This is a genomic window from Herminiimonas sp. GW821-FHT09C12 (genome assembly GCF_059416385.1).
This window is the reverse complement of record NZ_JBWKPC010000001.1, coordinates 1,384,116-1,497,177: the sequence shown is the minus strand read 5'-3', so window position 1 is coordinate 1,497,177 and position 113,062 is coordinate 1,384,116. Positions and strand designations below refer to the sequence as shown.

Sequence of the window (113,062 nt, the reverse complement as noted above, 5' to 3'; positions counted from 1 at the left end):
GTGCGCAACAAGCGATGCAAGCCGCTCTCAATAGAGCAGGCTTATCGTCAGCTGATATCGATTACATCAATCTACATGGCACTGGTACTCCCAGCAATGATGCTTCGGAAGATGTCGCCGTTGTTGCAGTATTCGGCACTGAAGTTGCGTGCAGTTCTACCAAAGGTGCAACCGGCCATACGCTGGGCGCAGCGGGCATCGTGGAAGCGGTTATCAGCCTGCTCTGTCTGCAACATGATCTGATACCTGGCGCAACGAATACACAGCAAGTCGATCCCTTGTTACGCGCAAATTTTATACAAAGCAATCGCAAGGCAACACTACGCAATGTAGTCAGCAACTCATTCGGTTTTGGCGGCACCAACTGCAGTCTTCTATTTGGAAAGCCGCGCGCATGATTGAAGTCTTCATCGAAAGCGTAGGAGTCATTGCTCCCGGCATGGTCGGATGGCTAGAAGCGCAGCCCATTCTCAGTGGCCACACACCTTACGTCTGGCGCGAACTGCCGACAATTGCCCCAGCCATTCTGCCTGCCACAGAAAGACGGCGTTGCATTACTTCTGCTCGCCTCGCCTTGAGCTCTGCTTACGAAGCACTTGCTACACACAGCACTGAAACGACACGCCCTGTAGCCTGTGTATTTGCCAGCTCCGACGGTGACGGACAGATCATCCATCAGATCGCTGATAGTTTGGCGCAAGAAGAACCTGACGTTTCTCCAATCCGTTTTGCCAACTCTGTCCATAACGCAGCATCCGGCTACTGGAGCATCGCGGCTGGATTAACACAGGCATCGACGACGATTTGTGCATTCGACGACACCTTTTCCGCAGCGTTGCTGGAAGCCGCCGTGCAAACCATCGATGAGCAGCAAGACGTCCTGATGACGGCATACGATATGCGCTTCCCGGAACCATTTTCAGCATTGCGCCCAACCGCACTGGATTGCGCAATCTCTTTGCTGCTGACGAATCAGCGCACGGATAAAACGATGGCCAAATTACAGATAACTGTGGTTGATCATTGCGCAGCCACAGCCTTGCCTGCCGATTTGCCGGCCTCGTTCCTGAGCAATCCGGCTGCACATGGCTTTCCTCTGTTGGCAGCCTTGGCAACTCCTGCGGCACAAACCATCCATCTCGATTACCTCAATCGCAGCTTAATGGTCACAATACAGCCATGAAAACGCACATCGATATCGCGGCATTGATTCCGCATCAGGGTTCTATGTGCCTGCTGCACGAAGTAATATCGTGGGACGACAATCACATCCGCTGTTCCGCCATCAGTCATCGCGATCCACAACATCCTTTGCGTAGTGCACAGGGCTTACTGGCGGTATCCGGCATTGAATACGGCGCGCAAGCAATTGCTGTACATGGCGGTTTGCTAGCAGATAATCCACATGCACCGCGCGCAGGTTATCTGGCAAATGCAAAAGATGTAAGCTGGACCATAGCCCGACTGGATACGGTAAGCGATGACCTGATCGTAGATGCAAAAAAGCTGATCAGCGAAAGCGGACGCTCGATTTACGAATTTACACTTTCTGCACAGGAAAAAATCCTGGTGCAAGGCCGTGTCGCCGTTGTACTCGAAGGAGAATCTGCATGAAACGCGCACTCGTCACAGGCGGTAGCGGCGCGATCGGCTCAGCCATCTGCCGTCAGCTTGCCGCTGAAGGCATACACGTCATTGTGCACGCGCATAGTAATCCGGCAGCAGCGGATGAATTGGTAAAGGAACTCATTGCTTCCGGCCACAGTGCGCAATCAAGCAGTTTCAATGTCACCGATGCCGCAGCAACCAGTCATGCTCTGGAAGAACTCTTGAAAGATGGCGCAATTCAGATCGTCGTCAACAATGCAGGAACGCATGACGATGCCTTGATGGTCGGCATGGAGTCCGAGCAATGGATACGCGTGATCGATATTTCTCTGAATGGTTTTTTCCACGTCACACAACCTCTATTGCTCTCCATGATGGCGACGCGCTGGGGCCGCATCGTCAACATGTCATCTATCGCTGGCGTAATGGGCAATCGGGGACAAGCCAATTACGCTGCTGCCAAGGCGGGTCTGCATGGTGCGACAAAATCGCTGGCACTTGAACTGGCTTCGCGTGGCATCACAGTCAATGCCGTTGCGCCTGGCATTATCGCGTCGCCGATGACGCAGGATGTGTTTTCACAAACTGCAATTGATCAAATCGTACCCATGAAGCGCGCGGGCCAACCGCATGAAGTCGCCTCCTTGGTCAAATTCCTGGTATCAGATGACGCCGCCTATATTTCCGGGCAAATCATTTCGATCAATGGAGCAATGGCGTGATGACAACGGCCTATCCGAAGGAAGATTTCGCGGTCGTTATCCCGGCATTTAACGAAGGAGCGACTATCCGCGATCTGGTTGAACGCACCTTACTTTATGTACGCCATGTCTTCGTAGTCGATGATGGCTCATCAGATAACACTGCCGACGCACTGCACGGATTGGATATCATCCTGCTGCGCCACGCACGCAATGAAGGCAAGGCAGCAAGTTTGTGGGATGGCATACAAGCTGCACGCACGCATGCTCGCCTGGGCATCATTACATTAGATGGCGATGGTCAGCATCGTCCTGAGGATATTCCACGCTTGATTGATCGCTTTCGCACTGCAGAAAACGCCATCGTAATCGGATCGCGTCTGCACGAAAAAGAAAATATTCCTCGCGCACGCTACAACGCCAACCAGTTTGCAAACTTTTGGATTTCATGGGCAGCGGGTTATCGTATCATCGATAGCCAGTCCGGCTTCCGCATTTATCCAGTCGACTTGCTGGAGCAGCTCAAGATAAATCATCAAAAATCATCGTGCTTCGTATTCGAAAGCGAAATATTGATAGAAGCAGCACGTCTGGGTATCCGTAGCGTACCGGTCAAAATTCCAGCAATCTACGCAGTACATGCACGTGCCAGCCATTTCCGTCCCGTACTGGATATTGCACTCATCACGCGCATGATCACGTGGAAATTACTGTCGCGCGGCCTGTATTTGAGAGGCTTGATTCAGAGCTTGCACGATAAGCAATAGATCTATGAGTAAGCCGGCAGTCTTACAAATTCCGCCTAGTTATGCTTTAATCGACTCATCAAAAAATAAAAAAGCAATAGCTATGGCAAGCCGCCTTAAAAAGGTGCGTCTTATCTGCAACAGACAGGCCAGCACCCACTCAGCTTTCCCGATTCAGGCCCTATTGCCATCGAATAGGCCTATAATTCCTCGCAGAGTCCTTTTTTTGTGCGTCGCACCATGAACCATTTAAGTCAAATTCTCCCCCCTGCCAACGTAGTCCTTGATCTGGACGTATCCAGCAAAAAACGTACGTTTGAACAGGTTGGTTTAATTTTCGAAAACAATTGTGGCATTGCCCGTTCCGTCGTCTCCGACAATCTGTTCGCGCGCGAACGGCTTGGCTCGACCGGCCTCGGTCATGGCGTTGCCGTGCCACATGGTCGTATCAAGGGATTGAAAGCGCCATTGGCTGCCTTCGTCCGCTTGGCACAACCAATTCCATTTGAGTCGCCAGATGGCCAACCGGTCAATCTGCTGATCTTTTTGTTGATTCCCGATCATGTGACGCAACAACATCTGGAAATTCTGTCTGAACTGGCAGAAATGTTTTCCGATGAAACATTCCGTAACTTGCTCGCAACTATCGAAGATCCAGCGGCTGTACATGCGCGCCTGATCACGTGGCAACCTAGCCTGCAAAGCACCAACTAACCGCCGCACTGTTTCCGGTGCGTATCTGTCCCTGCCTGCGTCCACCACATGCCACTACCGACACCGCTCTCCATCCAGCAACTCTACGACGACAACCGTGAATCGCTACAGCTAGGATGGTTTGCGGGATTTCCCGGTGGTGAGCGCCAAATTTCCGGCGATGCGACATCGGCAGCGGACCAAGTCGGTCACTTGAACTTGATCCATCCGGGCCGTATCCAGGTCTTCGGCCATCAGGAAGTCGAGTATTACCAACGCCTGTCGCCGAATGGACGTGCGCACCATACCGCCGAACTAGTCGCCGGCGAACCACCTGCCTTCATCATCGCGCAAGGTCTGGAAACGCCAGCCACCATCATGGAAATTTGCGACGACAAGAATATTCCCTTGTTCTCCACGCCCTTGCCTGCTGCACAGGTGATCGATTATCTACGCGTCTACCTGTCGAAAAAACTGGCACAACGCATCACCATGCATGGTGTGTTCATGGACGTGTTGGGTGTAGGCGTGTTGATTACCGGCGAATCCGGCCTCGGCAAAAGCGAGCTGGGTCTGGAATTGATTTCACGCAACCACGGCTTGGTGGCCGATGATGCCGTCGAATTTGCGCGCATCGCGCCGCACATGATTGAAGGTCGTTGCCCGCCGCTGCTACAAAATTTATTGGAAGTACGCGGCCTAGGCTTGCTCGATATCCGTACGATTTTCGGTGAAACTGCAGTCCGTCGCAAAATGCGTCTGAAGCTGATCGTGCATCTGGTTCGTCGCAGCACGCTGGAAGAAAGCTATGAACGCTTGCCTCTGCCATCGCAAAGCGAAGAAATCCTCGGTCTATCTATCCGCAAAGTTGTAATCCCGGTCGAAGCCGGCCGAAATCTGGCGGTTCTTTTGGAAGCGGCCGTACGCAATACCATTCTGCAATTGCGTGGCATCGACACCCTGAAAGACTTCATGGTGCGCCAGCAAAAAGCGATGGAAAGCGACGAATAAAAACCGAGAAGTTGCGGTGTCACAACCTTCCTCTTGTGCTTGCGGTATCATGACCACATGCGCATCATTCTCATCACTGGAATATCCGGGTCCGGCAAATCTGTCGGACTTAATGCCCTCGAAGACGCAGGTTATTTTTGCGTCGACAATCTCCCGCCTACTCTATTACGCGCGCTAGTTGCTACCCGCATCGAAGAACATGCGGATAAATTGGCAATCGCGATGGACGCACGCAGTGCAAGCTCCCTGATCGGTTTGCCGGCAGATATCGCCTGGCTGCAAAGTCAAGGGCATGATGTCAAAGTACTATTCCTGACAGCCAAGACGGATTCGCTAATCGCGCGTTTTTCTGAAACCCGTCGCAGCCATCCACTCTCACATCGCGGCTTTACCAGCGATGCAGCGGCCGATAGACGTACACTGACGGAATGCATACGCGAAGAACGCGAAATGCTGTCCGGCGTGGAAGAAGTCAGCCACGTCATCGACACCTCCGGCATGAACGCGAATAAATTGCGCGCATGGCTGAAAGCATTGATGGAAACAGACCGATCACCTCTGACACTATTGTTCGAATCCTTTGCCTTCAAATTCGGCGTCCCACTCGATGCCGATCTGGTATTCGATGTACGAGTATTACCAAATCCACATTACGATCTGGCTTTACGACCTTTGACTGGTCGCGACGCACCGGTACAAGAGTTCTTGCAAGCGCAACCTGATGCCGCTGCATTGCTGGCAGACATACGCGGTTTTGTTGAAAAATGGCTGCCTGCTTTCAAGAATGACAATCGCAGTTATCTGACTGTTGCTATTGGTTGCACCGGCGGTCAGCATCGCTCTGTCTACATGGTTGAGCAACTTGCCGAATATTTTCGCGCCCATGAACATGTCATATTGCGACATCGCGAACTGAGCTGATCTCAGGGCTGTCTAAACCAGTACAAGCAAACTGCATTCGCCCATTACTGACGCGCTTCCCACCATGTCTGACAACGAACGCTGGCTTCCTCTCTTCCCTCTCAATACCGTCCTGTTCCCAGGCGGCATACTCCCACTGAAGGTTTTTGAAACACGCTACGTCGACATGGTGCGCGATTGCATGAAGCGCGAATCGCCATTCGGCGTAGTCTTGATCAAATCAGGGCATGAAGTCGGTACAGCGGCGGAACCTGAAGATGTAGGTTGTCTTGCGCACATCACCGACTGGAATGCACCGCAACTTGGTGTGCTGTTATTGCGCACGGAAGGTGGCGCACGCTTCCGCATTCTGGAAACACGTGTACATAAGGATCAGCATCTGGAAGCGCGCGTTGAAATGCTGGACCACGACGGCCCCAGCGTACTGACGAAACAATATGAACCCTGCGCCGATACGCTCAAGCTCATCATTCACGATATCAATGTCAAAGGTCGTGCCGAACAAGGCGCGGATTTTGAAAGTCCGTTTGCAGAAACGCTGCATCTGAACGACGCAGGCTGGGTGGCAAATCGATGGAGTGAGATTCTGCCGATACCGTTGAAAGCACGGCAGAAATTATTGGAACTAAACGATCCGCAAACTCGCTTGACGATCATTCAGCAATACTTGCAACAGCATCAAATCATCTGAAGCAAGCATTATTGGGACAACAAATCCGGTTCGCGAAATACTGCGAGCAGCAGCTTTTTAACCGGCGCTGGCAATGGCGCATCGGCCATTTTATCTGCCGGATACCAGACATAATTATCTTGCCCGGCACGTTCCAGACGACGCGCTAAGGCGATGCGATACGGCGTCACATGTAGTTTGAAATGTGTGAACACGTGGGTAAACATTGGCAGTTTTTCCAACGATGCAGTCACACCGAAGGGCGCAATCGCCAGTGCCAAGGCTGTATCGAAATGTGCCTTACCATCCTCTGCCTCAGACGCGATTTCCGGCAGTGATAACAAGCCGCCCCAAATTCCTTTATCCGGACGCTGCTCCAACAAGACTTGATTCTTGTCCACGATGAGTAACATCGTTGTCTCTTTTTCCGGCACTGCTTTTTTCGGTTTGCGAACTGGCAATTCATTCGTCCGGCCACTCGCATAAGCCACGCAGCGATGCGCCAAGGGACAACGCTGACACGATGGACGATTACGCGTGCACAAGGTCGCGCCCAGATCCATCAAGCCCTGCGTGTACGCTTCTACGCCACTCTCTGGCAACAAGGCAACTGCACGCAGCCACATCTCATTTTCAACCGCTTTCTCACCAGGATAACGTTCGACACCAAACACGCGTGCGAATACGCGCTTGACGTTACCGTCCAGAATCGCAGCGCGCGTACCGTAAGAAAATGCAGAAATCGCCGCCGCCGTTGAACGACCTATGCCCGCCAACTGTTCCAGCAGCGCAGGATCGCTGGGAAACACGCCACCGTACTCAGCCACTATGGTCTGCGCACATTTATGCAAATTGCGCGCACGCGAGTAGTAGCCCAGTCCGCTCCAATGTGCCATTACTTCTTCAGAAGGTGCGGCTGCGAGTGACTGGACCGTGGGAAAGGATTCGAGAAAGCGCAGGTAATACGGAATCACCGCCGCAACTTGCGTCTGCTGCAACATGATCTCTGACAACCAGACGCGATACGCATCGCGCGTATTCTGCCAAGGTAAGGCATGGCGACCATGCTGCTTTTGCCATGTAATCACGTCGTGGGAAAAACTTGGATCGACTAATGTTGCAGCCGACTCCTTCAATAATTTATCCGGGGAGGCTGCGGTACTGCTGGCTTCACTGACTACACGTTTCATCTAGATCTAGGCCGCCGCTTTGTAAGAATCCAACTGCGCCATGATCGCTGTCTTCAATTCATTTTCCAAACGCGTTAATGCTGCGCGTTGCGTATCCAGCTCAAATTGCATTTGCTCAAATGCCAGCACTTTTTCTTCCAGACTATCAGTTGCTACGTGGATTTTTTCTATCGATTTCTTGCGACGTTTCAATTGCACTTTGTGCTCGCCGATTTGTGCTTCCAGCGGTGCCATCACCACTTTCAACCAGGCTTCCACATCGCGATTGGCTTGCAAGAAGCTTTGTTTGACGCGCGATGCGATGGAATCAAAAAACTTTTGCATCAACACTACTTGCGGCGTGGTCAGGATGGTCGCCGCACCGAACTGCTTGTGATACAGCTGTTCGATCATTAAAATTTCCTTGCTGTATTTTTCCAGAGAAAACGGCATCGGTGTCGACAAGGCCAGACCATGTTCGGTCGAAAACTTGCGGTACATGACCGACATCATTTCGCCGATTTCATCTGTTTTTTGCGAAGATAAATCCAGATTATGCAAAGCTTGCTGGAAAAACTCTTTTACCGCCTGACGCAAGCCTGAAGAAAATTTGCTTTTCTCCATCGCATCGCGCGTCTTGTTGATATTGTCTTTCAATACGCCCATGCCGAGATGCGTAAATACTTCCGTCGACAAGCGTGCAAATACGGAGCGCGTCGCCTGCAATTTAAACAAGCTGCCATCGAATTCGGTTTTCTCCATATCGATGCGCTTCATCATGTGCTGCAAGATATTCTGATTCTTGCCACGCAAGCTTTTCAGTTCGATCAATTGCTCCACCACATTGCGTACCCGTGACGATAGCAAGGCTTGCTTGGACGAAGTGAGCTCATTGACTTCCGCCATCAATTGCGTGCGGATGATGTCTTGCTTGGCAGGCAGCAGCTCGTTGGACAATGCGTTTTCCAACGTAGGCAAACGACTCTTGGCCAGCAGCGGTGCATCGAGATTGATTTTTCCCACCAAACCTTTTTGCGCAGAGACCGGGAATATCTGGCGCTCGGACAAATCAAGCGTTTGCGCCACGCTGGTGACTTGCATGCGTATCTGTTGCTCGACTTCGGCAGGTGTACGCAGTTCATCCCACATACTGTCTATCTTGTTCAAGACCACCATACGGCCAGCACCTGTACCACCGATGTGATTGCGCCAGATATCGATATCGCTCTTGGTCACGCCGGTATCGGCAGCCAAAATGAATAACACTGCATGCGCATTTGGAATCAGATTCAACGTCAACTCAGGCTCGGTACCGATCGCATTCAAACCCGGCGTATCGACGATGACTAAACCTTGTTGCAATAGAGGATGTGGGAAGTTCACGATTGCGTGACGCCATTGCGAAATCTCAACCATGCCTTCGTCATCCACCGCCATCACCATGTCGAGATCGGTTTCATCGTACAAGCCGTAACGCGCCGCTTCTTCTATCGGCACGCGCTTGGTCAGACTGACTTGCTTGAAGGCTTCCAGCATGCCGTCGGCAGACGAAGTATCAAGCGGCAATACTGTCCATACTTGATTCTGTGTTTTGAAATCGCTGGTCGATTGTGCTTCTGCACGCGTTTCTATCGGCAGCAGGCGTATCGAAGGAGGGAAAGTTTCGTCATACAGCAATTCGGTCGGACACATCGTGGTGCGACCGGCAGAGGTAGGCAAAATGCGCTGGCCGTAATCGGCAAAGAAAATCGCGTTGATCAACTCCGATTTGCCGCGCGAAAATTCAGCGACGAAGGCAATCGATAATTTATCTTCGTTCAGGCGGGAAAGCGTTTGCAGAAAACGCTGATCACTAGCGCTATCAGACAGGTCGCCGGCATCCACGCAATCGCGATAGCGTTCCAGTGCGCTTTTGACGCCATTGCGCCAGTCACTGTATTCCTGAAACTTTTGCACCAGATTACTCACGTGAACCTCTTTTATCCTGTTTTATGACGTGCGCCCAGAGCGACACTAGCACTGCTACTTACTTTTGACAATTTGGACAGTAAAAGGTCGAGCGCTGGCCCTGCACGATTTGCCTGATCGGTGTATTGCAAATACGGCAAGGCTCCCCTGCGCGTGCATAGGCAAAATAATTTTGCTGGAAATAGCCGGATTGTCCGTTGACGCCTATGAAATCCTTCAAAGTACTACCGCCCTGCTCTATTGCAGCAGCCAGGATCTGGCGTATCGCCTCCGCCAAACGCTCATAGCGCACCAGACCGATACGATGTGCCGGCGTCTTGGGATTGATACGCGCCTGGAACAAACTCTCTGATGCATAGATGTTTCCGACACCGACCACGATGTCGCCGGCCAACAACACCTGCTTGATCGCAGAAGTGCGGCTACGTGTTTGCCGATACAGCCATTGCGCAGTAAACAACTCCTCCAGCGGCTCGACGCCCAACGTCCGCAGCAGCAAATGATTTTCCACCGCACCATCTTCGACGGGATGCCACAACACTGCGCCGAATCGACGGGGATCGCTCAAGCGCAAGACCTGATTACCGACTTGCAAATCGAAATGATCATGCTTTTTGGGAGGCGTATCCGACGGCAAGATGCGCAGATGACCAGACATGCCCAAGTGAATAATCAGCGTGCCATGGTCAAAATGAACCAATAGATATTTTCCGCGTCTACCCGTACTACGCACCGTATGTCCGGCTAAGGTCTGCGATAAGGCAGCGGGAAATGGCCAGCGCAAACCGGTATGGCGCAACTCCACACCGGTAACGACTTGTCCTTCCAGATGCGGTGCAACGCCACGACGCGTCACTTCAACTTCGGGTAATTCAGGCATGGCGACTACGGTTTCCTTGATGATTTAAACAATGCTACCGAGGTAGCGCATTGCACGACGGTTGAGCGTAGAATAAAAGCTTGCTCTATTTGCATGGACTTCAATTGAAAAATGCCCTTGTCATTGTAACGCTGTCAGTCCTGTTCTCGGCTGGTGCCGATCTGCAGGCTCAACCCTTGGCGCAAGTACAAGCGCGAGATAAACCTATTGCGCAAGACGAGCAGACGCCCATCGTCGCCAAACCCTCTGCCGAAAAAAAAGCCGCCGGCAACAAGGCAGACGACCCGCTGCCTTCCGTTCCGCTGACTAGCGAGCTGATGTACAAATTGTTACGTGCCGAGCTGTCTTATCAGCGTGGCGACTGGCAACTGCCCTATGTCACGATGCTCTCCACCGCACAAGAAACACGCGACCCACGTCTGGCACGACGCGCAGCAGAAATCGCGCTGAATGCCAAACAAGTCGGCGAAGCACTGTCAGCCGTTCGCCTGTGGCACGAACTGGCACCTAACTCGGATGAAGCCAACCAGTTCTATCTTGGTCTGGTCGTCCTTGGCGACAATCTGAAAGAAGCCAAACCGATCTTTGTCGAGCGCCTGCGCGAAGCCAATCCGCAAGCACGCGGCTTGCTCATCCTGCAAATCCAGCGTCTACTGTCTAGCACCAAAGATAAAAACGCTGCTTTCGCCGTATTGGAAGAGATCACAACGCCTTATCAAGATTTGGTTGAAACCCACATTGCCTTGGCACAAAGCGCTTTTGCCAAAAATGACATCGTACGTGCACGCACTGAAGCGCAAACAGCACTCAAGATGAAGCCTGATCTGGAAATTGCCGTCCTGATGGTCGCGCAATCGATGCCGGATCGCGCACAGGCATTGCAAATCCTGTCCAATTTCTTGAAAGACAATCCAAAATCGCGTGATGTACGGATCGCTTACGCAAAAATCCTGATCGACGACAAGCAATACGATCAGGCACGCGCGCAATTCGACATCCTGCTGCAAGCAAATCCGAACGATTTGACGATTCTGTACGCGATGGGCATCCTCGGCGCACAAACCAATGACATCCCTACCGCAGAAAAATACCTGACGGCTTACCTGAAAGCACTGGAAGAAAATCCAGACGATGATCGCGATCCAGTGCAAGCCTTGCTGATCCTCTCGCAAATTGCAGAAGATCGTAAGGACTACCCGGCAGCACTCAAATGGCTGGCGCAAGTCGAACCTGGCCCTGCTTATCTCGCGGCGCAAATCAGAAGCGCACAAATCATGGCCGGCACTGGCGATGTGAACGGCGCTCGCAATCTGCTCAGCCATTTGAAGCCTGAAGGCCAGCGCGAACAAATTCAAATCATCGTTGCCGACGCACAGTTGCTGCGTGATGCCAACCGCATCCCGGAAGCAATGACCGTTCTGAACAATGGTTTAAAGCGTTTCCCTGACGATACCGGCCTGCTGTACGACCACGCCATGCTGGCAGAAAAAGCAAATCGCTTCGACCTGATGGAAACCTCGCTGCGCAAGATCATCCGCCTCGCACCGGATAATCAACACGCTTATAACGCGCTCGGCTACTCGTTTGCCGATCGCAATATCCATTTGCAAGAAGCGCGCACGCTCATCGAAAAAGCGCTGAAGATCGCACCGGAAGACCCATTCATCATGGATAGCATGGGCTGGGTATTATTCCGCCAGGGCCATCTGCCAGAAGCAGAAAGCTATCTGCGCCGCGCCTACGCGATACGACCTGACGTCGAAATCGGCGTACATCTGGGCGAAGTCTTGTGGGTAAAAGGCGAGAAAGCAGATGCGCAAAAATTATGGCGCGATGCGAATCAAAAAGATCCCAAGAGCGATCTGCTGAAAAGCACATTGACACGTCTGCGCACCCAATTGTGAGCAATCTGATTTGACGGCCTGGGCCGTCAAATCATTTTTACTGACCTCACTATTCCCGCATTCTGAGCAGCAGCCCATCTACCATTCAGTGATGCGCAGAGCAGTTAGTCAGCACTTCCCTGGATCACTCTCGCATCCCATGATGACACTCCACACATTCCCATCCATGTCGGCACGAACAAACGCACAAGCCGTCACGCGCAAGATGAGCATCGCAATTGCAATGTCCGTCTTATTGATGACCGGTTGCGCCAATCTTGCCCCGCAAACCGACAGCAGCAATCTTGCGGAACAAACTTCTACGCAACGCACATACAAGAACGCACTGGCGCTGGATGGACGTCTGTCTGTGCAATATCAAAAAAACGATCAGGATGAAGCCCTGCATGGCAACTTCACCTGGAATCAAAGCAAGGATCGCAGCGACATTGCCATCTTGTCGCCATTGGGACAAGTGCTGGCAACGATAACCGTCACGCCAGATAGCGCAACCTTGACGCAAGCGGGCAAAACACCGATTACGGCAAACGATGTGGATCTACTGATTGCCCAAACACTGGGTTGGCCGCTACCTATCTCTGGCTTGCGCAATTGGCTGCAAGGCTTTGCCGTTGATGCCAACAATGCACAGTTTGTCGCCACACCTAGCAATACCAACGTGACCACACGCGACGGCTGGCGCATCCAATACCTGAGCTGGCAAGACGATAATCAGACACCAGCTCAAAGTCGCCCAAAACGCATAGACCTCGAACGTCAGACCGAACAAGCCGGCAAAGTTGCCATCCGCATCGTGATCGACAATTGGCAAACACCATAAATACGCGCTAGCTCAAGAAATGATGCAAACACTCAATCACTGCCCCGCTCCGGCAAAACTGAATTTATTCCTGCACGTCACCGGACGGCGTGCAGATGGCTATCACTTGCTGCAAAGCGTATTTCAATTGATCGATCGCGGCGATGTGCTGCATTTCACTACGCGCGAAGACAATGTTATTCGTCGCACCACAGAATTGCCCGGCGTACCAGCCGAGAGCGATCTGATCGTACGTGCTGCAAAATTATTGCAAGCCGCAACAGCGGACAAAATGCAGGGAAAAGTTTTGGGCGCTGATATCGCCATCGAGAAAAATCTTCCGATGGGCGGCGGTCTGGGTGGCGGCTCCTCCGATGCGGCAACTACTCTGCTGGTGCTTAATCATTTATGGCAAACCGGATTAACGCGCGCAGAATTAATGGCGCTCGGCCTGCAATTGGGTGCGGATGTCCCCTTCTTTTTATTCGGCCGCAACGCATTTGCCGAGGGCATAGGCGAGGCTTTATTGCCGGTAGAAACGCCGGATTCCTGGTTTGTCGTCATCGAACCTGGGGTGTCCGTACCAACTCAGCAGATATTTTCATCAAGTGAATTGACACGGGATACAAAACCCGTCAAAATATCGGACTTTTCCGGAGCTCAAGAAAGCTTCGGCAAAAACGACCTGCAAGTCGTGGCTGCAACATTGTTTCCACCGATTGCTGAAGCCATAAAATGGCTGCAACAATACGGAGATGCGAGAATGACAGGTTCCGGCGCTTGCGTGTTTTGCCCATTTGAGCAAGAGCACCAAGCTGATGCAGTACTGGCAACAGTACCGGCAAAATGGAAAGCTTGGAAAGCCAAAGCGATCACGCATCATCCGCTTGCTTATTTGCAGCAGTCGTAACACCAGATTAGTTTGACGCAGCGTCCGCCGCTTTGATAGCGAAGATGCAACGGCAAACACAAGGTTGCGTAGGGGAATCGCCAAGTTGGTTAAGGCACTGGATTTTGATTCCAGCATTCGAAGGTTCGAATCCTTCTTCCCCTGCCATTACATCAAGAGTAAGAAGCACACAAGCAAGCCGCCAACACAAGACATCATCGTCGAGTTTTGGCGGCTTTCCACCTTTCTAACGACTGCAAGCAGGGATTTCCATGGCACTCGAAAACCTGATGGTTTTTACCGGTAACGCAAACCCGGATCTGGCTTTGGGCGTTGTCAAGCATCTCGGTCTCCCGCTCGGCAAAGCTGTTGTATCCAAATTCTCCGATGGCGAAATCGTTGTTGAAATCAACGAAAACGTCCGCGGTAAAGATGTCTTCGTTCTGCAATCAACTTGCGCACCGACCAATGACAACTTGATGGAAATCATGTTGATGGTTGATGCACTGAAACGCGCATCGGCTGGCCGTATCACCGCCGCTATCCCGTACTACGGTTATGCGCGTCAAGATCGCCGCCCACGCTCAGCACGCGTTGCGATTTCGGCAAAAGTTGTCGCCAACATGCTGCAAGAAGCAGGCGTTGAACGTGTACTGATCATGGATCTGCATGCAGATCAAATCCAGGGCTTCTTCGATATTCCTGTTGATAACATTTATGCATCGCCGATTCTGTTGAGCGATCTGGTTACCAAGAATCACGACGACCTGCTGGTTGTTTCCCCAGACGTAGGCGGCGTAGTTCGCGCCCGCGCTTTGGCAAAACGCTTGAATTGCGATCTGGCCATCATCGACAAACGCCGCCCTAAAGCGAACGTTTCCGAAGTGATGAACATCATCGGTGAAGTCGAAGGCCGCAATTGCGTGATCATGGATGACATGGTTGATACCGCAGGCACCTTGACCAAGGCAGCAGAAGTATTGAAGGAACGCGGCGCGAAGAAAGTTATCGCTTACTGCACACATCCAGTCTTGTCCGGTCCTGCGATCGATCGCATCACGAATTCGCCGCTGGATGAATTGGTTGTCACCGACACAATTCCATTGTCTGAAGCTGCCAAGGCTTGCCCTAAGATCCGCGTGTTATCCTGCGCATCCCTGCTGGCAGAAACCTTCAAGCGCATCAGCACTGGCGATTCCGTCATGTCGATGTTTGCCGACTAAGAACGTTTAAAACCTGTGCCTTAGGGCGCAGGCAAGAATGTCAGTACAAGTTTCACGCTGATGTTCGAAACCGGATGCAGTTTTGCTGCATCCACTTTAAAAATCCCCTGGTCGCGGGGGATTTAACCGCAAGATGATTCGTCATCCTGCATATTTGGAGTTTCATCATGAAAGTAATCGCATTTGCACGTAATGACCTGGGGACCGGAGCGAGCCGCCGCCAGCGCATTGCAGGCCTCACACCTGGTATCGTTTATGGCGGTACAGCAGCACCAGTGAATATCTCGCTCGACCACAATGCTCTGTACCACGCATTGAAAAAAGAAGCTTTCCACTCGTCGATCCTCGACCTGGAAGTTGATGGCAAAGTAGAACAAGTTTTGTTGCGCGACTTCCAAGTCCACGCGTACAAACAACTCGTTTTGCACGCTGATTTCCAACGCGTTGATGCTAAACAAAAAATTCACGTTAAAGTGCCATTGCACTTCGTGAACGCTGAGATCTCCCCTGCAGTTAAACTGCACGGCGGCATCATCAGCCACGTTGCATCCGAATTGGACATCTCTTGCTTGCCAAGCAACTTGCCAGAATTCGTTGAAGTTGATCTGGCTGCTCTGGAAGTTGGTCACTCGATCCACTTGGCTGACATCAAATTGCCTAAAGGCGTTTCTGCTGTTATCCACGGTGGTGAAGACAACCCAACGATCGCTACCGCTTCGGTTCCTGCCGGCAAAGTGGAAGCAGAAGCTGACGCTGCAGCAGCCGCTGCTGCTTCGGCCGCTGCTGCTCCTGCACCAGCTGACAAGAAGTAATAGCAAATATTGCCGGGCATACGCCGGGCAATTGAAAAACCCGTCCTTGTGGCGGGTTTTTTTATGCAGCAATCGAACACAATCGCGTTTCATCCACGATAATCAGGTTTTCCAATTTTCACGACGCCATGCCTATACGCCTCATCGTCGGTCTCGGCAATCCCGGCCAGGAATACGAACAAACCCGCCATAACGCCGGCTTCTGGCTGGTCGATCAATTGGCGCGCAATACGCCGCGCTGCAATCTGTCGCGCGAGTCCAAATACAATGCATTCGTCGCTAAAACGATGATCGCCGGGCAGGAAGTATGGCTGCTGGAACCGCAAACCTTCATGAACCGTTCCGGTCAGTCGGTAGGTGCGCTCGCACGATTTTATAAAATCATGCCGGATGAAATTCTGGTCGCACACGATGAACTCGACATTCCTCCCGGCGTCGCCAAACTAAAAAAAGGCGGCTCCTCCGGTGGTCACAATGGACTAAAAGACATCACTGCAGCGCTCGGCACGCAGGATTACTGGCGCTTGCGCATAGGCATAGGTCACCCACGCACACTGAATTTGCAGCAAGCCGTCGTCGACTTCGTCCTGCACAGACCACGCAAGGAAGAACAACCCTTGATCGATGAAGCCATCGCCAAAAGTCTGGATGTCATCCCACTCCTGTGCGAAGGAAAATTCGAGGCAGCTACCATGCAATTGCACACCAACAAATAACATCTGTCGCCCTAGGGCCTATCAACTATTAATTTGCGAGTGCGAACGCGCGACAGACGTTGACTGCCTAGGCGCAGCGACGCGACATAGTGGTGCTATGGCAAGGAGCTGCAACAACGGCAGGCGACGTCTGTTGCCGTTCCCGAAGGGTTCCAGACAGAAAGCGCGCTGACCGCGTTGCATGGCTTGCAGGTGGGCCACCACCTGCTACGCCACGCGCCTTGCCATCACGCTTTCTGTCTGGAACGCATCTCGCAAATTAATAGTTGATAGGCCCTAGACCTTAAATCCCGGCAAGCGATGCCGGTACGGTAAAATAGCGGGTTAATTCATCTCTCAGCAAAGCACATATCATGAGTCTCAAATGCGGCATCGTCGGCCTGCCTAACGTCGGCAAATCCACCCTATTCAATGCACTCACGAAGGCCGGCATCCCTGCTGAGAACTATCCGTTTTGCACAATTGAACCTAACGTCGGCATGGTGGAAGTCCCTGACCCACGTTTGCAAGCATTGGCAGAAATCGTCAAGCCTGAGCGCATCCTGCCGGCTACGGTTGAATTCGTCGATATCGCCGGCCTGGTAGCTGGCGCATCCAAAGGCGAAGGCCTGGGCAATCAATTCCTCGCGCACATTCGCGAAACCGATGCCATCGTCAACGTCGTGCGCTGCTTTGAAGACGACAATGTGATCCACGTCGCCGGCAAGATCAATCCGCTGGACGACATCGAAGTCATTCAAACCGAACTCGCACTGGCCGATATGGGCACAGTCGAAAAAGCGATACATCGCGAAAATAAAAAAGCACGTTCCGGCGACAAGGACGCGAGCAAACTGGTCGCGATTCTGGAACGCATCATGCCACACCTGAACGAAGCCAAGCCAGTACGCGCGATGGGCCTCGACAGTGAAGAAATGGAATTGATCAAGCCGCTGTGCCTGATTACGGCCAAGCCAGCAATGTACGTCGGCAATGTATCCGACACCGGCTTCACCAACAATCCTCTGCTCGACGCATTGACCACTTACGCAAAATCGCAGAACGCACCTGTCGTCGCGATTTGTGCCGCGATCGAATCAGAAATCGCCGAACTGGAAGATGCTGATAAAAAAGAATTCCTGAACGACATGGGCATGGAAGAGCCAGGTCTGGATCGTTTGATCCGCGCCGGTTTCTCACTGCTGGGCTTGCAAAGCTACTTCACTGCCGGCGTAAAAGAAGTTCGTGCCTGGACCATCCCGGTTGGTGCCACCGCGCCACAAGCTGCTGGCGTGATCCATACCGATTTCGAACGTGGTTTCATCCGCGCACAAACCATCGCCTACGAAGATTTCATCGCTTACAAAGGTGAACAAGGTGCCAAGGAAGCCGGCAAGATGCGCGCTGAAGGCAAGGAATACATCGTCAAGGATGGCGACGTTTTGAACTTCCTGTTCAACGTCTAATCCGGCCTGGCTGCATCGAGCCCGATGCAGCCTCACCTCACTACGCATTCACTCTCATCCATGCCCATCCTGACAGAACTGAATCTTTACCCGATCAAATCCTGCGCCGGCATCTCGCTGCGCGAGGCAACGCTTACGCCTGCCGGTTTGATGAGCGAGCAGATTTATGACCGCGAATGGATGATCGTTGATGAGAACGGCGATGCATTGACGCAACGCGAATATCCGAAAATGGCATTGATCGCACCGCGCATCAAGGCCGACACATTGGAATTGCGTTCGCCCGGCATGTTGCGTCTGGAAGTCCCACTAGGCTTGCCTGACCCGGAAGATGAAAAACTCATACGTGTACAAGTATGGGATGACCAGGTCGATGCCTACGATTGCGATGACACTACAGCACTCTGGTTTTCCAATGCACTGGGTGTGAAATGCCGCTTGGTTCGCTTTCATCCTGACGCAAAACGCTATTCGAACAAGGAATGGACCGAAGGCGCAGACGTACCTACACTCTTCTCCGATGGCTTCCCTATGCTGGTCATCGGTTCAGGCTCACTAGAAGATTTGAACGAAAAGCTGGTTGCACAAGGACGCAGCGCTATACCTATGAATCGCTTCCGTCCGAATCTGGTGTTCAGCGATATCGCCCCATTTGAAGAAGATTTTGCTGCGTCCTACCAGTTGGGTGCAGCAGCGTTGAAGCCAGTCAAACCCTGCCCGCGCTGCCCTATGCCTTCAGTAGATCAGGCGACTGGCGAATTCAGCGCCGATCCGCTGGACATACTCGGCACTTATCGCGCCAATCCTAAAGTCGATGGCAGCATCACCTTTGGCATGAATGCTGTTTTGCTCAATGGCGAAGGTACTGTCGTACGCGTTGGACAAAATGTGGATGTCGAATTAGCGTTCTGAGTGCGCACAAAAATTGCTACGGAGCAAGCATCAAGGTAGTATGCTCCACGTACTATTTACGGCACTCACATCCATCGCAGTTCTGACCTGACGTCCATGCCGAACAAGCTGGTTACCGAAAATTCGCAGTTACGCACTCAGCTAAAATTACTGCTGGAGCAAGCGCATCGCAATCAGCAGATCATGCAGCGCTATCAGGAATTCGACCTGAAGTTCATCGGCGCCAACACTTTCCAGGAATTGATTGACAGCGTATTCGATACGCTGACGGAAGCATCCGAGCTGGATGTCATCACGCTATCACTCATCGATCCCGATTCAGAAATTCGTCGCATCCTGACCGATCTGCGCATCGACGTCAGCAACTATCCAAATCTGCTGTTTGTCGACCAAAAAGACGGCATCGATGAAATAACGCATCCGGCCCGCAAGCCATCGCTAGGACCGTACAACACGATGCATCATCGTCGTCTGTTTCCCGATGTGGTCTTGAAGCCAGCCAGCGTCGCGATACTGCCACTGATACGGCGCAATCAATTGATAGGCTGGCTAAGTCTGGGTAGCCTCGATCCGCTACGTTTTACGTCCAATATGGCGAGCGACTTTCTGCAACATCGCGCTTCCATCGTCGCGATCTGCGTCGAAAACGTGATCAACAATGAACGCCTGCAACATATCGGCCTGACCGATCCGCTGACTGGTGTGAACAATCGTCGCTATGTTGAACGTCGCCTGCTGGAAGAAGCCGGCCGTACACGACGCCACGGCTACGCGCTATCGGCCATGTATATCGATCTGGATCACTTCAAAAAGGTGAATGACAATTTCGGCCATCAAGGTGGCGATGAAGTGCTGTGTGAAATCGCCGCACGCATCAAGGCAGAACTACGCTTGAGTGATGCGCTTGGTCGATTCGGCGGCGAAGAATTTGTTGTCTTGTTGATAGATGCCTCACTCGATGCCGCCATTGCCGTAGCAGAACGGATACGCGCCAGCGTCAGCAACCAGCCTATCGCATTGACCTCAGGTGAAAAGATAAGCTCTACCGTGTCTATCGGTGTCGCCAGTGTAGATGCGACAGCTCGCCAGAGTGAAGTTGCGGCAATCGCACAGCAATTATTGGCAAAAGCAGATCAAGCCTTGTATCAAGCCAAAGAAAGCGGCCGCAACAAAGTCATGCATACCAACTAATTTGATCTCGCCGCGATCGGCAATAGATAAGAAAAAGGGACCGTCGGTCCCTTTTTATATTGATGAAGTTGTTTTGAGTTCCGCCTGTAAACGCTCGTATTTGGCTTGCAGCTCTTCCTTGCTTTCGCGCCACGCCGGATTGAAGGGTATGCATTCAACCGGACAAACTTCCTGACACTGCGGCTGACTGAAGTGACCGACGCATTCGGTACATTTGGTCGGATCTATCTCGTAGATTTCCTGGCCCATGTAAATTGCGTCGTTCGGGCACTCAGGCTCGCATACGTCGCAATTGATACATTCATCAGTAATTAAAAGGGCCATGACAATCTCAACTCCAACTTACTTCTGTGCCGCGATTTTCTCTTTCAGCCATTTATCGACCGATGGAAAAACAAACTTCGACACATCACCGCCAAGTGCGGCAATCTCACGAACTATCGTACCAGAGATGAATTGATACTGATCTGACGGGGTCAAAAACAGCGTTTCGACGTCAGGCAACAAATAGCGATTCATGCCGGCCATCTGGAATTCGTATTCGAAATCGGATACCGCGCGCAAGCCGCGCACAATCACGCGTGCATCATGACGACGCACAAAATCTTTCAGCAAACCAGAAAAACTCTCGACATGCACGTTCGGATAGTGACCCAAGACTTCATTGGAAATGGTCAGACGTTCTTCCAGCGAAAAGAATGGCTTTTTATTCTTGCTGTCGGCAACACCGACGATCAACTTGTCGAACAAACCCGATGCGCGACGCACCAGATCTTCATGACCGCGCGTAAGTGGATCGAATGTTCCTGGATAGATGGCTGTAACCAATTGTGGCTCCGTAGGGTGGCTGTGGTTGTCAGCTCGCGGAAAGCACGGCGCATGCGCCGGATGAGTAGCAAAGATATGTTTTGCTGCTAGTTCCTATATAGCGCAACAAGGCGCTAGGGACACCGCAAATAACTGAAAGCGCATTATGCCTGAACTTCCGGCAATTTTTTTGCTTGCAAAAGATGATAAAAAACCATGCCTGCGTTATCTGCCCGCACGACATCCCAATCTGTCAGCCAATCTGGCGGCGTATCCGTCACCAGTGACTCTTCTGCTTCGACATAAATCAAGCCGTCTTTAGCCAGCAATTGCGCACATGAGGGTAGCATTTTGACGAGCCAGTTTTGGTTATACGGCGGGTCAAGAAAAATCAGATTGAACTGCCCTGCCGCACCACGCGTCTGCATGCCTTGCATAACTGACAAGGCATCGCCGCGCACGATGCTGACTTGATCAGCACGCAATTTTTCCTTGGTTGCTTCTAGCTGTCTGACGGCAGGTGTATGCACTTCTACCATCACAACTTGTTCTGCACCGCGGCTGGCTGCTTCAAAACCCAGCACGCCGGTACCGGCGAACAAATCCAGACATTTGGTCCGGCTCCAGCCACCATCGATCAAATGATTGATCCAGTTAAAGACCGTTTCACGCACGCGATCAGGCGTAGGACGCAAACCCTCGACATCAAGCACAGGCAAAGGCGTGCGCTTCCACTGTCCGCCTATGATGCGCACCTGATGCGTCATCGCCGGACGTGGCTTGTGTTTAGGGGCAGATTTAGTATTCGGCTTCTTGGGCATGAGGAGCAATGGCGAACTGAATCGACCATGGGAAAGTGTGTGCAGCGTGGATTGTAATGAGTCCCACCCACGCACGCCAGCAAGAACGCTTATTTATCAGCGCCGACAACGACAGTTGATAAATTATCCAGTTGAATTTTGCGATTAAACGCAGCCTTGATCTGATCTGTCGATACTGCAGCGACCTTCGCGGTCCAGGTATCCAGATAATCCAGCGGCAAATCGTAAAAGCCTATCGCCGCAATATTTTCCAAAATCTTCTTGTTGCTATCGATGCGCAGAGAAAAACCACCGATCAAATTATCCTTCGCCGCCTTCAATTCAGATTCGGTCGGACCATCACGCAAAAATCCAGCGACTGTATCGCGCACAACTTGCAAGGCTAGCTCGGCTTGTTCCTTTTTCGTCTGCAAGCCTATCTGGAATGGCCCAAGTTGCGCCATCGGGTTGAAATAGCTACTGACGCCGTAAGTCAAACCACGCTGCTCGCGCACTTGCTGCATCAGCCGCGAGACAAAACCACCACCGCCCAACACATAGTTACCAACCGTCAATGGAAAATGATCTGGATCATGGCGCGCCAAGGCTGGCATACCAATCAGAATATGTGCTTGCGAAGCTTGATGCGGAATGCGCTCTTCCGTCCCTTTTGCAATCACAACTGCAGGCAGATTAGGCAAAGGTTCACCTTGCGGCAAACGCATCGTCAATTCCTGTGCAATCTTGTCCGCTTCGGCACGCGTCACATCGCCTATCAGCGCGACCACTGCGCGATTGGCAACATAATGTTGGGCATGAAATGCCAGCAAGTCATCGCGCGTAATTGCTGTGATCGATGCCACGTCGGGTTCCTGTCCATACGGATGCGTACCGTACAACAAATGGGAGAATGCCTTGTCCGCAATCGCTTCCGGCTTGGTCATACTCTCCTTGATGGCGGAAATAATGCGCGCTTTGTCACGTGCCAGAAACTCTTCGGGGAAGCTCGGATAAGCCAGCAGGCGCGCCAGCAATGGCACCGACGTCTCGCGCTCGCTCACCAACGTACGCAAACTCACGCCGGAACGATCATCATCCAGACGCGCACCACGCTGCGCGGCCGTATCGGCAAATGCATCAGAAATTTGTGCCTCGCTCAATGCAGGCTCATTACCGTTCTGCGTCTTTGCCTCGTGCACGCCGCGCGCCAACATCGCGTTTGTCAATGAAGCCGTACCAGATTTACCGGCAGGATCGCGACGCGAACCAGCATCGAAATCGACACTCACATCCAGCATCGGTATCGTATGGTTTTCAACAAACAGCACACGCGCGCCATTACTCAAAGTCCAGGATTGAATCTGCAACGCAGCGTAAGACACGTTACAAGCAGCACACAACATAAGGCTGGCAATTAATTTAAACATCGAGACTCCGGATACGTTTTTGTTCTTGGCAAACAATGTGGGGTACGGCATGCGCGATCAATGACGCAAACCGCTAGGTGCAGGCGCAGCTTTTTTCTCGGTGAGCGGCAACGGCACCAAGGTACCGACCGTCAAGGCATCGTCACCGAAATATTTCTGCGCAACTGCCTGCACTTGCTGCGGCGTAACGGAGCGCAGTTTTTCGATCATGCGGTCAGTATCCTTATAGGAAAAACCCGACATTTCCATCCGGCCTATTTCCATCGCTTGCCCGAACACGGAATCACGCTTGTAAATCTGAGCAGCTATCAATTGCGTTTTGACGCGTTTCAACTCGGCTTCGGATACGCCTTCTTTTGCAATCCTGTCGATTTCTGCACGCAATTGTTTTTCCAACTGTTCAGTCGTTGTGCCTTGCGCCGGCGTGCCATCGAGCATGAACAACACCGGACCGCGTGCAATGCCGGAATACGAAGCACCAACATCGTTGGCCACTCTGTCAGTACGCACCAGCTTGGCCGTCAAACGGGCATTGTCGTACCCATCCAGCACAGCGGCCAATACGCTTAATGCGTAAGGGTCTTCATCCTTCTCTATATCGCGCAAGGCCGGCACTTTGAATGCCAGCACGATATACGGATTCTCTGCGGGGGCTTTGACGGTGACACGCTTGATACCATTTTGCGCTGGTTCATTCTGCGGCCTGGTACGCGTCAGTGTTTTGCCGGGATAGCGACCAAAGTATTTTTCTGCCAGGGCATAAACCTGTTTCGCATCGACATCACCGGACACCACCATGGTTGCATTGTTCGGCGCATACCATGCGTCATGCCAAGCCTTCACATCATTGACCGTCATGTGCTGCAAATCGTCCATCCAACCTATGATGGGATTGCGATAAGGATGTGCCGCGAACGTGGTCGCCACCAAAGCTTCATACAACTGCGAGGTCGGTTGGTCGTCGGTACGCAGGCGGCGCTCTTCCATCACGACACGGATTTCTTTTGCAAACTCATCCTTGTCGAATACCAAATTCGCCATGCGATCGGCTTCCAGCGCCATCACTGCTTCCAGCTTGGATTTTTCGATTTGCTGGAAGTAGGCGGTGTAATCCTTGCTGGTGAAGGCATTTTCACGACCACCAAGTTGCGCCACGCGCTTGCTGAATTCGCCCGGCTTCAACTTCTTGGTGCCCTTGAACATCATGTGTTCCAGTGCGTGCGCAACGCCGGTGACGCCATTGTGCTCATCTACCGAACCGACCCGATACCAAATCATGTGCGCTACCGTGGGTGCGCGGTGATCTTCATTAACGATGATCTTCATGCCGTTCTTCAGCGTGAACTCTTCAGTTTGTGCGGCATTTGCCCATACCGGCGCTAAAACGATGGTTACCGCCAACAGCATTGCTCTGATACTCAATTTGATGACCTTCGCTCTGATAGAATACGTCGATTGTATCCGCTTGCCTGCAATACACCGGCAAGCGCCTCTGACCGCTGTTCTGACCCCATTCCCGATGTTTAGTTTCTTCAAGAAAAAACCGCAAGAACCCGCGCCGGCACCGCAAGTACCGGCAGCACCTGCGAACGAACACCAGACACCACCAGCTTCCGAGCCGCTGATTGCACCTGCACCGCTGGAAATCGAGCAACCGGCGGAAATCGTCGCAGCCGTTACGCCGGTAGAACAAAAGCAATCATGGATGGCCAGACTGAAGGTCGGCCTTTCCAAAACGTCATCCAATCTGACGACTCTATTCGTCGGAGCCAAGATCGACGACGATTTGTACGAAGAACTGGAATCGGCGTTGCTGATGTCCGATGCGGGCGTCGACGCTACGCAATTCCTGCTGGATGCGCTCAAACGCAAGGTCAAGAATGAAAAGCTGACCGAAGCCTCGCAAGTGAAAACAGCCTTGCGCACTCTGTTGCTGGAGATGCTGACGCCTTTGCAAAAACCACTGGTACTGGGTCAGCACCAACCGCTAGTCATGATGATTACCGGCGTCAATGGTGCGGGCAAGACCACCACCATAGGCAAACTGGCCAAGCATCTGCAAGCGCACAACCAATCAGTATTGCTGGCCGCGGGTGACACCTTCCGCGCCGCAGCGCGTGAACAATTGACGGTTTGGGGCCAACGCAACAATGTGACCGTGATCGCGCAAGAATCTGGCGATCCGGCTGCCGTCGCCTTCGACGCCGTGCATTCGGCCCAGGCACGCGGCACTAATGTCGTGATGGTTGATACGGCAGGACGTTTGCCCACACAACTCCATCTGATGGAAGAGTTGAAAAAGATTAAACGCGTGATGGCCAAAGGCATGTCGTCCGCGCCGCATGAAATCCTGTTGATCATAGATGGCAACACAGGACAAAATGCGCTGACGCAAGTCAAAGCCTTCGACGATGCCTTGGGACTGACAGGTTTGGTCGTCACCAAACTCGACGGCACCGCGAAAGGCGGCGTACTGGCGGCCATCGCACGCGCACGACCGATCCCGGTTTACTTCATCGGCGTCGGTGAGCAGATTGAAGATTTACAGCCTTTCAATGCACAGGAATTTGTAGAAGCTCTATTGGGCTAACGATATCGATGATTGAATTCCACCAAGTCTCGAAAAAATACACACAGAATGTGACCGCGCTGTCCGACATCACACTGTCGGTCGGCAAAGGTGAACTGGTCTTTCTGGCCGGCCCATCCGGTGCCGGCAAATCCACGTTGCTGAAATTGATCGCCGCGATGGAAAGACCAAGCGAAGGTTCGGTCATCGTCAGCGGCCACGACATCAGTCGTATCAAATCATCCGGCATGCCTTATCTGCGCCGTAATCTCGGCTTGATTTTCCAGCAGCAACGCTTGCTGTCGGATCGCAATGTCTTGGCTAACGTTATGCTGCCGCTGATCGTCTGTGGCGCATCACGTGCTGATGCAGAACGCCGTGCCCGTGCTGCGCTGGATAAAGTCGGGCTGCTCGACAAGGCATCTTCTGCACCACTGACCTTGTCCGGCGGTGAACAGCAGCGCGTCGCCATCGCCCGTGCCATCGTTAATCGTCCGCAAATCATTCTGGCCGATGAACCGACCGCCAATCTGGATCGCGAAAGCGCCAACAAGGTTTTGGATGCGCTCAAGGCTTTCCACGCAGTCGGCGTGACTTGCCTGATCTCTACTCACGACGAACAATTCCTCGATACCGCAACCCGCGTGATTTATCTTGATCATGGAAAAATTATTGAAAGCTGGCGCAGAACAGCACCGCAGGTGTCCGCATGAATAGCTGGCTCAGACAACATGGCTTTGCACTAGGCGATGCATTCCGTCACCTGTTCAAAACGCCGGGTAATTTCCTGCTGAATGTATTGGTGGTTTCGATTGCGCTGACCCTGCCTTTCGCTGGCCTGACCTTGCTGGAAAACGTACGTCCCGTCTCCGAACAATTGGCGGTACAACCAGAAATCAGCATTTTCATGGCGATGGATGCTTCGCGCGAACGTGCCACTGCCGTCGGGCCAGAAATCAAACGCATTGCGCAAGAAGCCAAACATCCAGTCAAACTGGAATTCATCCCGCGCGAAAAAGCGCTCAGCACGCTCAAAGACAAAACCGGCCTGGACGATGCCATCACCACGCTGGGTGCTAATCCTTTGCCTGATGCCTACGTCGTTAAAATGACGGGCTTTCAAAATGATGGCGACGCCAAAAAAATCACCGCCATCGTTGAAAAGCTGAAGGCACTGAATGGCGTCGAATATGTACAAATCGACTCCGCATGGGTCGAACGTCTGGCGGCCTTGCTGCAAGTCATGCGCTTGATTCTGCTGTTCCTCGCCACCACGCTGGCCGTCGTCGTCGTCGCAGTGGTCTTCAACACTATCCGTCTGCAAGTCATGACGCAACGCGAAGAGATCGAAGTCTCGCGTCTGGTCGGCGCTACCGATTCCTTCATTTGTCGGCCGTTTTATTACACCGGCGCCTTGCTGGGCTTGATTGCCGGCGCGGTTGCGCTGATTGCTGTTGCCGTGGCCCTGAATCCATTGAACGCCGCTATCGCCGACTTTGCCCGCCTGTACGCGTCCGAGTTCCGCTTGGTGCCACTGGACATCGTCGCTACGCTGGTTCTGCTTGCCGCCAGCGCCTTCCTTGGCTTGATCGGTGCGTTATTGTCAGTGCAGCGCCATTTGGCACGTCTGGCGTAATACGAGCAATGTAAGCACCCACTGACGTCGACATTCAGAGCATTCAAAAAAAGGGCCTTTTCAGGCCCTTTTTCTTTCCGTAAAGAAATGTAAAGCTTCATCAAAATCGCAGGTTTTTACGCAACTTCCTTCCATAATTAGGCTCTAATTCCCACAAGAAAAGTGCAATTGTGATCAGATATGCAATAGCATTTAAGCTATGAGAGCAGTATAAAACCCTCATTAGCACTCATTTAAAGAGAGTGCTAATATAGCTCCTGTAAATGATTTTGCTCTATGCAGCAAATCAGCTTCTGAACGAAATTTAGCAAGGAGAACGCATGAAAGCAGCATCTGCATCGACCGCATTGATCCCAAACAGCAATATGCTGGCTTTGGGCTTTTCTGGCGCGCTGGGCAATATTGACGCTTACATCTCGGCGGTCAATCGCCTGCCTATGCTGACGCACGAAGAGGAAATGTCTTTGGCACGCCGCCTGCGCGACGAGAATGATCTCGGCGCTGCGCAAAAACTCGTGCTGTCGCATTTGCGCTTGGTCGTATCGATCGCTCGTGGCTATCTGGGTTATGGCTTGCCGCACGCTGATCTGATCCAGGAAGGCAATATCGGCTTGATGAAAGCCGTGAAACGCTTCGACCCGGATCAAGGCGTACGTCTGGTTTCGTATTCCATGCACTGGATCAAGGCTGAAATGCATGAGTACATCCTGAAAAACTGGCGCTTGGTGAAAGTGGCAACGACGAAGGCACAACGCAAGTTGTTCTTCAATCTGCGCAGCCACAAAACCGGCCTGGACTCCATGACGCCGGATCAAGTGGACGCATTGGCGAAAACCTTGAACGTCAAACGGGAAGAAGTCATCGAAATGGAAACACGCTTGTCCGGTCGCGATATTGCACTGGAAGCGCCTACCGACGATGAAGACGACAAGTTTGCACCTATCGCCTATCTGTCTTCGGACATGCAGGAACCGACCAAGGTATTGGAGTCGCAGCAATTTGATCGTCTGCAAACCGAAGGTCTGTCTAGCGCACTAGGCAAACTGGACCCACGCTCACGTCGTATTGTCGAAGCGCGTTGGTTGGCAAACGATGATGGTTCGGGCGCAACGCTGCACGAGTTGGCAGATGAGTTCGGCGTATCAGCTGAACGCATACGTCAAATCGAGGCAGTCGCTCTGAAAAAAATGAAAGGCTCGCTGGCCGCTTACGCTTAAACCCGTAGGCAGCAGTGAACAAAAAAGGCGCTCCTCGGAGCGCCTTTTTTATGCCTGTCTTCTTTACGTTTTCTCTGCCAGCAGAGTCTTCAGATCCTGCACGATAGGTTCTATGCCCTGCCCGTGCCGTATGAACAAACGGATCCGTCCTTGTTGGTCAAATACATAGCTACCCGCAGTGTGATCGACGGTGTAACTACCCGGTGTTTTGCCCGGTACTTTTTGGTAAAACACTTTGAATTCTTTAGCAGTTTTTTCAGTCTCTGCCAGATCGCCGCGCAAACCGAGGAAGCGTGGATCAAATGCCGGTACGTACTGCGCCAGCAAAGCTGCGGTATCACGCTCAGGATCGACGGTTACGAACAGAACCTGCACGCGGTCAGCATCGGGACCCAGCTCTTTCATCACATTCGACATTTCCATCATGGTCGTCGGACAAACGTCAGGACATTGTGTAAAGCCGAAAAACACGACAACCGCTTTACCTTTGAAATCTGCCAGGGTGCGCAGCTTGCCATTGTGATCGTGCAGCGAAAAATCTTTCGCGTAGCCCAAACCGGTGAGATCGGTATTGTTGAATACAACAGGTTTCGCTTTATCGCTGCAAGCACTCAAAGCAAATACAGCAGCACACATGATCAGTAGGGAACGAAAACGCATTTTTTAAAATCTCAAATAGTGATCGACCAGCAAGGCCGCAAACAATAGCGACAGATAGATGATCGAGTAGGCAAACATCTTGCGCGCGATCATGTCGGTGTAATGGCGATACACCTGCCACGCGTACCAAACAAAAATGGCATCGAGAATCGCAACCGCAACCAGATAAATCAATCCACTCATACCAACCGCAAATGGCAACATCGTCGTTGCCACCAAGGCAATCGTGTACAGCCAGATATGGAATTGAGTGAAAGCCGTGCCATGCGTAATCGGCAACATAGGCAGACCAGACTTCGCATATTCATCACGACGATACAAAGCCAGCGCCCAGAAATGCGGCGGCGTCCAGATGAAGATAATCAAAACCAGTATCCACGCCTGCATAGGCAAATCGTTGGCAACCGCGGCCCAACCGAGAGCTGGTGGCATCGCGCCGGACAAACCACCGATCACAATATTTTGCGGCGTCGCTGGCTTGAGAATAATCGTGTAAATCACTGCGTAACCGACAAAGGTGGCAAAGGTCAGCCACATCGTCAGCGGATTGACGAAGTTGTACAGCACCCACATCCCCGCGCCACCGATCACGCCAGAGAAAACCAAGGTTTGCAATACGGTAATTTCGCCACGCGCCATAGGGCGACGTGCGGTACGCGCCATGCGTGAATCGATTTCGCGCTCCACCAGGCAATTGATGGCAAATGCAGCACCTGCCAACAACCAGATACCTATCGTTGCCGCAACAACAATTTTCCAGCTTGGCAACTCAGGCGTTGCCAAAAACATGCCGATGACGGCGCAAAAAACGGCCAGCTGCGTTACGCGCGGCTTGGTCAAGGCCCAATACTGGGCAATACGATTTGGGGAAGCTGTCAGAGTAGTCATGCGTTGTCGTTCGATACTGCCGGCGGGCGTGAATCAATCTGATTCGACGCGTGATTGTGCCCGGCATTACCGGGAATTCTAGCCTTGTAGTTTAACATGACCAGCAATAGGACAAGCAGCGCTGCACAACCATTGTGCGCGACCGCCAATGCCAACGGCCATTTCAATGACACTGTTGCAATGCCGATAGTGATCTGCAAGGCCAGCGCGCCCAGCACAGCACGCGCGGTGATGCGCAAACCTTCTATCTTGTACGCCTTGTAGCACACCCAGCCGATATAGCCGACCACAACAAAAGCAAACACCCTGTGCGTCCAATGAATCGCCGTCAATGCAGGGAATGGCAAATATTCGCCATCGGCAGTCATACCGAGACTGCGCCAAAGCGTGAAGCCGTTTTCAAAATCCATCTGCGGAATCACCGCGCCATGACAAAGCGGAAAATCGCTGCAAGCTAAAGCAGCGTAATTGGTGCTGACCCAACCGCCCAAAGCAATCTGCACAGCCAGCAAGATCAAAGCGATCAAGGCGGGAATCCGCAAGGCATACGCACTTCTATCAACCGGTGCATGCTCCTTTTGTCTTGCGCCTACCCAAGTCAGCATCGCCAGCAAGGTCATACCCAGCAATAAATGTATCGTGACGATCACTGGCTGCAATTTCATCGTGACAGTCCACGCACCGAACGCACCTTGTATGCAAACGAACACCAATAATGCGACCGGGAAATGCGGCGAGAATTTTTGTATCGTGCGACCACTCTGCAACCAGAAGCGCCACGAAATCACCACGATGGCGATGATCAACACACCTATGCCCATCGCCAGATAGCGATGTATCATTTCCACCCAAGCCTTCATCACGGTGACTGGACCGTCAGGCATCAATGCTTCAGCCGCGCGTATATGTTCCATCGCCTGTAAAGGATTGGCATGACCGTAACAACCCGGCCAATCAGGACAACCGAGGCCTGAATCCGTCAGCCGCGTAAAAGCACCGAACATGATCACGTCAAATGTAAGGAACAAGGTTACCCACACCAGCTTGCGGTATTTGTTTGGATCCTTGGAAGACCACACGATGACGAACGCCAGCAAGGCAACCAATATGCCTTTGCTTGCGAGTTGAAACAGCATGCCGGAATCAGCCAATTGCAGAAGCCTTTAAGAGTTTGTACAAATCTTTCTTGATCTTGTTTGGATCAGCATCTTTAGGGAAACGCATCATCAAATGCCCGAGTGGATCGATCATGTAGATATGATCAGTCACTTTAGTTCCCTCTTCCACCGGTAACCATGCGCGCACGACATCCGCTTTGACGCGCAACATCTCGGTGCCGTCGAATTCACGAATCAGTATGGTATCCAATGGCTTGTCATCAGTGATGAGCCAGACACGTTCTATGCGCTCCATCTCCTTGCCTTGTGCCAGACGCAACTGCCGCATATCGTGCAATTTCTTTTCGCACGAAGCTTCGCAATCAGCATCACTCACCTGCAACATGACCCATTTCCCTTGGTAGGCATCAAGCGTGGCCGGCTTCTTGTCCAGTGTCATCGCACCCAACTCTGGTATTGGATGTTCACGCGGGTCTATGAGTGCACCGTAATTGGTACGGCTCTGCGGCTTGATCACGTAATACGTAAAGTACGACAGAATAATCGGTGCCGCACAGACCAAAACCACGGCGAATAATTTCCAGCGTCCCTTGTTTTTATTTGGTTCCACGTCGAATTCCTGTCACAACAAAAAAAATGAAGGCCATTGCAGCCAATCCGTACCACTGAAATGCATAACCACGATGTTTCTCCACACCGTTTGATGGCACAGGCCAATCACGCACCAAACCATCCTTGGTATCACTCAACTGCTCAAGAAGTATCGGCGCCATCTTTAATTGACTGGCTTCAGCAAAACTGGCGATATCGAGATTTTGCACAATCGCATGTGGACGTGGCGCATCGACTGCACCAAGTTGCATCACATGTCCGATATCGTGCCGTGCCGTGCCCTCGATCTCTATCGTTCCTTCTGGCGTGACGAGAGGTGGCATTTTAGTTCGGTCTGCGGCATTGCGCGGAACCCAGCCACGCGCGACTAATACGTACAAATTGCTTGCCGCAATTTTAAACGGCATCAGCACATAGAATCCGGCCACACCGTTATGCGGACGGTTATCCAGATAGATCGGCCAATCACGTAGAAATTCACCTTTGACGAACACTCGTCTATATTCAATCTCATCGGAATGTGGCGTGATGTCGCCTAACTGAAGTGCTGGTGCAGCTTGGCGTGTCTGGAGCTTTTGTTCAATGGCAATTTTTTCAGCCGCACGCCGCGTTTGCCACTGTCCCAGAGACAAACCGATGGCCACCGCAATGGCTGCAGCAACAAATGGAATGAGTCTAAATCGGAAGGTGAATCGCATTACAATGTCACTTTACTCAACACATCCTGCATCGGGTGGCAGCGTTCTGTCAGACAACGAACACATCCATCATCGCCATGAAAATCATTGTCGCCATCGCTTTTATCCTGATCCTCGGCAGCCTGGGATCAGCCTTGTTCTTCTTAATGAAGGACAAAGGCAAAAGTAACCGCACCGTTAAAGCACTGACGATGCGCGTGGGATTTTCTATCGCGCTCTTTATTCTGGTACTAGTAGCCTATCGATTCGGATTGATACAACCGACCGGCATACGCTAATTTTTTGCTCCATTTAATTCCGATTGCACGACACGCAACATTTCGTTTCAATCGTAAAAAAGCCGCACCGAAGTGCGGCTTTTTTATATCTCGCTCATACTGCCAGCGTGATTTACAGCCAGTAGACCACAACGTACAAACCGAGCCAGACCACGTCGACAAAGTGCCAATACCAAGCAGCACCTTCAAAAGCAAAGTGATTATCTGCAGTGAAGTGTCCCTTCAGCACGCGGTACAACACGACGCTCAGCATGATTGCACCCAAGGTCACGTGGAAACCGTGGAAGCCGGTCAACAGGAAGAAGGTCGAACCATAGACACCCGAAGTCAATTTCAGGTTCAGTTCGCTGTAAGCGTGCATATATTCATAGACTTGGAAGCCCATGAAGATCGCGCCCAACAAAATAGTTGCAGCCAGCCAGAAAGCTGTCTTGCCACGGTGATTCTCACGAATCGCGTGATGGGAAATAGTCAGCGTCACACCCGACAACAACAACAGAGCTGTATTGATTGTTGGGATCCAGAATGGTCCCATCGTCGTGAACGGTTCAACTGTACCGGCTGGACCAACGTTACCCCAATGTGCCGCGAAATCAGGCCACAGGATTTTGTTATCCAGATCGCCGAGCCACGGCATCGCGATGCTGCGTGCGTAAAATAAGGCGCCGAAGAATGCTGCAAAGAACATGACTTCGGAGAAGATGAACCAGCTCATGCTCCAGCGATAGGATGCATCGATGCGCTTGTTGTACATGCCACCTTCGGATTCCGAAATGGCATCACCGAACCAGAAGTACAGCACAACGAGGAAGCCGAGCAAACCAGCAGCCGTTGCATAAGGTCCCCAGGCAGCGTCATTCACCCAGCCTGATGCACCTAGCATCATGACGAGTAAAGAAACCCCGGCACTCACTGGCCATCTGGAAGGACCAGGCACGAAATAGTAAGGCGCATTCGCGTGTTGAGCACTCATCTCCATCTCCCAAAATTCAAATAGTGACGTTGCAAGGACAAATCAAACTATGCCACAGGCAACGCGATAAATTTCATTTCGACTATCGGCTTGGATTGCTCGGCCGACTTCTTCTTTTACTATTATCCTGCCACTGCCGATTTTAATTCTGCCTTCTTCTCGCGCCCGGCTATTTCAAAGAATGTGTACGACAAAGTAATCGTCTTCACATCCTTGGGCAAAGCCGGATCCAGATAAAACACTACTGGCATCTGCTTCGCCTGACTTGCTTCCAGCGTTTGTTGCTGGAAACAGAAGCATTCGACTTTCTTGAAATGCGCGGCAGCTTGCTGCGGCGCATAACTCGGGATTGCCTGTGCTTCTACACTGTGCGCTTGCGTATTGACTACCTCATACACCACCTGAGCCATTTCGCCCGGATGCACTTGCATGCTATTTACCGTCGGACGAAAACGAAACGGGCCTTGTGTATTGGCATCAAACTCAACTGTGATCGTTCTGCTCTTGTCGACCTGTGAATTATCGATCGGCTTAACCTTCATCTCTTGCGAAGTAAGGATATTGACGCCGGTAATTTCACAAATCTGCTTATAGATAGGAACAAGCAGGTAACCAAAACCAAACATCATCACAGCAATCACAACCAGTTTGCCAAACATCTGGGCATTCAACTTGCTGTGCTTAGTATCTTCTGTCTGGTTTTCCATCTCTACCCTAAACAAACCACAAGCGTTTTGCGATTACACCGAACATGAACATCGCTGCGACTACCCCAAGTATCAGGGCTGTTCGCAGGTTGCGCTTTTTCTGTTCCGTCTTATGATCCGACATCGCAATGTGGCAGGCTCACGCCTGCCACTCCGTTTATTTTACTGTTGGAGGAGTTTCAAATGTATGGAACGGCGCTGGGCTAGGTACAGTCCATTCCAGACCTTCTGCGCCTTCCCATGGTTTATCTGCTGCAGGAACGCCACCTTTGATTGACGGGATCACAACTGCAAACAAGAAATAAACCTGCATCAAACCGAAGCCCAAACCACCTATCGACGCAATCATGTTGAAGTCGGTGAACTGCGCTGGGTAATCAGCGTAACGACGCGGCATACCGGCCAATCCCAGGAAGTGCATAGGGAAGAAGGTGACGTTGAACAAAATCAGCGAACCCCAGAAATGGATCTTGCCGCGTGTTTCGTTGTACATGTAACCCGTCCACTTTGGTCCCCAGTAATAGAAACCAGCGAACAAGGCAAACAAGGAACCTGCTACCAACACATAGTGAAAGTGGGCAACAACGTAATACGTATCTTGCAATTGAATATCGATAGGCGTCACAGCCAGAATCAAGCCGGTAAAACCACCCATCGTGAACACGAAGATAAAGCCGATTGCGAACAGCATAGGTGTTTCGAATGTCATCGAACCACGCCACATCGTTGCGATCCAGTTGAAAATCTTCACGCCAGTCGGCACCGCAATCAACATCGTTGCGTACATGAAGAACAACTGTGCAGTCACCGGCATACCGGTGGTGAACATGTGATGCGCCCACACCATGAACGACAGAATCGCGATCGAAGCTGTTGCGTACACCATCGATGCATAGCCGAACAATTGCTTGCGAGCGAAGGTAGGAATGATGTGTGAAACGATACCAAACGCCGGCAGAATCATGATGTACACCTCTGGATGCCCGAAGAACCAGAAGATGTGTTGATACATGACTGGATCACCGCCACCAGCAGCATTAAAGAACGATGTGCCGAAGTGGCGATCGGTCAATGTCATGGTGATCGCGCCAGCCAGAACCGGCATCACAGCGATCAGCAGGTAAGCAGTAATCAACCAGGTCCAGCAGAACATCGGCAACTTCATCAAGGTCATGCCAGGAGCGCGCATGTTCAAGATAGTGACGATGATGTTGATCGAACCCATGATCGACGAAGCACCCATGATATGCAGGGCGAAAATAGCCATGTCCATACCAGGACCCATTTGAGTCGACAGCGGTGCATACAGTGTCCAGCCGGCAGCAGTCGCGCCACCAGGAACCAGGAAGGACACGGCCAGCAGAATCGCAGCAGGTGGCAACAACCAGAACGAGAAGTTGTTCATCCGTGCAAACGCCATATCGGATGCGCCGATTTGCAGTGGCACCATCCAGTTAGCGAAACCAACGAAGGCCGGCATAATCGCACCGAACACCATCATGATGCCGTGCATGGTGGTCAACTGATTGAAGAATTCCGGTTGCATCAATTGCAGACCAGGCTGGAACAACTCGGCGCGTATCAACATCGCCAAGAAGCCACCAGACAACAACATTACGAACGAAAACCACAAGTAGAGCGTACCGATATCCTTGTGGTTAGTCGCGTATACCCAACGACGCCAGCCATGCGGATGATCGTGCGCATGGTCGTGGTCGTGCGAGTGATCGTGTGCGTGATCGACTGCGGTTGTACTCATCTCTGTCTCCCGATTCAATTACTTACGCGCAGCCAGCACTTCTGCTGGTTGGACAATGTTTTCCGCAGCCTTGTTGGACCAGTGATTGCGGGTATAGGTAATCACCGCAGCGATCTCTGTATCCGACAACACAGGCTTCCATGAAGGCATCGCACCCTTGCCTTCCATCACCATATGGATGTTGGCTGCTTTCGGTCCGGTAACAATCGGGGAGGCATCCAGTGCAGGGAAGCTGCCTGGTACGCCTTTACCGTTTGCCTGATGGCAAGCGATACAGTTGGCTGTGTAGACTTTTTCGCCGCGCTGCACGAGTTCATCTACCGTCCATGTCTTGGTAGGATCATCCGCATTGGCAGCCATTTCTTTTTTCTTGCCGTCTACCCATGCTTTGTAGTCTTCGTCGCTGACGACATTGACGACGATAGGCATGAAGGCGTGGTCTTTACCGCACAACTCGGCGCACTGACCACGGTAAGTACCGATTTTCTCGGCCTTGAACCAGGTATCACGTACAAAACCAGGAATCGCATCTTGCTTGACGCCGAACGCAGGAATCATCCATGCGTGAATCACGTCATTGGCGGTCAGAACAATACGGATCTTCTTGTTGACCGGCACGACGACTGGATTATCGACTTCGATCAGGTAATTTTCGTTTTTAGCGATGCTGGAATCAGTGATCTGTTCACGCGGGGTGGACAGATTCGACAGGAAGTTGATGCCTTCGCCTTCACCATTCAGATAGTTGTAACCCCATTTCCACTGCATACCAGTGGCTTTAATGGTGATATCCGCATTGGAGGTATCTTTCATCGCCACGACAGTCTTGGTCGCAGGCAGCGCCATACCAATAACAATCAGGAAAGGGACGATGGTCCACGCGATTTCAACCGCGGTGCTTTCGTGGAAAGTGGCCGATTTATGACCGAGCGACTTGCGATGCTTGATGATCGAATAAAACATGACGCCGAACACAGCAACAAAGATCACCAAACAGATGATCAGCATTAATGTGTGCAGTGAATAGATTTGCTCTGCGATTTGCGTTACAGGCTCGTGAAAATTGAGCTGACGCACTGCAGGTCCGCCGGGACTATCGGTTACCGCCCAAGACGGCAAACCGGCCGCCAGGAACGACGCACCGAGCATCAAAGATTGAAGGCGCTTCGCATGTTTCATGATTTCCCCAAAAACCCAAATAAGAATTCTGTTTTAACCACCGGGCACAAATGCAAGCCCCAGCTCCTAACGCAGTTCATAGATGAACTCGCGCCTCTTTCTTGTATTTCGTCAAAAATCACCCCACTGCAACACGTATACCGAGGGATTCCGACCTATCAGTCGATGCCGCTTCGCTGGCGGATCGATCTTTGTATTAATGGCGTACTAACTTGAATTGCTGCGCTTTTTCGGCCTAAACCAATGCAATCACCAGCAAATCTTCGCTTAAGCTTAATAAATCAGCACAATAGTCGCGGAGATATCGAGCAATGACATTTCAACAACCATACTCAATTAGTCATCGCACGCCACTTGAGCGCCAAGTGCACGCAAAACCGTCGAAGTATAAGATGGAAAGGGTTTTGTTATCAAGCATAAAAACAAATGGCCACACCCCTTGTTTGAGTGCTTTTCACGCGTTTCATGTGCCGTAAATACGAAAACTCCACAACCGCCCTCGATTTCCCAAAAGAAACATTTTTCAATTGTCTGAAGCGCAAAATTAATGTTTATTTGGCAAGTATTTTCATCTTCTTGGCGGGTCAAAACGGATAATTGACTCGCCACTTGTTGTTGCGCGCGGCGCCGGGCGAAATGCGTGCCCATAGACAACTTCGAAGGTGAGCGGGACTTTCCCGTCTGCGCCACGACTTTGCTCCAGCACATCCACCGCTCGTTGCCATGCCTTTTTACCAAGCAGTCCTCTGCCTCGAGTATCCAGCGGATTGCCGCCCAAGGCACGCACATCTGCCAGCAACTTTTCTACCGTGCTGTAGGTCACGGTCAGCGTTTCCATGTCCATCACCGGCGTCGAAAAACCGGCATTAACCAACATGTCACCAAAATCATGCATGTCCACAAATGGCAACACATGTGGCTCATCATCAGCCGCCGCGAACGCAGCACGCAGCTCTTTAAAGGTATCGGGACCAAAGCAGGAAAACATCAGCAAACCGTCTTGCCGCAATACCCGTCGCCACTCGACAAACACCTGATCCGGCTGCGGATGCCAATGCAGCGCCAGATTGGACCAGACCAGATCGACTGCATTGATACCCAAAGGAAGTCGCGCAAAATTGCCGCACAGCAGACTTGCACTCGAATCCTTGCCCAAGCCCATGCTGGCCGGCAGCCATTGCTGCAGCAAGCGGTTCATAGACGATAGGGCCGCAAGCTGACTTTCCTGCGCCGCAGCCAGCATCGCCGGTGACGCATCCAGTCCAAGCATGACTGCCTGCGGAAAACGTTTTTGCAAGGTCGTCAGGTCCGCACCTTCGCCGCAACCGGCATCCAGCACATGCTCAGGTGAAATTTTGACTAGTGCCAAACGCTCATGCATGCGGGTAGCAATCTCGCGTCGCAAAAAGCTGGAATCGACAATACGTGCAGGATCGCTGAACAGCGTACGCACGCGATTCAGGTCTATCGGCGCACTAAGTTTGGAGTCGGGCTGGGGAGGTTGGGCGGACACGAGTAATGAAATGCTTCAATGAGATAATGCGCGCAAGTTTACACGCTTACACACAGGAAGGCTGGATTGCGCGATGCTTTATCGTTTTCTTGACTGGTCCCGACACATCATTCGACGCCTGCCTGCGGCGATTCCTTCGTCGTGTGCGCTCTGCGGCATCACAGACAAGACAGCTTTATGTCTAGACTGCGCCACACAATTCTTTAGCCGCCATCCGTCGCGCTGCAGACTATGCGCATCGCCACTTACGCATACGACAACGGCACCGCAACAATGCGGCGAATGTCTACGCAATCCGCGCGCCTTTGACGCCACCATCGTAGCCAGTGATTACACCGCACCTATCGACCACTTGGTACTCGCGCTCAAATTTGGTAATCGCTTGGCATTGGCGCCGTTATTTGCACGTCTAATGCTGGATGCGATCTTGCGCGAACGTGCATTTGCCATGCCGACCTTATTGACGGCCGTCCCACTCGGCGAAAAAAGATTGGCCGAACGCGGCTTCAATCAGGCTCTGGAGATTGCCAAACCCTTATCGCATGCGATCGCCATTCCACTGGAGCCACAGTTGCTGGAGCGCACGCGTGATACGGCTATGCAAGCGCTGCTGCCACCCGCTGAGCGGCATCAGAATATTCGCCACGCTTTTATCTTGTCGCCGCAAACGGCAGAGCTGGTACGCGGTCAGCATGTCGGCGTCATTGATGACGTCATGACAACTGGAGAAACCCTGAACGAAATCGCCGCAACCTTGAAACGATATGGTGCAAGCCGCGTCACCAACTTCGTCTTCGCCAGGACACCGCCGAAATAACGCAACAACCTGATCCGCAGCAAAAAATCCAAGCCACCTGCCCGCTTTCGCAATAAACTGGCGACCTGCTTGATGAGGAGAATCACTTTGTTTCATGTTGTACTGGTTGAACCAGAAATCCCACCCAATACTGGCAACATCATTCGCTTGTGCGCCAATACCGGCGCGCAATTACATTTGGTCGAGCCACTAGGCTTTCCATTGGATGACGCCAAGATGCGTCGTGCCGGCCTCGATTATCACGACTACGCGCAGATGAAGGTGCATAGCAACTGGCAAGCATTTCTGGAATCATTCCCGGCCGAGCAGCCATTGAATCCGGCGCGCATGTTTGCGATGACCACACATGGCTCAACGCCATTTGCCAATCTTGCTTTCCAACCGGGCGATGTCTTCGTCTTCGGTTCGGAAACCAAAGGGCTGGAAACCAGCTTGCGCGAATCCTTTCCACCGTCGCAACGTATACGTTTACCGATGCGGCCAGATAATCGCAGTCTGAATTTATCCAACACCGTTGCCGTCGTCGTGTATGAAGCGTGGCGGCAAAACAATTTTGCCGGCGGCCTGTAAGCATCGCCTGGTTTTAAGCTACGATAAGCATACTCTTTTGACCTCCAAAGCCGGCTGCATTCTCACCCAAGGAATCTCATGAACCTGCGTCAACTTTCTTTCGCCGTCCTTACATTGGCAATCAGTACAGCCGCTATTGCTCACGACTATCGCGTCGGCGATATCTCCGTCGATCATCCTTATGCACGCGCCACAGTCGCCGGCCAAACCAGCGGCGGCGCTTATCTGACATTGGAGAACAAAGGCAATAGCGCCGACACCTTGATCTCGGCCAAGTCGCCAGTTGCTGCATCGGTGGAAATCCACACCATGTCGATGACAGCAGATCATGTGATGCGCATGCGCGAGGTCGGCACTCTGGAAATCAAAGCCAAGGAAAAAATAGCGATGCAACCGGGCGATGGTTATCACATCATGTTGATAGGCTTGAAGGCTCCGCTCAAAGTGGGCGACAAACTACCACTGACCCTGACCTTCAAAAAAGCCGGGAAGATAGAAACATCTATCGTTGTAGAAGATGGCAAGAAGAAAAGCGAAGAAACCGACAGCATGGAACATCACCACCACTGATCGCCATCGCGGCAATGCCAAATAAAAAGGACGTTTTTAAACGTCCTTTTTATTTGTATTCGCGCCTAGTATTACTTGGCGGCATAGTGTCGGTAGACTCTGGATGAGCCGTCCGCTTGAAACAGCACGACATCATAAGCATCGACCGGCTCACCCTCTACTTCCATGCCAGGCGATCCCATCGGCATGCCGGGCACAGCCAATCCTTTGGCCTTCGGCTTTTCTGCCAGCAAGCGCTTGATATCACTGGCAGGCACATGGCCTTCCAGTGCATAGCCGTTGACTACGCCTGTGTGGCAACTACCCAATGCTTGCGGCACGCCAAATTTGGTTCGATAGGCTGCAGTATTCGGCACGTTATGCGCATTCACCTTGAAACCATTTTTTTCCAGATGCGTAATCCACTCAGTACAGCAGCCACAGGTAGCGCTTTTATATACATTGATCACCGGCTGACTGGCTTTGGCGTATGAGATCGCAGGAACCATACCGACCAGCGCCAAGGCTTGCAAGATTGTGCGACGTTGCATAGTTTTTCCCTTACGTAAAAAAAGCCGCAAACATGCTTGCGGCTTTTTAATCAAATGATGCGAACTCAGACTGGTTGTGCAGCTGCGATGCGCGTCACGACTTCCTTGCGATAGCGATTCAGCTCCTGCACGGTGCCGAAGGTACGCTCGAATAACAGCGACATATTGTGCAGAATGCGATCGACGACTTTCTTTTCCCATTCGCTGTCGAACTTGATCTGACCGTCGAGCCAGCGTTCCAGCCATTCAGGATCAGGCAAACGCGATTGCACCGTATCGTTCGGGAACAAGGATTGGTTCACGTGCAGATTGGTCGGATGCAACGGTTTTTCCGTACGACGGGCCGATGCCATCAAGACACCGATCTTCGCAAAGGCGGCGCGTGCAGTATCGCCAACTTCTACCAATGCTTTTTTCATGTAACGCAAGTAAGCGCCGCCGTGGCGTGCTTCATCCTGGCTGATGATTTTGTAGATTTGCTTGATGACAGGCTCTGTGTGCCAATCGGAGGCACAGCGGTACCAATGATTCAAACGGATTTCGCCGCAGAAATGCATCATCAATGTTTCCAGCGCTGGCGCTGGATCGAATTCGAAACGTACGTTGTGCAGCTCTTCTTCAGTCGGGACATACTCTGGACGGAAACGACGCAGGTATTCCATCAGCACCAACGAGTGCTTTTGCTCTTCGAAGAACCAGACCGACATAAATGCGGAAAAGTCACTGTCGCCGCGATTGTCACGCAAGAACATTTCGGTTGCAGGCAAGGCAGACCACTCGGTAATCGCATTCATGCGGATCGTTTGTGCCTGCTCATCGGTCAGTTTGGAGCCGTCGAACTGATCCCATGGAATGTCTTTTTCCATGTTCCAGCGAACCTGCTCTAGCGATTTAAACAATTCTGGGTACAGCATACGCGCCTTAAAAATTGAGTTAAGTCCTTGATTCTACCAAGAAATCCACCGCCCACCCAGTATATGGGACTAAACAAGCGCGCATTTCCTTGGAAAAACATTGCCTGATTCAATTCTTTTCAAGTATCGAAAACGCGTCTATCCCGCGCCGTTACTTGCTTTTTTAATGTTTTCTTAACGTTGAAATTGTGTGAAAAAAATCGTTCTCAACTACTAAAAATTTAAACTATCTGAGGCCAAATTCAATCTGTTTTTCAATTGATGCATGGTAATAGGCAATTTTTTCCACTTCATGACAAACCCTGCGTCTTGGTGCAATATGACTCACGCCCACCCTCCTTCTTTGCTCACCATCATGACGAAACAATTCATCCGCCTGTTTTTGCACCTCACACTCCTGTCAGGCTTGGGCTTGGCGACGCATGCAATGGCACAAACTCCTGCCGCGGCACCTGCGACCTGCCCTGCGACACTGAATTACTCCATCAATCGCTTGCAGGATGAGGTACCACAGAACCTTTGCCAGTACGCAGGCAAAGTGCTGTTGGTCGTCAATACGGCGAGTTATTGCGGTTTTACCGGGCAATACGAAGGACTGGAACAGCTGTATGCCAAATACAAGGCACAAGGCTTGGTGGTGCTCGGCTTTGCCTCCAACGATTTTGGCCAGCAGGAACCCGGTGCCAATAAAGAAATCGCTGAGTTTTGCTACAACACCTATGGCGTGAAATTTCCGATGTTTGCCAAAACCTCAGTCATCGGGCCCAACAGCAATCCATTTTATAAAGGGCTGATGGCAGCTGGCGCGACCACGCCGAAATGGAACTTCCATAAAATCCTGCTGGATCGCAACGGTAAAGTCATCGACAGCTATCCTTCGAAAGTCACACCAGAAGACAAAAAATTGGTAGCCGAGATAGAAAAAGCGCTCGCGCAAAAAGCGCAGCCGTAAAACATTAGACACAAGGAGTAAACCTGTTTGTCGTGTAGCCGACACGGATGCACAAGACGATTTCTGCAAAATGCTGCGATACGCAGCACGCGCAGGCATAATGACGATGCTTTAAACAAGCTGATGCAAAAAGCCGTTCCTCAGGTTGTACGACTGAGTGATTTTTCAGACACGCCCAAAATTTAAGAGATAACGGACGAGCAATCGCCCCCACTACCATGCGCATTCTGATCATTGAAGACAATGCCGATATCGTCGCGAATCTGTACGCATTTCTTGAGCCGCGCGGCTATGTACTCGATTCCGCCGCCAACGGATATGCAGGCTTCGCACTCGCAGCACAGCATGACTACGATGCCGTGATACTCGACATCAAATTGCCGGGCATCGATGGCCTGACGCTGTGCCGCAAGATGCGTGACGAATTGCAAAAAGACACGCCCGTATTGATGCTGACTGCACGCGATACGCTGGACGACAAAGTTGCCGGCTTTGACAGTGGCGCAGACGATTATCTGGTCAAACCATTCTCGCTGCTGGAAGTGGAAGTACGCCTGAAAGCATTGGTACGTCGCGCACGCGGCAAGAATCAAGGCACAAATTTCTTGAGCGTCGGCAATTTGGTATTCGACACTTCGACCTACCAAGTCAAACGCGATGGCATTCCTATCTCGCTGACCAAAACCGGATTCAAGATCCTGACTTGCCTGATGAAAGAAGCCCCGAAAGTCGTCTCGCGGGAAACACTGGAACTGGAAGTATGGGGAGATCATCCGCCTGATAGCGATGCCCTGCGTACCCACATCCATGCGCTGCGGCATGCGCTGGATAAAGCACATCCGTTCGCCATGCTGAAGACGGTGCAAGGTATCGGCTATCGTCTGGTAGAAGCGGATGAAACGCCCTAGTACGATACGGCGGCGCATAGTCGTCGCCTATCTTTTTTTCGCACTGGCAGTTTGTACATTCGTTGGCGTCATTGCCTCTGTCGCGATCGTCGGCATAGAGGATTTACTGGTTGACGAACATCTGCGCAGCATCGCGGCATGGGCATCACCGCGCCATGCAGCCGGCATGCCGGTAGAAATGCCGTCTGATGTCAACTTCTATCACGGCCCCGATATTCCACCCGAACTACGCGACCTGCCACAGGGCGTAGTCAAGAAAACCTTTGACGGACAGACCGTGCATTTGCTGGTCGGCCAGGATGCTGAAGGCACTTACGTCGTGCTTGATCGCGCCAGCGAATACAAAAACATCGAGCACGTGATTTACGCCATGCTCGGCGCAGGCTTTCTCGGCTTTGTCGCCCTGTCACTCTTTCTTGGCACCTTTATCGCACGCGGCTTTGTTGACCCTATCATCAAGCTGGCAGCAGCGGTAATGGATAAAAAGAGCAAAGCAGAATTGCCATTACTCAACAATCAGGATGAACTAGGCATATTGGCGCGCTCATTCGCCGCGCATACTGCCGAACTCAAACAATTTCTGGCGCGTGAACGTTTTTTCACTGGCGACGTCAGCCATGAGCTGCGCACACCATTGACTATTATCATCGGTGCGTCCGAGCTGTTGGTAGAACAAACTGCCACGCAACCGACGCTGCACGCACCGGCCCAACGCATATTGCGCGCCGCTAAAGAGGCAACCAATTGCGTCGGTGTGCTCTTGCTTCTGGCGCGACGTCCGGACACCATAGACCGGCCGTTGACCTCCATTTCCGAAGTGATCCGATCAGAGATAGAGCGTGGCCAGCCCTTGGTCAGGGACCGGCCTATCAGCCTGCACTTTCAGGAAGGCAAGGATTTCTCGGTATTCGGACGTAAAGAGTTGCTGTCGTCTGCAATCGGCAATCTGATCCGTAATGCTTGCGAATATACCGATGAAGGCTCAGTCGTCGTATCCATCCAGGACCACAGTGTGCTGGTGGAAGACACCGGCCCCGGCGTTCCGGACATTATCCGCGCACGCCTCAAGAACGATCCCTCACAACCGGCATTGATAGGTTCGGCCGGCTCCGGCCTCGGCCTGGCTTTGGCCATACGTATCTGCGAGTACCTGGGTGCCAAGCTCGAGCACGACGACAGGCCGCAAGGGGGTAGTATTTTCCGCATCCACTTCCAATCAGATTTAACGGAAAACTAACGTTAATATCACGTAATTTTAAGTTCTTCCGAGCTAACCTGCGCCTGCGTAGAGACGTTCATTGCATAGCAAAAACGTCCCTTCCAGTCTGGGTTGAAGTCTTCTATATTGAAGCTTGAACTCCATGCATTGAACCACCAGGAAATTTGCACGCATTAGCGCTTGTAGTGGCCAAAAGATGGCGTCGGATTCGTCCGATGGCAGACAACAACATAGTCGTAAGTCGACCGCCACTTTCATTCAACAAACCTTGAGGAAGACATGGAATTACTAGGATCTCCAGCATTTTGGGCCGCACTCGGCAACATCATCTTGATCAACATCGTGTTGTCCGGCGATAACGCCGTTGTCATCGCATTGGCAGCCAAGTCCCTGCCACCAAAACAAAAGAAAATGGCTGTTCTTTACGGTAGTGCAGCGGCGATTATCCTGCGTATCGTTTTGACCATTTTCGCTCTGCAGTTGCTGACGTTGCCGTACTTGAAGTTAATCGGCGCAGTTCTGCTGTTCTACATCGGCGTGCAATTGCTGTCCGAAGATGGCGGCGAAGAAAATATTGAAGGCCACTCCAATCTGTGGGGCGCCATCAAAACCATTCTGATCGCCGATTTGGTCATGAGTCTCGATAACGTGCTCGGCGTTGCAGCTGCAGCCAACGGCAATGTCACCTTGCTCGTCATCGGCCTGGCTATCAGCGTACCGTTGATCGTATTCGGTAGCACACTGGTGTTGAAGTTGATGGAGAAATTCCCAGTCATCATCACGCTCGGCGCGGCATTGCTGGGTTATCTGGCTGGTGAAATGTTGTTCTCCGACGCAGCGGTTACTCCGTGGATCGAAGCAAATATCCCGCACCACGAAATTGCCTTGTTCGGCAGCACCCACCTGAGCATTCCAGGCTTGGTGCTCGCAATTGGCGTTGTCATCGTAGGTAACTACTTGGGCAAGCGTCACCACAAGGAAGCAACAGCGTAATACTATAAACGATCGCTGCTCAGTGATCGCTTCAGTTTGTAATAGATAAGTTAAAGGGCGTATCAGCATGGCTGATACGCCCTTTATTTTTCTGCAAACAAACTTTTTCTTATCGCTGCTTTAGTATTTTTTGCGATTGAAATTATGATCGACGACTAGTCTTGTCTTTGCGATCAAACTACTCAAGCCAAGCACCAACTGCGTCAGACGATCTCCCGGCAAATGCCAGATTTGCGTAGCTGAGGCTTCTACTTGCGCCACCGCAGCGATCAGCGGCGTAACCCACTCTGCTTCTGGCGTCACATCCAGCAAGACATCACCCTCCGATGTCGTGTGCAGAAAAATATCCCCACCCTCAGTCAGACAAAAGCAAATACCCCAGCCACTCGCTTTGCCATTTTTAATCAAATACTGAATATTGCGGTTTTGATGATCGATCCATGCTTCCACATCGTATGTGTTTTTTAAAACTATCCATGGTCGCTCTATCGGCTCATCCCGCTCGTTTTCATCTTCTTCGTACATCATTGCATCTCATTCATGAATGGATAAATCATGCCGCACTGTACACGCTACACAAGAAACCGGCAGCAGCAATCCAGATAAAAAAGAGACAATTACAGGCAATACCGCAGCATCGTGATATCCTGCGAACCCTAAGCTTATCCATTGCTCGACTGCTGTTAATGACGACTACCGAATCTACGCCTAACCCAATTCAATCCGCACGTACCTTGCTTAAGGAACTTCAGGAAAAATTCACCGTATTCGGCGAATACCTGCCCTTGGCCATCGGCATCGACAAGCAACTGATCGCACAAATGCCCGATGTCAGCCGCAAATCATTGCGCACCGCACTCGGCATACACACCAATTCCCTGCGTTATCTGAAAGGCATGGAAAAAGCGACTGTACGTTTCAACCTTGATGGCAGCAACGCTGATGAAGTGACAGAAGTGCATCGCACACATGCCACGACGACGCTGAAAGAACGCTTCAAGAAAAATGCAGAACAACGCAAAGCGCAACGGCAAGCGGAAGAAACACAGCGCAAAGCTGCCGCCAAGCAACGTGAAGCAGAAGAAGCCGACCGTATGCGCGCAGAGAAATTGACTCAGCTCGCCGAGAAATTCTCGCGCAAGAACTGATACCTATGCGTTGTCTGGCGACTGCCAGGCAACGCATTACACCTTTACCAGTAGGTCCACAACATCTTCGCCGCCAGCACATACAGCAGGCAGGCAAAGATGCGCTTTAAAACTGGCACCGGTAAACGATGCGCCAGACGCGCGCCAAACGGTGCGGTAAACACGCTGCCGCAAACGATACCAGCCAGACCAATGGTAGAAATAAAACCTACCGCATCATCCGGCAAACCCGGAACATTCCAGCCAGAAATCACATAACCGATTGTGCCAACGATGGCCAAGGGTATGCCCATCATGGCACCGGTTCCTATGGTCTTCTTCATAGGCACACCGCACCACAACATGAACGGGATCGTGAGGAATGCGCCACCTGCGGAAACCAGGCCACCGATAATCCCGATAATCAGCCCGACACCAAACAGCGGCCATGCCGACGGAAGCGAACGTGCTGCTTTCGGTTTTTTGTTCAACAGTATTTGTGTGGCACCAAAGAACACAATCACGGCAAAGCTCAGCGCCAAATGTCGTTGTGGAATCCAAGCCGAGATCGAAGTAGCAAGCAAACTGCCAACAACCAAACCCGGCGTCATCCGTTTAACGATATTGAAATCAACACCGTCGAATTTAAGATGCTCGCGCACGCTGGAGCCGGATGTAAAAACGATGGAAGCCATGCAAGTCGCCAATGCCATATGTACGACATGATCCGGGGCAAAGTGCTGCGCAGCGAATAATGCCGCCATGATAGGCACCAGCGTCATGCCGCCACCTATGCCAAGCAAGCCCGCCAACACGCCAACAAACGCACCCGCGAGAACATAAGTAAAAAACCAGATCATGCCTACCCCTCAGTAATTGTTTTTGAATTGATCAGCGCATCAGCAGCTGCATACCATGCAGCTCTATTTTTAATAATTTATTTGCCTGTAGTAGATACAGCGCGAGACATGATGATCAACGACCTCATGGAAAAGCGCGCGCCATCGGCATGAATATACCCACGACAAACCACACTACGTGCAACAGCCAAAGCAGCAAAAAATACAGCTTGATCTGCTCCGCACTCCAGAGTGAAGAACGGAACCAGTCTATGAAGAAAAAAGACCTCCAGCCTTCCATCCATTCAGCACCACCCCAACGCATGATCCAGAGTGTAAAGATCGAGCTGGCAGCAAAGAAAAGAGACCAGTTGAGCAGGCTCATGACATTCGATTTGTGATGGAACGCGGAATATAAGGGATAACGACACATACGCTGTGACCGTCACAGCTTACGGATAGAAAAGAATGTTGTCTACTCGATACTCGCGCTTGCATGAGAGCGAATTTGGCATCGGCGACGTCACTTGAGAAAAAGTATTAGACTAGCGCTTACAGCAAGCTGATCTATTCAGAGGTCACTCAACAACCTCAGCGCACTTTTCGCTTCGCCGCATCATCAAGATTCGTTTTATCAAAATAATAACCATCAGGCTTTCTTGCACTCCACCACACACACACCTGTCGTCAAAAATGAACGTCTGTTCTTGCTGACCATTGCCGGCATACAGTTTACGCACATCCTCGATTTCATGATCATGATGCCGCTCGGCCCGCAGCTGATCCGCCTCTTGCACATCGATACGCATCAATTCGGCTTGCTGCTGTCCTCATATACATTTGCTGCAGCAGCATCCAGCTTGCTCGCTGCGACCTATATCGATCGTTTTGATAGACGCAAGTTGCTGCTGACCTTGTACACCTGTTTCATCATTGCCACACTGTGCTGCGGGCTCGCACCGAACTACACCTCGTTGTTGATTGCACGCGCACTGGCGGGAGCGTTCGGCGGCATTCTGGGTGCCTTGGTGCAAACCATGGTGGCTGATGTCATTCCATTTGAACGCCGCGGCAAGGCACTGGGAACCGTGATGGCCGCGTTCTCGATATCGACAGTTGCCGGCGTACCTTTGGGCTTGTTGCTGGCCTCTTATTTCACTACGCTGGGTTGGCGCGCGCCCTTCTTCTTCATCGTTTTACTATCGAGTGTATTCTGGATCATCGGTTATAAATTGCTGCCGAATTTGACCGCACATCTGGGAAGAAAACGAGTCGGAAATATTTTTCAGCAAATCTTTGCTGTCGCTAAAGAACCTCGCCACTTAACCGGATTTGCTTTCATTGCGCTGATGATGATGGCGGGCTTTACCGTCATTCCGTATATCCCGCTGTATCTGACGAGTAATGTCGGCATGCCGGAGTCATTCCTGACGATCATTTATCTATGTGGTGGTGCTGCGACATTTTTTACCTCTCAGCTGATCGGCCGAATGGCGGACAAATACGGCAAGTTGAAAGTGTTCCAGGTGGTGGCCTTGGCATCCTTCATTCCGCTATTGATCACGACACATATGGGACCGATAGCCTGGTGGCTGGTGCTGATCAACTCAACGATTTTCTTTATTTTGGTACCGGGCCGCATGGTACCTGGCATGGCGATGGTCAGCGCCGTGCCCGAAGCGCATGTGCGCGGTACTTTCATGACATTGATCTCGTCAGTGCAGATGTTGGCATCCGGCCTCGCCACGCTGGTCGCCGGTTTCGTCATGACGCGTACGCCTAGCGGACAGGTCGAGCACTACAACACGGTCGGCTATATCGCTGTCGCATGCGGCATTGCCACCATCTGGCTTGCCAAACATCTGCGTGTATCAGGCACGTCTAACACAACAAACAAGCCGACATAAGCCGTCAAGACTTAGCAGCAGGTGTGCGTTTTTTGCCTGGCTTTGCTGCCGATTTTGCCGCAGTTTTTTTCGCTGCCGTAGATGTAGTTTTAGGCTGGGTTGCCTGCGGCTTTGTTTTCTTCTGTGCCGCATTCTCTTCGGACATCACACTACTCACCGTTTGATTGAATTGTTCCTGCAGCGTCGTCCACCATGCGGTCGATGCAGCAGCAGATGCTGCACTCGCCTGCAAAGGATCGATACTTGCAGAAGCAGCTGCCGGATTCGTTGCAGTGCTTCCTTGCATGTTGGCGCCAAACGTTTCACCCATGGTGCGCAAAGTGGAGATCGTTGCGCTTTGCACTTCCAGCGCTTGTATCGTGCCGCGTAACATCGTCATGTTTGCGTTCAGCCATGCCTCTACTGCCTTCAAATCGGCGATCTGCTTGTTGATCTCTTCCACGGATAGCGTGGGCATGACCATGCCGGGAATACCGGCCGCTGGCGCTTTCATCCCACCCCACATATTCTTGACGAATTCCATCGTGTCGGCCATGGCATCGAAGCCAGGAAGATTGGGCATATTAGGCTGCGTCACGATAAACCTCCAGAAGAACATCTTGCGACAAGAAAACCAACTCGGGAATAAGTGCAGCGTAGCAGATAATGGCTAGCGCCCGAATTTCTAACGCGGTGGACGCTGCATTTTGCAACTCGTCGACAAGGCGGTACTGGCTGCTGGCAGATAAAGCTCCGTCTTGAAACCGTAACCGCTGCCTTCGTTATCGAAGCGTATCCCGCCATCCGATTTTTTACGCATTACCGATACATACAGCGGCTGTATCAATTGATGATCAGCGGCGCGCATCGTCGCATCGTGGAAGGCATTTTGATAGTGCGCGCCTTCTAGCGCTTTGGCGACTGCATTTGCTTCTGTCGATTTGGCTTTTTCAATCGCAGCCACCAGCATCTCTATCATCACGTGCATGCGCAAAAATACATAGTCGTCCTTGGCCTGCGGATAACGCTGGCGAAATGCGCTGTAGAAACGATCACTGGCTGAATTGGCGACACCATCGCCGGCATTAGGATGCCATTCCGCCACTGCGCGCACGCGATCCACACCCGCATCACCTATCGCAGCAGGCGCACCCAAGCCGTTACCGTAAAACGTATAAAACTTGGTATTCAAGCCGAATTCTTTCGCAGCCTTGACCAATAAAGTTAGATCATTGCCCCAATTGCCGGTGATGACAGCATCGGCACCGCTTGCCTTGATTTTGGCAATATACGGTGCGAAATCCTTGATCTTGCCGATAGGATGCAATTCATCGCCGACGATCACGATGTCTGGGCGTTTGGCTGCCAGCTGGCTGCGCGCAGCTTGTGCCACCAGACGGCCGAAACTGTAATCTTGCCCAATCAGATAAACGCGCTTGGCACGTGCATCGCCTTTGATGACTTCCGTCAATGCGTTCATCCGCATATCGGCATTGGCATCAAAACGGAAATGCCAGTAGCTGCACTTCTCATTCGTCAACGCCGGATCTACTGCTGAATAATTAAGGAACAAGACACGGTTATCCGGCACACGCTGATTGTGTTTGGCGACTGCATCAATCAGGGCAGCGGCAACGGCCGAGCTATTACCTTGCACTACGAAGGGAATGTGTTTGTCGGTCAGGCGTTTGAATTCGATCAAGGACTCTTCAACGCCCAATTTGTTATCGAAAATTTCCAGCGCCAGCGGATGCCTGCCATCCGGCAATTTAACGCCGCCACGCGCATTGACTGTCTCTATCGCCAATTGCAGATTGCGCGCAACCGCTTCGCCCGCATTGGCAAAAGGGCCGGACATGCCATCTATCATGCCTATCTTGATCGGCTCTGCTGCGCGTACCACCACGCTGGCACACAAGAGCAATGCAAGCGCGACAATTTTTTTACCTGAAATATTCAATCTGCGACCTTCTTAAACCACCCATAAGCGCCCATTTTACGCGGCGCGATACACGCGTGCTGGCACACCCAAGCAAAGGCGTTGCGTTTACACTAGCGACCATGACGACAGATATGCCACCAACCCAGCAACGCGCCAAGCGCGTGCGACTCTCCATGGGTTGGCTATTTGTCTTGATTGCATCTGTATTGCTGCATTTGATCGTCATCAGTTGGGCGCGCGGCTTCATTCATCTGCCATCGACCAGTGCACCCGACGACACCCTCGTCATTGATGCAACGCTGGAAGCACCAATTATTCCCAAACCGGTGATCGTTGCCGCTGTGAAGCCCAAGCCAAAACCACGGCCGCGTCCAGTTGCGCCACCACCAGCAGAAATTGCTGCTCCTGTCACAGATCTCGTCACGGCAAGCAGTGATCCGCATACAACAGATACGAGTGATACCGAAACAAGCGCAACAGATACGACACCGGCTACCAGTAATACGCCTGAAGAAAAGACAAACGCCGTGTCTTACATCATCGATCTGCCGCCCTCAGCCGAGCTGAAATACGACATACAAAAAACACCAAAGGAAGGTGCACCCATGTATGGCAGCGGCACCATCAGTTGGCATAACAATGGCCGCACATATACGGTAGATGGTGATTTCGGCATACTCTTCATTACCGCATTACGTTTCAAAAGTACTGGCACTATCGAAGACATCGGCATCGTGCCAGAGCTGTATAGCGAAAAACGCTTCCGTAAATCAGAAACCAATACGCACTTCCATCGAGAACGTAACACGATCAGCTTTTCTGCCTCCACGCTATCGTATCCACGCACCGGCGGCGAACAGGATAGAGCCAGCATCATTTGGCAATTGGCGGGCATAGGACGCGGAGATTCTGCGAAATTCGTGCCCGGCGCCAGCATAGACTTGTTCGTGGCCGGCACGCGCAATGCAGAAACGTGGCACATTCTGGTAGTTGGTCAGGAAAAAATTCAGATAGACGGCGTCAGCACAAACACATGGCACGTAGTACGCTCACCGAAAAATGGTTCCTACGATCAAAAACTGGATATCTGGCTTGCCCCACAGCAGCAATGGTACCCAGTCCGATTGCGTTATACAGAAGCCAACGGCGACTACCTCGACATGACGCTCAGCAAGCTGAACGTTTCCTCTGTACCTTAGTCAGACATTTTCACATTTACTTTTTTGGTGACCCAATGAAGCGCACTCTTTCCCGTAATCTAGAATCCATGCTGCTGGCATGCGTTATTGCCACATCAACTGGCGCCGTACTTGCACAAACGTCGGCCAAACGTGCATTTAACCTGCCGCCATCTGCCGATCTTAATTATGCAATTACTGCCAATCAGCGTGGCTTGCAACTCAATGGCACAGCCACCATACATTGGACTGCAGACAAAAATAATTACTCCATCACAAGTGAAACACGGGCCATGCTGCTCGGAAAAATACTGGAAGCAAAGAGCGAAGGCACCATAGATGCGTTCGGTCTTGCACCATCGACCTCAACCGAAAAACGCTATCGTAAAGACCCGACGACAGCAACTTTCAATCGCGACACGAAAACCATTACATTCAGTGCATCTGACGCCAGCTATCCGATCAAGGGCGGCGAGCAGGATCGCAATAGCGTTGTATGGCAACTAGCCACCATCGCGCGCAGCACACCGAATAAATTCAAAGCCGGTGCCACTATCCCGCTCATCGTCGCAGGACAAAAAAATGCGGATGCCTGGACCTTCAAGGTCAACAAATCGGAAAAAATCAACACGACTTTAGGCGACCTGAATACCGTGAAAGTCAGCAAAGTCATCAAGGACGGCAGCTCGGAACAAAAACTCGATATCTGGTTTGCCCCTTCCATGCAATGGTATCCGGCACGCGTGCGTATTACCGAACCTGAGGGCGACTTCATCGAACAGACTCTGACCAAAGTCACACCATTATCGTAAGCACGCAGGATCGATAGGCAATCAACACATATAATTCTGCTTTAAGACCGGTTCACTCACCTCGAACCAGTCACCGATTTTGATGATGAAGGAAAATATGAGTTCTGCAGATGGCGCACTGGTACTGTTCAGCGGCGGTCAAGATTCCACTACCTGCGTTGCATGGGCGCTCTCGCGCTATGCCAAGGTAGAAACCATAGGCTTTGATTACGGTCAACGTCATGCGATCGAGCTGACAGTACGCCCCAGCGTGCTGCAAAAACTGCGCGCGTTTTCGCCAGAATGGGATAACAAGCTGGGCGAGGATCATATGATCGATCTGTCGCTGATTTCAAAAATATCCGATACCGCACTCACGCAAAATGTAGAAATCGCGATGATGGAAAACGGCCTGCCCAATACCTTTGTGCCCGGTCGCAATTTACTTTTCATGATGGTGGCAGCGACGGTTGCTTATCGTCGCGGTTTAGATGTCTTGGTTGGCGGCATGTGCGAAACGGATTTTTCCGGCTACCCGGATTGCCGCGACGATACGATGAAAGCACTGCAAGTCGCGCTCAATCTCGGCATGGCAACGCATCTGAAGGTGGAAACACCACTGATGTGGATAGACAAGGCCGAGACGTGGAAGATGGCACAGGATCTAGGCGGCCCAACCTTGGTCGATCTGATACGCGAAGGAACGCACACTTGCTATCTGGGCGAACGCGGTGCCTTGCATGATTGGGGCTATGGCTGCGGCACGTGTCCTGCCTGTGCATTGCGTGCACGTGGATATCAAAATTTCATCGCGCAAGAAAACAGCTAAGCGTTTAATCAAGACTTGGATCTGGCATACGTCTCCAATAGCTCCAGCAAGAAATTCTTCAACGCAGCGTATGGTGACAATGCAGTCCCGGCGGAATGCCCGTCAGATGACAGAGATTTGGAATGATTTCTGGATAACAGCATGATGCGCTCCCATCACCAGACATCTACGTCAGCACTCAAGCTGACGTAGATGTTTCAAACACTCTATCCCTTATGCAAATTAACGCATGCCATTACCTTGTGGCTCCATAGGCATAGGCGCGGGCATATTGCGATATTTAGGTTGTTCAGGCATCACGTTGGGTTGAGGCGGAGGATCAACGATGATGGTCTTCGTTTCGCGGAAAATACCGCCGCCGGACACACTGCCAGATGCTTGTCCCTCACCATGTACGCGTCGCACGCAATCTTGACGATCGGATTCCGGCAAGGCTTTGCAACGCATCAAAGCATTTCTTTCATATAGCTCGGCATCTTCGCTCGTCAATTGCCCGTGTTTCGATGCATCAAGCGCGGCACCAGCATCTCGCAAGCATTCCTTACGGTCCGGGGCAGATTGGCAGGCTGCGCGCTCTTGCTGATACGCGCTCCCAACCTTGTCCGCTGCAATGGCCGTTGTTGAAACAAACAAGAGACTGACGGCAAAAAGAGACGCGCCTAGTGCATATTTCCCCATTTTGCGGAGCAAACTTTGAGTGAATAGCATATGACCTCCTGCTGGATAAAAACTCAATATAGGATGCAGATACGCCTCCGTATGTACGGTATCCGACTTATGCTGAATCAAATTACATGACTGCAATATTTGGAATAGAGACATTTCCCAATGGTGGGCTTCCTGACTATTTCTCTGCACAATCATTTAATTCAATGACATACTTGCCAGTCAGACACCCGCCACTCGTTAATCTTGTCGGCAATCCAATCAAATAACTCCTACACAGAGAGATGGTAATGGCCTCACCCAACACGCCTCGCAAGCATTTTTCCATGTTGCGCGGTTTTCATCTTGCTGATTTCTTTACGTTAGGCAACGCAGCCTGCGGTGTGGCTGCCGTATTTTTCTCCATGCTGTACATGGCTAGCCAGTCGCTGACGCATTTTTATGCGGCAGCAGCCATGGCGCCTGCCGCCTTCATATTCGATGTACTGGACGGGAAAATCGCACGCTGGCGGCGTCAGCATTCCGCGATGGGACGCGAACTGGATTCTTTGGCGGATGTCATTTCATTCGGTCTGGCACCGGTAGCGCTGGGCTTCGCAGCTGGCTTGACTGGCGGTTGGGATTGGGTTGCGATGATTTACTTCGTCTGCTGCGGTGTAAGCCGTCTGGCACGCTACAACGTCACCGCTGAAAGTTTGTCCGAAGGTGGCGACAAGGTCGCTTATTTCGAAGGAACACCCATACCGACCAGCGTCATCATCACCGGTATCCTGGCATGGCTGGCATCGCATGAACTGGTTGGGCAAACGATTTATGGCGGCACTTGGATGATCGCTTCGTGGGAATTACATCCATTTGCGCTGCTGTATGTGCTGTCCGGCACGCTGATGATCAGCAAAACCCTGCATATTCCAAAGTTCTAATTTGCAGCGCATGACTCTACCGTTCATAAGCGATAGAGTAGCGCTGCGATCACTACCGCTGCAGCAGACGCTGCCGTGATCGAATCAAGCAAATCCATACTTTCCTCCAATCTGAGCTGTTAGCTCCGCTGCGACATCCAGCAGGGCTAACGTTCTCAGATTACGCAGGAAAATCATGCCTACAAACGAATCCTTTCTTGGATTCTTATGAGGAAAATGAATATTGCCCCAAGTCAAATGTAACAAGGCGTAAATGAATTGGCAAAGTCACCAGAATAATCTTTCAATGGAGACTACCAAACACGTATTCGTGCTTGTAAGGGGAGTAATAAAATGAAAATCAAGCTTATCGCTCTGACGATAGCGCTGATGGTCGTCAATGCTACGGCTGCACAACTATCCGCAGAAGCCTATCAAAGCAAACATGCACAGGACAAGGCGGCCTCACAGAAGGTCATCGCACCTGTTCAACGCATTACCAAGTCCGAAGCCAAAGCAGCCAAAATGGCTTTGATCGTGGAAAATTTCGAGAAGATCGATGCCAACAATGACGGCGTTGTGACACGTAGCGAGTTACGTGCTTACGTTCTGTCCACGCGGCGCCATGTTCCTATGACTTGATCCGATTACTCGGATACCAGCGCCGCTTCATCGGCGGCACAGCTTACTCTCGCCTCCTCCGCAATGCCTTGTTCATGGCATTCGTCTCAATTTTTATCAAAAAGATATGAAATCGATAGTCAACGATGGAAAATTCGTTGCCTCATCCCATAGATATGGCATGCTAAAGCACAATCACAATAATTGAGCCCAACGCACGTCGATGCGCGAACGGCCACTCCAGGAGGAAATAGAGCATGGTTAGTCGTTTGCGTACGTTTATTGTCGGCCTTATTCTCGTCAACTTTTCCTGCCAGCTTTATGCAGAAGATGGCGTGACCGATACCAGAATCCTGATCGGTCAAACCATAGGTCTAACCGGCACCATCGCCGCTCCGGTAAAAGAAATGAATGAAGGTGCCAACGCCTATCTCGCCGGAGTGAATAGCCGCGGCGGCGTTAATGGCAGAAAAATCGAACTTATCACACTGGACGACAAATTCGATCCCAAGCTGGCTGCCGCCAATGCAGAGTCACTGATCAAGAAAGAACATGTATTCGCCTTGTTCCTGAATCGCGGCACACCACACACGGAAGCCATACTGCCGCTCATGGTTGCCAACAAGGTGCCCCTGGTTGCGCCTAGTACAGGTGCCATGATCTTTCATACACCCACGAACCCACTGATATTCAACGTACGCGCAAAGTATCAGGACGAAGTGAAAAAAGGTGTAGAGCATTTTGTAACCAGCGGTGCAAAAAGCATAGGCTTGCTGCACGTCGATGATTCATTTGGCAAAGATGGACTGGCCGGCTTCGTCAGTGCGATGAATACGCACAATATAACGCCCGCTATCATCGCGTCATTTCCTCGCGTCAAACCTGACTATGCAGCCACGGCAGATGCCGTCATCAAGGCAAATCCGAGCGCCTTGATCATCGTCAGCTCATCAGCCAACACGATTGAAGTCATCAAGGCAATCCGCGCCAAAGGTGGCCTGATGCAAATCATGACGCTATCGAACAATTCATCGCAGTCCTTCGTGCAGGACCTTGGATCTATCGGCACCGGCATCATCGTGTCACAGATAACGCCGGCACCGAATCTGCTGTCCACCGGCTTGGGTAAGGAGTTCAGCGCAGCCGCGAAAGCTCACAACACCACAGTGTCTTACGCCGCGATGGAAGGTTTTGTCGCCGCCAAGGTATTGGTCGAGGGTTTGAAACGTGCAGGTCGCGATCTGACGAGAGAGAGATTCATTCGCGCTTTGGAATCGATACAGAAAGTCGATCTGGGCGGAGTAACCATTACCTATACTTCGGCCGATCACACCGGCAGCGAGTTCGTTGAATTGACGATGATAGGTAGAGATGGACGCTTCATCCGATAAATACGCAGCGCGTCATCAACGCACATTGTTCATCCAGCGATCGAGACTCAATCAGAAGATTAGGTCTCGATTGCTGCAGCCACCGCATGTACGCGCGCTTCATGTATCGCTTCCGGGATACGTTGCGCCTGATCCGGATAACGTTGTCGCGTCGCTTCGGCGATCTCACCACCATTGACCGTTTGCGCAGCGTTTAGTGCAGATTGCAGATAAGCCTTCTGTGGAAATGGCTTGTCTGCAAAACCAGTACGGCCACGATGGTCGCACTCCGACGCAGACAACATATCGATAAAACGCTGCGGCTTGCGAAACGCATCGCAACGCTCAAATAAAGTCACTATGGTCTTGGCACGCAATTCCAGCGCACGACCGACATTGCCATGCTCACGTGCCGTCATCAAAGCCAGATCACGACACTCGTTCGGAATCTTCAAACGCTTGCACACGGCATCAACCAGCTTCACGCTATGCATCTCATGCCCGTGATGACGCGGCCATAGCTCCGGCGGTGTGACGCCTTTGCCCAGATCATGGAACAAGGCTGCGCAACGTATAGGTAAATCAGCCTTGGTCTGCGCCGCATAATCAATCACCATCATCACATGTACGCCGGTATCGATTTCAGGATGATATTGCTCAGGCTGTGGCACACCCCACAAGACATCCAGCTCAGGCAGAATGCGCTGCAAGGCACCGCAATCGCGTAGCACTGCAAACATGCGTGACGGTTGAATTTCCATCAAGCCGCGCGCCAATTCCTGCCAGACACGTTCAGGCACCAGCGCATCGACCTCACCTGCTGCCACCATTGCTTGCATCAGTGCATTGGTTTCTGCCGCGACCGAGAATTGCGGGAAGCGTGCCGCAAAACGTGCGATGCGCAAAATGCGTACAGGATCTTCCGCAAAAGCTGGCGACACATGTCGGAATATCCGTTGTTCTATATCCCGCTGCCCATTGAACAGATCGACGATCGCACCGCTCTCATCCTTCGCCATTGCATTGATAGTCAGATCACGCCGGATCAAATCCTCTTCCAGCGTGACGCTGGCATCCGTATGAAAGACGAAACCTTTGTAACCAGGTTCTGTCTTGCGCTCGGTACGTGCGAGCGCATATTCTGCATGCGTAACAGGATGGAGGAAGACAGGAAAATCTTTGCCGACCGGCGTATAGCCTTGCGCAATCATTTCCTCCGGCGTTGCTCCGACCACGACATAATCGCGATCCTTGACCGGCACGCCGAGTAATTCATCGCGTACTGCACCGCCGACAATGTAGGTCTTCATGTCCAATCGGATTCAGTCTGGGTAGATATCGTATTTATCGATGTGATCAGCTTCTGCCAATGCACCGTTAATCCATTGCGCAACAGCAGGGTGCGCGGCAACACGTTCTACATACGCATCCAACGCCGGCGCCAACACCACGTCATAGGTACGGAAGCGCATCACCACCGGAGCGAAGTAAGCATCAGCTATCGAGAATTCGCCAAACAGGAATTGGCTGGGGCCGGACAGCGCCAGACAGTTTTCCCAGATCTCGCTGATGCGACCGATATCCGCTTGCGCTTCTATCGTGCGGCCTTTGCCAGGAAATTTGGCACGGATATTCATCCACATGGCAGAACGCACACCGGTGAAACCGGAATGCATCTCCGCACAAATCGAACGTGCCAACGCGCGTGCAGCAACATCTTCCGGCCACATCTTCTTTTCCGGGAATTGCTCAGCCAAATATTCACAAATCGCCAGTGAGTCCCAAATCGTCGTATCGCCCGCAATCAAAATCGGCACACGGCCAGCCGATGAGTAATGCGCAATTTGCGCAGTCGTATCGGAACGATCCAGCAGCAAGGAAATTTCCTGAAACGGAATATTGAACGCCGTCATCGCCACCCATGGACGCATGGACCAGGATGAATAATTCTTGTTGGCAATCACCAGTTTCAAGCCGCCTTTTTCAGCGTTACTGAGTGTTTGCGATAACGCAGGATCAAGTTCTGTTGTTTGCATAAATTTCGAAAAAGAACATTACTAGTACGGGCCAGACCAGCTTATGGCAAATCGCTGGCTACAAACGACTTCGGAGCAACACTGCCTAAACGCTCTTTCAACGATTGCGGCTTGTTCTCGAACATCGCTGCATAGTAAGTCGCGTTGGACAATACTTTTTTCACGTAATCACGCGTTTCCGAGAATGGAATCGACTCTGCAAAAATCGCGCCTTCCACCGGACGTGTCAATGTCGAGCGCCATGCACGCGGACGACCAGGACCAGCGTTGTACGCAGCAGTCGCCATCGTTTGCGAGCCATCCAGATCGTTCAACACCATGCTCAGGTAACTGGTACCCAACATGATATTGGTTTCGATTTCATTCACCTGACTATGTGCGAAATCGGTCATGCCGATTTTTTTCGCAACATGACGTGCAGTGGCTGGCATCAATTGCATCAAGCCGGAAGCACCAACATGTGAACGTGCATCCATGACAAAGCGCGATTCCTGACGAATCAGACCGTACACCCAGGCCATTTCCAAGCCCACTTTTTGTGTCGCCGTGCGCATGATTTCTCGATAAGGCGCAGGGAAACGTTGTGTGAAATCGACTTCTATCTTGGTGCGATCCGATGTATTCACCATGCGATCCAGCACTTCACTGCGACGTGCAAACTCGGCAGCTGCCAGATGCTGACGCTCGTTCATTCTGCGCAATTCCCAATTCCATTCGCGATAACCTTCGAAACGCAAACCCAGATCGAAGAATTTGAAAGCACGGCGAAATCCGGCATTGGCAGCCATAGGTGCAACTTCTTCTTCCGTAACAGCAGCAGCGCGTGGTGGAATCGTGATTTTCTGACCCAACTCTTCCAATGCCAACTGCCCGTAGAAATTGGTTTGCGATGCGATCGATTGCATCAATGCGTTGGCTTCATCTTTCTTGCCTTCTTCACGCAAGGCACGCGCCAGCCAGTAAGTCCAGCTTGGATCGTCACGCAAGGATGGTGGCATCGCTTCTATGCCTTGCTTGACCAGCTTCCAGTCACCAGCGCGCAGCGCAGCACGTATCTTCCACTGATGTGCTTCCGGCGATAACGGCGCATTGCCAGCCTTGCGCCAATAATCAGCGGCCTCAGGCAACAACTTCATCGAAGCCTGCAAAGCAATCTGCGCCCAACCCAATCCTTCCTGCTTTTTGTTCAGCAACAATGTATTGCTGGACAGGATATCGGCAGCCTGTGCCGGATTGTTCTTTGCTATACGACCCAAAGCAACAATGAACACTTCATGCCTCACACGACGGAAGCCCACACCACGCGAAGTGATCATTGCAGGCTTGTCCATCGCCGTAATCAAGGAACCATCATCGATACCGGTAAACGGCACCAAACGACGTACGAAATCGGTCGAACCGGTTTCTGCCGCCAGACGCACTTGCGCCCACAGATCATCTTCGTTGAACTGACCGTTTTCCATCAAGGTGCCGATCAAGGCAATGCAGCCTTCGCCGTAATTCTTCGGCACCGTCAACAATGCACGTGCATCGGCGGCAACATTCACACCTTTCACGGCCTTCGACATCAGGGCATAACACTTCAGTTGCGTGTCGTCATTCAATTCAAACTGTGGATACTGCTCGTCGAAAGTCAGCCAATCGCGTCGCTTGCCCAACTCCAGCAGCCAGTCATTACGCAAACGATCTGCAATCGCACTGCCGTTGTAGCGCGTCAGGAAAGCTTGTATCTCAACAGCAGAAGCATCCTTGATACGCGGCTTCAGCTGGTAGTAATCGACATAGGAAGGAATAGGATAGTTGCCCAGCTTGGACGCAATGTCACTGGCACGTACCGCATCACCACGGCGAGACGCATCGCGCAATGCCAAGAAGGCATCGTCGTCGCTGGCGAAACCGGCGGGACGTTTTTGTGCATGCGCTGCCGGCAGCAGAAACAATGCGGATGCTGCGAGCAACATGACTCGTGCCAATAATTTATTCGAAAACATGAATTTCGTGACCCCTCTTTTTATCCTGCTTATACTGGATGGCTATGCCACCTAGAATAGCACGCGATGCCATTCCCGTACCCATGCAAAATAAGCTAGAACTACGCCGCACACTACTCGCAGCACGTACTGCCCTTGCTCCTGATCAACGCCAGCTTTTTGATCGCCGCATAGGCACCAAAATCCTACAATGGTGGCGCACCGAGCAGCCAGCCACGCTGGGCGTATATTGGCCTATGCGCGGCGAACCCGATTTGCATCAGGCGTATGCCAGCCTGAGCGAGCAAGGTGTGCAATTGGCATTGCCCGTGATCGTCGGTGACACTGCGCCCTTGCAGTTCGTGCGATGGACACCGGGCGAAGCCTTGCACAAGGATAGGTTCGGCACCAGCGTGCCCGTCGCGGAGAATGCCCTTGTACAGCCGCAAGCCTTGCTAATTCCCTGCTTAGGTTTTAATACTGAATGCTTCCGCCTCGGTTATGGCGGCGGTTTTTACGACAGAACACTGGCGCAAGAACCCAGACCGCGTACGCTAGGCGTCGCTTATGCGTTCGGCGAAGTCGACTTTGCCAACGAAATCTATGACATCGCGCTGGATATGGTGATAACGGAAGAAACTACTTTTCGCCAACTCTAAAATAAAAACGATGCCGTGACCGTGAACCGGTACAGGGCATCGTTTCATACTTCTAAAATTTACGACTTACTTTTGCGATAGATTCAAACGCGACCAGATCGCGTGCGTTGCCGCCGCCTGATTCAATGTATAGAAATGCAAGCCCGGTGCTCCGCCTGCCAACAAACGTTCGCACAAGTCGGTAACCACATCCAAGCCAAATGCACGTATCGAATCACTATCATCGCCAAAGCTGGCCAGCTTGAGACGCACCCAACGTGGAATCTCCGCGCCGCACATGTCCGAGAAGCGCATCAACTGCGAATAATTGGTGATCGGCATGATGCCAGCCGTGATTGGTATATCCGCACCGGCCTTGCGTACATCGTCAACAAAACGGAAGTAGGCATCAGCATTATAGAAATACTGCGTGATAGCTGAATTGGCACCAGCATTGGCCTTGCGCACAAAGCTGACGATGTCATCTTGCGGTGACTTCGCTTGCGGATGCATTTCCGGATAAGCCGCGACTTCGATATGGAACCAGTCGCCGGTTTCGGCACGGATGAATTCCACCAGTTCGTTCGCGTGATGGAACTCGCTGGACGACATATCCATGGCGCCATAACCGCTAGGCAAATCGCCGCGCAAGGCGACGATACGCTTGATGCCGTGTGATTTGAATTCTGCCAAGATCGCACGCAGGTTTTCACGCGAGCTGCCGAGGCAGGATAAATGCGGCGCAGCGTCGTGACCGGCACGGCGGATTTCCAGTACCGTTTCCAGCGTGCCTTGCTGTGTCGAGCCGCCGGCACCAAACGTGACCGAGAAATATTTCGGATTCAACTCGGCCAATTTGGCGCAGGTTACCCGCAGTTTTTCCACACCAGCCGGTGTCTTCGGCGGGAAAAACTCTATGCTGAAATTCTGTTCTTTCATTTTTCTTGTAGTAAAAGCGCGGAGAGTATCCACGAAATAATGCTGTACAGGATCGCACCACCAACCGCAGCCCAGAAACCGGCAACGTGGAAGCCGCCCACCAACTCAGACACCGCCCAGAACATCAATCCGTTAATGACGAAGATGAACAAACCCAGCGTCAGCAAGGTGACAGGCAAAGTCAGTAATACGAGTAGAGGACGAATCAAGGTATTCACCAAGCCCAGCACCAGCGCCGCGAGTATCGCCGCACCAACACTGTCGACCTTGATCGACGACATCAAGAAAGGAAGCGCAAACAGCGCCGCTGCATTGATTGCCCAGATGAGGATTAAACGCATACGATTTCTCCGTTTTCAAAATTGAACTTCAGGAAATCGCCGCTCCATTTTTATAAAAAACGGAGCGGCTCTGGCAAAACGACTGCTTGTTTAGCGACGTCTATTGCAACTGCTTAGTAACGATAATGATCTGGCTTGTAAGGGCCAGTTTTCTGCACACCAATGTAATTGGCTTGCTCTGTGGTCAGAGTCGTCAACTGCGAATTGAGTTTCTTCAATTGCAGGCGCGCGACTTTTTCATCCAGATGCTTAGGCAGCGTGTAGACGCCGACTGGGTAGTTTTTCGTGTTCGCGTACAACTCGATCTGTGCGATCGTTTGGTTTGCAAACGACGAGCTCATCACGTACGACGGGTGACCAGTACCGCAACCGAGGTTAACCAAGCGACCTTCAGCCAGCAAGATGATGCGTTTGCCGTCAGGGAAGATGATGTGATCGACTTGCGGCTTGATGTTTTCCCATGTGTATTGCTTCAACGCAGCAACTTCGATTTCATTGTCGAAGTGACCGATGTTGCAGACAATCGCCTGGTCTTTCATCTTGGCCATGTGGTCATGCGTGATGACGTGGTAGTTACCGGTACAGGTAACGAAGATGTCGCCGTGTTCAGCAGCGTATTCCATCGTTACTACGCGGTAGCCTTCCATCGCTGCCTGCAGTGCGCAGATAGGATCGATTTCAGTTACCCAAACTTGCGCCGACAAGGCACGCATCGCTTGTGCCGAACCCTTGCCGACGTCACCGTAACCGGCGATGACTGCAACTTTACCTGCGATCATGACGTCGGTTGCGCGCTTGATACCGTCAACCAGCGATTCACGGCAGCCATACAGATTGTCGAACTTGGATTTGGTAACGGAATCGTTAACGTTAATCGCAGGGAAAGCCAGTTTACCTTCCTTGTGCATTTGGTACAAACGATGCACACCGGTCGTGGTTTCTTCGGTCACGCCGAGAATTTGTGGCAAGCGTTTCGAGTACCAGGTTGCATCCACTGCCAGATGTTTCTTGATCGAATTGAACAGGCAGATTTCTTCTTCTGAACCTGGGTTGTTCAATACCGATGCGTCTTTTTCAGCGCGCGTACCGAGATGCAGCAACAAGGTTGCATCGCCGCCATCATCCAGAATCATGTTCGAATAAACCGCAGCGCCTTTAGCGTCGTTTGGCCATTCAAAGATGCGATGGGTGTATTCCCAGTAATCGTCCAGTGTTTCGCCTTTAACAGCGAATACTGGTGTGCCGGCAGCAGCGATCGCAGCAGCAGCGTGATCTTGTGTCGAATAGATATTGCACGATGCCCAACGCACTTGTGCGCCCAAAGCTTCGAGTGTCTGGATCAGCACAGCGGTTTGAATCGTCATGTGGATCGAACCGGTGATGCGTGCGCCCTTCAAAGGCTGCGCTGCCGCGAACTCTTCGCGGATGGCCATCAGGCCTGGCATTTCGGTTTCGGCGATGCGAATTTCTTTGTCACCCCAAACTGACAGGGACAAGTCGGCGATTACGTAATCGGAAAATTTAGTAGAGGAAGTCATTACTGCGGCGTTCATCACGCCCTCCTTTCGTTAGAAAAAAAGAAACGTGAGCGCAGTTGCATGTACTGACCACATCAAGCCTGGCAGATCGAACGATCTGTCGCAACGCTCCTTGATGCGGGTGCCATTTTAATCGAAAAAAACGCCTGCGGCCACCTTCTACAACCAAGGAGAACGGAAACTATTTCTTCAATGGCGCGGTAGGCGGTAGAGAAACTGAGTGCAGCTTGGCTGATTCAGACTGGGATTCCACGTTTTCAGTGATCCAGCGCAACATATCCAGCCAGATACGCTTCACTTCAGCATCCGACGGCATTTTTTGTGCATTCGGCAACTCGATGGTGATCACCGGAACATTTTTATGTATGCCGCTGTAGTTACCTAACGATCCTGGATAAACACCGACACGATTCAATAACAAGCGGCCGAAACGACGCGGTGGTTGTGCCGGGCCATCGAAATCCAATACGCCGAACGGCGCGTGTACGGAAATAATCACATCAGGACGGAAACGTACCATTTCGTCATGTACCCAACGACTTTCCGGCTCGGACAAAGGTGCGGAGCCGGGAAAGCGACGCGGATCTTTTTTGGTACGCGCCGCCCAGTAACGCGGCGCATCCTGCTGCCAACCCGGCGTCGGGAAATTACGGTTCAGATCCACGCCATTGGCATTGACGCGCTTGGCTTTGGGCGCCAATAAACCGTCAGGATTTACTACTGGCACCACGCTCCATTCAAATTGCTGCGCTGCAGCCGTAGGCATCCACTGCAGCCAACGGAACACAACAGAAACGGAAGTCAATTCATCGCCATGTATGCCGCCCATCAGCAATACGCGCAATGGCGGCTGGCTACGCTTGCCCTTTTTGACCGCAGGAATCTGGCGCGCCAGCAAAGGGAAACCTTGCAGCGAGTTCACTCCTGTCGGCAACAATTCACTTTGCTGGCACATCGCATTGGACACGCCCGGCAAACGCACTACCAGTCGCTTGCACCAATCAGCTGGATGAACTGGAGTAGAAACTGGCGAAGTGGCGGTCGCACTGGCAGGCAAAGCTATCCCGAACGCAAGGACAAACGAGATAAGGAGCTGCCTGACAAGATTTGCGATATGCATCAACGCCTCAAAAAAACAAAATGGTCGGATTAATTCTTTGCAGAATTTTATCCGACCATCGCACAACACTACAGACTAATTATTACAAACCGGCTGCTGCACGCAGAGCTGCTGCCTTGTCGGTACGTTCCCAAGTGAACTCTGGCTCTTCGCGACCGAAGTGGCCGTATGCTGCGGTTTTTTGGTAAATCGGACGCAACAGATCGAGCATTTGCACGATACCTTTTGGACGCAGATCGAAATGTTCCAGTACCAATTGGGCGATTTTTTCATCGCTGATTTTGCCTGTACCGAACGTAGTAACCATGACCGAAGTCGGTTTAGCCACGCCGATTGCATACGAAATCTGGATCTGCGCACGTTCTGCCAAGCCAGCCGCAACGATGTTTTTCGCTACGTAACGACCAGCATATGCTGCGGAACGATCGACTTTCGAAGGATCTTTACCAGAGAATGCGCCGCCGCCGTGCGGAGCTGCGCCGCCGTAGGTATCAACAATGATCTTGCGACCGGTCAAACCGCAATCGCCTTGCGGACCGCCGATAACGAAACGACCGGTTGGGTTGACCAGGAAGCGCGTATCTTTCAACCATTCAGCCGGTACGACAGGCTTGATGATGCTTTCGATAACAGCCTCTTCGATTTCCTTGTGCTGCATTTCTGGCGCGTGTTGTGTCGACAACACGATGGTGTCGATGGAAACAGGGCGACCATCAACGTAACGCAAGGTAACTTGTGATTTTGCATCCGGACGCAGCCATGGCAAACGACCGTCTTTGCGCAATTCAGATTGGCGCTCAACGATGCGATGTGCATAGTGGATCGCAGCCGGCATCAATTCTGGTGTTTCATCGCAAGCGTAACCAAACATCAAGCCTTGATCACCAGCGCCTTGGTCGAGATCGATACCAGCACCTTCGTCGACACCTTGTGCGATGTCCGGCGATTGCTTGTCATACGCAACCAACACGGCGCAGCTCTTGTAATCAATACCGTAGTCGGCATTGTCGTAACCGATGCGTTTGATGGTTTGACGTGCGATTTCGATGTAGTCGACGTTGGCGAAGGTGGTAATTTCACCCGCCAGAACAACTAAACCGGTGTTGCACAGTGTTTCTGCCGCGACGCGTGCTTTAGGATCTTGTTGAAAGATCGCATCAAGGATCGCATCGGAGATTTGATCGGCCACTTTGTCTGGGTGGCCTTCGGAGACGGATTCAGAGGTAAACAGATAATCATTTGCCATCGCAGGTTCCTTATTACTTCATTAAGTTGAACAAGTCGCGGTCAACCTAATTGAGCCTGCGACGCTTTAGCGAAATTTATATACCGCCTCGCAAGTTGTCATTAACTCGGCGGTTGCTACTTTGTGCTATTTTACGCCTCTTGAAAAAATTCGGCAATTCGCCCAGTTTTTGTCCCGCTTTGCCTTAGTAGACTTATATCACCTTTGGTCTTCTTAAGACCTTCTTATTTAACGGCCAGTATGCTTGTTTCCCTCTTCCGCCTGCTCTCGATTCTGCCTTTATCGGTGCTGCACCCGATCGGCATAGCAATTGGCTGGCTGGTTTATCTGGCATCCCCTGCTTATCGCAAACGCCTGAAGGACAACATCACGCGTGCCGGCTATCAACAACATTTATCTACAGCAATCAATGAGTCCGGCAAGGGCATACTTGAACTGCCTTTCGTCTGGTGCGCAGCTCCCGCGCGCGTACTCCGTACCGCCACGATAGAAAACTGGGAACTGGCACAAGCCGCGCTGGACGCCAAAACCGGCGTGATCTTCCTGACGCCGCATCTGGGTTGTTTTGAAATCATTGCGCAAGCAATTGCTGCACAAACTTCATTGACCGCGCTGTATCGCCCGTCGCGCAAGTCCGCCTTGCAACCTCTGATCGAAGGTGCACGTGCACGCGAAAATCTGCATTTGGCACCAGCCAATCTGGCCGGTGTACGTACCTTATTAAAAGCATTGAAGAATGGTCAGGCCATCGGTTTGTTGCCGGATCAGGTGCCGCAACACGGCGAAGGTGTATGGGCAGATTTTTTTGGCAAACCGGCTTACACCATGACCTTGTCGGCCAAGCTGCACACGATGAGCCGCGCACCCATCATTCTGTCTTACGCTGAACGTCTGCCTTACGGCCGCGGCTTCGTGATTCGCTTTGTACCGTTTGAAGAAACACTGGGCGAGACACCCGAACAACAAGCACGTGCCATCAATCTGGCGATGGAAAAATTGATTGCGCGCTGCCCGGCGCAATACATCTGGAGCTACAACCGCTATAAAACGCCAGCCGGCGTCACTCCCGCCGGAGAACAAGTATGAGAGCGCTGATTATTGTGATGTGGCTGCTGCACTGGTTGCCGCTGCCGATTTTGGGGCGCATAGGAAAGGCGCTAGGCTCACTGCTCTACATCCTCATGAAGTCGCGCCGACACGTGACGCTAACCAATCTGCGTCTATGCTTTCCGGAAAAAAGTGAAGCGGAACGCGAAGTCATCGCCAAACAACATTTCCAGGCATATGCACGCAGCGCACTAGAGCGCGGCATCTTGTGGTGGGCCTCAGAAGCACGCCTGAAACGTCTAATCCAGGTTGAACCGGGCATCCCGTTCGAAGTGCTGGAATCCGGCCCAACCATCTTGTTATGCCCGCATTTCGTCTGTCTGGAAATTCCCGGCATCGCACTGGTACTGAATTCGCACTTTTCGGTTTGTACAATTTACTCGCGTCAGAAAAATCAGCTGATCGATGAAGCACTATTGAAAGGTCGCTCGCGCTTTCGTCCGGTCACTCTGCTGTCACGCGAAAAAGGCGTCAAACCCATCATCCGTGCGATGCGCGAAGGTTTGCCTTTTATCATGTTGCCGGATATGGATTTCGGCGTGCGCGATAGTGAGTTCGTACCCTTCTTCGGCATCCCTGCAGCCACACTGACTGCACCGGCGCGCATCGCTGCAGCGACCAAAGCCAATGTCGTGCCTATGATCACCACTTACTTGCCGAACTACAAGGGATGGAAAACCACCTTCTATCCGGCATGGACCGACTATCCCGGTGACGATATCGTCGAAGCCACACGCAGGATGAATGCTTTCATCGAAGAACGTATACGTGAAGCACCGGCTGAATATTTCTGGGCGCACAAACGCTTTAAAACACGCCCTCCAGGCGAACCCAGCGTCTATGCAAAAAACAGCCCAGACGACACACAAGCAGTCGATTAATCGCTTGCATTCATCGCGCTCATCGTATTTCCCGGCTTGAACCTCAGTTTGCTTAATACGCGCTGGCAAGCCACAGCTATAATCGACACATGAAACTCAAATTCACAAAAATGCACGGCGCAGGCAATGATTTCGTCGTGATTGATGCCATCAATCAGGACATAGCTTTCACTCCTGCACAATGGCAACATCTGGCTGACCGTCGCTTCGGTGTTGGCGCGGATCAAATGCTGGTAGTTGAAAAACCGCAAGCGGCAGGCGTCGATTTTCGCTATCGCATCTATAACGCCGATGGCGGCGAAGTTGAGCAATGTGGCAACGGTGCGCGCGCCTTCGTCAAATTTGTGACCGACAAGAAACTGACGAACAAACACGCCATCAAGGTAGAAACCATGTCCGGCATCATTGAGCCGCGCATGGAAGCCAACGGACAAATCACCGTCGATATGGGCGCACCGATATTGACGCCGGAAGATGTGCCCTTCAACACCGCCGATCTGCTGTGCAAGGAGGAAGGCAACGATACTGTGTGGCCGCTGGATATCAAGGGCGAAACCTACTGGATTTCCGTCGTCTCCATGGGCAATCCGCATGCAGTGCAAGTCGTTGCCGATGTGGAAGAAGCACCCGTGCGGGAAGACGGCGTCTTGATCGAAAATCATCCGCGCTTCCCTAAACGCGTCAATGCCGGCTTCATGCAAATCGTCGATCAGCATCACATCAAATTGCGCGTATTCGAACGTGGCGCTGGTGAAACGCTGGCTTGCGGCACCGGCGCATGCGCGGCCGTTGTCGCCGGCATCCGTCGTGGTTTGCTTCACACACCGGTCAAAGTAGAGACGCGCGGCGGCGAATTATCGATCGCGTGGGCAGGTGGCGAATCAGCAGTGATGCTGACCGGCCCGGCCGTAACCGTCTTCGAAGGCGAAATCGAGATTTGACCTCCATTGCACGCGATTGTTTTTCGCACGCGGTTGTCGGTTAAAATCATTGCCAAATAACGCACGCCTATACGGCGTGCTCCCAACCAAACTTATTCAAGATCACACGACAAATGACTGCTCCCCTGGATTCCGACACCGTCGCCGACTATTTGCTGGATCACCCGCACTTCTTTGAAGAACACGCGGAGTTGCTGTCCAAAATCAAATTATCCAGCCCGCTCGGTGGTCGCACCTTGTCGCTGCAAGAGCGTCAAATGGACGTCTTGCGTGAAAAGCACAAGCTCATGGAATTACGCTTGGCAGAACTGATGCGCATCGGTCAGCAAAACGATGAGATCGCGCACAAATTCCACACATGGACATGTGCATTGTTGAAGGCACGCAACGATGTCGATTTGCCGCATACGCTGACTGTCGGTCTGCAAGAAGCATTCTCCGTACCGCACGTCACCCTGCGTCTGTGGGGCGTATCGGAAGAGTTTGCGCACACATGGTTTGCTGCATCGGTTTCTGCCGATTCACGCTTGTTCTCCAACGGTTTGACCACGCCGTTCTGCGGCAGCAACAACGATTTTGAAGCAGCTTCATGGCTGGAAGATGCGCCGTCGATACAATCAGTCGCGCTCTTGCCTCTGCGCCTGGACAATGCACCGGAAGCGTTTGGCCTATTAGTACTCGGCTCACCTGATGCGCATCGCTTCACCTCCGACATGGCAACCGACTTCCTGACAAATATCGGACAAACTGCCAGCGCCGCCTTGTCGAGCATGCTCGACTAAATGTCATCGTGAGCGTTGCAGCCAATCACGCTTACCTCGACGGTTATCTCGATAACCTGATCAGCCAGCGCCAACTGGCACCCTTGACTACAGTCAGCTACCGTCGCGATTTGCTGGAATTGATTGCATACGCGACGGCGAGCGACAGCAATGCCTCACTCGCGTCAGTCACGCACTTCCAGATCCGAAAATTTACCGCGCAACTGCATGCCAAAGGCTTGAATGCACGTTCCATTGCGCGCAAATTATCGGCATGGCGTGGCTTCTTCACTTGGCTATCAGAACAAAACGCAATCACCTCCAATCCGGTCGATGGCATCAAGCCCCCCAAACGCAACAAACCCTTGCCGAAAGCATTGGCTGCCGATGATGCAGTGCGTCTGGTCTCAGAAACACGTCCCGGTAAAAGCGCAGATTCAGCTATGCAACTATGCAATCGCGCCATGTTTGAGTTGCTGTATTCCAGCGGCTTGCGTGTGTCGGAATTGGTGGGACTGGATGTACGTTACGCGCAGGAGAGTCGCTACACCTCTGCCGGCTGGATCGATTTCGACGCACATGAAGTGATGGTGACCGGCAAGGGCAACAAGATGCGCAGCGTGCCGATAGGACAGGCAGCCATGGATGCACTCGCATCCTGGCTGGCCATACGCAATACGCTGGTGAAATTAGACCCACATCCGCTGTTCTTGAGCGAACGCGGCACACGCGTTTCGGCACGCGTCATCCAACTGCGCCTGAAAGCACATGCGCAAGCGATAGGCTTGCCGACCGACGTCCATCCACATGTATTGCGCCACTCTTTTGCCTCGCATGTATTGCAATCTTCCGGTGACCTGCGCGCCGTGCAAGAGATGCTGGGACATGCCTCGATCTCTGCGACGCAAATTTATACATCCCTCGATTTTCAGCGTCTGGCCCAAGTCTATGATGCCGCTCACCCTCGTGCGAAAAAGAAGCCGGCCTAACAAACTGCAACACCATTCTGCTGCACCCAATCACTAATCCACACTCGCAAGACGCGTCGATAATCACGCAGTTTGCAACTCAATTGCAAATTTGCGGCATAATCAACATACTATTTAATTGAATCAGCATCATCATGAAAAAATCCGCCGCCCCAGACTATCCGGCATTGGCTGAAAGCCAGTTACGCGAAACATCCGTACGCGCCACCGATGCGCGCATCAAGGTATTGGCCTCCTTGCTCGGCGCACCTTATGCCTTGTCGCACCAAGACGTGCAAGACAAGTTGGTCGACATGGACCGCGTCACACTCTATCGTGCGCTGGATTGCCTGACCGACGCCGGACTCGCACACAAGATTGCCGGCGACGATCGCGTCTTTCGCTATAACGCGGGCATAGAGCATCACGAACACGGCGACAAGAATCACGCGCAGCAACATCAACACGGCCATTTCAAATGTACGCGTTGCGCCAAAGTATTCTGCATCGATAACATCGATGAAAAATTGTTCGCCACCGATGCCAAGTCGAACTCACCTACTGCAACGCTGCGCCAGCAATTACAAAGCGTGATGCAAGACACGTTAGGCAAAGGCTTCCAAAGCCACGAGATCGAACTCACCATCAAAGGCTTGTGCGCAGATTGCGCTCACTAAAAGATTAAATAACATGGCACTGATACCAACCACCATCCTCACCGGCTTCCTCGGCGCCGGCAAAACCACGCTGCTCAATCGCATACTGCAAGAGCCGCATGGCTTCAAGATTGCCGTCATCGAAAATGAGTTCGGCCAGGAAAATATCGACAATGAAATTCTGGTGCAAGACAGTACCGAGCAAATTATCGAGATGAATAATGGTTGCATTTGCTGCACCGTGCGCGGCGATTTGATCCTCGCACTGACTGCACTGGCGCAAAAACGCAATGCCGGCGAACTGCAATTCGATCACGTCGTGATTGAAACCACCGGCCTTGCCAATCCCGGCCCAGTCGCACAAACCTTCTTCGTCGATGAAGAAGTCGCATCCGAATATCTGGTCGACGCCATTATCACCGTAGTCGATGCCAAGCATGCAATGCATCAGCTAGACACTTTTGAAGAAGCGCAACGTCAGATCGGTTTTGCGGATAAGTTGCTGTTGTCGAAGACCGATCTTGTCAGCGCCGATGAATTAAAGGTGCTGACCGAACGCATCAAACGCATCAATCCGCGTGCACCCATAGGCACCAACGATTTTGGCCGCGTAGCAATTGCTGATGTACTCGACTTGCGCGGCTTCAATCTCAACGACAAGCTGGAAATCGATCCCGACTTCATTGCTGCCGAAGAACATGCACATGAACATCATCACGAGCACGACCATGCTTGCGATGCGCACTGTGAACATGATCATCACGACCATCATCATGGACATCACAGCGACAATATTTCCGCCTTCGTTTTCAAAAGCGATCGCCCTTTCAATACAGAAAAACTGGATGAGTTCCTCGGTGGTCTGGTACAAGTATTTGGCCCGCGCATGCTGCGCTACAAAGGCGTACTGTGGATGGATGGCGCAGACCGCAAAGTCGTGTTCCAGGGCGTGCACCAAATCATGGGCACAGACATAGGCAGCAAATGGGGCGAAAACGAAACACGTTCCAACAAAATGGTATTTATTGGACAGAATCTTCCGAAAGCAACGTTTATTTTCGGATTAGAACAATGTTTGGTATAAACTACCGTGGTTTTGAGTCCAGGGGATAAGGGCCTGGGTGATGCTAAAGGTGTGAGTCTCGCACGCAGGGCACGATAAGATCCGAGTGTGGGAAAGTTCATTGAGGACAAGGGACTATGAACGCAACCGTCACAAAATCTGCAAAAAGCGCAAAAAAAATTGCCCCGAAGAAGGCTGCAGCGACTACTCGTGCAAAGCCTGTCAGCAAGGCACCCGCAAAAAAATCACCTGCGAAAACAGTCGCAGGCAAAGCCGTCAAGACCGCGAACAAAGTGGTCAAGCCGGCATCTAAGCCAGTAGCCAAAGCGGTAAAAAAACCACTGGCAAAGAGTGCGGTAAAATCACCCAAAGCTACTGTCAAAACGAAAGTGACGGCAGTAAAATCCAGCGCTGTAAAAAGTGCTAAACCATTGGCAAAGCCAGTAGCGAAAGCAAAACCGGCAGTCAAAAAGACAGCGAGCCCAGTAAAAAAAGTTACGGCAACCGTCAGCAAGTCGACAACAGCCGCGACAGCAAAACCGAATAAAGACGCATCTCGGGCCGGAACCAGCAGTAGCAGCAAGACTGTCTCCAGACCCGCAGATAAAATTGAAAAACCCGTAGTTTTGAAGGCAAGCGCAGTGGCAACCAAATCAAGCAAATCAACATCAGTCGCAAGCGACACCGAACTGTTAACCGAAGCGCAAATCTTGAAGATGGGCGAAAAGGATTACATGAATGAGGCTCAACTCGAATTTTTCAGAAACCGCCTGAAGCAACTTGAAAAAGACTTGTTGAAAAACGCCGACGAAACGACCGAGCATCTGCGTGAAACCGTTCTGGTACCCGATCCAGCTGATCGCGCCACCATCGAAGAAGAGCACGCTCTGGAATTGCGCACACGTGATCGTGAACGCAAGCTGTTGAAAAAAGTTCAGCAATCGTTGGTCAGCATTGACTCCGGCGATTATGGCTGGTGCGAAGAAACAGGCGAACCTATCGGCGTACCACGCCTGCTGGCTCGTCCTACCGCAACACTGTCGCTGGAAGCACAGCAACGTCGCGAACTGAAACAAAAACTGTACGGCGACTGATTCCAGTCTGAATCGATAGGTTCTCGCAACCTATCTACCAATAAAGCGCGCGGCACACTATCCGCGCGCTTTGTTTTTTTGTAGAATGCAACCATGTTGCAAATATCTAACCTGACGCACCGCTATGCCGATGCGCACATTCCCCATTTAGCTGTTCCTGCGTTTTCGCTGGCACAGGGGGAGCACGCGATCATCATCGGGCCTTCCGGCAGCGGCAAATCTACTCTGCTGCATTTGATCGCGGGCATCCTGACGCCGCAAACAGGCGCTTTGCAGGTTGCCGGCATCGATGTGTCGTCGCTGACTTCACGCGCAGCAGATCAATGGCGCGGCAAGACCATAGGCTTTCTCCCGCAAAAGCTTGCACTGATACCCAGCCTCAACGCACACGAGAACATCCTCTTATCCGCGTATGCCAGCGGACAGTTAAACGATACCGTTCGCGCGGATGCCTTGCTGAATGCACTCGGCTTGGCAGACAAGGCTGAAGCAAAGCCGCATCAATTAAGCCAGGGACAACGTCAGCGTGTGGCATTGGCACGCGCGATGTTCAATCACCCACAATTGCTGCTGGCCGATGAACCAACCGCCAATCTGGACGACGAAGCATGCAACACCGCCATCGCCTTGCTGCTGACACAAGTGGCTGAGATAGGTGCTTCCCTGATCATTTCCACACACGATGCGCGCGTACTCCATGCTTTGCCACAGGCAAAAGTTTTACTGCTATCCGCAGCTCAGCCTGGAGCATCCGTCTGATGGCACTGAACGCATTTACGCTCGCGCTCAAGTCGCTGCGACACAAACCGTTATCCAGCACATTGAATATGTTGTTAATGGCAGTCGGCATCGCGATGATGACCTTCGTCCTGTCCGCTTCAACGCAACTCGCCGATAACGCACTGCGTGATGCAGAAGGCATCGATCTGGTCGTCGGCGCCAAAGGTTCGCCATTGCAGTTGATACTGTCTTCCATCTATCACGTCGATACGCCGACCGGCAATATTCCCTTGGCAGCGGAAGCGCAGTTGCAGCAAAACCGCATGGTAAAAAAAGTCATGCCGCTGGCACTGGGCGATAGCTATCACGGCTTCCGTATAGTTGGCACCAATAGCGATTACATCGCGCATTACCAAGGTGCGATTGCACAAGGAAAAATATTCGATGCGCCCATGCAAGCCGTCTTCGGAGCGCAAGCAGCAAAGCGCACCGGCGCGCAGATAGGTGCTGACTTCTTTGGCTCACACGGTTTGTCCAGCGCAGGCGAAGTGCATGAAGATGCTGCCTTTCAAGTTGTCGGCATATTGCAGCCAACTGGCACCGTGCTGGATAGATTGATCCTGACGCCAGTCGCATCGGTATGGCAAGTGCACGACAAAACGCACGGGCTCGATGCCAGTGACGCACAAGAAAAAGAAGCAATGGATGAAACGCGTGAACTGACTGCACTGCTGGTGCAATATGCATCACCACTGGCAGCCATCACCATGCCCCGCCTCATCAATAGTCAGAGCGAATTGCAGGCAGCGCAACCAGCGTTGGAAGCAGCCAAGTTATTCCGCATGCTGGGCGTGGGCATAGACGTCTTGCGTGGCATCGCCGGCATTGTGCTGCTTTCTGCCGCTCTTTCCATGTTTGTCGCGCTGTATAACGCGCTGGAAGAACGCAAAGCCGATCTCGCCATTCTGCGTACGCTAGGTGCACCGCCGTCCAAATTATTCATGTTGTTGTTGATAGAAGGCATCTTGCTGGCGCTGATAGGCGCAGCACTCGGCTGGCTGCTGGGGCATCTTGCGGTCGAAGTGTTGGGACGTATCCTGAGCGAAGATCAAAACCTATCACTCTCCGGTTTTATTTTCAGTATTGATGAAGTGTGGCTGTTGTTACTTGCGTTAGGTACCGGATTGATTACCGCGTTGCTACCGGCACTGCGTGCATATCGCACCGATATTGCCAGCACCTTGTCACACTAAATACATACATTAAATTCTGAGGTAGATATGAAATATTTACTGATCACTTGCGCCGCACTCTGGGCTTTTTCTGCACATGCGAAAGACAGCGAACACAAGAGAGAAGTCATAGCCCAGCACCAGGCAATCGCTGCAGCGCACTATGCAGCAGCGCGCTGCATCAGCAAGGGCAAGGATGAAAAAACATGCCATGCAGAACTTGCTGCTGCCTGCAAAGGCCTAGCATTGGGCAAGCTGTGCGGTATGCGTCATGTGCATTAAGCATTTTTTGCCAGTCGTCATGACGCGCCCAGTACAATGAGCAACCCGATGTTCTTACGATTACTTGATGGAATGATCATGCGCCCGACCTCCCGCATTCTGCTACTCGCCTTGCTGGCACCGGCTCTAGCCTTCGCCGCCGGGCCATCGACTGCGCCGCAGCAAGGTCAGCAACATGTCGCACCACCCGGCGTAGGCAATACACCAGGACAGATGCCGGTTCTGTATGACATACAAGGTGTGACTTCGTGGAGCACGCTGGCCAAGGTCAAGCAAGTGAAAGTAAAGAATCGCATCCTGCCTGAATTCAGCAAGGATATTGCTGCGCTGAACAATCAGGAAATCAAGGTGCAAGGTTTCATGATGCCTTTGGAGCCGGGCGAAAAACAAAAGCACTTCCTTATATCGCTAATGCCACAAAGCTGCAGCTTCTGCCTGCCGGCCGGACCGGAAGGCGTCGTTGAAGTGAAATCCAAAACACCGGTCAAGTACACGCTGGAGCCCATCATTGTTTCCGGCAAGATGGAAATCATGAAAGACGATCCCATGGGCTTGTACTACCGCATGAGCAACGCAACACTGGCATCGAATAAATAAAACACTTTCGTGAAATCCGCATACTCGTCACCTGCCGCTTCCAACCGCCGTCTTTGCTTCGCCGCATTGCTGGTAGTGGTTGTGCTGTTCGCGCAGTGGATGGGCATGCGTCATCGGATAGAACATGCGGATTGGGCTGGTAATCACCACCTCATCGCCCATGCAGCAGATCAAGGTATCGCCGAACCCGACCTCGAATACGCTGGCGACAAATCACATTCCTGTACCTTGTACGACGGCATGGCGCTGGCCGACAGCGCACCACTATTACCATTCGCACCCGTACTACAAACCAGCGTACAAGTGCTCGCTTTATGGGCAGCCTACATCTCGTGGGATGCCCCGCTACTCTGCCACTTCTCTTCCCGCGCACCGCCACGGGCGTAACTGAATTTCCTTTCCTGCCGCATCCGATCACATTGCTATCGGCTTGCGCTCGTCTTTATTCGTTTTCAAGGAAGTATCATGATCGCCCAACGCACTCTATTGGCCAGCGCCGTCCTATCCGCGCTCGCCTCTTTATCTACATCTGCTCTTGCTCAGTCGGCAGAACAAACACTGCCTGCCGTCGTCGTTACGTCTACACCATTCGGCAATGATGAAAACGCTCAAATCATGGCACCAGCCAAAGTGCTGTACGGCGATGAATTGCGCGAGAAGCTCGGCAACTCATTAGGCGATACGCTGTCGCAAGAACTCGGCGTCTCCGCCTCGGCTTTCGGTGCCGGCGCGTCGCGTCCCATCATTCGCGGCATGGAGGGTCCACGCGTCAAGATTCTGCAAAACGGCATGTCGGTAATGGATGCATCCAGTCTGTCGAATGACCACGCCGTCGCTGGCGAAGCATCGACTGCGCAACAAATCGAAATCCTGCGCGGCCCGGCAGCATTGCTATACGGCTCCGGCGCAATAGGCGGCGTCGTCAACATCATCAACAACCGCATCCCTACCGTCCTAAACGCCAAGCCAACCGGCGATGCAGAAGTGCGCTACGGCACGGCAGATCAAATGAAGAATATGTCCTTCTCCATTGATGGCGCGGCGGGTGACATCGGCCTGCATGTTGATGGCAATGCTCGCGATGCAAAAGATTACAAAATCCCCGGCAACGTCAGTCTGAGCGATCCAAGTTTAGGTTCAGGGAAATTACCCAACTCCTTCGCACGCTCCAATAGCGTTGGCTTCGGCGCATCGTATATTCAAAGCTGGGGACACATAGGTGCATCGGTCGGCGTCAACGATGATCGCTACGGCATTCCCACCGCAGAAAAATCCTTCATCACCTTGAAGCAAAATCGCTACGACATTGATGGCTTGATCAAGGAACCGTTCGGCAACTTCGAATCCTTCCGCTTCAAAATCGGCCACACCGATTACAAGCACACAGAGAATCAGGCCGACGGCACACCGTCCACCGATTTCAAAAACAATGCGACGGAAACGCGCTGGGAATTGACGCATAAACCGATCGCCGGCTGGCGCGGTAGCTTCGGTCTGCAAACAGAAAACTCAACCTTCTCCGCCTTGGCGGCCGATGGCAGCGGACCAGAAACAGTACCGATCACCAAGAGCACATCGATTGCAGGCTTCCTGGTGGAAGAACGTGATTTCGGCCCCTTCCGCGTCAGCGCAGGTGCCCGCATCGAATCGGTCAAACGCAAACCTGATGCCACATCAGGCCTGGTACAGCGTGACTTCAATCTGGGCTCATATTCGTTGGGCGGCTTGTGGACCTTCACCAAGGGTTATGGCCTGGGCTTGACCGGATCAGTGGCACAACGTGCGCCAGCAATTGAAGAACTGTATTCCAACGGTCCGCACGAATCGACCGCCACCTACGATATTGGTGATGCCAATCTGCGCAAGGAAACTTCGCACAACATCGAATTAAGCCTGCAAAAAACCGAAGGCTTGATCCGCTGGAAAACCAATGTCTTCCAGAATAATGTGAAGAACTACGTCTACGGCCGTACCGATGGCACACGTGTCGATGACACTGGTGCTGTCGATCCTAGCGGTGAATTCATGGAGCGCTTCTGGTCGCAAAACGACGCTGTCATACGCGGCATAGAAGCAGAAGTCAGCTATAACCTGCGCGGCAACGGTTTGTCGTGGCGCGGTTTTGCCGATACTTCACGCGGCACCTTGACCGGCGCCGGTAATCTGCCTTTGCAACCGACTACCCGCTTCGGCGCGGAAATCGGCTATCGCGAAGGCAACTGGCGTTCCGGCTTGAAGGTATTGCATGCAGAGAAGCAAGACCGTCTGGCCAGTTTCGAGAATTTCGTCACGCCATCCTATACGCAAGTCGATGCCAATTTGTCGTACACGCAAAACTACAATGCCATGCCGATTACCTGGTTTGCCATCGTCAAGAATTTGCTGAACGACGATATCCACCTGTCAACTTCGGTGCTGCGTGAAGTGGCGCCGCTGCCGGGCAGAAACCTGATTATTGGCGTGCGCACCAGTTTTTAAAACCAGTCCTTAAAACATGTTGTATCGCTAACGCAAATTTTTGCCTATACAAGGCGACCCACTGTAATCGGCGGGTCGCTTTGTGTTACCTTTAAGCGGATTTTTAACACTGCCTCTAAAGGGGCGTCTTAACAACTTGGCGTACTTATTAAAATTGCACGCCATTGCTTATCAGGATAGACGTGGGGATTTTTTCGCTATTTGGCAAGAAGGAGCGCCAGCCGGCACGAAAGCCGACTGAAGCGGAATCTTCGCAAAAGAAACGTGACAGCAATACGGCTCGCGTTAACGCAAAAAGCGAAAACGAACAGGTGCAGCGCAAAGCCGCGCATGCGACCGCCATGAAGATCGATGCCATCGAATCGGAAATGTCGTCGGAGTTCGTCAAACCCTTGCCGTTCAGTGGCAACACCATGCCCGGACCACCTAGCCAGTTTCTCAATACCAACACGCGTGCACCAGATACGCAGATCAACAGCAAACCCAAAACCGTAGCACCGCCACAGTTAGATCAGCCATCGATGCTGCCCGACATCATGGGAGCCAGCACTGCATTCTTGCTGGGTGCAGAAACCGTCATCGGACCGGTCGCCATTTCCAAATCGGAAGCAGCGCCTGTTATTGAAGAAGCCGCCATTCTGTTTGCCAACGGCCAAACCGATCTGGTCGAACCAGTATTGTTAAATGCCATTGCAGAAGAGGCGCTCGGCAACACACCGCTGACAGTGTGGGGCATGTTATTCGACCTGTATCAAATCACCGGCCAACGTGCATTGTTTGAAAACCTGTCTATCGAATACGCGAACAAGTTTGAAATGTCGCCGCCGACATGGGTAGAAAGCAGCGCCACCGAAACGCCCAAAGCGGCTGTCGCACGCACTAGCACCACACCGAGCGTTGCCTTCTCCGGCAAACTCGACGCCAGCATCATCAAGCAACTGGAACGCATCAAGAACTTGGCTGAGATGAGCGATGTGCTCAAGCTGGAATTTGCGCGCGTGGCAGAAGTCCATCCAGTCGGCTGTGGCTTGCTGTTAAATATCCTGAAACGTTTGCAAAAATCCAATCACAAGCTGATCCTGGTCGGCGCGCCTGAATTGGCAGAAAAAATCCGTGCGATTCTGCAAGTAGGTCGACGTGATGAAACTGAAGCACCATGGCTGCTATTGCTCGAAATCCTGCGCCTATTGAATCGTGAATCCGATTTCGAAGAAACCAGCATCGATTACTGCATCACCTTTGAAGTATCGCCACCCGCCTTTGTCGCACCGCAGAACAAGGTTGTGACCGATGCGGAAGAATCCGTCACACTGGATGACGAGCGGCTTGATCATTTCATGATGCCGGTCGTGATCGACGCGCGCACCGACTCACTGGGCAAGAACATCACGGTGTATGCACACACACATAATCCCGTGATCCTGGATTGCACACAGCTGACGCGCATGGATTTCAACGCGGCAGGACGCTTGTTCGGTGATTTACTCCCGCTGATCAACAGTGGCAAAACCATAGAACTGTATAGCGCCAATCATTTCATCATTGCCTTATGTGATGTCATGGGAATAACAGAAGCAGTACGCATCGTCCCGCGCAAAAACTAAGATCTCTGCAATATCACGGCACAATTTCGACTTGTAATCGCATAGTCCGTCCCCATTTTTTCGTGAGTATCCGCTTTTGGCGCGATGACTCATAACCTCAGCCCATTCATTACAGAGGCAAGCATGGAACAATTTCACGGCACCACCATTTTGTCAGTGCGGCGCGGCAACATTGTTGCGCTCGGCGGCGATGGACAAGTCACATTAGGCAATATCGTCATGAAGGGCACTGCGCGCAAAGTGCGCAAGGTCTACAACGGCAAGGTACTGGTCGGCTTTGCCGGCGGCACCGCAGATGCCTTCACCTTGCTGGAGCGCTTTGAAAGCAAGCTGGAGAAGCATCAGGGGCATTTAATGCGCGCCTCGGTGGAACTGGCCAAGGATTGGCGCACCGACCGCATGTTGCGCCGTCTGGAGGCCATGTTGCTGGTCGCCGATCATGAAACCACACTGATCATCACCGGTAACGGCGACGTGCTGGAACCAAACGACGGCATAGGCGCGATCGGCTCCGGCGGCACTTACGCACAATCGGCCGCCAAAGCCTTGCAAGAAAACACCGATCTGTCACCGCTGGAAATCGTCAAGAAATCACTGACGATTGCAGGCGAACTCTGCATCTACACCAATCTGTCGCACACGATAGAAACGCTGGATTAACGTGTTGACCGTAACATTTTGCGAAAAAACATCATGAACATGACACCCAAGGAAATTGTTTCAGAACTCGATAAACATGTAGTCGGACAAGGCCGCGCCAAGCGCGCCGTCGCGATTGCATTGCGTAACCGCTGGCGTCGTCAGCAAGTCGCCGAGCCTTTGCGCCACGAGATCACGCCCAAGAACATTCTGATGATAGGACCGACCGGCGTCGGCAAAACCGAAATTGCACGCCGCCTCGCCAAGCTGGCTGATGCACCTTTCATCAAGATCGAAGCCACCAAGTTCACTGAAGTCGGTTATGTAGGCCGCGATGTAGACACCATCATCCGTGACCTGATCGATATCGGCATCAAGCAAACACGCGAGGCAGAGAAGAGCAAAGTACGCGCACGCGCTGAAGATGCTGCAGAAGATCGCATCATCGATATTCTGGTACCGCCAGCACGCGATTTCGGCTTCCATCCATCGTCCTCCACGACTCCATCTGACACTGCACCAACCACGGGCAACGCCACACGCCAGACTTTCCGCAAGCGTTTGCGTGAAGGCACCATGGACGATACCGAGATCGAAATCGAATTGGCCGAAGCCGGTCCAACGATGGAAATCATGGCACCGCCCGGCATGGAAGAAATGACCGAGCAAATCAAATCAATGTTCTCTGGTGTGGGGGCTAGCCGTAAGAAAACACGCAAGATCAAGATCAAGGATGCGATGAAGCTCTTGATCGAAGAAGAAGCCGGCAAGCTGGTCAACGAAGATGAGCTGAAGCAAAAAGCCATCAACAACGTTGAACAAAACGGCATCGTCTTCCTCGATGAAATCGACAAGATCGCGACCCGCTCGGAAAACGGCGGCGCCGATGTCTCGCGTGCTGGTGTGCAACGCGATTTGCTGCCTTTGGTTGAAGGCACTACCGTCAATACCAAGTACGGCATGATCAAAACCGATCACATCCTGTTCATTGCATCGGGTGCTTTCCATCTGGCCAAACCATCGGATTTGATCCCGGAACTGCAAGGCCGCTTTCCGATACGCGTGGAATTGGAGTCTTTGTCGATTGCCGACTTCGAACGCATACTAACCAGCACCGACGCCTGCCTGACCAAGCAATACGAAGCCCTGCTGGCTACCGAAGGCGTGAAAATCGAATTCTCGCCGGACGGTATACAGCGCATGGCGGAAATCGCTTATTCAGTAAATGAAAAAACTGAAAACATCGGTGCGCGCCGCTTGTACACAGTGATGGAAAAATTACTGGAAGAAATCTCGTTTTCCGCTACGGATAGCCCAGAGCAGACGCTGGCTATCGATGCCGCCTACGTCAATGAAAGACTGGGCGCATTGTCAGTGAATGAAGATTTGTCACGTTACGTGTTGTAATCGGATGGCGCGCATGACAACACCATGCGCGCCATAAATGCCATGGCCAATAAAGCACTCGCCAAACGACAGAAGCTCACGATACGCATAGAGCCTACACAACAAGCGCTGAAACCGCGCAATCACGTCGCGCTCGCGGCCAAACAACGTGTGGGCGGTGCACATCAAAAATCCATTTCCGGGCAACGGCAAGAGCAGAAACGTTTGCTGAAAACCAAGTTGTCAGAACCGGAAGAGCAGTAAGCAGCCACAAATTCCCAATACCCTACTGAATCAATCGACTATCGGATTGTCGATTGATCCGGCGCGTTTTGTTTGTTATAACAAACGCGGGACGCTCATTTCACACGCGTGATAACAAGCTTGAGGAGAACATCATGGCTCTACCGCACGCAACATCCGGCCAACTGATCGACATACGCCCACTCGGCACGCGCATCTCCAGCGCCGTCTCGAACGCCCTGTTTAAAACACCCCAACTTGAATTGATGCGCTTGGTACTCCCGCGCGGCAAAGGTATGCCTGAGCACAAGGTGCCCGGTGCCGTCACGATTCAATGCCTGGAAGGCTCTATCGAATTGCATGCGCATCAGGCTACGCAAATCTTGCGCGCCGGTGAATTGGTCTATCTGGCAGGCGGCGAACCGCACTCCCTGCATGCGCTGGAAGACTCGTCCGTTTTATTGACGCTGCTATTGCAGCATTGATGTGGAATTGAAAGCATCGCCGGGCGGCGATGCTGGAAAATCAGGCAGCAGTCTCGTCACGCGAATCGCGTGACAGCAAGCGCTTCACCATCTCACGTGGTGAGTCATCTTCAAACAATACACCTGCAACAGCATTGGTGATCGGCATATCAACACCATGCTCAGCCGCCAACTCACGCACGGCTTGCGCGCAACGTACACCTTCTGCCACGTGACCTAGCTCGCGCACTATCTGATCCAGTTTCTTGTCTTGCGCCAAACCCAAACCAACCTTGCGATTACGCGACAAATCGCCGGTGCAGGTCAAAATCAAATCGCCAACACCAGCCAAACCCATAAAGGTTTCCACCCGACCACCCAGCGCAACACCGAAACGTGTGATTTCTGCCAAGCCGCGCGTAATCAGTGCCGCACGCGCATTCAAGCCCAGTCCCAGGCCATCGATAATTCCGGTGGCAATCGCGAGGATATTTTTAACTGCGCCGCCAACTTCGACGCCGATCAAATCGTCAGTCGAATAAATACGAATAGTTTGTCCGTGCATTACGCTAACGACACGCTCACGCAATGCTGCATTATCGGATGCCATCGCTAATGCGCATGGCAAACCACGCGCAACTTCCTGTGCAAAAGACGGGCCGGATAAGGCACCGGCAGGAATCTCGCCACCCAATATTTCATGCACGATTTGATGCGGCAATAGATGCGTTTTTTCTTCAAAGCCTTTGCATAACCAAACCAGATTGGGAATTGCATACGACTTCAATTGCGTCGCCAGCGGCCGCAAGCCGGACAGCGAAGTTGCGACCAGCAACAAGCCATCCGATCCGACATGCGCGATCGCTGCTGTCAGATCAGAGCTCAAAGATAAATTGTCTGGAAAACGAAATCCTGGCAAATAAGCCGAATTCTCGCGACGCGTTTCCGCATCCTGCATGACGCTTGCATCGCGCCCCCACAACACAACGGAATGGCGATCAGCCAGCGACATCGCCAAGGCTGTGCCCCATGCGCCTGCGCCAAGTATTGAGATATTCATGCGGTGGATTTGGTGACCAAGATGGAGAGAATACTAACAGGCAAAAGACGAACAACCGTCATTGGATAACAAGGCCTACAACAATGCGATGCAATCAGATGCGACAGAGACGATTACTCGCCCCACACTTCACTGACTTTGGCAAAACCAATTTGACCATCACGATGCTTGAGCTTGACCCAACCGGCAGCCGGTGGTGCGGCTAATTCCAGCAATACGCCTTTGTCTGCAGTACATACGGTGGCAGAAGCATCATCGGCAGTAGCATGCAATTTAACGTTGGCAACGGTCACGACCACATTACGTTTTGCAGTGAGTGTCTTGGCCTCTACCCATGCCAGATCGCCAGCTGCGTCACGCACCTTGCTCCAGCCTTCTTGCGTCAACACAACTTCTACCGGCATGCCGCGCGGTGCCACGAATACTTTGCGACCTTTTTCGGATGGTGCGTTATACAAGACCGCAGGATTCGCGCCTACCGATTTGTATTCAACGGCGTGAGCCACACTCGTGCCCAGTACGGCAACAAACAGGACGGAGAAAAGAGGAGCAGACCATTTCATGTAAATCACCTTCGGAATTGTCTGGAGCGCTGCAGGCGCGTTTAACAACGCACCTGCAGGCATATTGAAAAGCTTAGTGTCTTGCTGCCGAACCGTCGGCCATTACGATGCCTGTGCTGTTTTCAGCTTGCTGTTGCGCCAGGGCTTCCAGACGTTGCTGATAGAACACTTCGAAATTGATTTCGGACAGATGTACAGGCGGGAAGCCGGCACGCGTAATTGCATCCGCGATATTGGCACGCAGGTACGGGTAAATCACGTTCGGGCAACCGATGCCAAGCAATGGATCGAGTTGTTCGTCCGGGATATTGCGAATTTCAAAAATACCGGCTTGCTTGCCTTCAACCAGGAAAGCAATCTTGTCATTGATCTTGGCCGTTACCGTGATGGTCACGGACGATTCAAAAATACCTTCAGCCAGTGGCTGCGCACCGACATCAACCGCGACTTCGATCGAAGGTTGTTCCTGTTCCAGGAAAATAGCTGGGGAATTCGGTTGTTCGAGCGACAGATCCTTCAGGTAAACACGTTGGATCTGGAATACAGGTTGCAGATTTTCGTCAGCCATGAAGCACTTTCATTGAGATTAAATAAGGAGGGCATCGCCCTCCTGCTTACTTGCGAATAGTGGAATTTATACGCTTACGCGCTTTGCAGCAAGGCATCCAGCTTGCCTTGACGTTCCAGCGCGTTCAAGTCGTCAAAACCGCCAACATGGGTTTCGCCGACATAGATTTGCGGCACAGTACGGCGTCCGGTCTTCTCCATCATCGCCACGCGTTGTGCGGGATCGAGATCGATACGGATTTTTTCAATATTATCTATGCCTTTGGCCGCCAACAAACGCTCTGCCATCGTGCAATACGGGCAGACGCCTGAGCTATACATCACTACATGCGCAGTCATAATTTTTCCTCTTTACTTGGTGACCGGCAAACCTTGCGATTGCCAAGCATCCAGCCCACCGAGTAAACTAGTGGCTTCGGTGAAACCCTCTTTCTTCAGTTGTGCGGTTGCTTTGGTCGATTGCAAGCCCTTGGCACAGACAACAATCACCGGACGAGCTTTGAATTTTTCCAATTCAGCCACGCGGCCTTTCAATTCTTTCAACGGAATGTTTTTCGCATCACGGATATGGCCGGCAGCGAAATCAGCTGCAGGACGCACATCAAGAATCAACGTTTTTCCTTGATTAATGATCTGAGTTGCTTGCAATGCAGTAACTTTGGCACCTGTGCGTTGCAGGGTATGGAGGACTAAAGCGCCACCGGAGACCAGTACGATGCCGATGAGGAAAATGTTATCAATGATGAATTTCACGGTGTTCCAATTAGTTGAAAGAGTGTTCGCATTATAAAATAGAAGACCGAATACAATTCGGATTCGGCATTTTGCATCAAAAAACCATTATTTATCTACTTGAGCCATGTATAAAATCGTATTGATGCGTCACGGCGAGTCCACATGGAACCTCGATAACCGCTTTACCGGCTGGGCTGATGTCGATCTGACAGAAAAAGGTCGTACCGAAGCTAAACATGCTGGCAAATTGCTGCGTGAAGCAGGCTTTACGTTCGATCTTGCTTATTCCTCCGTCCTGAAACGTGCAATCCGCACCATGTGGCTGACACTGGACGAAATGGACTTGATGTGGATACCGGTCGTCTGCGACTGGCACCTGAATGAACGCCATTACGGCGCCCTGCAAGGCATGAACAAGGCGGAAACCGCCGTCAAGTTCGGCGCAGATCAAGTCATGACCTGGCGTCGCAGCTACGATATTCCGCCTGACCCACTGGATCCGGCCGATCCACGCACATCCTACGACGATCCTCGCTACGCCAATCTGAAGCGCGAAGAAATTCCATTGGCAGAGTGTCTGAAAGATACGTTGATCCGCGTCGAGCCGTATTGGAAAAACACTATCGTGCCGTCCATACTCGCCGGCAAACAGATCGTCATTTCGGCGCATGGCAACAGCCTGCGCGCCTTGATCAAGATACTGGACGACATCAGCGATGCAGATATCGTCAGCCTGAACATCCCGAACGGTCGCCCTATCGTGTATGAACTGGATGAGAACCTGAAACCTATTCGTCACTACTACTTGGGTGACCAAGCATCGCTGGACGCGGCCGTCAAAGCTGCTGCCAGCCACGGGCAAACTGCCTAAACTCCGTGCCAATATCACCGCGATCTCGTATTAAATACAGTAAAACCATGCCCGTCAGTCAACACCAGCAACGATGGCCGGGCATGCGTCTCTTGGTCATCGGCGCTTTGCTGGCCATGTTCTTCGGCGCTCAATCTAGCGCGCACGCCCAAAAAGCCACCGACCGCAGCAAGCAAAAAAAGGTCGCCGAGAGCGAACGCGCCGATCTGCGGCAAAAGCTCAATACGCTGAAACGCAGCATAGATAAGACAGAAACTGCAAAAAGCTATGCCGCCGACGCTTTGGCCAAATCGGAGGAAGCAATCTCCGACGCCAAGCGCACCTTGAGCGATCTGGCGCAGGAACAAAGACAAACCGAAGCCAAGCTGAACGACTTATCCAAACAACAAGCCGCGCTGCAAAAAATCGTTGAGACCCAGCAAAACCAGCTCGCCAAACTGCTGCGCGAGCAATACATCGCCGGCAATGAAGACCGCATCAAGCTGCTGCTATCCGGCGACAACCCGAATCGCATCAATCGCGAGCTGCAGTACATGGGCTACGTCTCGCGCGCGCAAGCGACTTTGATCGAATCGCTACGCGCCAATTTGCAAGCCATCGAAGAAAACCAGGCAGAAGTACAAAACGCCAAGCAAGAACTTGATGAAATTGCCAGTGAAGCGCGCGATCAGCACGCCATCCTGCAAAAAGAAAAAGCCCAGCGCGCCACTCTGCTCGCACAGTTGTCGAACAAACTCACCGCCCAGCGCAAAGAAGCCGGCAATATCGAACGCGACGAACGCCGCCTTTCCAGTCTGGTCGACAAACTGGCCGTATTGATTCAGGAACAGCGCAAGGCTGAAGCCGCGGCAGCAGAAAAACGTCGCCAGGAACAAGCCGCACGCGCCAAGGCGGCACGGGAAAAACGTCTGGCGCAAGCCAAAACCCGCACTACCCCAGATAATCGTGCTTCCAACGGTAAAATTTCCAACCCGGATGCGATCGAAGACGATGAACCGCCAGCCAAATCAATGGCCAGGAATGAACTCACACCCGATGCTAGCGTCCAAGACGGAGTATTTGCTGCTTTGCGTGGGCGCTTGCACTTGCCGGTACGTGGCGATCTGACTGCCAAGTTCGGCAGCAAGCGCGGCGATGGTCCTAGCTGGAAAGGTCTGTTTATTCGGGCTGCCGAAGGTTCGGAAGTCAAAGCTGTTGCTGCCGGTCGCGTCGTTTTCGCCGAATGGCTACGTGGATTTGGCAATTTGATCATCGTTGATCACGGCAGCCAATACATGACGATTTACGGCAATAATCAATCCGTGTTGAAACATGCCGGCGATACCGTCAAGGCAGGCGATATCATCGCCAATACAGGTAATAGCGGCGGTAATGAACAATCAGGTTTATACTTTGAAATGCGGCACCAAGGCCGCGCGTTTGACCCACTCGGTTGGGTAACTATTAGGTGAACATGGGAACGAAACTCAAAAATATCGGACTAGTCGGCTTAGGCATGATTGCCGGCGTGATCGTAATGGGGACACAACTGGATGCGATGGCGCAGAAAAATGCCACCGGTACGCCACTACCACTAGAAGAATTACGTCAGTTATCCGAAGTATTCGGTCTCATTAAATCGGATTACGTAGAACCGGTCGACGACAAGAAGCTGCTGACCGAAGCCATTTCCGGCATGGTCTCCTCGCTCGACCCGCACTCCGCCTACCTTGACAAGAAAGCATTCAAGGAATTGCGCGAAGGCACACAAGGCAAATTTGTCGGCCTCGGTATCGAAGTCGGGATGGAAGACGGCTACGTCAAAGTTATCTCCCCTATTGAAGATTCACCAGCTTATCGCGCCGGCATCAAGGCAGGCGATTTGATCACTCGTCTGGATTCCACGCCGGTCAAAGGCATGACGCTGGACGAAGCCGTCAAAAAGATGCGCGGTGAACCCAACACCAAAATCACACTGACCATCGCCCGCAAGGACGAAGACAAACCTATCATCATCACGATCACACGCCAGGAAATCCGTGTGCAAAGCGTGAAAGCGAAAATGGTAGAACCTGGCTATGCGTGGCTGCGTGTCTCGCAATTCCAGGAACCAACCGTAGATGACATGGCGAAGAAAATCGCTGCACTGTACGCACAAGACCCGAACCTGAAAGGTTTGGTACTCGATCTGCGTAACGATCCGGGCGGCGTATTGCCAGGCGCAATCGGCGTCTCCGCAGCGTTCCTGCCTAAGGATGTAGTCGTCACTTCCACCAATGGTCAGTTGCCGGACTCCAAAGCAACCTTCTACGCACGTCGCGAATTCTATGCAACGCGCGCAGTCGGCGATCCACTGGCGAAACTGCCGGAAGCATTGAAGAAAATCCCTATGGTCGTGCTGGTCAACTCCGGCTCCGCATCGGCATCTGAAATCGTGGCCGGCGCGTTGCAGGATTACAAGCGCGCCACCATCATGGGTACACAAACCTTCGGTAAAGGCTCGGTGCAAACCATACGTCAATTGTCTGCAGATACTGCAGTCAAGCTGACCACCGCTCGTTACTACACGCCGAATGGTCGCTCGATCCAGGCAAAAGGTATCGTGCCGGATCTGATGGTGGATGAAACAGCAGATGGCGATGGCTTGAACGGTCTGCGTTTACGCGAAGCGGATTTGCAAAAGCATCTGAGCAACGACAAAGACAAGGGACCGGAAGTCCATGCTGAAGTCGATGCTCCGGCAGAAGAAGCACGCCTCGCTGCATTGGAGAAAAAACGCAAACCACTGGAATTCGGTAGCAAGGATGACTTCCAGTTGACGCAAGCCTTGAATCACTTGAAGGGCTTGCCAGTTGTTCTGTCGAAAGTGAAAGCTGAAGCCAAGAAAGAAGAACCTAGCATCAACAAACCGAAGACAGAACCAAAAGCAGAACCGAAAAACGGCGACAAGAAGTAATCGTCATCGCTCACAAAAAAGGCCGCAGCGATGCGGCTTTTTTTGATTGTTCCGATTATTTTTATTCCTGTATCAGCATCACGGATTATTTATGAACGACCACCAACTACTGCGCTACTCACGCCATATCCTGCTCGATGAAGTCGATATCGAAGGCCAGGAAAAACTGTTGGCAGCGCATGCATTGATCATAGGCGCAGGCGGCCTCGGCTCGCCTGCCGCGTTTTATCTCGCGTCTGCAGGCATAGGCACCATCACGCTGGTGGATGACGACACTGTCGATCTCACCAATCTGCAGCGCCAGATTCTGCACACAACGGAACGTGTAGGTCGACCAAAGGCAGACTCCGGCAAGCAAACACTGGAAGACATCAATCCGACCATCAATATCATCGCGTTAAAAGAACGCGTATCCGGCGAACGCTTGAACGAATTGGTGCGCAATGCGTCTGTCGTGCTCGATTGCAGCGACAATTTTGCAACCCGTCATGCGATCAATCGTGCCTGCGTTGCCAATCGCGTACCACTGGTATCAGGCGCTGCGATCAAGTTCGACGGCCAGATCAGCGTGTTCGATCCACGCGGCGGCAACGCACCTTGCTACGCTTGTCTATTCCCGGAAGATCAGGAATTTGAAGAGGTAAATTGCGGCACCATGGGCGTCTTCGCTCCACTCGTCGGCATCATAGGTAGCATGCAGGCGGCAGAAGCATTGAAGCTGGTCGCGGGAATTGGTGAGTCACTGGCTGGACGTTTGTTATTGCTGGATGCTCGTACGATGGAATGGAGCAGCATCAAGATCGCACGCAATGCCAATTGCAGCATATGTGGACAAGCACACTAAACACCACATCAACAATCAGCACCAACTGACGAAGAACGTGTCATTCACTCACGTCAGTTGTTCGTACAAGCCGGTAATCTTGTCCATCGTCTCCAGTATGCGTTCACTACTGGTTGCAACATTGGTAGCGAAGCGCACTTTGCTATCGTTGCTGATCGCACTGCTTTTCAATGCCTGGTCGAAGAAAAACCATTGTTGCTGCGCCAGCGTGATTTCCTGTTTGATGAGCAGTGTATTTTTCGGCGAAGCTGACAACTCTGCCATCGCCGTCAAAAATTCATCGCGCGCCTTGGCCAGATTAACCAAGGCATTCGATGAAGCCACACCCCAATTGATCGCTTGATAGAACTTTGCCATACGCTGCGACAGCATGCGTTGCCGTCCAGCGATATTGACGAGATGTCCGGCCGTGCTTCCCGCTAATTTTTCCAATTGCAACGTTGATGCATGCGCCAATGTCAGCACTTCTTCATTGATCGTCATGACCGATTTGGCGTCTTGCTGATTCGGTGGATTCTTTATCAATACCTCTTTGTAGCTTCCCCACGTTTTTTTCAAATCAACCAGCGTTGCCTTGTTCTCCTGCGTAGGTGCGTACGATTCCAGATCAGCCAATTGGCGCTCGAACAAAGCCATCGATAGCGTGAATATTTTCTGTGAGCGAGGCAAATCGATGGATTGCCCGATCTGCAAATAGGATTTGGCCAAACGTTGCGACAGCATGCGCTGACGACCGGATTTATTGATGGCATCGTTGATGCTGCCTATACGCGCATCGGCCTGTGCATACACACCGACCAACAAGGTGGAACTGGCCAGTAGACTGGCATGGAGAAAGTGACGCCTGTTCATTTTTATTCCTTATTATTCTTTGACTAAGGCAAATATCGTGAGTAACGCCATGCGTTGCACTATTGATTCGGTGCAAAAGCTGTGCCAAGCGCTATACGATCTCCATCAAAGTAGCCATATCCAATAAGGATGATTTTCCCCACCCAAACTGGTGCGCAAAGCCAATATCAGTAATAAGCAGGGTAATGAACGCACCAACAAGGGCTGATCCAGCCTTTACATAACTTTACGGCTCGCATGCGATTGCGCAACAGTGGTCTCCTAAAGTATCAACATGCCAGCACAGAACAGCCGGCACCATTGATAGACAAAGGAGCTTTAAATGAACAAGCAAACCCCACTGAACAAAATGACTATTGCACCAGTTCAAACTGCGTCGCGCGGTCGCCGCTTGATGATGGTCGGTGCAACTGCTGCTATCGTCAGCGTCCTTTCCTTCGCAGGCGTCAGCTACGCACAAGAAGGCCAGGCACCGCAAACCACGACGCAACAAAAACACTTTGACCATCGCGGCAAGATGAATCCTGAACAGGCAGGAAAACGCTTTGATCGCATGCTTGGTCGTCTGGTACCAGATGCCACACCGGAACAAAAAACCAAACTCGACGCTATTGCCAAGGCTGCATTCACCGACCTGCGTCCATTGCACGAACAAAGCCGTGCCGCACATGCACAAGGTCTGAAACTGTTGGCGCAGCCGACCATCGATCGCAAGGCACTCGAACAAGTACGTCAAACCGAGCAAAAACTGGCTGATCAACGTTCGCGTCGCATGAGCCAAGCATTTGCAGATGCAGCAGAAGTTCTGACCCCAGCACAGCGCGTGAAAGCAGTTGAGCAACTGAGCAAACACGGCCCTGGCTTCGGTCACCGTTTTGGTCATGGCCCACGTCACGGCCATGGTCCTGACCGTGGTCCAGGCGCAGCACCACAAGCACCTGCACCAGCCGCTCAGTAAAACGGGCTCTGCGTAATGAGCGCGCCTGCCTCCATAAAATGGGATGCAGGCGCGACTCATTGCAACACTCCGCGTTACACTAGCCAAATGACACAACGCCTACTCATGATCGAAGACGACCAGCGCCTAGCCAGCATGGTTGCCACTTACCTGAACCAGAACGGGTTCGAGGTGACGCATAGCGGTACCGCCAAGGAGGGACTGCATCAATTGCAGCAAGCCGCGGCGACGCAAGCGTTTTCCATCGTATTGCTCGATCTGATGCTGCCGGATGCTGACGGACTCGATGTCTGTCGACAAATCCGCACACAGCCACAGCCACTGGGCTCCATGCCGATAGTCATGTTGACAGCCAAAGGTGATCCTATGGATCGCGTAGTCGGTCTTGAACTTGGTGCCGACGATTACATACCCAAACCGTTTGAGCCGCGCGAACTGCTGGCACGCTTGCGTGCTGTCTTGCGTCGCCAACAGGGTGTTGCTGCAAGCAATGAGCGCGTGTTGCGTTTCGGCCGTTTGGAAATCGATCTGGATGCACGTGTCATTCGTCTGGACGATCAAGAAAAACCCGTTACCTCTTATCAATTCAATTTGCTCGCTGCGATGGCGGATCGTGCCGGGCGTGTCTTATCGCGTGAACAATTGATGGATGCAGTTAAAGGCGAACCGCTGGAAGCATTCGATCGCTCGATTGACGTCCACATCGGCCGTCTGCGTGCAGCCATCGAAGATGACCCAAAACAGCCTAAGCGCATCATCACCGTGCGCGGTGCAGGCTATGTATTTGCAAAGGCACAGGATGTCTGAACAAGCAATACGCGGACGTTTTAGCTGGTCGCACCGGCTATACATTCGTATTTATCTGGCGATGTTGATCAGCCTGACCGTGGCAGGACTTTTGTTCGCTGCCGCGTGGCGTATCAACGCCGATTCGCGCCAGATCGGTCCTAGCCTGGAATCGTTTGCCGCAATTGCTTCCGATGTCTTGCCACCGCCCGATGCCAGTAACGAAGAACAACAGCAAGCCTTGTCGCGCTGGCAATCGCGCATGCGCGCCGATCTGGCGCTGTATTCTGCCCATCGCGAAAAAATTGCCACTGCCGGTCGTGAACTGCCACCGCTCGATGAGTCGCAAGTCACCAGCGGCTGGATGGGCGGCGGACCACCAGTATTCGCCGTCAAATTACCCGATGATCGCTGGCTCGTCGGCCAGCATCCGGGACGCCGCAAACCACCGTTCAGCTTCTTCACCACATTAGTCATCATCGGCCTGGCTATGGGTATAGGTGCTTATCCCATCGTGCGTCGATTGACGCGTCGACTGGAACGTCTGCAAACCAGCGTGGAAGCATTGGGTGCAGGCCAGTTATCGACCCGTATCGCGGTCGAAGGAAAAGATGAGGTAGGACGACTCGCCACCAGTTTTAATCGCTCTGCGGCACGTATTGAAGCCTTGGTGGATGCGCAAAAGGCCTTGCTGGCGAATGCCTCGCATGAATTACGTTCACCATTGGCGCGCATACGCATGGCGGTCGAATTGATGGCCGCCGATGCACAACCGGAAATGCGTACCGAGCTCAAACGCAATATCGGCGAACTCGATCAACTGATTGATGAGATCCTGCTTGCCAGCCGTCTCGATGCAACCGCTGTTGTCAGCCAGACATTTGAAAGAATCGATCTGACTGCACTGGTCGCAGAAGAATGCGCTCGCATAGACGCGCAACTGGATACGCAATCGATAGAAATTCCCGGCGATGCCCGACTGCTGCGTCGCATGGTGCGTAACCTGTTGGAAAACGCCAAACGTTATGGCAACGGCACGCCGATTGACGTTTCACTGGCGAAAGTCGGCAACAAGGTTGTTTTGCAAGTGTGCGATGGTGGCCCTGGTGTACCAGTCGCGGAGCGCGAAAATATCTTCGCTCCGTTCTATCGTCTGCCTGGTGCCAGCGAACGTGAAGGTGGTGTGGGATTAGGTTTAAGTCTGGTACAACAAATCGCGCGAGCACATGGCGGTGAAGTTGTATGTACCGGACGCGATGTGCCGGGTAGCTGCTTCAAGGTGACGCTACCGGCATAACAGCGCTACTACGGAATTATTTCGCCCAGTCGAACACGGCTGGCAACACACCGCGCAATGCGTTGCAGATCACTATCTCTTCTGCATTGCGCACATCATCCAGCGTCAAGATTTTTTCTTGCGCATTCCACTCGGGATCGTCGAGTAAAACTCCACGCATTACACCCGGCAGAAGGCCTGCGCTTAAAGGTGGCGTGTACCAGCGTCCATGCAATTTAACGAAGAGCGTGCTGCGGCCGCCTTCGGTTACCTGTCCTTGCGTATTGCAGAACAACTTATCGAAAGCGCCCTGCTGCTCGGCAGCACGCCATGCCTCGTCGTACATGGTGCGTATCGTGGTTTTGTGACGCAAGAAAACATCGTTGGCCGTCGTTGCCTGCTCTGCCAATAGTATTGTTACCGGCATCTCCAGCTGAGACAAAACTGCAGTCTGAATCGCGCTGCTGCCATCCTGCTTCAACGCAAAACGCAAACGATGCGCCGAGCCTGCAGCTAAATTCGCACAAGCCTCACTCAAACTTGAACGTATCTTTTCCTCACTAAACACAAAATCGAAGTAAGTCGCCGACGCACGCAAACGCTGTAAATGTCTATCCAGATAACGACACCCGTGATCACGCGTCGCATAGATGGTTTCAAATAACTCAAACTCGCCCGGCATCCCGATCAGGAAGCTCGCCTTGAGTCGACATTCTTCATATTCATCCAATGCCACACTGTCATGCACTATACCTGCGCCCACGCCCATTTCACCCGGACGTATGCCATCCGCATTCTGCGGCTGCAATTGCAAGGTACGAATTGGGACCGACAAACAAAAATTACCGATGGTTTGTGTTGATGCCGGTGGATCGAACCAGCCTATCGCACCGGTATAAATACCGCGCGGACTCGGTTCCAGTTCGCGAATGATTTGCATCGTGCGATGTTTGGGTGCACCGGTAATCGAGCCGCATGGATACAACGCATCAAATATTTCTGGCAAGGTGGTGTCATCACGCAATTGCGCGTGCACCGTCGATGTCATTTGCAAGACACTGCTATAACGTTGCACATCGAACAGCTTGTCCACGACTACCGAGCCAACTTTAGCGACGCGTCCCAGATCGTTACGCAGTAAATCAACGATCATCAAATTTTCTGCACGATTTTTGGCATCGGATGCCAGCGCATGTGCAGCCTGTGCATCTTGCTCCGGATCGCCGCTGGCAGCTGCGGTGCCCTTCATTGGTCGTACCGTCAGCACGCCATCGTCATGCCGCATGAATAATTCCGGCGACAAAGACAATACGGCATGCCCGTTCGGTAACGCAATCAGCGCGCCATACGGCACCGGCTGACGTTCGCGCAAGCGGCTATACAAGGCATACAAGGAACCATAAGCATCAAAACGCAGACGGTAGGTGTAATTCACCTGATAGGTATCGCCGGCTGCGATGTAACCATGTATGCGCGCAATCGCAGCACAGAAGGTTGCTTCATCGATATCTGCATGCACATTGGCAATGCCTGCATGTACCGATTGCGTATGCTGCGCCAGCCACGTTTGCACTTGCTCAGATGACAGGTGATCGCAACGCTCGAACACAAGGATTTCAGCCAAAGGCTGATCGCCTGCATGCGCAGGAATGCCATGTAAATCCGCACCCAACTCATAAGTGAACAAGCTGACTGCAAACCTGCCCTGCTGCAAGAACTGCTGCATCTCTTGCAACAAGTCCGGCAGTTGATCCACATGTCGACACGATAATGTGCCGACATGGTTGGAATAAAGACGTGAGCGCGCACCGGCCGCGCTGGCATCGACATCGTCGAGCAAGGCAAAACAAGCGTGAGAAGAATCGGCAGGAGCAAACAGGGACATAAATCGAGTAAGGATGCGAAGCAAGTCGCTATTGTACGACCAAGTACGGCAGGATATTTTCGGACACAGTCAGTGCCTGTCTATGCACACTGGCAGGACATTTCCGGAACGCACAATATTATGGAAAAACAGACAGATACGACGCCCCCCCCTAAAAAGAGAACGTCGTATCCGGATTCAAGCCAGCAACATCGCTATTTGCGCCGAAGCATGAGCCGATGGATTTTGCTTAAAGCCCGTTTTTGCAAAACGGTGCCAATGCCCAAGCACCAGACTCGTGATCAGATTCGCACGCACAGACACTTCCGCTTCGCTGGCCTGCCCTTGCGTTGCTGCCACGCGCAGCGATTGCTTGATCGCCAATTCGATGCGATCAATGAATTGATTCATGCGCGTTTGCAGACGCTCATCTTCATTCACTAAAGCATCGCCTATCATCACGCGCGTCATGCCGGGATTACGTTCGGCAAAATTGAGCAGCATGATGATGGTGGCTTGCACTTGCGACAAGCCGTTTTCCTGTTGTTCGGTAATTTTATTGATCAAGCCGAAGACGGTCGATTCTATGAATTCGATCAAGCCCTCGAACATTTGCGCCTTGCTGGCGAAATGCCGATACAGCGCAGCCTCCGATACATCCAGCCTTGCTGCCAATGCCGCAGTGGTGATTTTCTCGCCTTTTGGTTGCTCCAGCATTGTTGCCAATGTCTGAAGTATCTGCAGCTTACGTTCGCCTGGTTTCATGGTTGCCATAATAGTTTTTATAAGTAGGTAAGCAATCTACAACTCATCTCGCAAGTAAGGACGAAATGTGTTCCCGCTAGCGCAATCGATGCAACTGTTTGAATAGTTGCCCTACGGATTCTACTTTGACATCGACATAAATTGGGCGTTTTGTGCAGCCTACTGTTGCGTGATAGCCAGATAGTGCCTGCTTGCTCGAATCGCTGGCCAGATATTGGGTAATCCAGGCAGTTTTCATACCCAGTTCCTTGGCGCCTTTCAAATGACTAACGGTATCTTCCACCAGCACGCAGCGATGTGCGGAGATACGCTCCCTAGCCAACAATTTGCGCAGCATTTGTTTTGATGGCTTAGGCTTCAAGCGGCCATGTACGCGCATCGCTTCGATAGGTACATGCTTGGCAAAATGACGGTGCAAACCCAAATGCCGCAACACATCGCGCGAATAACGACGTGGTGCATTCGTCAGCAATATCTTGCGGCCTGGCAGTCGGCGCAACAAACGCGCCAAGCCGCGCTCAGCGCGTATCATCGTCGGCAGATTGTCAAATCGATGCGCCTCGCGCAAGAAATCCTCAGGCCGCACCTGATGATGATTTACCATACCGAGCAAAGTCGCACCATAACGCTGCCAATAAGTGACGCGCGCGGCATTCACTGCCGCCTCATCCGAAGCCAAGCCGCCCTTGTTCAATACCTGAGCGATAAACGCATTCATGTTGAGATTGATCGCCGGGAAAATCGCATGCGATGCGTTATGCAGCGTGTTATCCAGATCGAACAGCCAGGTCAGCTTAGACATCGTTTTTTGTACCGGGTATTCATATATTTAAGGAAGTTGCATGCGTCGTAATATCGTTTTTATTTTTATCGCACTGTTAAGCCTGTACACGGCCAGCGCACAAGCCGACAAAGCGGCGACACAAACAGTAACGTCAACTGTACAGAAAAACACAGCACCGCAACGCGGCACGCTGTATCGCGCGACTTATCGCGGCAATGTCAGCTACCTGTTCGGCACCATACACGTCGGTCAAACAGCATTCTACCCACTCGAACCACAAGTGACACGTGCATTATCCGATGCAAAAAAACTGGTCATCGAAGTTGATATCCGCGATACCGAAGCCATGCGCGTGGCCGTCATGCGGCACGGCATTTATCCCGACGGACAAACGATTAACCAGCATCTATCCGCTGATGGCAGTGCGCAATTACGGCAAGCGCTGAAGCGTGTCGGCATTCCATTTGAAAACGTCGCACGGATGAAACCATGGATGGTTGCCAATCTGCTGCTCGTACAAGAGATGGCGCGCAATGGCTTCCCAACCGAACAAGGCATCGAAAAATACTTTATCTCGATTGCGCAAAAACAAAACAAACCGATACAGGAGCTGGAAACAGCCGACTATCAACTTTCGCTGTTCGACAGCATGAGCGATGTCGAACAAGAGGAATACCTGAAAGAGAACCTTACCGAGCTGGAAAATGGCGAGGCGATGAAAAAAGCACTCGCCCTGATCGCTGCATGGCAGATTGCAGATGCGAAGGCGTTGGAAAACGCCCTGCTTGAAATGCAAAAAGGCGAGAACGCTTCCGACAGATTCCTGCAACAAGTCTTGCTGGACAAGCGCAATCCCAATATGGCGAACAAAGTGGAAGCGCTATTGAAAACCGACAAGGTGAGCTTTGTGGCAGTCGGAGCCTTGCATCTGTTGGGTGAAAAAGGCGTACCCAAGCTACTGCAAAAACGCGGTTACGAAGTGCAAAAGATATATTGAGCCTCTCTTTTAGGCTCACCACACCAGCGTTACTCAGCAAGAAATGTTGCTAAAGAAGCCATTAATTGCTTAAATAATTTTCTCGTGGCAACATGCATTGGAGAGTTTCACCAATGCAATATACGCACGCATACTGCCACCCTATTCAGTCATATCGATTCCAGCACGCTATCCAGTAAAACGATCAATCTTTATTCAAAAGAAACAGCCTGTCCTGATTCATGATGTTGCCTCTTGAAGGAATGTCTGATGAGTACAATGCAATTGTTCGAATGGCTAGGCGCACATCTCCGCGCCATACGTATCGCCGTGGCCCCCTTGCTTGCCGTGATGATTGTCGGCATTTATGTCCTCGTCTACGCCACTGGCGGCATTAAATTCGTTTATTCGCATTCGATGTATCTGGCCATTTTGCTGTCTGGATTCATATTCGGTGTGCGTGGCGGATTGATCGTAGGACTGATAGGCGGTATTACATTAGGGCCTTTTATGCCCATCGATGTCGCTACCGGAGAACAGCAAAACACCATCAACTGGCTCTACCGAACCGGATTTTTCATGCTGGTCGGGATTGCCTGCGGCGGTGCCAGTGATAGCGTCAGGTCTTACCTGCGCCACTTGAAATGGATAGCCCGCCATGATGCGGCGACCCAACTGCCAAATCGCAATGCATTGCTGGAGTCTCTATCCGACATTCCTAAAATAAAGAATACCTCGCACCTGCACGTACTTGTTGTGGTCTCACTACAAAATGCGATGGAGTTGAAATCAGCATTTGGTTTCGACATTATCGAAGCAGTCATTCAGCAGTCAGCGCATCGCTACCAAAGCATCTTGCAAGACAAAGCCCAGGTCTATCGCATCGATCCAGAGCAATTAGGCATCCTGATAGAAAACCGAGATGTGCAAACAATAGAATCTCTGCTCGCAGAATTGGTGAAAGGTGCGCAGCAACCATACCAATTCAACGACATTCCAATTCATGTCGATTCACGACTGGGTTACGTCACTTTCAACAAGGTGATACAAGCACCCGAGCAATATCTGCAAAGAGCAGAATCAGCCTTGATCTCTGCCAACGAAAAAGTACTGGATTGCGTTGCCTACAGTCCGGAAATCAGTAATTTTGCAAAGGAAAATTTATCCATCCTCGGCAATCTGATGAGTGCCCTCAAGGAAGGGCAACTATCCATGCATTACCAACCGAAGATCTCCATCAAAACTGGCGAAATTCACAGCGTGGAAGCCCTCATGCGCTGGAAGCATCCTGAACGTGGCAACATTCCTCCTGCAATTTTTATCCCGCGCGCAGAGCAAAGCACACTCATCAATCTGATTACCGAGTTTGCGTTGGAACAGGCAATGGAACAGATAGTGAAGTGGCGGCAGCACGACATACATCTTCCAATCGCCGTCAACATCTCGCCACGTAATCTGCTGCAACCCGGCTTCTCAGATCTGGTACTGCATCTTCTGCAACGCTACGGTGTGAGCGGACAATCGCTGGAACTGGAAGTCACGGAAGGCGCCTTGATGACCGATATCGCGCGCACCATCGTGGAATTGAGTCGTCTGGCGGATGCGAAGATCACCATCTCCATCGACGACTTTGGCACTGGCTATTCGTCATTACAGTACTTGCACCAACTCCCGATCTCTCTCATCAAAATCGATCAATCTTTTGTCCGCAGATTGCCCGACGATAAGGGCGCAGTACACATCGTAGAAGCTGCTGTAACGCTGGCGCACAAAATGGGGATGAAAACCATCGCAGAAGGAGTGGAGGATCAAAGTGCTTACAAGCTGCTGGCAGATCTGGGATGCGATATTGCACAAGGCTTCATGATTTCTCGCCCATTACCTGCGGCAGAGTTTGAGAAATGGCTGGCGCAATACGAAGGGAATGTCTTGTACGCGCAGATGTAATCAGAGAACTCTTACATAGAGCAATCACATGAATAGATTGCGATTTTAAACATCCTCAACAAGAAACAAAAAAGGTGTGTCGACCATGCAGTCGACACACCTTTTTTAATGAAGCAGCTAGCGTTTAATGCGAACGGATCATCGTACCGAAAGCCTGTTCAGTCAGCACTTCCAGCAACAGCGAATGTTCAATACGGCCATCGATGATGTGCACGGTATTAACGCCGGACTTCGCTGCATCCAGTGCAGACGAAATCTTAGGCAGCATACCGCCGGAGATCGTACCGTCTTCAAACATTTCGTCGATTTCGCGTGCGGACAAATCGGTCAACAGATTGCCCTGCTTGTCTTGCACACCAGCGATATTGGTCATCATGATCAGCTTTTCAGCTTTCAGGATTTCCGCGATCTTGCCGGCCACGACGTCGGCATTGATGTTGTAAGCCTGGCCATCATCGCCAAAACCGATAGGCGAAATAATAGGAATGAAGGCATCATCCTGCAGCGCTTTCACAACCGCTGGGTTGATCGCTTCGATATCGCCAACAAAACCGATGTCGAGGAATTGGCCTGGATTTTCCTTGTCCGGCATCTTCATCTTGCGAGCACGGATCAAGCCGCCATCCTTGCCGGTCAAGCCGACAGCCTGGCCACCATAGTGATTGATCAGCATCACAATATCCTGCTGCACTTCGCCGCCCAGCACCCACTCAACGACTTCCATCGTTTCTTCATCGGTGATGCGCATACCTTGCACGAAGGTGCCTTGCTTGCCGATTTTTTTCAGCGCGTTATCGATTTGCGGACCACCGCCATGCACCACGACCGGGTTCATGCCGACCAGTTTCAATAAAATCACGTCGCGCGCGAAGCCGTGCTTCAAGCGCTCTTCGGTCATCGCATTGCCGCCGTATTTAACGACAATCGTTTTGCCGTGAAATTTGCGGATATACGGCAGCGCCTCGGCCAGAATTTGCGCCTGTATTTGCGGCGAAACTACAGTAAGATCAGCATTCATATCGGTCAAGTTGGTCGTGAGAGGTTCTAAAATGGATTGACCGCGATTTTACAGGGAATGCCAATTCATTTCTTGGCTCTTTGCCGGAATCCCCAGGAATATTCCACAGCTGTATTGCTCAAACGACAAAACCACAAGCAATGACCGCCCATTTATCTTCCACGCTCGCCGCTGAACTGGAGTCTTTACGCCCTGCTTTAATGCGCTTTGCGCTCTTGCAGCTACGTGATCAAGCGCTGGCGGAAGACGTCGTACAGGATGCCTTGATCGCCGTATTGGAGAAGCCAGACAGTTTTGCCGGGCAGTCGTCATTGCGCACCTATGTAACGGCCATCATGAAGTACAAGATTATCGATGCCCTGCGCGCAGGCAAACGCATGCGTCAGCTCGACACGCCAGACGATCAATCTGAAGACAACATGATCGATGCGCTCTTCACCGCGAATGGCCATACGCAGGAGATGCCACGTTCCTGGGGCGATCCAACGGCCAGCCTGCAGCAACAGGATTTCTTCAAGGTGCTGGAAATTTGTCTGGAGAAACTGCCGGCCAAAACGGCGCGCATCTTCATGATGCGCGAATGGCTGGAGCTGGAAACCGAGGAAATCTGTAAGGAACTGGATATTTCCACGTCTAATGCATGGGTGATCTTGTATCGCGCACGGCTGCGCTTGCGCGAATGTCTGGATCTGAACTGGTTCGGCAATCAGCCGCAACCCGTTAAATAACGCAACACCACTGGAATGGGCATGGGACTTCCCACTTGCAAAGAAGTACACAGACTGGCATCGGAGAAGCTGGATAGACCGCTGACCATGACCGAGCAATTACGCATGCGCCTGCATTTGCTGGCGTGCGATGCTTGTCGCACCTTCAATGGACAGATGGCGATACTGCGCAAGGCGATGCGAACATTACCGTCAGTTGATCCAACAGAATCGAAAGAAAAATGAGCCATTGCTCACAATGCAACGCAACGTTCTCATGCGGAATGGTCGATACAACATCAGCAGAAGCTTGCTGGTGCACGGCCTTGCCAACCGCCGCAATCAGCAGCGTGGTGCGTGATACAAGTGGCAACACCAAAACCTGTATGTGCCCGGATTGTCTAGCGGCCTTGCGTGCGCGGCGCTCGTTAGAAAAAGATAACTCCACCCAGAACTGATTCGTTCAAAGCCAAGTCTGCCAAATCAAGCTGCTGGCGGATTACTGCACTCGCGCCATTCCTGACGTGGAAAACCTTCTCTGATCTTGTCCACACCGCTCTTGGTCGCCGCATCGATACGACGTAGCTGGAAAGCGAATTTATTGGCGGCTACGCTATGCGTGCCTACACGCGCACTACGCACACCTTTTTGATTCAACGCAGCAAGATGGTTGCGCGCCGCTTCTTCTGATTTAAAAATCCCCAGCGATACGCCCCATTGCAAGGCCGAGTGATCTTGAATCACGAAGAAATCATCCACGCCCATGCGCTTGAGTTCAGCAGCTTTCTTGTCGGCTGCTTCCTTATTCGCCAGCGGCGGGATGTAGACCATATAGCGCGCATTTTCCTGTATCGGACGACGCGCCAAACGATCACCGAGTGCAAGTGCCGTCAGTTTCGTTTCGAAGTTTTTAGCTTCCGCTGCATCGAAGTTACCTATCTCGGTGCATGCCAATACTTCCGCAACCTTTTCTACGCGTTCAGGCGTTTTTTCAGGCTCCGCAGCAGCGACTTTTTCAGTCACTGGCTTATCTGCTTCCAAGGGAACCAGTTTGAGTTGATCCGGATTCAATTGCTGCTTGAGGCGCGTTGGCTCATGGCTGGGAGGAATCAGGCTATCCAGATAGCCTTGCTGAAAGGCGAACAAGCCGCCGTTAATCAGTAACAATGAGCCGAACAGAATTTTTAGCATGTTGGAGAATGTTGGGTTGCTACCTTGTGCAAGCCGATCAGCACCAGATTATCGATACGTGTGTAGGCGATCGAAAGATGCGGCGCAATCAAGTCTGCCGCGCCGCCAGCCAGAATGCAAGAGACTGTCTCATTTGGATACGCACGTGCTTGTGCAGCCATCGCACGTTCGATCGCACCAGCCTGCGCGGCCAGACAACCACTGACTATCGCGGCATCCGTGTTATCTGCAAACGGTTGCACCAAACTGGTTTGCAAAGCGACTTGCGGCAATTGCGCCGTGTTTTTCGCCAGCGAAGTAGCCATCAAACCCAATCCCGGCAAGATCATGCCGCCGATAAAATGCCCCTCCGCACTCACCGCATCCACTGTGGTCGCCGTACCGCAAGTCGCCACGATCAAGGGACGATTCGGGAATAAACCATGCGCGCCTATCGCTGCGGCAAAACGGTCGGCGCCCAATTGCGTCGGACTCAGATACAGATTGCGCACACCACCCAGCTCCACTGCAGAAGTAAACCATTCCAGCGCTACTGGCCTAGTGCCAAGTACATGCAGCACGGCATTCTCCAGCTCACCACGCAGCTCGTGACCGGCCACATTCGACAACATGACACGACCAATATGGAAGCCGCGCCACGCATCCGCCAGCATATGTGCATCCGTGCGCGCCACACTGCCAGATTGTAGCCAATGGCCTGGCGTTTGATCACTGGCAGATCGATCAACCAGTGCCCATTTGATACGCGTATTACCCGCATCGACTATTAATAGCATCGCCTCAATCCTCCTTGATCCGCAACGAGACATCGCCGGCCACGATGGCGATGCGGCCTTGCGCGGTATCGAGCAGCAAGCGCCCTGTTTCATCGACACCAGCAGCATAACCACTATGCAATATTTTCCCTTGATCGAGAATATTCACCTGCTTGCCGGCATAGGCATCCAGTGCGTTCCACGCGGCGACAAAGGATGTAAATCCATTTTGTTCGAACAAAGGCAAAGCCTGCGCAAAACCATTCAACAATGCGGCCATCGCACTCTCCCGCTCAGATGCCAACTCCGGCGCATCGGCGACCACACGACCAGTTTGCGCGCTTAATCCATCTGCTTGTGCAATATTGATACCCACGCCGATGATCGCCCATGTCGAGAGTCGATCTGTTTTATCGACTGCTGTTTCAATCAGGATGCCGGCTAATTTTCCGTCATCCTTTAGTACATCGTTCGGCCACTTCAAGCTCGCCGCGACACCAAAAGAACGCAATGCTTCTGCAATCACGACACCAACCGCCAAGGGTAAACCGATCAGTTCTTGCACCGGCAAGGTGAATTTCCATGCCAGAGAAAAAGTCAGCGCCGTATCGGCTGATGCTTGCCAACTACGGCCGGCACGGCCTTTTCCTGCAGTCTGCGTCTGCGCCCACAACAAAGTCGGCTGCTGCAGTTGCTGCACATTTGCCAGTAGATCGACATTGGTAGAGCCTGTTTCAGCGACGATATCAATCGCGATGTTTTGCGCACTGGGGTCGCACAGGCTGGCCAGTCTTTGTGCTGAAGGAAGAAATGTCATGTGCACATTGTAGCGGGATGCTTGCACCTGTGAAACGAAACACTGCGCCAAATATGTACCGTTCGGCCACTGGCGTGACGCAAACTCTATTCTCCCTTACACTTGCCTGCATGCATAACTTCGCATCGCCCACTCTCAGCTACACGCAGAACGACCAGGCTACTGTGACCGCAGCCGGATCGTGGCAAGTGCGTGCGCTGACGCATCCCGGCGCGATGGAAAAAATTACCGCCGCATTGCAGACCGTACGCAATGCAGACAAAGCGCACTGGAATTTATCGCAAATCGACGCGCTCGATTACATAGGCGCGCAATTGTTGTGGAATACCTGGGGCAAGAAACGCCCGGCACAACTAACGCTCGCGCCACAATACGAAAACTTCTTCCGGCGACTGGAACAAACCGGCCCGCTGGTCATGAAGAGGCCACCCAAAAATCATTGGTACTCGCTGTGTACGCTGATCCAGTTCAAGCTGAATATGCTGGATCATCTGGTCGGCTTTATCAGCTTGATTGGCCAGTTAACGATGGATCTTGCTCAGTTCATCAAGCAACCGCAACGTGGACCGTGGAAGGAAATCTCCGCCAATATTTTCCATACCGGATATCAGGCGTTGGGAATTACTGCGCTGGTGGGATTTTTGATCGGTGTCGTGCTGTCTTATCTATCGGCACAACAATTGCATCAATTTGGTGGCGATATTTTTTTGGTCAACATACTCGGCATGAGCGTGATTCGAGAATTGGGGCCATTGCTGGCAGCGATTTTGGTAGCCGGCCGCTCCGGCTCTTCGATCACAGCGCAACTCGGGGTTATGCGCGTGACGGAAGAACTGGATGCGATGTTGGTGATGGGATTGCCACACGGTTATCGTTTGATCATGCCTAAAGTCATTGCACTGGCAATCTCGATGCCGCTGCTGGTGATATGGACTGATGCCATGGCCTTGATCGGCGGCATGGTTGCAGCGAATATGGAGTTGGGCTTGTCGTACAAATATTTTTTGCGCGAACTACCAGATGCAGTTCCTCTCGCTAATTACTGGATAGGTTTGGGCAAAGGCGTCGTATTTGGCAGCTTGATTGCATTGGTGGCCTGTCATTTCGGTTTGCGTATCAAACCGAATACAGAAAGTCTGGGCGCAGGCACCACCATCTCTGTAGTGACTGCCATCACGGTCGTGATACTCGCGGATGCCGTTTTTGCCATCGTCTTTACCGGAGTAGGTTTCTAATGGATACGACAACAACTCAGGCCGAAGCAACACCTATCGTTCAGATCAAGAATCTGAGCACGCGATTCGGCGATGTGGTCGTGCATGAGCATGTGAACTTGAGCATCAATCAGGGTGAAATCGTATCGCTGGTTGGTGGCTCTGGCTCGGGGAAAACCGTATTACTGCGACAAATGCTGGGCTTGACGCGGCCAGCCAGCGGCACTGTGCGCATATTTGGCGAAGACATTAACGCCATCAATGCACAACGTCTGCAGCAGTTACGCACTCGCTGGGGTATGCTGTTCCAGCAAGGCGCGCTGTTTTCTGCATTCACTGTCTTCGATAATGTGGCGCAACCGATGCGTGAACTGCGTGTACTGCCGAAACAGTTGATACGCGACGCCGCATTGATGAAGTTGCAAATGGCAGGAATAGGTCCGGAGCATGCACTGAAGATGCCATCGGATTTATCAGGCGGGATGATCAAGCGCGTCGCATTGGCGCGTGCCTTGGCGCTGGAACCGGAACTGGTTTTTCTGGATGAGCCAACTGCCGGTCTGGACCCCAACGCATCGGAAAGCTTCGTCAATCTGATACGTGAACTGCGCGATGAAATGAATCTGACCGTTGTGATGGTCACGCATGATCTGGATACTTTATTTGCCTTGTCGTCGCGCGTTGCCGTATTGGCTGACAAGCACATCATTGCTTATTGCAAACCGGACAAGGTAGTTGAGTTCAAGCATCCGTTTATTGAAACCTTCTTCCGTGGCGAACGCGGACAACGTGCGTTCGAGGCATTGCCCGCCAAGCAGGAAAACCATCAGGGAGGAGAGTCGCATACACTCTAATGATCAATTATGGAAAATAAAGCTCATGCATTGATGGCGGGCATTTTCACCATCGTTCTTTTGATCGCTGCCGTGTTGATCGCGCTCTGGTTCAATCAGGATCGCGTAGAACGTGTGCCTTATGAAATCGCCACCACCTTATCCGTTCCCGGCCTCAATCCGCAGGCTGGTGTGCGTTATCGCGGGCTGGATGTCGGCCGCGTCGATGCCGTCATGTTTGATCCGAAAAAACCAGGCCAGATTCTGATCCGCTTCAGCGTATCGAAAGACACGCCTATCACGCATTCCACTTTTGCCACACTCAATTACCAAGGTGTCACCGGACTGGCTTACGTGCAATTGGACGACGACGATACACAACCGACATTGATGCCATCTTCGAAGAACAAGGTCGCACGAATCACATTGCGCGCCAGCTTGCTCGATACCTTGCAACTACGCGGCCTGGAAATCCTCAAGCAAACGGAAGAAATAACATCCAAACTCAACGTTATGTTGTCCGAGCAAAATCAGAAAAATATCCTGAGTGCCTTCACTGATGTCAGTGCCGCCGCGAACAAGGTTGGACAAATTCCACAGCAGTTGCAACCTACGCTCGATAAATTACCTGCGCTGGCAGGCAAGACTGATGCCGCATTGAATTCCATCAATAAATTATCCGATGACGCACTGCGGGTTACCAATAAACTAAATGCGCCCGACGGACCACTCAGCGGCTTTGACGATGCAGTCAATAAAGTCGGATCGGCAGCATCGCTGGTTGAATATCAGGCGACACCATTGATAGATGAAACACGTACGTCCATGCGTTCATTGAATCGCACATTGGAAACATTTAACCAGCGTCCGCAAGGTATTCTGTTCGGCCCCGGTCGCGCGCAACCTGGCCCAGGCGAAGCCGGTTTCAGCGCACCGGCACCATAAGATCACTGCTCAAGGATTCCGATGATGACCATCACACGCAGGCTATTCATTACACTTGTCTTGGCTGGTAGCGCCTTGTTCAGCGGTTGCGCCACAAATGCGCCGTCGATGACGCTGTATGATCTCGGCCCTTTACCGACACAGAATGCGGCAAACACATCAAACTTGCCGGCGATCAGTGTGGCCGACATTCATGCGCCATCCTGGCTCGATAGTCAGATGATGTTTTATCGACTCAACTACGCCAATAATCAACAACCGCGTCCATACGCGAACAGTCAATGGGCGATGCCGCCGGCGCAATTATTTTCACAACGCTTGAAAGCGCGTCTGTCTCAAGCTGGCGGCATCGTCGTCCCGGCATCCGATGGCGCCATCAATCTACCGGTGCTGCGGATAGAGGCGGATGATTTTTCCCAGTTATTCGAGAGCGCAAATAGCAGCAGCGCGCATATCGCGATACGTGCATCGCTGTTCGATGGCCGTAACTTGCGTGCGCAAAAAACATTCATCAAGCAGCTTCCCGCTGCGAGCGCAGACGCACAAGGCGGTGCTGCAGCACTCGCCAAGGTCAGCGATGCAATCATTAATGAAATGGCAGTATGGTTAGCGACACTTCCACCGAAAAAATAAACCCTGCGCAGGCGCCGACATTACAAGCATCGACGTTTTCGCGCGGTGGCTTGCTGGCGTATCTGTTTCTGATTGTCTACGCGAGCCTGTATCCATTCACTGGCTGGCAAGACGTGGGCGTGCCGCTGCAAACGTATTTGTTTGCGCCCATTCCACCACGTTACTGGACCGGTTTTGATCTGGTTACCAATATCCTCGGCTATATTCCGCTCGGCATTCTGACCGTCTATGCGCTGTATCCTAAGGTTCGTCGCACGCTGGCAATTTTGCTGGCGACGCTCCTCGGCATTGTGTTGTCTGGCTCAATGGAAGCCACGCAGGCGTTCTTGCCTAGTCGCGTTGCATCAAATCTGGACTTGCTTACCAATAGTGTCGGCGCATTGATAGGAGCATTAATCGGTAGTGCGACCAGCCATCTCATGCTGGAACGCAGCCGCTTGCGTCACTTGCGGCATCGCTGGTTTACCGCTGAAGCAAGCCGCGGCCTGACCATTTTTGCGCTATGGCCGTTGGCACAGATTTATCCGCAAAGTTATTTGTTCGGGAATGGGCAATTGCTGCCTATTTTTTCTGATTGGTTATCGGATTGGCTGGCAACGCCGATTGATCTAAGCAATTTTTTACGTAACGGCATACAACTCACAGCGGAACAATACTGGCTGGCAGAAGCCATCATTACCGCTTGCAGCACCAGCGGCGTCTTACTCGCACTGCTGTGCATGCTGCGCGACAAGGCACCGCGCTTGGTGCTGGTGTTTGCATTACTGCTTTCCGGCTTGGTCGTAAAAGCATTCGCCACCGCCATTTTCTTCACACCAGACACAGCCTTTATCTGGCTCACGCCTGGCGCACAAGGCGGCTTGCTGCTGGGTCTCGCCTTGTTGACTGGCCTGGCTTTCCTGTCGTCGACCTGGCAGAGACGTGCAGCTGTATTTCTGCTGATCGTCAGCCTCATCGCCGTCAATATCGCACCAGCCAATCCTTATTTCGTCGCGACACTAGAAACCTGGTCGCAAGGAAAATTCCTTAACTTCAATGGCGCAGCACAATTTCTCTCGCTATTGTGGCCATTCGCAGGATTATGGTTCTTGCTACACTCGATACATCGCGTGAAGCGAAAATGATGCGGGTGTATCATTTCGCTCTTTAACGCGCACACCCATTTCATGTCTGAAGATAAACAGTTTTTTGGCCAGCATTTATTCATTTGCATGAATCAACGCGATGATGGCCGCGAATGTTGTGCTGAAAAAGGCGCACATGCCGCACAGAAGCACCTGAAAGCACGCGTCAAGGAATTAGGCTTGAGCCGCAGCGGTGAAGTACGTGTCAATCAATCTGGTTGTCTTGGTCGCTGTGAAGAAGGACCCGTTCTCGTGATCTATCCGCAAGGCACCTGGTACACCTACGTCGACAATGAAGATCTCGATGAAATCATCGACGTCCATCTGGTCGGCGGCAAAATTGTCGAACGCCTGAAAATCTGAAGCGCAGCACGC

124 protein-coding genes, 1 tRNA gene and 1 riboswitch (1 of these 126 running past the window's edge) are annotated in these 113,062 nt (G+C 52.0%); of the genes, 77 read left to right on the top strand and 48 right to left on the bottom strand.

Annotated elements, in window-relative coordinates; all coding sequences use genetic code 11:
- The 9 genes from AC07N2_RS07170 to AC07N2_RS07130 form a co-directional block, all read left to right on the top strand.
- On the top strand, positions 1-398 hold the final stretch of the coding sequence (locus AC07N2_RS07170; RefSeq protein ID WP_494777619.1) for a beta-ketoacyl-[acyl-carrier-protein] synthase family protein. It extends 784 nt beyond the left edge of the window; the window shows 398 of its 1,182 coding nt (coding positions 785-1,182); its start codon lies off the left edge, out of view; it ends in the stop codon at positions 396-398.
- The gene (locus AC07N2_RS07165; protein WP_494777618.1) at positions 395-1,183 is read left to right on the top strand and encodes a beta-ketoacyl synthase chain length factor; all 789 of its coding nucleotides are present in this window, start codon (positions 395-397) and stop codon (positions 1,181-1,183) included. Before AC07N2_RS07170 ends, AC07N2_RS07165 begins: the two co-directional genes overlap by 4 nt.
- On the top strand, positions 1,180-1,614 hold the full coding sequence (locus tag AC07N2_RS07160; RefSeq protein WP_494777617.1) for a hotdog family protein: 435 nt from the start codon (positions 1,180-1,182) through the stop codon (positions 1,612-1,614). The genes AC07N2_RS07165 and AC07N2_RS07160 overlap by 4 nt, the downstream gene beginning before the upstream one ends.
- On the top strand, positions 1,611-2,330 hold the full coding sequence (gene fabG / locus AC07N2_RS07155) for a 3-oxoacyl-ACP reductase FabG (protein ID WP_494777616.1): 720 nt from the start codon (positions 1,611-1,613) through the stop codon (positions 2,328-2,330). The genes AC07N2_RS07160 and fabG overlap by 4 nt, the downstream gene beginning before the upstream one ends.
- Positions 2,330-3,076, top strand: coding sequence for a glycosyltransferase family 2 protein (locus tag AC07N2_RS07150; RefSeq protein ID WP_494778129.1), 747 nt, complete (start codon positions 2,330-2,332; stop codon positions 3,074-3,076). Before fabG ends, AC07N2_RS07150 begins: the two co-directional genes overlap by 1 nt.
- A gap of 219 nt (positions 3,077-3,295) precedes the next feature.
- A complete protein-coding gene (locus tag AC07N2_RS07145) occupies positions 3,296-3,769 on the top strand; it encodes a PTS sugar transporter subunit IIA (protein ID WP_494777615.1) in 474 nt (157 codons plus the stop codon).
- Positions 3,770-3,817: 48 nt separating this feature from the next.
- Positions 3,818-4,759, top strand: coding sequence for an HPr(Ser) kinase/phosphatase (hprK, locus tag AC07N2_RS07140; RefSeq protein ID WP_494777614.1), 942 nt, complete (start codon positions 3,818-3,820; stop codon positions 4,757-4,759).
- A gap of 57 nt (positions 4,760-4,816) precedes the next feature.
- Positions 4,817-5,680, top strand: a complete 864-nt coding sequence (gene rapZ, locus AC07N2_RS07135; RefSeq protein ID WP_494777613.1) for an RNase adapter RapZ — start codon at positions 4,817-4,819, stop codon at positions 5,678-5,680.
- Positions 5,681-5,744: 64 nt separating this feature from the next.
- Positions 5,745-6,371 (top strand): LON peptidase substrate-binding domain-containing protein, encoded by a 627-nt coding sequence (locus AC07N2_RS07130; RefSeq protein WP_494777612.1) that lies wholly within the window; start codon positions 5,745-5,747, stop codon positions 6,369-6,371.
- 8 nt (positions 6,372-6,379) lie between these two features.
- Here the strand turns inward: AC07N2_RS07130 and mutY are convergent, their stop codons facing one another.
- Genes mutY through mutM form a run of 3 tightly spaced genes read right to left on the bottom strand, consistent with a single transcriptional unit; the run spans position 6,380 to position 10,367 of the window.
- Positions 6,380-7,540 carry an A/G-specific adenine glycosylase gene (mutY, locus tag AC07N2_RS07125; protein WP_494777611.1) on the bottom strand — a complete coding sequence of 387 codons (1,161 nt, stop codon included), beginning with the start codon at positions 7,538-7,540 and terminating at the stop codon, positions 6,380-6,382.
- Positions 7,541-7,546: 6 nt separating this feature from the next.
- Positions 7,547-9,487: a dynamin family protein gene (locus AC07N2_RS07120; protein WP_494777610.1), complete on the bottom strand. Its 1,941-nt coding sequence runs from the start codon at positions 9,485-9,487 to the stop codon at positions 7,547-7,549.
- A gap of 58 nt (positions 9,488-9,545) precedes the next feature.
- Entirely contained in the window at positions 9,546-10,367 is an 822-nt protein-coding gene (gene mutM / locus AC07N2_RS07115) for a bifunctional DNA-formamidopyrimidine glycosylase/DNA-(apurinic or apyrimidinic site) lyase (protein WP_494777609.1), read from the bottom strand.
- 104 nt (positions 10,368-10,471) lie between these two features.
- Between mutM and AC07N2_RS07110 the strand changes: the two genes are divergently transcribed.
- The 10 genes from AC07N2_RS07110 to AC07N2_RS07065 all read left to right on the top strand — a co-directional run bounded on the left by AC07N2_RS07110 (position 10,472) and on the right by AC07N2_RS07065 (position 20,258).
- Positions 10,472-12,271 (top strand): tetratricopeptide repeat protein, encoded by a 1,800-nt coding sequence (locus tag AC07N2_RS07110; protein WP_494777608.1) that lies wholly within the window; start codon positions 10,472-10,474, stop codon positions 12,269-12,271.
- A 139-nt stretch (positions 12,272-12,410) separates the two neighbouring features.
- Entirely contained in the window at positions 12,411-13,091 is a 681-nt protein-coding gene (gene lolB / locus AC07N2_RS07105; RefSeq protein WP_494777607.1) for a lipoprotein insertase outer membrane protein LolB, read from the top strand.
- A gap of 19 nt (positions 13,092-13,110) precedes the next feature.
- Positions 13,111-13,980 (top strand): 4-(cytidine 5'-diphospho)-2-C-methyl-D-erythritol kinase, encoded by an 870-nt coding sequence (ispE, locus tag AC07N2_RS07100; RefSeq protein WP_494777606.1) that lies wholly within the window; start codon positions 13,111-13,113, stop codon positions 13,978-13,980.
- Positions 13,981-14,050: 70 nt separating this feature from the next.
- Positions 14,051-14,127, top strand: a tRNA-Gln gene (locus AC07N2_RS07095).
- A gap of 104 nt (positions 14,128-14,231) precedes the next feature.
- Positions 14,232-15,182 carry a ribose-phosphate pyrophosphokinase gene (locus tag AC07N2_RS07090; protein WP_076593266.1) on the top strand — a complete coding sequence of 317 codons (951 nt, stop codon included), beginning with the start codon at positions 14,232-14,234 and terminating at the stop codon, positions 15,180-15,182.
- Between the two features lie 167 nt (positions 15,183-15,349).
- Entirely contained in the window at positions 15,350-15,994 is a 645-nt protein-coding gene (locus AC07N2_RS07085) for a 50S ribosomal protein L25/general stress protein Ctc (RefSeq protein ID WP_076593265.1), read from the top strand.
- Between the two features lie 128 nt (positions 15,995-16,122).
- A complete protein-coding gene (gene pth / locus AC07N2_RS07080; RefSeq protein ID WP_494777605.1) occupies positions 16,123-16,710 on the top strand; it encodes an aminoacyl-tRNA hydrolase in 588 nt (195 codons plus the stop codon).
- A 353-nt stretch (positions 16,711-17,063) separates the two neighbouring features.
- On the top strand, positions 17,064-18,155 hold the full coding sequence (gene ychF / locus AC07N2_RS07075; RefSeq protein ID WP_494777604.1) for a redox-regulated ATPase YchF: 1,092 nt from the start codon (positions 17,064-17,066) through the stop codon (positions 18,153-18,155).
- A gap of 60 nt (positions 18,156-18,215) precedes the next feature.
- The gene (locus tag AC07N2_RS07070; protein ID WP_494777603.1) at positions 18,216-19,067 is read left to right on the top strand and encodes an MOSC domain-containing protein; all 852 of its coding nucleotides are present in this window, start codon (positions 18,216-18,218) and stop codon (positions 19,065-19,067) included.
- A gap of 96 nt (positions 19,068-19,163) precedes the next feature.
- Positions 19,164-20,258 (top strand): DUF484 family protein, encoded by a 1,095-nt coding sequence (locus AC07N2_RS07065; protein ID WP_494777602.1) that lies wholly within the window; start codon positions 19,164-19,166, stop codon positions 20,256-20,258.
- 54 nt (positions 20,259-20,312) lie between these two features.
- Here the strand turns inward: AC07N2_RS07065 and AC07N2_RS07060 are convergent, their stop codons facing one another.
- The 5 genes from AC07N2_RS07060 to AC07N2_RS07040 form a co-directional block, all read right to left on the bottom strand.
- Positions 20,313-20,582 (bottom strand): YfhL family 4Fe-4S dicluster ferredoxin, encoded by a 270-nt coding sequence (locus tag AC07N2_RS07060; RefSeq protein ID WP_076593260.1) that lies wholly within the window; start codon positions 20,580-20,582, stop codon positions 20,313-20,315.
- An 18-nt stretch (positions 20,583-20,600) separates the two neighbouring features.
- Positions 20,601-21,086 carry a pantetheine-phosphate adenylyltransferase gene (gene coaD / locus AC07N2_RS07055; protein WP_076593259.1) on the bottom strand — a complete coding sequence of 162 codons (486 nt, stop codon included), beginning with the start codon at positions 21,084-21,086 and terminating at the stop codon, positions 20,601-20,603.
- 143 nt (positions 21,087-21,229) lie between these two features.
- Complete coding sequence (gene rsmD / locus AC07N2_RS07050) at positions 21,230-21,886, bottom strand: 16S rRNA (guanine(966)-N(2))-methyltransferase RsmD (RefSeq protein WP_494777601.1); 657 nt, start codon at positions 21,884-21,886, stop codon at positions 21,230-21,232.
- Positions 21,887-21,975: 89 nt separating this feature from the next.
- Positions 21,976-23,292, bottom strand: coding sequence for a M16 family metallopeptidase (locus AC07N2_RS07045; protein WP_494777600.1), 1,317 nt, complete (start codon positions 23,290-23,292; stop codon positions 21,976-21,978).
- Between the two features lie 57 nt (positions 23,293-23,349).
- Entirely contained in the window at positions 23,350-24,720 is a 1,371-nt protein-coding gene (locus tag AC07N2_RS07040) for a M16 family metallopeptidase (protein ID WP_494778128.1), read from the bottom strand.
- A gap of 91 nt (positions 24,721-24,811) precedes the next feature.
- Between AC07N2_RS07040 and ftsY the strand changes: the two genes are divergently transcribed.
- The 4 genes from ftsY to rpoH all read left to right on the top strand — a co-directional run bounded on the left by ftsY (position 24,812) and on the right by rpoH (position 28,714).
- The gene (gene ftsY / locus AC07N2_RS07035) at positions 24,812-25,882 is read left to right on the top strand and encodes a signal recognition particle-docking protein FtsY (protein WP_494777599.1); all 1,071 of its coding nucleotides are present in this window, start codon (positions 24,812-24,814) and stop codon (positions 25,880-25,882) included.
- 8 nt (positions 25,883-25,890) lie between these two features.
- Complete coding sequence (locus AC07N2_RS07030) at positions 25,891-26,574, top strand: cell division ATP-binding protein FtsE (RefSeq protein ID WP_494777598.1); 684 nt, start codon at positions 25,891-25,893, stop codon at positions 26,572-26,574.
- Positions 26,571-27,497, top strand: a complete 927-nt coding sequence (ftsX, locus tag AC07N2_RS07025; RefSeq protein ID WP_494777597.1) for a permease-like cell division protein FtsX — start codon at positions 26,571-26,573, stop codon at positions 27,495-27,497. The genes AC07N2_RS07030 and ftsX overlap by 4 nt, the downstream gene beginning before the upstream one ends.
- 320 nt (positions 27,498-27,817) lie before the next feature.
- Complete coding sequence (rpoH, locus tag AC07N2_RS07020; protein ID WP_494777596.1) at positions 27,818-28,714, top strand: RNA polymerase sigma factor RpoH; 897 nt, start codon at positions 27,818-27,820, stop codon at positions 28,712-28,714.
- A gap of 63 nt (positions 28,715-28,777) precedes the next feature.
- Here the strand turns inward: rpoH and AC07N2_RS07015 are convergent, their stop codons facing one another.
- From AC07N2_RS07015 to AC07N2_RS06995, 5 genes are read right to left on the bottom strand one after another with little or no spacing between them, the layout of a single operon-like run.
- On the bottom strand, positions 28,778-29,374 hold the full coding sequence (locus AC07N2_RS07015; RefSeq protein ID WP_494777595.1) for an SCO family protein: 597 nt from the start codon (positions 29,372-29,374) through the stop codon (positions 28,778-28,780).
- Positions 29,375-29,377: 3 nt separating this feature from the next.
- Positions 29,378-30,262: a heme o synthase gene (cyoE, locus tag AC07N2_RS07010; RefSeq protein WP_494777594.1), complete on the bottom strand. Its 885-nt coding sequence runs from the start codon at positions 30,260-30,262 to the stop codon at positions 29,378-29,380.
- Positions 30,259-31,398: a COX15/CtaA family protein gene (locus AC07N2_RS07005; RefSeq protein WP_494777593.1), complete on the bottom strand. Its 1,140-nt coding sequence runs from the start codon at positions 31,396-31,398 to the stop codon at positions 30,259-30,261. The genes cyoE and AC07N2_RS07005 overlap by 4 nt, the downstream gene beginning before the upstream one ends.
- Before the next feature lie 7 nt (positions 31,399-31,405).
- On the bottom strand, positions 31,406-31,990 hold the full coding sequence (locus tag AC07N2_RS07000) for an SCO family protein (protein WP_494777592.1): 585 nt from the start codon (positions 31,988-31,990) through the stop codon (positions 31,406-31,408).
- A complete protein-coding gene (locus tag AC07N2_RS06995; protein ID WP_494777591.1) occupies positions 31,977-32,690 on the bottom strand; it encodes an SURF1 family protein in 714 nt (237 codons plus the stop codon). The genes AC07N2_RS07000 and AC07N2_RS06995 overlap by 14 nt, the downstream gene beginning before the upstream one ends.
- A gap of 77 nt (positions 32,691-32,767) precedes the next feature.
- On the opposite strand from AC07N2_RS06995, the gene AC07N2_RS06990 reads away from it, so the two are divergent.
- Positions 32,768-32,968 carry a twin transmembrane helix small protein gene (locus AC07N2_RS06990; RefSeq protein ID WP_076593248.1) on the top strand — a complete coding sequence of 67 codons (201 nt, stop codon included), beginning with the start codon at positions 32,768-32,770 and terminating at the stop codon, positions 32,966-32,968.
- A gap of 112 nt (positions 32,969-33,080) precedes the next feature.
- On the opposite strand, the gene AC07N2_RS06985 is transcribed toward AC07N2_RS06990, so the two are convergent.
- The 5 genes from AC07N2_RS06985 to AC07N2_RS06965 form a co-directional block, all read right to left on the bottom strand.
- On the bottom strand, positions 33,081-33,941 hold the full coding sequence (locus tag AC07N2_RS06985) for a cytochrome c oxidase subunit 3 (RefSeq protein ID WP_076593247.1): 861 nt from the start codon (positions 33,939-33,941) through the stop codon (positions 33,081-33,083).
- A gap of 122 nt (positions 33,942-34,063) precedes the next feature.
- Positions 34,064-34,648 (bottom strand): cytochrome c oxidase assembly protein, encoded by a 585-nt coding sequence (locus AC07N2_RS06980; protein WP_076593246.1) that lies wholly within the window; start codon positions 34,646-34,648, stop codon positions 34,064-34,066.
- Between the two features lie 157 nt (positions 34,649-34,805).
- Entirely contained in the window at positions 34,806-36,407 is a 1,602-nt protein-coding gene (gene ctaD, locus AC07N2_RS06975; protein WP_494777590.1) for a cytochrome c oxidase subunit I, read from the bottom strand.
- Between the two features lie 18 nt (positions 36,408-36,425).
- Positions 36,426-37,586 carry a cytochrome c oxidase subunit II gene (gene coxB / locus AC07N2_RS06970; protein ID WP_494777589.1) on the bottom strand — a complete coding sequence of 387 codons (1,161 nt, stop codon included), beginning with the start codon at positions 37,584-37,586 and terminating at the stop codon, positions 36,426-36,428.
- Positions 37,587-38,154: 568 nt separating this feature from the next.
- Positions 38,155-39,099, bottom strand: a complete 945-nt coding sequence (locus AC07N2_RS06965) for a methyltransferase domain-containing protein (RefSeq protein ID WP_494777588.1) — start codon at positions 39,097-39,099, stop codon at positions 38,155-38,157.
- 73 nt (positions 39,100-39,172) lie between these two features.
- Between AC07N2_RS06965 and AC07N2_RS06960 the strand changes: the two genes are divergently transcribed.
- The 3 genes from AC07N2_RS06960 (at position 39,173) to AC07N2_RS06950 (ending at position 41,056) form a co-directional block, all read left to right on the top strand.
- Complete coding sequence (locus AC07N2_RS06960; protein WP_494777587.1) at positions 39,173-39,916, top strand: phosphoribosyltransferase family protein; 744 nt, start codon at positions 39,173-39,175, stop codon at positions 39,914-39,916.
- Positions 39,917-40,003: 87 nt separating this feature from the next.
- Positions 40,004-40,486 carry a tRNA (uridine(34)/cytosine(34)/5-carboxymethylaminomethyluridine(34)-2'-O)-methyltransferase TrmL gene (trmL, locus tag AC07N2_RS06955; protein ID WP_494777586.1) on the top strand — a complete coding sequence of 161 codons (483 nt, stop codon included), beginning with the start codon at positions 40,004-40,006 and terminating at the stop codon, positions 40,484-40,486.
- A 78-nt stretch (positions 40,487-40,564) separates the two neighbouring features.
- Positions 40,565-41,056, top strand: a complete 492-nt coding sequence (locus AC07N2_RS06950; protein ID WP_494777585.1) for a copper chaperone PCu(A)C — start codon at positions 40,565-40,567, stop codon at positions 41,054-41,056.
- Between the two features lie 71 nt (positions 41,057-41,127).
- On the opposite strand, the gene AC07N2_RS06945 is transcribed toward AC07N2_RS06950, so the two are convergent.
- The gene (locus AC07N2_RS06945) at positions 41,128-41,586 is read right to left on the bottom strand and encodes a DUF411 domain-containing protein (RefSeq protein ID WP_494777584.1); all 459 of its coding nucleotides are present in this window, start codon (positions 41,584-41,586) and stop codon (positions 41,128-41,130) included.
- 65 nt (positions 41,587-41,651) lie between these two features.
- Positions 41,652-42,500: a ferritin family protein gene (locus AC07N2_RS06940; RefSeq protein ID WP_076593238.1), complete on the bottom strand. Its 849-nt coding sequence runs from the start codon at positions 42,498-42,500 to the stop codon at positions 41,652-41,654.
- Positions 42,501-42,855: 355 nt separating this feature from the next.
- Here AC07N2_RS06940 and AC07N2_RS06935 point away from each other — a divergent pair, with 355 nt between their 5' ends.
- The 4 genes from AC07N2_RS06935 (at position 42,856) to AC07N2_RS06920 (ending at position 46,572) form a co-directional block, all read left to right on the top strand.
- Positions 42,856-43,452, top strand: coding sequence for a glutathione peroxidase (locus tag AC07N2_RS06935; protein WP_494777583.1), 597 nt, complete (start codon positions 42,856-42,858; stop codon positions 43,450-43,452).
- Between the two features lie 218 nt (positions 43,453-43,670).
- Positions 43,671-44,360, top strand: a complete 690-nt coding sequence (locus AC07N2_RS06930; protein WP_076593237.1) for a response regulator transcription factor — start codon at positions 43,671-43,673, stop codon at positions 44,358-44,360.
- Positions 44,347-45,597 (top strand): sensor histidine kinase, encoded by a 1,251-nt coding sequence (locus AC07N2_RS06925; protein WP_494777582.1) that lies wholly within the window; start codon positions 44,347-44,349, stop codon positions 45,595-45,597. Before AC07N2_RS06930 ends, AC07N2_RS06925 begins: the two co-directional genes overlap by 14 nt.
- 261 nt (positions 45,598-45,858) lie before the next feature.
- Positions 45,859-46,572, top strand: a complete 714-nt coding sequence (locus AC07N2_RS06920; protein ID WP_494777581.1) for a TerC family protein — start codon at positions 45,859-45,861, stop codon at positions 46,570-46,572.
- Positions 46,573-46,692: 120 nt separating this feature from the next.
- On the opposite strand, the gene AC07N2_RS06915 is transcribed toward AC07N2_RS06920, so the two are convergent.
- Positions 46,693-47,100 carry a hypothetical protein gene (locus AC07N2_RS06915; protein WP_494777580.1) on the bottom strand — a complete coding sequence of 136 codons (408 nt, stop codon included), beginning with the start codon at positions 47,098-47,100 and terminating at the stop codon, positions 46,693-46,695.
- A 158-nt stretch (positions 47,101-47,258) separates the two neighbouring features.
- Here AC07N2_RS06915 and AC07N2_RS06910 point away from each other — a divergent pair, with 158 nt between their 5' ends.
- On the top strand, positions 47,259-47,720 hold the full coding sequence (locus AC07N2_RS06910) for a ProQ/FINO family protein (protein ID WP_494777579.1): 462 nt from the start codon (positions 47,259-47,261) through the stop codon (positions 47,718-47,720).
- 44 nt (positions 47,721-47,764) lie between these two features.
- On the opposite strand, the gene AC07N2_RS06905 is transcribed toward AC07N2_RS06910, so the two are convergent.
- Both AC07N2_RS06905 and AC07N2_RS06900 read right to left on the bottom strand, forming a co-directional pair.
- Positions 47,765-48,559 carry a sulfite exporter TauE/SafE family protein gene (locus AC07N2_RS06905; protein WP_076593232.1) on the bottom strand — a complete coding sequence of 265 codons (795 nt, stop codon included), beginning with the start codon at positions 48,557-48,559 and terminating at the stop codon, positions 47,765-47,767.
- Between the two features lie 124 nt (positions 48,560-48,683).
- Positions 48,684-48,923: a hypothetical protein gene (locus AC07N2_RS06900; RefSeq protein WP_494777578.1), complete on the bottom strand. Its 240-nt coding sequence runs from the start codon at positions 48,921-48,923 to the stop codon at positions 48,684-48,686.
- A 274-nt stretch (positions 48,924-49,197) separates the two neighbouring features.
- On the opposite strand from AC07N2_RS06900, the gene AC07N2_RS06895 reads away from it, so the two are divergent.
- Positions 49,198-50,445, top strand: coding sequence for an MFS transporter (locus tag AC07N2_RS06895; RefSeq protein ID WP_494777577.1), 1,248 nt, complete (start codon positions 49,198-49,200; stop codon positions 50,443-50,445).
- A 4-nt stretch (positions 50,446-50,449) separates the two neighbouring features.
- Here the strand turns inward: AC07N2_RS06895 and AC07N2_RS06890 are convergent, their stop codons facing one another.
- Together AC07N2_RS06890 and AC07N2_RS06885 are read right to left on the bottom strand one after the other, a co-directional pair.
- Positions 50,450-51,022 carry a PhaM family polyhydroxyalkanoate granule multifunctional regulatory protein gene (locus AC07N2_RS06890; RefSeq protein WP_494777576.1) on the bottom strand — a complete coding sequence of 191 codons (573 nt, stop codon included), beginning with the start codon at positions 51,020-51,022 and terminating at the stop codon, positions 50,450-50,452.
- 87 nt (positions 51,023-51,109) lie between these two features.
- Positions 51,110-52,363 carry a branched-chain amino acid ABC transporter substrate-binding protein gene (locus AC07N2_RS06885; protein ID WP_494778127.1) on the bottom strand — a complete coding sequence of 418 codons (1,254 nt, stop codon included), beginning with the start codon at positions 52,361-52,363 and terminating at the stop codon, positions 51,110-51,112.
- Positions 52,364-52,485: 122 nt separating this feature from the next.
- Between AC07N2_RS06885 and AC07N2_RS06880 the strand changes: the two genes are divergently transcribed.
- From AC07N2_RS06880 to queC, 3 genes are all read left to right on the top strand, one after another.
- The gene (locus AC07N2_RS06880) at positions 52,486-53,565 is read left to right on the top strand and encodes a DUF3108 domain-containing protein (protein WP_494777575.1); all 1,080 of its coding nucleotides are present in this window, start codon (positions 52,486-52,488) and stop codon (positions 53,563-53,565) included.
- A gap of 35 nt (positions 53,566-53,600) precedes the next feature.
- Positions 53,601-54,356 (top strand): DUF3108 domain-containing protein, encoded by a 756-nt coding sequence (locus AC07N2_RS06875; protein ID WP_494777574.1) that lies wholly within the window; start codon positions 53,601-53,603, stop codon positions 54,354-54,356.
- Positions 54,357-54,453: 97 nt separating this feature from the next.
- Positions 54,454-55,164: a 7-cyano-7-deazaguanine synthase QueC gene (gene queC, locus AC07N2_RS06870; protein WP_494777573.1), complete on the top strand. Its 711-nt coding sequence runs from the start codon at positions 54,454-54,456 to the stop codon at positions 55,162-55,164.
- 222 nt (positions 55,165-55,386) lie between these two features.
- On the opposite strand, the gene AC07N2_RS06865 is transcribed toward queC, so the two are convergent.
- Positions 55,387-55,872 carry a hypothetical protein gene (locus tag AC07N2_RS06865; RefSeq protein WP_494777572.1) on the bottom strand — a complete coding sequence of 162 codons (486 nt, stop codon included), beginning with the start codon at positions 55,870-55,872 and terminating at the stop codon, positions 55,387-55,389.
- A 248-nt stretch (positions 55,873-56,120) separates the two neighbouring features.
- Here AC07N2_RS06865 and AC07N2_RS06860 point away from each other — a divergent pair, with 248 nt between their 5' ends.
- The 3 genes from AC07N2_RS06860 (at position 56,121) to AC07N2_RS06850 (ending at position 58,744) form a co-directional block, all read left to right on the top strand.
- Positions 56,121-56,753 carry a CDP-alcohol phosphatidyltransferase family protein gene (locus tag AC07N2_RS06860; RefSeq protein ID WP_494777571.1) on the top strand — a complete coding sequence of 211 codons (633 nt, stop codon included), beginning with the start codon at positions 56,121-56,123 and terminating at the stop codon, positions 56,751-56,753.
- A 333-nt stretch (positions 56,754-57,086) separates the two neighbouring features.
- Entirely contained in the window at positions 57,087-57,374 is a 288-nt protein-coding gene (locus AC07N2_RS06855) for an EF-hand domain-containing protein (RefSeq protein ID WP_076593224.1), read from the top strand.
- A 236-nt stretch (positions 57,375-57,610) separates the two neighbouring features.
- Positions 57,611-58,744, top strand: coding sequence for an ABC transporter substrate-binding protein (locus AC07N2_RS06850; protein WP_494777570.1), 1,134 nt, complete (start codon positions 57,611-57,613; stop codon positions 58,742-58,744).
- A gap of 59 nt (positions 58,745-58,803) precedes the next feature.
- On the opposite strand, the gene AC07N2_RS06845 is transcribed toward AC07N2_RS06850, so the two are convergent.
- Genes AC07N2_RS06845 through AC07N2_RS06835 form a run of 3 tightly spaced genes read right to left on the bottom strand, consistent with a single transcriptional unit; the run spans position 58,804 to position 62,750 of the window.
- Positions 58,804-60,033 carry a multifunctional CCA addition/repair protein gene (locus AC07N2_RS06845; RefSeq protein WP_494777569.1) on the bottom strand — a complete coding sequence of 410 codons (1,230 nt, stop codon included), beginning with the start codon at positions 60,031-60,033 and terminating at the stop codon, positions 58,804-58,806.
- Between the two features lie 12 nt (positions 60,034-60,045).
- Positions 60,046-60,759 carry a glutathione S-transferase family protein gene (locus tag AC07N2_RS06840; RefSeq protein ID WP_494777568.1) on the bottom strand — a complete coding sequence of 238 codons (714 nt, stop codon included), beginning with the start codon at positions 60,757-60,759 and terminating at the stop codon, positions 60,046-60,048.
- Between the two features lie 41 nt (positions 60,760-60,800).
- Positions 60,801-62,750 (bottom strand): lytic transglycosylase domain-containing protein, encoded by a 1,950-nt coding sequence (locus AC07N2_RS06835; protein WP_494777567.1) that lies wholly within the window; start codon positions 62,748-62,750, stop codon positions 60,801-60,803.
- Between the two features lie 83 nt (positions 62,751-62,833).
- Here AC07N2_RS06835 and AC07N2_RS06830 point away from each other — a divergent pair, with 83 nt between their 5' ends.
- Positions 62,834-63,388 (top strand): 5-formyltetrahydrofolate cyclo-ligase, encoded by a 555-nt coding sequence (locus tag AC07N2_RS06830; protein WP_494777566.1) that lies wholly within the window; start codon positions 62,834-62,836, stop codon positions 63,386-63,388.
- 66 nt (positions 63,389-63,454) lie between these two features.
- Here the strand turns inward: AC07N2_RS06830 and metF are convergent, their stop codons facing one another.
- The 5 genes from metF to metK all read right to left on the bottom strand — a co-directional run bounded on the left by metF (position 63,455) and on the right by metK (position 68,551).
- Positions 63,455-64,306, bottom strand: coding sequence for a methylenetetrahydrofolate reductase [NAD(P)H] (metF, locus tag AC07N2_RS06825; protein ID WP_494777565.1), 852 nt, complete (start codon positions 64,304-64,306; stop codon positions 63,455-63,457).
- Positions 64,303-64,647: a phage holin family protein gene (locus AC07N2_RS06820; RefSeq protein WP_076593219.1), complete on the bottom strand. Its 345-nt coding sequence runs from the start codon at positions 64,645-64,647 to the stop codon at positions 64,303-64,305. Before AC07N2_RS06820 ends, metF begins: the two co-directional genes overlap by 4 nt.
- A 113-nt stretch (positions 64,648-64,760) precedes the next feature.
- Entirely contained in the window at positions 64,761-66,200 is a 1,440-nt protein-coding gene (ahcY, locus tag AC07N2_RS06815; RefSeq protein WP_494777564.1) for an adenosylhomocysteinase, read from the bottom strand.
- A gap of 26 nt (positions 66,201-66,226) precedes the next feature.
- Positions 66,227-66,305, bottom strand: a riboswitch (S-adenosyl-L-homocysteine riboswitch).
- Between the two features lie 61 nt (positions 66,306-66,366).
- On the bottom strand, positions 66,367-67,305 hold the full coding sequence (locus AC07N2_RS06810; RefSeq protein ID WP_494777563.1) for a M14 family zinc carboxypeptidase: 939 nt from the start codon (positions 67,303-67,305) through the stop codon (positions 66,367-66,369).
- Positions 67,306-67,387: 82 nt separating this feature from the next.
- A complete protein-coding gene (gene metK / locus AC07N2_RS06805; protein ID WP_494777562.1) occupies positions 67,388-68,551 on the bottom strand; it encodes a methionine adenosyltransferase in 1,164 nt (387 codons plus the stop codon).
- A 240-nt stretch (positions 68,552-68,791) separates the two neighbouring features.
- Between metK and AC07N2_RS06800 the strand changes: the two genes are divergently transcribed.
- The 7 genes from AC07N2_RS06800 (at position 68,792) to AC07N2_RS06770 (ending at position 74,949) form a co-directional block, all read left to right on the top strand.
- Complete coding sequence (locus tag AC07N2_RS06800; protein WP_494777561.1) at positions 68,792-69,637, top strand: lysophospholipid acyltransferase family protein; 846 nt, start codon at positions 68,792-68,794, stop codon at positions 69,635-69,637.
- The gene (locus AC07N2_RS06795; RefSeq protein ID WP_494777560.1) at positions 69,634-70,539 is read left to right on the top strand and encodes an LpxL/LpxP family acyltransferase; all 906 of its coding nucleotides are present in this window, start codon (positions 69,634-69,636) and stop codon (positions 70,537-70,539) included. The genes AC07N2_RS06800 and AC07N2_RS06795 overlap by 4 nt, the downstream gene beginning before the upstream one ends.
- Positions 70,540-70,628: 89 nt before the next feature.
- Positions 70,629-71,480: a diaminopimelate epimerase gene (dapF, locus tag AC07N2_RS06790; RefSeq protein WP_494777559.1), complete on the top strand. Its 852-nt coding sequence runs from the start codon at positions 70,629-70,631 to the stop codon at positions 71,478-71,480.
- A gap of 113 nt (positions 71,481-71,593) precedes the next feature.
- A complete protein-coding gene (locus AC07N2_RS06785; protein WP_494777558.1) occupies positions 71,594-72,262 on the top strand; it encodes a DUF484 family protein in 669 nt (222 codons plus the stop codon).
- A gap of 8 nt (positions 72,263-72,270) precedes the next feature.
- Entirely contained in the window at positions 72,271-73,230 is a 960-nt protein-coding gene (gene xerC / locus AC07N2_RS06780; RefSeq protein ID WP_494777557.1) for a tyrosine recombinase XerC, read from the top strand.
- A gap of 134 nt (positions 73,231-73,364) precedes the next feature.
- Positions 73,365-73,886 (top strand): Fur family transcriptional regulator, encoded by a 522-nt coding sequence (locus tag AC07N2_RS06775; RefSeq protein WP_494777556.1) that lies wholly within the window; start codon positions 73,365-73,367, stop codon positions 73,884-73,886.
- Positions 73,887-73,899: 13 nt separating this feature from the next.
- Positions 73,900-74,949 carry a CobW family GTP-binding protein gene (locus AC07N2_RS06770; RefSeq protein ID WP_494777555.1) on the top strand — a complete coding sequence of 350 codons (1,050 nt, stop codon included), beginning with the start codon at positions 73,900-73,902 and terminating at the stop codon, positions 74,947-74,949.
- A 97-nt stretch (positions 74,950-75,046) separates the two neighbouring features.
- Here AC07N2_RS06770 and AC07N2_RS06765 read toward each other — a convergent pair whose 3' ends face one another.
- On the bottom strand, positions 75,047-75,613 hold the full coding sequence (locus tag AC07N2_RS06765) for a hypothetical protein (protein WP_494777554.1): 567 nt from the start codon (positions 75,611-75,613) through the stop codon (positions 75,047-75,049).
- A gap of 49 nt (positions 75,614-75,662) precedes the next feature.
- On the opposite strand from AC07N2_RS06765, the gene dksA reads away from it, so the two are divergent.
- From dksA to AC07N2_RS06705, 12 genes are all read left to right on the top strand, one after another.
- Positions 75,663-76,022, top strand: coding sequence for an RNA polymerase-binding protein DksA (dksA, locus tag AC07N2_RS06760; RefSeq protein WP_494777553.1), 360 nt, complete (start codon positions 75,663-75,665; stop codon positions 76,020-76,022).
- A 93-nt stretch (positions 76,023-76,115) separates the two neighbouring features.
- Positions 76,116-76,781, top strand: a complete 666-nt coding sequence (locus AC07N2_RS06755) for an ABC transporter ATP-binding protein (RefSeq protein WP_494777552.1) — start codon at positions 76,116-76,118, stop codon at positions 76,779-76,781.
- Entirely contained in the window at positions 76,781-77,995 is a 1,215-nt protein-coding gene (locus AC07N2_RS06750) for an ABC transporter permease (protein ID WP_494777551.1), read from the top strand. The genes AC07N2_RS06755 and AC07N2_RS06750 overlap by 1 nt, the downstream gene beginning before the upstream one ends.
- A 27-nt stretch (positions 77,996-78,022) precedes the next feature.
- Entirely contained in the window at positions 78,023-78,256 is a 234-nt protein-coding gene (locus AC07N2_RS06745) for a hypothetical protein (RefSeq protein ID WP_494777550.1), read from the top strand.
- A 78-nt stretch (positions 78,257-78,334) separates the two neighbouring features.
- Complete coding sequence (locus AC07N2_RS06740; protein ID WP_494777549.1) at positions 78,335-78,853, top strand: DUF3299 domain-containing protein; 519 nt, start codon at positions 78,335-78,337, stop codon at positions 78,851-78,853.
- 9 nt (positions 78,854-78,862) lie between these two features.
- Positions 78,863-79,240 carry a hypothetical protein gene (locus tag AC07N2_RS06735; protein ID WP_494777548.1) on the top strand — a complete coding sequence of 126 codons (378 nt, stop codon included), beginning with the start codon at positions 78,863-78,865 and terminating at the stop codon, positions 79,238-79,240.
- 78 nt (positions 79,241-79,318) lie between these two features.
- On the top strand, positions 79,319-81,331 hold the full coding sequence (locus AC07N2_RS06730; RefSeq protein ID WP_494777547.1) for a TonB-dependent receptor: 2,013 nt from the start codon (positions 79,319-79,321) through the stop codon (positions 81,329-81,331).
- A gap of 182 nt (positions 81,332-81,513) precedes the next feature.
- Positions 81,514-82,935 (top strand): STAS domain-containing protein, encoded by a 1,422-nt coding sequence (locus tag AC07N2_RS06725; RefSeq protein ID WP_494777546.1) that lies wholly within the window; start codon positions 81,514-81,516, stop codon positions 82,933-82,935.
- A gap of 123 nt (positions 82,936-83,058) precedes the next feature.
- Positions 83,059-83,595, top strand: coding sequence for an ATP-dependent protease subunit HslV (gene hslV / locus AC07N2_RS06720; RefSeq protein ID WP_076593202.1), 537 nt, complete (start codon positions 83,059-83,061; stop codon positions 83,593-83,595).
- Positions 83,596-83,628: 33 nt separating this feature from the next.
- Positions 83,629-84,981: an ATP-dependent protease ATPase subunit HslU gene (hslU, locus tag AC07N2_RS06715; protein WP_494777545.1), complete on the top strand. Its 1,353-nt coding sequence runs from the start codon at positions 83,629-83,631 to the stop codon at positions 84,979-84,981.
- A gap of 24 nt (positions 84,982-85,005) precedes the next feature.
- The gene (locus tag AC07N2_RS06710; RefSeq protein WP_494777544.1) at positions 85,006-85,224 is read left to right on the top strand and encodes a hypothetical protein; all 219 of its coding nucleotides are present in this window, start codon (positions 85,006-85,008) and stop codon (positions 85,222-85,224) included.
- A gap of 134 nt (positions 85,225-85,358) precedes the next feature.
- A complete protein-coding gene (locus AC07N2_RS06705) occupies positions 85,359-85,688 on the top strand; it encodes a cupin domain-containing protein (RefSeq protein ID WP_076593200.1) in 330 nt (109 codons plus the stop codon).
- Between the two features lie 40 nt (positions 85,689-85,728).
- On the opposite strand, the gene AC07N2_RS06700 is transcribed toward AC07N2_RS06705, so the two are convergent.
- From AC07N2_RS06700 to AC07N2_RS06680, 5 genes are all read right to left on the bottom strand, one after another.
- Positions 85,729-86,727 (bottom strand): NAD(P)H-dependent glycerol-3-phosphate dehydrogenase, encoded by a 999-nt coding sequence (locus AC07N2_RS06700; RefSeq protein WP_494777543.1) that lies wholly within the window; start codon positions 86,725-86,727, stop codon positions 85,729-85,731.
- Positions 86,728-86,840: 113 nt separating this feature from the next.
- On the bottom strand, positions 86,841-87,290 hold the full coding sequence (locus tag AC07N2_RS06695; protein WP_494777542.1) for an SH3 domain-containing protein: 450 nt from the start codon (positions 87,288-87,290) through the stop codon (positions 86,841-86,843).
- 73 nt (positions 87,291-87,363) lie between these two features.
- Entirely contained in the window at positions 87,364-87,858 is a 495-nt protein-coding gene (gene secB, locus AC07N2_RS06690) for a protein-export chaperone SecB (protein ID WP_494777541.1), read from the bottom strand.
- Positions 87,859-87,932: 74 nt separating this feature from the next.
- Positions 87,933-88,196, bottom strand: a complete 264-nt coding sequence (gene grxC / locus AC07N2_RS06685; RefSeq protein WP_076593196.1) for a glutaredoxin 3 — start codon at positions 88,194-88,196, stop codon at positions 87,933-87,935.
- Positions 88,197-88,208: 12 nt separating this feature from the next.
- Positions 88,209-88,610, bottom strand: coding sequence for a rhodanese-like domain-containing protein (locus AC07N2_RS06680; RefSeq protein WP_494777540.1), 402 nt, complete (start codon positions 88,608-88,610; stop codon positions 88,209-88,211).
- Between the two features lie 106 nt (positions 88,611-88,716).
- Here AC07N2_RS06680 and gpmA point away from each other — a divergent pair, with 106 nt between their 5' ends.
- The 4 genes from gpmA to AC07N2_RS06660 all read left to right on the top strand — a co-directional run bounded on the left by gpmA (position 88,717) and on the right by AC07N2_RS06660 (position 93,242).
- Positions 88,717-89,463, top strand: a complete 747-nt coding sequence (gene gpmA / locus AC07N2_RS06675; protein WP_494777539.1) for a 2,3-diphosphoglycerate-dependent phosphoglycerate mutase — start codon at positions 88,717-88,719, stop codon at positions 89,461-89,463.
- An 83-nt stretch (positions 89,464-89,546) separates the two neighbouring features.
- Complete coding sequence (locus AC07N2_RS06670) at positions 89,547-90,914, top strand: murein hydrolase activator EnvC family protein (protein ID WP_494778126.1); 1,368 nt, start codon at positions 89,547-89,549, stop codon at positions 90,912-90,914.
- 2 nt (positions 90,915-90,916) lie between these two features.
- The gene (locus AC07N2_RS06665; protein ID WP_494777538.1) at positions 90,917-92,398 is read left to right on the top strand and encodes a S41 family peptidase; all 1,482 of its coding nucleotides are present in this window, start codon (positions 90,917-90,919) and stop codon (positions 92,396-92,398) included.
- A gap of 91 nt (positions 92,399-92,489) precedes the next feature.
- Positions 92,490-93,242, top strand: a complete 753-nt coding sequence (locus tag AC07N2_RS06660; RefSeq protein WP_494777537.1) for a HesA/MoeB/ThiF family protein — start codon at positions 92,490-92,492, stop codon at positions 93,240-93,242.
- 48 nt (positions 93,243-93,290) lie between these two features.
- Here AC07N2_RS06660 and AC07N2_RS06655 read toward each other — a convergent pair whose 3' ends face one another.
- The gene (locus AC07N2_RS06655) at positions 93,291-94,094 is read right to left on the bottom strand and encodes a type IV pili methyl-accepting chemotaxis transducer N-terminal domain-containing protein (protein ID WP_494777536.1); all 804 of its coding nucleotides are present in this window, start codon (positions 94,092-94,094) and stop codon (positions 93,291-93,293) included.
- Positions 94,095-94,416: 322 nt separating this feature from the next.
- Here AC07N2_RS06655 and AC07N2_RS06650 point away from each other — a divergent pair, with 322 nt between their 5' ends.
- From AC07N2_RS06650 to AC07N2_RS06640, 3 genes are all read left to right on the top strand, one after another.
- Entirely contained in the window at positions 94,417-95,052 is a 636-nt protein-coding gene (locus AC07N2_RS06650) for a Spy/CpxP family protein refolding chaperone (RefSeq protein ID WP_494777535.1), read from the top strand.
- Positions 95,053-95,139: 87 nt separating this feature from the next.
- Complete coding sequence (locus tag AC07N2_RS06645; protein ID WP_494777534.1) at positions 95,140-95,859, top strand: response regulator; 720 nt, start codon at positions 95,140-95,142, stop codon at positions 95,857-95,859.
- On the top strand, positions 95,852-97,135 hold the full coding sequence (locus AC07N2_RS06640) for a HAMP domain-containing sensor histidine kinase (protein WP_494777533.1): 1,284 nt from the start codon (positions 95,852-95,854) through the stop codon (positions 97,133-97,135). The genes AC07N2_RS06645 and AC07N2_RS06640 overlap by 8 nt, the downstream gene beginning before the upstream one ends.
- A gap of 16 nt (positions 97,136-97,151) precedes the next feature.
- Here the strand turns inward: AC07N2_RS06640 and pabB are convergent, their stop codons facing one another.
- From pabB to AC07N2_RS06625, 3 genes are all read right to left on the bottom strand, one after another.
- Positions 97,152-98,999: an aminodeoxychorismate synthase component I gene (gene pabB / locus AC07N2_RS06635; protein ID WP_494777532.1), complete on the bottom strand. Its 1,848-nt coding sequence runs from the start codon at positions 98,997-98,999 to the stop codon at positions 97,152-97,154.
- Positions 99,000-99,176: 177 nt separating this feature from the next.
- The gene (gene slmA / locus AC07N2_RS06630; protein ID WP_494777531.1) at positions 99,177-99,752 is read right to left on the bottom strand and encodes a nucleoid occlusion factor SlmA; all 576 of its coding nucleotides are present in this window, start codon (positions 99,750-99,752) and stop codon (positions 99,177-99,179) included.
- 67 nt (positions 99,753-99,819) lie between these two features.
- Positions 99,820-100,545: a pyrimidine 5'-nucleotidase gene (locus tag AC07N2_RS06625; RefSeq protein ID WP_494777530.1), complete on the bottom strand. Its 726-nt coding sequence runs from the start codon at positions 100,543-100,545 to the stop codon at positions 99,820-99,822.
- A 40-nt stretch (positions 100,546-100,585) separates the two neighbouring features.
- On the opposite strand from AC07N2_RS06625, the gene AC07N2_RS06620 reads away from it, so the two are divergent.
- Both AC07N2_RS06620 and AC07N2_RS06615 read left to right on the top strand, forming a co-directional pair.
- A complete protein-coding gene (locus AC07N2_RS06620; RefSeq protein ID WP_494777529.1) occupies positions 100,586-101,524 on the top strand; it encodes a TraB/GumN family protein in 939 nt (312 codons plus the stop codon).
- A gap of 249 nt (positions 101,525-101,773) precedes the next feature.
- Positions 101,774-103,450: a putative bifunctional diguanylate cyclase/phosphodiesterase gene (locus AC07N2_RS06615; RefSeq protein WP_494777528.1), complete on the top strand. Its 1,677-nt coding sequence runs from the start codon at positions 101,774-101,776 to the stop codon at positions 103,448-103,450.
- A 124-nt stretch (positions 103,451-103,574) separates the two neighbouring features.
- Here AC07N2_RS06615 and argB read toward each other — a convergent pair whose 3' ends face one another.
- Positions 103,575-104,468, bottom strand: a complete 894-nt coding sequence (gene argB / locus AC07N2_RS06610) for an acetylglutamate kinase (protein ID WP_076593181.1) — start codon at positions 104,466-104,468, stop codon at positions 103,575-103,577.
- Positions 104,469-104,608: 140 nt separating this feature from the next.
- On the opposite strand from argB, the gene AC07N2_RS06605 reads away from it, so the two are divergent.
- The 3 genes from AC07N2_RS06605 to AC07N2_RS06595 are packed head-to-tail and all read left to right on the top strand — an operon-like array spanning position 104,609 to position 105,633.
- On the top strand, positions 104,609-105,196 hold the full coding sequence (locus AC07N2_RS06605) for a sigma-70 family RNA polymerase sigma factor (RefSeq protein WP_494777527.1): 588 nt from the start codon (positions 104,609-104,611) through the stop codon (positions 105,194-105,196).
- Between the two features lie 21 nt (positions 105,197-105,217).
- Positions 105,218-105,421 carry a zf-HC2 domain-containing protein gene (locus tag AC07N2_RS06600; RefSeq protein ID WP_494777526.1) on the top strand — a complete coding sequence of 68 codons (204 nt, stop codon included), beginning with the start codon at positions 105,218-105,220 and terminating at the stop codon, positions 105,419-105,421.
- On the top strand, positions 105,418-105,633 hold the full coding sequence (locus tag AC07N2_RS06595; RefSeq protein ID WP_494777525.1) for a cysteine-rich CWC family protein: 216 nt from the start codon (positions 105,418-105,420) through the stop codon (positions 105,631-105,633). Before AC07N2_RS06600 ends, AC07N2_RS06595 begins: the two co-directional genes overlap by 4 nt.
- Before the next feature lie 25 nt (positions 105,634-105,658).
- On the opposite strand, the gene AC07N2_RS06590 is transcribed toward AC07N2_RS06595, so the two are convergent.
- The 3 genes from AC07N2_RS06590 to AC07N2_RS06580 are packed head-to-tail and all read right to left on the bottom strand — an operon-like array spanning position 105,659 to position 107,938.
- Positions 105,659-106,366 carry an SPOR domain-containing protein gene (locus AC07N2_RS06590; protein WP_494777524.1) on the bottom strand — a complete coding sequence of 236 codons (708 nt, stop codon included), beginning with the start codon at positions 106,364-106,366 and terminating at the stop codon, positions 105,659-105,661.
- Positions 106,360-107,142 carry a type III pantothenate kinase gene (locus AC07N2_RS06585; protein WP_494777523.1) on the bottom strand — a complete coding sequence of 261 codons (783 nt, stop codon included), beginning with the start codon at positions 107,140-107,142 and terminating at the stop codon, positions 106,360-106,362. Before AC07N2_RS06585 ends, AC07N2_RS06590 begins: the two co-directional genes overlap by 7 nt.
- 4 nt (positions 107,143-107,146) lie before the next feature.
- The gene (locus AC07N2_RS06580) at positions 107,147-107,938 is read right to left on the bottom strand and encodes a biotin--[acetyl-CoA-carboxylase] ligase (protein ID WP_494777522.1); all 792 of its coding nucleotides are present in this window, start codon (positions 107,936-107,938) and stop codon (positions 107,147-107,149) included.
- A 110-nt stretch (positions 107,939-108,048) separates the two neighbouring features.
- Between AC07N2_RS06580 and AC07N2_RS06575 the strand changes: the two genes are divergently transcribed.
- From AC07N2_RS06575 to AC07N2_RS06550, 6 genes are read left to right on the top strand one after another with little or no spacing between them, the layout of a single operon-like run.
- A complete protein-coding gene (locus AC07N2_RS06575; RefSeq protein WP_494777521.1) occupies positions 108,049-109,173 on the top strand; it encodes an MlaE family ABC transporter permease in 1,125 nt (374 codons plus the stop codon).
- Positions 109,173-110,006 carry an ABC transporter ATP-binding protein gene (locus tag AC07N2_RS06570; RefSeq protein WP_494777520.1) on the top strand — a complete coding sequence of 278 codons (834 nt, stop codon included), beginning with the start codon at positions 109,173-109,175 and terminating at the stop codon, positions 110,004-110,006. The genes AC07N2_RS06575 and AC07N2_RS06570 overlap by 1 nt, the downstream gene beginning before the upstream one ends.
- Before the next feature lie 9 nt (positions 110,007-110,015).
- The gene (locus tag AC07N2_RS06565) at positions 110,016-110,930 is read left to right on the top strand and encodes an MlaD family protein (protein WP_494777519.1); all 915 of its coding nucleotides are present in this window, start codon (positions 110,016-110,018) and stop codon (positions 110,928-110,930) included.
- A 21-nt stretch (positions 110,931-110,951) separates the two neighbouring features.
- A complete protein-coding gene (locus AC07N2_RS06560) occupies positions 110,952-111,563 on the top strand; it encodes an ABC-type transport auxiliary lipoprotein family protein (protein WP_494777518.1) in 612 nt (203 codons plus the stop codon).
- Positions 111,533-112,687, top strand: coding sequence for a VanZ family protein (locus tag AC07N2_RS06555; protein ID WP_494777517.1), 1,155 nt, complete (start codon positions 111,533-111,535; stop codon positions 112,685-112,687). Before AC07N2_RS06560 ends, AC07N2_RS06555 begins: the two co-directional genes overlap by 31 nt.
- Positions 112,688-112,729: 42 nt before the next feature.
- Complete coding sequence (locus tag AC07N2_RS06550; protein ID WP_494777516.1) at positions 112,730-113,050, top strand: (2Fe-2S) ferredoxin domain-containing protein; 321 nt, start codon at positions 112,730-112,732, stop codon at positions 113,048-113,050.
- Positions 113,051-113,062: the final 12 nt, after the last annotated feature.

Excerpts from the sequence above, each read along its gene's own strand:
- AC07N2_RS07165 (WP_494777618.1), top strand. The coding sequence starts at position 395 with ATGATTGAAGTCTTCATCGAAAGCGTAGGAGTCATTGCTCCCGGCATG.
- AC07N2_RS07160 (WP_494777617.1), top strand. The coding sequence starts at position 1,180 with ATGAAAACGCACATCGATATCGCGGCATTGATTCCGCATCAGGGTTCT.
- fabG (WP_494777616.1), top strand. The coding sequence starts at position 1,611 with ATGAAACGCGCACTCGTCACAGGCGGTAGCGGCGCGATCGGCTCAGCC.
- AC07N2_RS07150 (WP_494778129.1), top strand. The coding sequence starts at position 2,330 with ATGACAACGGCCTATCCGAAGGAAGATTTCGCGGTCGTTATCCCGGCA.
- AC07N2_RS07145 (WP_494777615.1), top strand. The coding sequence starts at position 3,296 with ATGAACCATTTAAGTCAAATTCTCCCCCCTGCCAACGTAGTCCTTGAT.
- hprK (WP_494777614.1), top strand. The coding sequence starts at position 3,818 with ATGCCACTACCGACACCGCTCTCCATCCAGCAACTCTACGACGACAAC.
- rapZ (WP_494777613.1), top strand. The coding sequence starts at position 4,817 with ATGCGCATCATTCTCATCACTGGAATATCCGGGTCCGGCAAATCTGTC.
- AC07N2_RS07130 (WP_494777612.1), top strand. The coding sequence starts at position 5,745 with ATGTCTGACAACGAACGCTGGCTTCCTCTCTTCCCTCTCAATACCGTC.
- mutY (WP_494777611.1), bottom strand. The coding sequence starts at position 7,540 with ATGAAACGTGTAGTCAGTGAAGCCAGCAGTACCGCAGCCTCCCCGGAT.
- mutM (WP_494777609.1), bottom strand. The coding sequence starts at position 10,367 with ATGCCTGAATTACCCGAAGTTGAAGTGACGCGTCGTGGCGTTGCACCG.
- lolB (WP_494777607.1), top strand. The coding sequence starts at position 12,411 with ATGATGACACTCCACACATTCCCATCCATGTCGGCACGAACAAACGCA.
- ispE (WP_494777606.1), top strand. The coding sequence starts at position 13,111 with ATGATGCAAACACTCAATCACTGCCCCGCTCCGGCAAAACTGAATTTA.
- AC07N2_RS07090 (WP_076593266.1), top strand. The coding sequence starts at position 14,232 with ATGGCACTCGAAAACCTGATGGTTTTTACCGGTAACGCAAACCCGGAT.
- AC07N2_RS07085 (WP_076593265.1), top strand. The coding sequence starts at position 15,350 with ATGAAAGTAATCGCATTTGCACGTAATGACCTGGGGACCGGAGCGAGC.
- pth (WP_494777605.1), top strand. The coding sequence starts at position 16,123 with ATGCCTATACGCCTCATCGTCGGTCTCGGCAATCCCGGCCAGGAATAC.
- ychF (WP_494777604.1), top strand. The coding sequence starts at position 17,064 with ATGAGTCTCAAATGCGGCATCGTCGGCCTGCCTAACGTCGGCAAATCC.
- AC07N2_RS07070 (WP_494777603.1), top strand. The coding sequence starts at position 18,216 with ATGCCCATCCTGACAGAACTGAATCTTTACCCGATCAAATCCTGCGCC.
- AC07N2_RS07065 (WP_494777602.1), top strand. The coding sequence starts at position 19,164 with ATGCCGAACAAGCTGGTTACCGAAAATTCGCAGTTACGCACTCAGCTA.
- AC07N2_RS07060 (WP_076593260.1), bottom strand. The coding sequence starts at position 20,582 with ATGGCCCTTTTAATTACTGATGAATGTATCAATTGCGACGTATGCGAG.
- rsmD (WP_494777601.1), bottom strand. The coding sequence starts at position 21,886 with ATGCCCAAGAAGCCGAATACTAAATCTGCCCCTAAACACAAGCCACGT.
- AC07N2_RS07045 (WP_494777600.1), bottom strand. The coding sequence starts at position 23,292 with ATGTTTAAATTAATTGCCAGCCTTATGTTGTGTGCTGCTTGTAACGTG.
- ftsY (WP_494777599.1), top strand. The coding sequence starts at position 24,812 with ATGTTTAGTTTCTTCAAGAAAAAACCGCAAGAACCCGCGCCGGCACCG.
- AC07N2_RS07030 (WP_494777598.1), top strand. The coding sequence starts at position 25,891 with ATGATTGAATTCCACCAAGTCTCGAAAAAATACACACAGAATGTGACC.
- ftsX (WP_494777597.1), top strand. The coding sequence starts at position 26,571 with ATGAATAGCTGGCTCAGACAACATGGCTTTGCACTAGGCGATGCATTC.
- rpoH (WP_494777596.1), top strand. The coding sequence starts at position 27,818 with ATGAAAGCAGCATCTGCATCGACCGCATTGATCCCAAACAGCAATATG.
- AC07N2_RS07015 (WP_494777595.1), bottom strand. The coding sequence starts at position 29,374 with ATGCGTTTTCGTTCCCTACTGATCATGTGTGCTGCTGTATTTGCTTTG.
- cyoE (WP_494777594.1), bottom strand. The coding sequence starts at position 30,262 with ATGACTACTCTGACAGCTTCCCCAAATCGTATTGCCCAGTATTGGGCC.
- AC07N2_RS07005 (WP_494777593.1), bottom strand. The coding sequence starts at position 31,398 with ATGCTGTTTCAACTCGCAAGCAAAGGCATATTGGTTGCCTTGCTGGCG.
- AC07N2_RS06995 (WP_494777591.1), bottom strand. The coding sequence starts at position 32,690 with ATGCGATTCACCTTCCGATTTAGACTCATTCCATTTGTTGCTGCAGCC.
- AC07N2_RS06990 (WP_076593248.1), top strand. The coding sequence starts at position 32,768 with ATGAAAATCATTGTCGCCATCGCTTTTATCCTGATCCTCGGCAGCCTG.
- AC07N2_RS06985 (WP_076593247.1), bottom strand. The coding sequence starts at position 33,941 with ATGAGTGCTCAACACGCGAATGCGCCTTACTATTTCGTGCCTGGTCCT.
- AC07N2_RS06980 (WP_076593246.1), bottom strand. The coding sequence starts at position 34,648 with ATGGAAAACCAGACAGAAGATACTAAGCACAGCAAGTTGAATGCCCAG.
- ctaD (WP_494777590.1), bottom strand. The coding sequence starts at position 36,407 with ATGAGTACAACCGCAGTCGATCACGCACACGATCACTCGCACGACCAC.
- coxB (WP_494777589.1), bottom strand. The coding sequence starts at position 37,586 with ATGAAACATGCGAAGCGCCTTCAATCTTTGATGCTCGGTGCGTCGTTC.
- AC07N2_RS06960 (WP_494777587.1), top strand. The coding sequence starts at position 39,173 with ATGCTTTATCGTTTTCTTGACTGGTCCCGACACATCATTCGACGCCTG.
- AC07N2_RS06950 (WP_494777585.1), top strand. The coding sequence starts at position 40,565 with ATGAACCTGCGTCAACTTTCTTTCGCCGTCCTTACATTGGCAATCAGT.
- AC07N2_RS06945 (WP_494777584.1), bottom strand. The coding sequence starts at position 41,586 with ATGCAACGTCGCACAATCTTGCAAGCCTTGGCGCTGGTCGGTATGGTT.
- AC07N2_RS06940 (WP_076593238.1), bottom strand. The coding sequence starts at position 42,500 with ATGCTGTACCCAGAATTGTTTAAATCGCTAGAGCAGGTTCGCTGGAAC.
- AC07N2_RS06935 (WP_494777583.1), top strand. The coding sequence starts at position 42,856 with ATGACGAAACAATTCATCCGCCTGTTTTTGCACCTCACACTCCTGTCA.
- AC07N2_RS06930 (WP_076593237.1), top strand. The coding sequence starts at position 43,671 with ATGCGCATTCTGATCATTGAAGACAATGCCGATATCGTCGCGAATCTG.
- AC07N2_RS06925 (WP_494777582.1), top strand. The coding sequence starts at position 44,347 with ATGAAACGCCCTAGTACGATACGGCGGCGCATAGTCGTCGCCTATCTT.
- AC07N2_RS06920 (WP_494777581.1), top strand. The coding sequence starts at position 45,859 with ATGGAATTACTAGGATCTCCAGCATTTTGGGCCGCACTCGGCAACATC.
- AC07N2_RS06915 (WP_494777580.1), bottom strand. The coding sequence starts at position 47,100 with ATGATGTACGAAGAAGATGAAAACGAGCGGGATGAGCCGATAGAGCGA.
- AC07N2_RS06910 (WP_494777579.1), top strand. The coding sequence starts at position 47,259 with ATGACGACTACCGAATCTACGCCTAACCCAATTCAATCCGCACGTACC.
- AC07N2_RS06905 (WP_076593232.1), bottom strand. The coding sequence starts at position 48,559 with ATGATCTGGTTTTTTACTTATGTTCTCGCGGGTGCGTTTGTTGGCGTG.
- AC07N2_RS06900 (WP_494777578.1), bottom strand. The coding sequence starts at position 48,923 with ATGAGCCTGCTCAACTGGTCTCTTTTCTTTGCTGCCAGCTCGATCTTT.
- AC07N2_RS06880 (WP_494777575.1), top strand. The coding sequence starts at position 52,486 with ATGACGACAGATATGCCACCAACCCAGCAACGCGCCAAGCGCGTGCGA.
- AC07N2_RS06875 (WP_494777574.1), top strand. The coding sequence starts at position 53,601 with ATGAAGCGCACTCTTTCCCGTAATCTAGAATCCATGCTGCTGGCATGC.
- queC (WP_494777573.1), top strand. The coding sequence starts at position 54,454 with ATGAGTTCTGCAGATGGCGCACTGGTACTGTTCAGCGGCGGTCAAGAT.
- AC07N2_RS06865 (WP_494777572.1), bottom strand. The coding sequence starts at position 55,872 with ATGCTATTCACTCAAAGTTTGCTCCGCAAAATGGGGAAATATGCACTA.
- AC07N2_RS06860 (WP_494777571.1), top strand. The coding sequence starts at position 56,121 with ATGGCCTCACCCAACACGCCTCGCAAGCATTTTTCCATGTTGCGCGGT.
- AC07N2_RS06855 (WP_076593224.1), top strand. The coding sequence starts at position 57,087 with ATGAAAATCAAGCTTATCGCTCTGACGATAGCGCTGATGGTCGTCAAT.
- AC07N2_RS06850 (WP_494777570.1), top strand. The coding sequence starts at position 57,611 with ATGGTTAGTCGTTTGCGTACGTTTATTGTCGGCCTTATTCTCGTCAAC.
- AC07N2_RS06845 (WP_494777569.1), bottom strand. The coding sequence starts at position 60,033 with ATGAAGACCTACATTGTCGGCGGTGCAGTACGCGATGAATTACTCGGC.
- AC07N2_RS06840 (WP_494777568.1), bottom strand. The coding sequence starts at position 60,759 with ATGCAAACAACAGAACTTGATCCTGCGTTATCGCAAACACTCAGTAAC.
- AC07N2_RS06835 (WP_494777567.1), bottom strand. The coding sequence starts at position 62,750 with ATGTTTTCGAATAAATTATTGGCACGAGTCATGTTGCTCGCAGCATCC.
- AC07N2_RS06830 (WP_494777566.1), top strand. The coding sequence starts at position 62,834 with ATGCAAAATAAGCTAGAACTACGCCGCACACTACTCGCAGCACGTACT.
- metF (WP_494777565.1), bottom strand. The coding sequence starts at position 64,306 with ATGAAAGAACAGAATTTCAGCATAGAGTTTTTCCCGCCGAAGACACCG.
- AC07N2_RS06820 (WP_076593219.1), bottom strand. The coding sequence starts at position 64,647 with ATGCGTTTAATCCTCATCTGGGCAATCAATGCAGCGGCGCTGTTTGCG.
- ahcY (WP_494777564.1), bottom strand. The coding sequence starts at position 66,200 with ATGAACGCCGCAGTAATGACTTCCTCTACTAAATTTTCCGATTACGTA.
- AC07N2_RS06810 (WP_494777563.1), bottom strand. The coding sequence starts at position 67,305 with ATGCATATCGCAAATCTTGTCAGGCAGCTCCTTATCTCGTTTGTCCTT.
- metK (WP_494777562.1), bottom strand. The coding sequence starts at position 68,551 with ATGGCAAATGATTATCTGTTTACCTCTGAATCCGTCTCCGAAGGCCAC.
- AC07N2_RS06800 (WP_494777561.1), top strand. The coding sequence starts at position 68,792 with ATGCTTGTTTCCCTCTTCCGCCTGCTCTCGATTCTGCCTTTATCGGTG.
- AC07N2_RS06795 (WP_494777560.1), top strand. The coding sequence starts at position 69,634 with ATGAGAGCGCTGATTATTGTGATGTGGCTGCTGCACTGGTTGCCGCTG.
- dapF (WP_494777559.1), top strand. The coding sequence starts at position 70,629 with ATGAAACTCAAATTCACAAAAATGCACGGCGCAGGCAATGATTTCGTC.
- AC07N2_RS06785 (WP_494777558.1), top strand. The coding sequence starts at position 71,594 with ATGACTGCTCCCCTGGATTCCGACACCGTCGCCGACTATTTGCTGGAT.
- AC07N2_RS06775 (WP_494777556.1), top strand. The coding sequence starts at position 73,365 with ATGAAAAAATCCGCCGCCCCAGACTATCCGGCATTGGCTGAAAGCCAG.
- AC07N2_RS06770 (WP_494777555.1), top strand. The coding sequence starts at position 73,900 with ATGGCACTGATACCAACCACCATCCTCACCGGCTTCCTCGGCGCCGGC.
- dksA (WP_494777553.1), top strand. The coding sequence starts at position 75,663 with ATGAATGAGGCTCAACTCGAATTTTTCAGAAACCGCCTGAAGCAACTT.
- AC07N2_RS06755 (WP_494777552.1), top strand. The coding sequence starts at position 76,116 with ATGTTGCAAATATCTAACCTGACGCACCGCTATGCCGATGCGCACATT.
- AC07N2_RS06750 (WP_494777551.1), top strand. The coding sequence starts at position 76,781 with ATGGCACTGAACGCATTTACGCTCGCGCTCAAGTCGCTGCGACACAAA.
- AC07N2_RS06745 (WP_494777550.1), top strand. The coding sequence starts at position 78,023 with ATGAAATATTTACTGATCACTTGCGCCGCACTCTGGGCTTTTTCTGCA.
- AC07N2_RS06740 (WP_494777549.1), top strand. The coding sequence starts at position 78,335 with ATGCGCCCGACCTCCCGCATTCTGCTACTCGCCTTGCTGGCACCGGCT.
- AC07N2_RS06730 (WP_494777547.1), top strand. The coding sequence starts at position 79,319 with ATGATCGCCCAACGCACTCTATTGGCCAGCGCCGTCCTATCCGCGCTC.
- hslV (WP_076593202.1), top strand. The coding sequence starts at position 83,059 with ATGGAACAATTTCACGGCACCACCATTTTGTCAGTGCGGCGCGGCAAC.
- hslU (WP_494777545.1), top strand. The coding sequence starts at position 83,629 with ATGAACATGACACCCAAGGAAATTGTTTCAGAACTCGATAAACATGTA.
- AC07N2_RS06710 (WP_494777544.1), top strand. The coding sequence starts at position 85,006 with ATGCGCGCCATAAATGCCATGGCCAATAAAGCACTCGCCAAACGACAG.
- AC07N2_RS06705 (WP_076593200.1), top strand. The coding sequence starts at position 85,359 with ATGGCTCTACCGCACGCAACATCCGGCCAACTGATCGACATACGCCCA.
- AC07N2_RS06700 (WP_494777543.1), bottom strand. The coding sequence starts at position 86,727 with ATGAATATCTCAATACTTGGCGCAGGCGCATGGGGCACAGCCTTGGCG.
- AC07N2_RS06695 (WP_494777542.1), bottom strand. The coding sequence starts at position 87,290 with ATGAAATGGTCTGCTCCTCTTTTCTCCGTCCTGTTTGTTGCCGTACTG.
- secB (WP_494777541.1), bottom strand. The coding sequence starts at position 87,858 with ATGGCTGACGAAAATCTGCAACCTGTATTCCAGATCCAACGTGTTTAC.
- grxC (WP_076593196.1), bottom strand. The coding sequence starts at position 88,196 with ATGACTGCGCATGTAGTGATGTATAGCTCAGGCGTCTGCCCGTATTGC.
- gpmA (WP_494777539.1), top strand. The coding sequence starts at position 88,717 with ATGTATAAAATCGTATTGATGCGTCACGGCGAGTCCACATGGAACCTC.
- AC07N2_RS06670 (WP_494778126.1), top strand. The coding sequence starts at position 89,547 with ATGCGTCTCTTGGTCATCGGCGCTTTGCTGGCCATGTTCTTCGGCGCT.
- AC07N2_RS06665 (WP_494777538.1), top strand. The coding sequence starts at position 90,917 with ATGGGAACGAAACTCAAAAATATCGGACTAGTCGGCTTAGGCATGATT.
- AC07N2_RS06660 (WP_494777537.1), top strand. The coding sequence starts at position 92,490 with ATGAACGACCACCAACTACTGCGCTACTCACGCCATATCCTGCTCGAT.
- AC07N2_RS06655 (WP_494777536.1), bottom strand. The coding sequence starts at position 94,094 with ATGAACAGGCGTCACTTTCTCCATGCCAGTCTACTGGCCAGTTCCACC.
- AC07N2_RS06650 (WP_494777535.1), top strand. The coding sequence starts at position 94,417 with ATGAACAAGCAAACCCCACTGAACAAAATGACTATTGCACCAGTTCAA.
- AC07N2_RS06645 (WP_494777534.1), top strand. The coding sequence starts at position 95,140 with ATGACACAACGCCTACTCATGATCGAAGACGACCAGCGCCTAGCCAGC.
- AC07N2_RS06640 (WP_494777533.1), top strand. The coding sequence starts at position 95,852 with ATGTCTGAACAAGCAATACGCGGACGTTTTAGCTGGTCGCACCGGCTA.
- pabB (WP_494777532.1), bottom strand. The coding sequence starts at position 98,999 with ATGTCCCTGTTTGCTCCTGCCGATTCTTCTCACGCTTGTTTTGCCTTG.
- slmA (WP_494777531.1), bottom strand. The coding sequence starts at position 99,752 with ATGGCAACCATGAAACCAGGCGAACGTAAGCTGCAGATACTTCAGACA.
- AC07N2_RS06625 (WP_494777530.1), bottom strand. The coding sequence starts at position 100,545 with ATGTCTAAGCTGACCTGGCTGTTCGATCTGGATAACACGCTGCATAAC.
- AC07N2_RS06620 (WP_494777529.1), top strand. The coding sequence starts at position 100,586 with ATGCGTCGTAATATCGTTTTTATTTTTATCGCACTGTTAAGCCTGTAC.
- AC07N2_RS06615 (WP_494777528.1), top strand. The coding sequence starts at position 101,774 with ATGAGTACAATGCAATTGTTCGAATGGCTAGGCGCACATCTCCGCGCC.
- argB (WP_076593181.1), bottom strand. The coding sequence starts at position 104,468 with ATGAATGCTGATCTTACTGTAGTTTCGCCGCAAATACAGGCGCAAATT.
- AC07N2_RS06605 (WP_494777527.1), top strand. The coding sequence starts at position 104,609 with ATGACCGCCCATTTATCTTCCACGCTCGCCGCTGAACTGGAGTCTTTA.
- AC07N2_RS06600 (WP_494777526.1), top strand. The coding sequence starts at position 105,218 with ATGGGACTTCCCACTTGCAAAGAAGTACACAGACTGGCATCGGAGAAG.
- AC07N2_RS06595 (WP_494777525.1), top strand. The coding sequence starts at position 105,418 with ATGAGCCATTGCTCACAATGCAACGCAACGTTCTCATGCGGAATGGTC.
- AC07N2_RS06590 (WP_494777524.1), bottom strand. The coding sequence starts at position 106,366 with ATGCTAAAAATTCTGTTCGGCTCATTGTTACTGATTAACGGCGGCTTG.
- AC07N2_RS06585 (WP_494777523.1), bottom strand. The coding sequence starts at position 107,142 with ATGCTATTAATAGTCGATGCGGGTAATACGCGTATCAAATGGGCACTG.
- AC07N2_RS06580 (WP_494777522.1), bottom strand. The coding sequence starts at position 107,938 with ATGACATTTCTTCCTTCAGCACAAAGACTGGCCAGCCTGTGCGACCCC.
- AC07N2_RS06575 (WP_494777521.1), top strand. The coding sequence starts at position 108,049 with ATGCATAACTTCGCATCGCCCACTCTCAGCTACACGCAGAACGACCAG.
- AC07N2_RS06570 (WP_494777520.1), top strand. The coding sequence starts at position 109,173 with ATGGATACGACAACAACTCAGGCCGAAGCAACACCTATCGTTCAGATC.
- AC07N2_RS06565 (WP_494777519.1), top strand. The coding sequence starts at position 110,016 with ATGGAAAATAAAGCTCATGCATTGATGGCGGGCATTTTCACCATCGTT.
- AC07N2_RS06560 (WP_494777518.1), top strand. The coding sequence starts at position 110,952 with ATGATGACCATCACACGCAGGCTATTCATTACACTTGTCTTGGCTGGT.
- AC07N2_RS06555 (WP_494777517.1), top strand. The coding sequence starts at position 111,533 with ATGGTTAGCGACACTTCCACCGAAAAAATAAACCCTGCGCAGGCGCCG.
- AC07N2_RS06550 (WP_494777516.1), top strand. The coding sequence starts at position 112,730 with ATGTCTGAAGATAAACAGTTTTTTGGCCAGCATTTATTCATTTGCATG.